Source organism: Microbacterium sp. NPDC089320 (assembly GCF_040684875.1).
In the GTDB taxonomy this organism is placed as follows: domain Bacteria; phylum Actinomycetota; class Actinomycetes; order Actinomycetales; family Microbacteriaceae; genus Microbacterium.
Map to the genome: position 1 here is coordinate 451890 of NZ_JBFBGY010000003.1, position 112056 is coordinate 563945.

The following is a 112056-nucleotide window of genomic DNA, read 5'->3' on the forward strand; positions in this document are numbered from 1 at the left end:
CCATCCGAGTCACGCGGGCTGGGGCCCGCGGCATCGCCCCTGACGACTGCCCCCCGGATCGTCAGGGGCGACGTGCGTCCGAAGGGTCAGCCGCCGAGGCGCTTGAGAGCCGTCGTGACCACGTGCTTCGCGGATGCCGCGGCGCGACCGACGACCTCGGCCGCATGCGCGGCGCCATCGGGCAGTGGCAGTCCGGGATAGTCGATGTCGGGCGCATCGTCGCCGTACGCATCCATGAGGAAGGGCACGAGCCAGTCGTCCACGGCCGCCAGCGGTTCGACGGCGAGACTGTAGAAACGACGCTGGCCGTCTTCGCGCACGCTGACCAGCTCGGCCTCGCGCAGAACCTTCAGATGCTTCGAGACGGTCGGCTGGCTGATGCCGAGATCGGCCACGATCTGGCTCACGCTCGTGCCGGCGTCCCCTTCGGCGGTGCGTCGCAGAAGGAGCTGGAGGATGTCTCGCCTCGTACCGTCTGCGATCACGTCGAAGATGTCCGTCATGTGATCAGGGTAGTCGTCCCCGGCACGGAGTACCATGACGAAGGCTCGGCGATCGGCGTCGTGCGGCCGCGGGCGACGCGGCGGGAGAATGAAGGGGGACGCGATGTCGGGCATCGCTTCGGCGTCGTCTCCTCGGCACCAGCTCCAGAACGCCGCCTCCTGGGGCAAGCATCTGATCACCTCGTCGCCGTCGCGCTTCGCGATCGTGATCTTCGCACTGCTCATCCTCGTCTTCACCGTGCTGCTGTCGCTGCCGATCGCCTCGGCCTCTCGCACCGTGACCCCGCTGGCCGACGCGCTGTTCACCGCGGTGTCGACCATCTGCGTCACCGGTCTCGCGACCGTCGACATGGCCACCCACTGGTCGCCCTTCGGTCATGTGCTGATCTTCATCGGCGTCAACATCGGCGCGCTCGGCGTCCTGACGCTCGCGTCACTGATGGGCATGCTCATCTCCAAGCGCCTCGGCCTCCGCGCGAAGCTCATGGCCGCCGGCGACACGAACCCCATGCGGGCGCACGGCGGGGTGGTCAACGAGAGCCAGACCGTGCGGCTCGGCGAGGTCGGTCAGCTGCTCACGACCGTCGCCGTCTCGGCCCTCATCATCGAGGGCGCGCTGGCGGTCCTGCTCTACCCGGCGCTCGTGATGGCGGGCGTCGAGCCGATCGCCGCTCTGTGGGAGGCGCCCTACTTCGCCGCGATGGCCTTCACGAACACCGGCTTCGCACCGAACGCCGGCGGCGTGGCCGTCTTCGCCGACGACTACCTCGTGCTGTCACTGCTGATGGTGGGGGTGTTCCTCGGCAGCATCGGATTCCCGGTGATCTACACGTTGGCCAAGCACGTGTGGCACGTGAAGAAGTGGTCGCTGCACACCAAGCTCACCCTCGTCACGACCGTGCTGCTCTTCGTGCTCGGAGCCGCGGTCTTCCTGATCCTCGAATACGCCAACCCCAAGACGTTCGGGTCGATGGACGCCGCGGACACCACGTTCCAGGCGTTCTTCCTGTCTGCCATGACCCGGTCGGGCGGCTTCAACGTCATCGAGATGGACGACCTGAACGGCTCCTCTCTGCTCGCCGCCAGCATGCTGATGTTCGTCGGCGGCGGCTCGGCGTCCACCGCCGGTGGAATCAAGGTCACGACCCTCGCGGTGCTCGCGATCGCCGTGTGGTCCGAGGCGAAGGGCCGCCAGTCGGTCGAGGCGTTCGGCCGCCGCATCCCGAGCGACGTGCAGCGCGTGGCGCTCAGCGTCGTCGCCTGGGGCGCGACCATCGTCGCGCTGTCGACGATCATCATCGCGCAGATCACCAAGGACGACATCAGCCATGTGCTGTTCGATGTGATCTCGGCGTTCGCCACGGTGGGCCTCTCGACCGGTCTCACGGCGGAGCTGCCCGACTCCGGCGCCTATGTGCTCGCCGCCACCATCTTCATGGGGCGCGTTGGTACAGTGACTCTCGCCGCGGCCGTCGCCGCGACATCGCGCACGCAGTACTACTCACTGCCCGTGGAAAGGCCGATCGTTGGTTGAAGTCCTCCGGGGCGACGCTCCCGTCCTCGTCATCGGTCTCGGCCGGTTCGGTGCCGCCTGCGCAGGCGAACTCGATCGCCTCGATCGCGAGGTCCTGGCGATCGACGACAATCTCGAGCTCGTGCAGAAGTGGTCGGACCGCGTCACGCACACCGTGCAGGCCGATGCCAAGAACATCGACGCTCTGCGGCAGATCGGCGCCCAGGACTTCCAGGTCGCCGTCGTCGCGGTCGGCTCGTCGATCGAGGCGTCCGTGTTGATCACCGCGAACCTCGTCGACCTCAAGGTGCCGCAGATCTGGGCCAAGGCGGTCTCGCAGTCGCACGGCAAGATCCTCGCCCGCGTCGGCGCGAACCACGTGATCTACCCCGAGCGCGAGGCCGGCGAGCGCGTCGCGCACCTCGTCTCGGGGCGGATGCTCGACTTCATCCGCTTCGACGACGACTTCGTGCTGGCGAAGATGTACCCGCCGAAGTTCATCCGCGGCGTGGGCCTGAACGAGTCGGGCGTGCGGAGCAAGTACAAGGTGACGGTGGTCGGGGTGAAGAGCCCGGGCAAGCCCTTCCGCTACGCCGAGGCCAACACGATCGTGACCAACCACGACCTGATCATCGTCTCGGGCACCAACAGCGACATCGAGCGCTTCGCCGCCCTCGACCGCTGAGCGGCCTGCCCCTCGCGCGTCAGGCGTCGATGTCGAGCGTGATCTCGACGAGGTCGTCGACCGTGACGCGCTCGCTGTCCTGCAGCGCCTTCTTGATGGGGACGATGTAGCCGCCGTCCTTCGGCCAGAGCGCGGTCGTGACGGTCGTGCTCCCTATCGTGACCGATGCGGGGATCATCCCCCAGCCGTAGGTGACGACGTTCGCCACGTCGCCGATCATCTCGCTCTCGACGGGCGGCACGGTGACGAAGTGGAACGGCGCCGGTCCGCGCCAGAACCAGATCTCGCCCGAGAACCGCAGCCGCATGTCAGGCTCCGGCTGCCAGTTCCTTCGCCCGGGCGAGAGCCGCAGCGGCAGCATCCGCGAAGGTGCGGTCGAGGTGCGCGTCCTGCAGCACCGCGACGGCCTTCTCTGTCGTGCCCTTGGGGCTGGTGACCCTGCGCCGGAGCTCGGACGGCTCCTCGCCCGACGCGTCGAGCAGCGCAGTGGCGCCGATGAAGGTCTGCTCGACCATGGTGCGGGCATCGGTCTCGCTGAACCCCATGCCGATGGCTGCCTTCGTCAGCTCCTCGATCAGGAGGTAGACGTAGGCGGGCCCCGAGCCCGAGATCGTCGAGAGCGCATCGATCTGCGATTCGGGCACCTCGACGACCGCGCCCACGGTCGCGAAGAGCCGGTGCACCAGCGCGAGATCGTCGGCGGACGCCGCGGCGCCCGCGGCGAGCCCCGTGACCCCCTTGCCGACGGTCGAGGGGGTGTTCGGCATGGAGCGGATGACGCGGACATCGGCGCCGAGGTTGTCGGCGAAGGTCTGCAGCGTCACACCGGCGGCGAGGCTCACGACGATCGCGTCGTCGGCGAGGTGCGGGGCGATCTCGCGAAGAAGATCCGGGACCATCGCGGGCTTCACGCCCACCAGCACGATGTGGGCGTTCGCGACCGCATCCGCGTTGCCGTCCGGCATCTCGGAGAGCGCGATGCTCGTGACGCCGTCGAGGTCGACGAAGGAAGCCGCCTTCTCGGGTGTGCGATTGGTCGCGGTGATTCCCCCCTCGACGTGGATGCCGGATGCGACGACCCCTCGCAGGATCGCGCCGCCCATGGATCCGGCACCGAGGAACGCGAGAGCGGGGAGAGAATCAGCCATGTCGTCATCCTACGGCGGGCGCACCAGGCGACCGCGGACGAGCCGATCTAGACTCGACGCATGAGTGCATCCGGCGGCGGCAAGGCCATTCTCGCGGCGTTCCTGGCGAACCTGGGCATCGCCCTGGCGAAGTTCATCGCATGGGCGCTGTCAGGGTCGGCCTCGATGCTGGCGGAGGCGATCCACTCGGTCGCCGACTCCGGCAACCAGCTCCTGCTCATGCTCGGCGGACGCAAGGCGAAGCGCGAAGCCGACAGGGCCCACCCCTTCGGCTACGGGCGCGAACGCTATGTCTACGCCTTCGTGGTGTCGATCATCCTGTTCTCCGTGGGAGGCCTGTTCGCGATCTACGAGGCGATCGACAAGCTCACCCACCCGCACGAGCTCGACCAGACGTGGTGGTGGCTCCCGATCGTGGTTCTCGTGGTCGCGATCGGCCTGGAGTCGTTCTCGCTGCGCACCGCCGTCAAGGAGAGCAATCTCGTGCGCGACACGGGCCAGTCGTGGGTGTCGTTCGTGCGCCGCGCGAAGGCGCCGGAGCTGCCAGTCGTGCTCCTCGAGGATGTCGGGGCGCTCACCGGCCTCACGTTCGCGCTGCTCGGCGTCGGGCTCACCGTGATCACCGGCAACCCGCTGTTCGATGCGCTCGGCACCCTGATGATCGGCATCCTGCTGGTGCTCATCGCGATCGCGCTCGGCGTCGAGACGAAGAGCCTCCTGGTGGGAGAGGGCGCGACGCCGGCCGACCACGATCGCATCGTCGATGCCATCAACGCGGGCGACGAGATCGAGAAGATCATCCACATGAAGACGCTCTACCTCGGCCCGGACGAGCTGATGGTCGCGGCGAAGATTGCGCTCAACGCCGACAAGCCGCTGCGCGAGGCAGCCGTCGACATCGACGCGATCGAGGCCCGCATCCGCGAGGCTCTGCCGATCGCGCGCGTGATCTACATCGAGCCCGACGTGTACCGCCCGTCTCTCGACCCCGAGCCCTCGACCGACGTGTTCGTCCTCAAGTCCTCGGACTGACCGGCGCAGATCCGCGCGATCGTCAGCGGCGCTGCTCGAAGAAGCTCCGCAGCAGCGCTGTGGCAGCATCCGCCTCGACCCCGCCGACGACCTCGGCGCGATAGGGCAGCCGACGATCGCGCAGCACGTCGTACATGGAGCCGGCGGCCCCCGCCTTGTCGTCCCACGCACCGAACACGACCCGTGCGATCCGCGCCTGCAGGATGGCGCCCGCGCACATGATGCAGGGCTCGAGGGTCACGACGAGCGTGTGGCCGTCGAGATTCCACGAGCCGACGGATGCCGCCGCCGCCCGCAGGGCCGCGATCTCCGCGTGACCGGTGGGATCGTGCGTGGCCTCGCGGTGGTTGCGCCCTTCCGCGATGATCCGCCCCTCGGCGTCGAGTACGACGGCGCCGACCGGGATCTCCGAGGCCGCCGAGGCGTCGGCTGCGAGCTCGAGAGCGCGCCGCATCGCACGGGAGTCGGAGGCGGTCATGCGTCGAGCCTACGACAGCCGCGCGGGCAGCTGACGGCACCCGATGTCGTGCCGAAGCCCCCGGCGCATTAGCCTGTATTCATGCGTGTCCACGTCGCCGACCACCCTCTCGTCACTCACAAGCTCTCGGTGCTGCGCGACCATCGCACGCCGTCGCCCGTCTTCCGTCAGCTGACCGAAGAGCTCGTGACGCTGCTCGCGTACGAGGCGACCCGCAATGTGAAGGTCAGCCCGGTCGAGATCACCACTCCCGTGACGACCACGATGGGTGTGAAGATCTCGGAGCCCCGTCCCATCGTCGTGCCGATTCTGCGCGCCGGCCTCGGCATGCTCGAGGGCCTGGTGAAGCTGCTGCCGACTGCGGAGGTCGGGTTCCTGGGCATGGTCCGCGACGAGCAGACCTTCGAGCCGACCACCTACGCCGAGCGCCTTCCCGACGATCTGAGCGATCGCCAGTGCTTCGCGATCGACCCCATGCTCGCGACCGGCGGCTCGCTCGCTGCCGCCATCCAGTTCCTCTTCGACCGTGGAGCCAAGGACGTCACGGCCATCTGCCTGCTGGGAACCCCTGAGGGCCTCGCCGCGATCGAGGCGCTGGTCGGAGACCGTGATGTGACGATCGTGCTGGGAGCTCTCGATGAGCGCCTGAACGAGAAGGGCTACATCGTTCCCGGTCTCGGCGACGCGGGCGACCGGCTCTACGGCACCGTCTGACGGGGTGTCGGCTCGCGCGGTTCGTCGTCGAGCAGCGCCACCCCGAAGCCTGCGACGACATCGCGCACCTCGACGAGATACTGCCGCGCCTGCTCGGTGAGGGGGATCGCGGTGCGTCCGATCCAGCCGATCTCGATGCGCTCGTCGACGTCGAGAGGCACGGCGACGATCTCGGGATCGAGGTCGTCGCTGATGATGCCCGTCGAGATCGTGTAGCCGTCCAGACCGATCATCAGGTTGAAGATCGTCGCGCGGTCGGACACCCTGATCTCGCGCGCGCTCGACAGGGTGGAGAGGATCTCCTCCGCGAAATAGAAGGAGTTGTTCGCACCCTGGTCGAAGGTGAGCCTCGGCAGCCCGACCAGATCGTCGAGGGTCGCCCGCTGTCGGGACGCGAGCGCATTCCGACGTGAGACGAAGATGTGCGGATCGGCGATGAAGAGCGGATGGAACGCGAGACCGGAATCCCGGAGGAGCTTGTCGATCACGTTCCGGTTGAAGTCGTTGCGGAACAGGATGCCGAGTTCGCTGCGGAGAGTCCGCACATCCTCGATGATGTCCCACGTGCGCGTCTCGCGGAGCGAGAACTCGTATTCGGCCGCGTTCGTGCGCTTGACCATCCGCACGAACGCGTCGACGGCGAAGGAATAGTGCTGAGTGGAGACTCCGAGAAGACGGCGTGACGGCGGCCTTCCGAGGTAGCGCTGCTCGAGCAGTTCGGCCTGCTCGACGATCTGTCTGGCATAGCCGAGGAACTCCGAGCCGTCGCTCGTGAGCGTGACCCCTCTCGGCGAGCGGGTGAGCAGCGCTCGTCCGACTCGGCTCTCGAGGTCCTTCATCGCCGCCGACATCGTGGGCTGGGCGACATAGAGCATGTCGGCCGCCGCGGTGATGGAGCCCTCCGCAGCAACCTCGATGAAGTACTGGAGCTGTTGCAGTGTGATTCCGCTCGATCGACGTGGCATAGGAGAAGGCTATATCACTGCATAGTGGAGCCGAATTACCCGATACCCCGTCCACGACTGCACTATGAGATCACCGCTTTCGCGAGGCCCGATCGGCCTCCTCCCCCCGGATTGGCCCCCTCATGGCGAACGAGATCACGTTCAGCATCACCACCACCCGCTTCGACGAGGACTACGCCCCGTCCGACAGCTCGCGCATCACCACGAACTTCGCCAACCTCGCCCGCGGCGAGCGCCGCCAGCAGAATCTGCGCAACGCTCTGGAGATGATCGACCGCCGCTTCACCGACCTCGCGGGCGGAGAGGAGCGCTACGCCGTCGAGCTCGACATCGTCTCGGTGCAGCTGCGCTTCGCCGACGGACGGGACGAGGACTTCCCGGTGCTCGAGATGCTCGACATCCACATCGTCGACCGGGTCACCGGCGAGCGCCACCACGGCATCGTGGGGAACAACTTCTCCTCCTACCTGCGCGACTACGACTTCAGCATCGTCCTGCCTGCGGCCAGCGCGGCTGCCGGCGGGTTCGCGACGCCCGACGACTTCGGCGTGCTGCACGGCAAGCTGTTCCAGCACTTCCTCGAGTCCGACGCATACCGGGAGCGCTTCCCGACGCTGCCGGTGATCTGCATCAGCGTCTCGACCAGCAGGACGTACAGCCGCAACGGGAACCACCACCCGGTGCTCGGGGACGAGTACGTGCAGGATTCCTTCTCGCTCACCGACGAATACTTCGGGAAGATGGGGCTGCAGGTGCGGTACTTCATGCCGCGTGGCAGCGTCGCCCCGCTCGCCTTCTACTTCCGGGGCGACCTTCTGAGCGACTACTCCGACCTGCAGCTCATCGGGACGATCAGCACGATGGAGACCTTCCAGAAGATCTACCGGCCCGAGATCTACAACGCGAACACCCCTGCCGAGGAGGTGTACCGTCCGAGCCTGGCGCACGAGGACTACCGGCCGACGGAGATCACGTACGACCGCGAAGAACGCAGCCAGCTCGCGGTCGTGCAGGGGCGCTACGCCGACGAGCACTTCGTGACGCCGCACCGACACGTGCTGGATGAGTGGGCGGCCGGATATCCGGCTCCCTCCTCGCTCGCCTCGACCTCCCCCACCCCGGTCCGATGACCGGCGCCGGAACGTCGACCGTGCGAGAGCTCCTCCCCACCTCGATCGTCGGAAGCCTGCCCAAGCCGGCGTGGCTCGCTCGACCCGAAGTGCTCTGGTCTCCGTGGGAGCTGCAGGGCGATGCGCTCGTCGAAGGCAAGCATGATGCTCTGCGCGCCGCGGTGCACGAGCAGCGTCGACGCGGGATCGACATCGTCAGCGATGGCGAGCAGACCCGTCAACACTTCGTCACCACCTTCATCGAGCACCTCGACGGCGTCGACTTCGAGAACCGGGAGACGGTGCGGATCCGTGACCGCTATGACGCGAGCGTGCCGACCGTCGTGGGCGCGGTGAGCCGTCGGGCGCCGGTGTTCGTGGACGACGCGGCGTTTCTGCGCCGGCAGACCGACCAGCCGATCAAGTGGGCGCTGCCGGGTCCGATGACGATGATCGACACCCTCTCGGACCGCCACTACCGCAGCCGCGAGAAGCTGGCGTGGGAGTTCGCGACGATCCTCAATCAGGAGGCCAGGGAGCTCGAGGCCGCCGGAGTGGACATCATCCAGTTCGACGAGCCCGCGTTCAACGTGTTCTTCGACGAGATGAAGGACTGGGGCGTCGCCGCCCTCGAGCGGGCTGCAGAAGGACTGCGCGCGGAGACCGCGGTGCACATCTGCTACGGCTACGGGATCAAGGCCAACAACGACTGGAAGGCGACTCTCGGGGCCGAGTGGCGGCAGTACGAGGAGTCCTTCCCTCTGCTGCAGCGATCCACCATCGACATCGTCTCTCTCGAGAGCCACCACTCCCACGTGCCGATCGACCTCATCGAGCTGATCCGCGGCAAGAAGGTCATGCTCGGGGCGATCGACGTCGCGAGCGAGCAGATCGAGACGCCGGAAGAGGTCGCCGATACCCTTCGGCGGGCGCTCGAGTTCGTCGACGCCGACCTGCTCATCCCGAGCTCGAACTGCGGCATGGCTCCCCTGCCGAGGCGGGTGGCGCTCGAGAAGATGAGCGCACTGTCTGCCGGAGCGCGAATCGTCCGCGACGAACTCACACCGTGAGGCGGTAGCCGCGCTCGTCGGCGAAGTGGGTGAATCCCGCCTTCGCCAGAATCGGTGCTGATGTCGATGTGCGTCCCTTGACGAGTGCCGTCTCCGCCCCGAACGTCGCACTCACGCGCAGTCGCTCGGCGAGCACGGCTCGGTATGCGCCGCGCCCCCGGACCTGCTCGAGTGTGGCCGCTCCCCACAGCCGGGCGAACCCGTCGACGATCGTGCTTCCGCCGGTGCTGACGCCCTGTCCGTCGAGGCGCGCGAGAATGCGGAGGTGAGTACGGGCGTCGAGGGTCGCCGGACCCGCGACCCTCGCACACCGCCGCCGAACCGCTCGGGATACCGCACCAGCTGCAGCTCGGTGTTCTGCTGCTCGCTGCCTCGGGGGAACCACACCCACGCGGCCGCGGCGCGCAGGATCTCGTCGGCGGTGTGCATGTCAGCTCGCCGCTCCGACCAGACGCGCGAAGGCGCTCATGCGCGCGACCCCCTCTGGAGTGCGCGGGAGATCGTCGAGCAGAGCCGGGGAATGGATCAGGTACGCCGCGACCTGAGCCCTCGAGATCGCGACGTTCAACCGGTTCTGCAGCAGGAGGAACTCCGGGCCGCGCGGAGCATCGCGTCCGCTGGACGCCGCGAGCGACGTGATCGAGACCACGGCCTCCTTGCCCTGGAAGTTGTCGACCGTGCCGACGGGGACATCGGGGAACCCTGCCGCGGCGAGCGCATCGTGAACATGCTGGCGCTGGGCGTTGTAAGGAGCGACGACGATGATGTCGCTCTGGGTGAGCGGACGCACAGTCGCCTCGGCATCGTTGTCGGTGAATGCCCGCCCGACGAGGTCTCGCACGATCGCGACGACCTCGGCAGCCTCCTCCGGCGACTCGGTGGCGTTGCCCCGGTGCCGCAGAGGGACGACGTGGAGCCCCGGGTCGACCCCGTCGATGGATCGCCGCTCTGTTCCGGGAGCGGAGGCGAGCCGGCCCGCGTAGGCGAGCTTCGACACCGGGCCTGCGACGAACGGATGCATGCGCCACGACCTCGCGAGGAAGTAGCCGTGGTCGCGGTCGATCACCGCATCGCCGTCCATGACCCAGCCGAGCGCCGAGGTGTCGACCGGTTCGGGGTGCGCGCCCTGGCTGACCTGAGGAAGCTGCTGCGGGTCGCCGAGGAGCAGCAGGCTCTTCGCTCCGGCCGCGACGGCGATCGTGGACGCGAGCGAGAACTGCCCTGCCTCGTCGACCACGAGGAGGTCGAGCCCGCCGCGCTCGACGCGGGAGGTGTTGCTGAAGTCCCACGCGGTGCCGCCGACGACCGCTCCGTGCTCGGCGTGCTCGCCGAGGAACGACGCCATGCCGTTCTTGGGGATGACCGTGTAGGCCGGCTCGACCGAGGGGTCTTTCGGAGCCTTGCCGACCTGCCGCGCCGGCACACCGTCGGCGACGACTCGTTCGAGCAGGTTCTCGATGATCGCGTGAGACTGCGCCACGACGCCGATCCGGAACCCGTGCTCCCTCACCAGTCGGGCGATCACCTGCGATCCCGTGTACGTCTTGCCGGTTCCCGGAGGGCCCTGCACCGCGAGGTAGCTGCGGTCGAGGTCGAGCACGCCGCGGACGATGGCGTCGATCGCGTCGTCGCCCTGCGCGGGCAGCCGAGCCCCGGACACTGTGCGCGGAGGGATCCGGCGGATGATGTCGGTGGCCGCGTCGCGGGGGAACCCCGGTGCGGCCGCATGGACGGAGTCTGCCCACTCGTCGATCGCGCCCTGCAGCGAGACGACGCGCGGCGGCGCAGCCGGGGTGAGGGCGAGAGGAAGCTCGTCCCAGGTCTGCCCCTGGATGGCCGTCTCGGTGATCAGGTAGCCGTCGTCGAGCACGTCGGCGACCGTCACCGCGTGCGGGATGTGCACCGCTCGTGACGGCACCTCCGTGTCGAAGGGCGCCGGCACGGGATACAGCGCGAACGGCTGCGCCCCCGGGCCGAGAGTGGTGCCCGGCGACACCTCACCGCGGATCGCGATGTCCCGCGACATCACCCGTCGGCCCTCGCCGATGCTCCAGTCGCGCTCGACGGTCGACGAAGCGCGATCGATGCGCACGACGTCTCGAGTGCCGTCCCACATCGTGACGGGTTCACGCAGGCGCTGGAAGTGCGAGACCCAGAAGCTCTTCGCCTCGCGGGGGAAGTAGTCGATCGCCGCTGCGGCGATGCGGTGCACCTGGCCGTCTCCACCGGCGGCGACCGCGCGCTCGGCGTCAGCGAGCAGTGACACGGACCGCGCGGACGGCTCGTAGATCACCTCGTCCGCCTCGTCCGGCGGAGCCGGGTTCACGCCCTCTGCCCGTGCGATGTCGATCAGCCAGTTGCGCAGGCGCCGGGTCGAGACGCAGTCGTAGCGGTTGTAGTCCGCGAGGTCGGCGAACACGGCATCCGCTGCGTCCTGCTCCCCTGCCGCCGCGAGCTCACGGGCCGCGACATACTGCACGATCGAGTCGTCGCCCTTCTGGACGTCGCTCGTGCGAACATCCTCACCCATGTAGAGCGGCTCGAGCTTCTTGATGGAGTACGACCTCGTGCCGACCCGGACGGTGCGCAGCACCAGCGGATACAGGTCGACGAACACGCCCTCGCGCAGCAGCCGATCGACCTCCCCCTCGCGGACCCCGTGCCGAGCGGCCATGGCCACGAGATGCGAGGTCTCGTAGGGCGCGTAGTGGTAGATGTGCATGCCGGGATGAGCGGCGCGCCGCAGCTTCACGAAGTCGAGGAACCTCTCGAAAGCCTCGCGTTCGGCGGCGAAATCATGCGCCCAGAGAGCGGTGTACTGATCGGCGTTGTCGACCCAACCGAAGAGGTAGTCGATCCCCCACTGAGCCTGACCGTCCGGCGCCGGCTCGGTGTAGAGAGGGTCGCCCTCGAAGTCGAAGAAGATGTCGCCGTGGCTCGGCACCGGGAGCGTGTGGATCGCGGCGGCATAGTGCACGTCGTAGGTCGGCGCCCCGTCGGCATCCGCCTGGATCTGCAGACGGGCCTGCGCTCTCAGCGTCTCGAACGTGTCGGTGTTCATGCCGTCGGGAGGAGTGGTGGCGTCTGCCAGGGCGTCGATCGTCGTGATTCCGGCAGCCCGCAGACGTGCGCGCTGCACGGGCCGCATCCGGGCGACCATCAGCAGATCCCGATGGGCGACCACCTGCTCTTCGCACGTGGCGCAGCGCCCGCACGCGACGACCTCGAGGTCGCCGCGGTCGTCGCCCCACGCGAGCGCAGCACCGGCTGAGCCGTCTTCGATCCGTCGATCGGCGATGAGCGCGCGCAGACGTGCTCGACGCACCTGGAACAGCGGCAGGAGGTCGTCGACGGAGTGGGTGCTCAGCGTGCCGTCGCCGAGGATGAGGTCGACCTCGTCGGATCGCGGGATGCCCAGCCGGTCGAGCTGATCGACGTATGCCGCGAGCTGCATGAGTGCGGTGACCCGCGCCCTCCGGGCGAGTTTCGAATCCTGCACCCTCCAGCGACCGTCGTCGTCACGCTTCAGGAAGTCGGCGAATCCGACGAACTCCGGGGTCGCGAAGGCCGCCTGGAAGACGACGACCGCCTCGGAACCGAGCGCCCGAACCGTCTCATCGACCGCCGCGGCCAGAGCGTCTGCGTCGACAGACGAGACCTTCTCGATCTGGTGAACCCGATCGGCGCCGAGCTCATCGATATAGCGCGCGAGGACGTTCTGCTCGTGCACGTCTCCGAGCAGCGCCGCCCGCGCCAACGTCGCATCTTCGGGCTCGTCGACCGCCGGGACGCGTCCCAGCTTGGCGTCGATCGCGCGGCACCACGCGAACTCGCATTCGGCGGCCGCCTTGAGGTCGCTCGCGCTCCAGATGACGCGCTGCGCCTGAGTGTCGATCCGCACGATGCTCCCGTTCTGTCGGACACTTCGACACTAGCCGCGGCGTCCGACACGGGATCACGACGTGCTGCTCAGCGCCACCAGGAGTCGTCGGGCGTGACCGGCAGGTTGCGCTTGTGCTGAGTGGCGAGGTAGCGCGCCTCGATGCGTCCCGCGACCTCGGGGTCGACAGGGCGGCCCTCGAGGAAGTCGTCGATCTGCTCGTAGGTGAGACCGAGCTCGTCCTCATCGGCGCGGCCCGGCTGCCCATCGAGCAGATCGGCGGTGGGCACCTTGTATGCGAGCTGATCGGGCGCGCCGAGCAGCAGGAGAAGCGATCGACCCTGCCGCTTGGTGAGCCCGGAGAGCGGAAGGATGTCGGCAGCGCCATCGCCGAACTTCGTGTAGAAACCCGTCACCGCCTCGGCCGCGTGGTCGGTGCCGATCACGAGCAGTCCGTCGTGGCCGGCCAACGCATACTGCGTCACCATGCGCACGCGTGCCTTGATGTTGCCGCGATTGAAGTCGCTGATGTCGCTCGTGACGGCGAACTCGATGTCCTCCTCGACGCCGTCGACGCCGTTCTGGATGTTCACCTCCACCGACGCGTCCGGCTCGATGAACTCGAGCGCAGCCTGAGCATCCGCCGCGTCCTTCTGCACGCGGTAGGGCAGCCGCACAGCGAGGAACTTCGCCTCGCCTCCCTCGGCCCGAACGCGCTCGACGGCGAGCTGCGCGAGACGTCCGGCGAGCGTCGAGTCCTGACCGCCCGAGATGCCGAGCACGAAACCCTTCGCGCCGGTGGCGCGCAGGTAGTCGACGAGGAACCCCACTCGCCGCTCCACCTCGACCTCGGGGTCGATCTCGGCCGTCACGCCGAGCGCTTCAGAGATCTGCTGCTGCAGGGTCATGTGTTCCTCCGGTCTGCCGACGTCAGTATCCTCCTCCAGTGTTACATCGAGATGACGCGGGCCGCACTCTCGCGACTTCGCGGCTCCCCGATACACCTGAGAGGATGGCCAGGTGAAACTTCTCGTCGCAGCCATGGCCTCCGAACTCGCAGCGTTCCCTGAGGAGCTCGAGGGATTCGACCAGCTCGTGACGGGCGAGGGCAAGATGCAGGCCGTCTACGCCCTCACGCGGGCTCTCGATGCCAAGGAGTATTCCGAGGTGGTGGTCGTCGGCACCGCAGGCGGGATCGACCCTGAACTCGAGGCCACCGTGCACGAGATCGGAAGCGCGCTGCAGCACGACGTGTTCGACCTCGACGGCGTCGCCGGGCAGCACGTCTCCCTGCCCGCGCGCGTGTCGACGGGTCGCGAGGGAGTGCTGATCGCGACCGGCGACAGCTTCGTGGGGGATGCCGGGATCACCGCCGTCATCCGGCCGTCCGGTGCGGGGCTGGTGGACATGGAGACCTACGCGTACATCTGGGTCGCCGAGAAGTTCGGCGTGCCGATCCGCGCGTTCCGCGCGATCTCGGATCGAGCCGAGGACGGTGCACTGGTCGACTTCCGCGAGGCGATCGCCCGGTGCAGTGTGCAGCTGCGCGAGGTGATCAGACGAGAGTACGGCGTCTGAGAACAGGCTCCGCGGCTGCGCTGGGTCTCAGCGCGTCTCGATCACACTCGGTCCGTTCGGCGTCGCCCGCACCGAGAGCTGCGCGGGGATCTGCTCCTGCATGGCCTCGACGTGGCTGATGACCCCGACGGTCCTCCCGCCCTGTCGGAGTTCGTCGAGGGTGCGCATCGCGACGTCGAGGGTGTCGCCGTCGAGCGATCCGAAGCCCTCGTCGATGAAGAGGGTGTCAAGACGGATGCCGCCGGCTCGCGCCGTGACGACCTCGGCGAGCCCGAGGGCGAGGGCGAGGGAACTCAGGAAGGTCTCGCCTCCTGACAGGGACTGGGCGGGCCTCGTCTGGCCGGTGAACGCGTCGAACACGACGATCCCGAGCCCGGATGCTGCTCCCCGCGCGGCGAGCGCGTCGGAGTGACGCAGCTGGTAGCGCCCGGTCGACATGTCGCCGAGGCGTCGATTGGCCGCCTCGACGATCTCCTCGAGCTCCGCGGCGAGCACGAACGTCTCGAGGGTCATCTTGCGTGTGTTCGCACCTCGACCGGCGATGGTGTCGGCCAGATTCTGCAGGACCTCGTACTCGGCGGCATCCTCGGCGGTGCGTGCGTGCTCCGCGGCGGCGGCCTCGATGAGCGCCGTCAGCTGCTCCGCCACACCGGCAGCTCGGCCTGCGTCGTCGACCGCTGCCGACCAACGCTGCCGAGCGGAGACCGACCGCGTCTCGGCGGGACCGACATCGATCGGCTCCTCGGGCAGCGTACGCAGCTCGAGGTCGAGAAGGATGGCACGCTCCTTCTCCCTGAGCACGGCATGCTGTGTGATCCGGCTCTCGAGTGCGGTCTGAGACGCGGCGGATCGCACAGCCTGCTCGACAGCGGCCTCGTCGTCGAATTCCGACGCGTCGAGTGCGGCGTCCCGCTCAAGGATCACCGCAGTCGCCGCCTGCGCTCTGCGCTCTCGTTCCGCCGACGCCTCGGCGAGCGCCAGCGCTGCCTCGACCTCGTCGAGTGTGGCGGCCAGCCTCGCGGCCACGGATTCGAACGGTCCTCTCGCGTCGGAGATGGCTTGACCTGCGTCGGCGACGCGCTGCGCGACGAGGGAGTGCGCCTCGCGTGCGGCGGCCAGCGCGGCGGAGTCACGTTCACGATCGCTGTCGAGCTGGCGGATGCGGTCGATCAGTGCGTCGCGCTGCTTCTCGAGGGCGGTTCGCAGTTCGGAGGCCTCGATGCTCTGCGCGTGTGCTGCGGTGGCCTCCTGCAGCTCTGCGGCAGCCTCGTCGACTGTTCGACGCTCGGCCCTGCTGACGGCGGCGGCGAGCTCTGCCCGCAGTCCGGAGACCCGTTCCGTCGCTTCCCGCTCACGCTGGGCGATCGTGTCGCGCTCGATCTCGGCCTCGTCCACGTCTTCAGCCGACACCGGATCCGCATGCACGGCAGGAGCGGGATGCTCAGAGGATCCGCACACCGGACACGCCTCGCCGTCGTGCAGAGACGCTGCGAGCTCTCCCGCGAAGCCGTCGAGGCGCCTCTGTCTGAGCTGAGCCAGAGCCGTCTGGGCAGCGGCCAACTCGGCGCTGGCGCCGGCGAGTTCTCGATCCGCGGCGACGCGGTCGGCAGCGAGGCGCTCGGCCTCGAGCGCCGCGGCGTGCCGCACGGCGGCGGTATCGCGCGCCGCGGCCAGATCTCCGACGCGATCGGCACGCTGCCTCGCCGCATCGCGCTCCAGAGTGAGCTGTTCGAGCTGTCGAGGAAGAGCGACGCGATCCGCCTCTGCGGCCTCGATGCGCGCGGTCGCCGCCGCCACCGCCTCAGCGGCTGCGGCGAGCTCGGCCTCGAGCGCTGACGCCGACGTCTCCAGCTCGGCCGCGCGCTGCCATGTTCCGGTCTGCCTCGTGCGCTCAGCGGCCCATTCCGCGAGATCGTCCGCGACGATGCCGTGAGCCGCCCACTTGGCACGTGCGCGCTGCTCGACCTCCATCGCCGCACGGAGTGCAGAAGACGCCGCGGCCGCCGCCGAGATCGGGCCGCGCAGCAGCTCTGCCGTCCGCGCGTCATGGAGCTCCGTACGCGCATGTGCGATCTGCGGCTCCTCCGCATCCAGACGATCGAGCGCTGCCCTCGCGCGGTCACGCTCGGTCTGCGCCCTCTGCTCATCTCGCACCACCGCGAGCGCGGCATCGGCGGCATCCGACTCCTTCTCGGCGTCGATGCGCTCCGCCGCGCGACGCTCGGCGCGGTAGTCGGCCCGGGCCTGAGCACGACGCAGACGGTCGAGACGCTCGTCCGTCGTCAGCACCAGAGGCTCGGACTCGCCCGGGGTCGCGCCGCCTCCCGGCGCGTCGGTGTCATGCCCGAGGTCGGCGTTGTCGACCAGGCGCTCGCCTTCGTCGAGTCGGGCCGACACGGCGGCGAGACGAGATCCGAGAGCGCGCTCCGCCGCCCTGCGTCGCTCGTCGAAGCGCGTCTGCACGTCTTCGAACCGCTCGGTGCCGAACAGCCGTCGCAGCAGCGCCTGCCGCTCACGACTGCCGGCGAGCAGGAACTCCGAGAAACGGTTCTGGGCGAGCAGGATCACCTGGAGGAACTGCTCGCGGCTGAGCTGCAGGATCTCGTCGAGTTCGTACGCGGCCTCGCGCTCCTTCGCGGCGAGCCCGATCCATTCGCCGCCGACCAGCGTGTCGAGCTGCACGGCCGCCGACTGCACCGTCATCCCGCCGCCACGCTTCTTCGGCCGCTCGTACTCGGGCGAACGCGTGACGCGGTATCGGCCGGCCGGAGTGCTGAACTCGACGACGACCTCGGTCACGTCGTCGGGCTCGCAGTGGTCGCTGCGCAGCCGCTTCTCGCCGCCCTCGTACCGCGGCACCCCGCCGTAGAGAGCGAAGCAGACGGCGTCGAGGATGCTGGACTTGCCGGCTCCCGTGCGCCCGGCGATCAGGAAGATGCCATCGTCGGCGAAGGCATCGAAGTCCACGACCTGACGGTCACGGAACGGGCCGAAACCCTCGACCTCGAGGAGGTGAAGCTGCATCAGGGCGCCTTCTAGACGAGGGCTTCTGCACGGACGCGGTCATCGAGCACGTCGCGGATCAACTCCGCCTCGCGCTCCGTCGCCCCGTGCCCTGAGCGGACGTGTTCGAGGAAGGCCTCGATGCGTTCGGGATCGGTCACCGCGCCGCGCAATCGCTCGACGTACGACCGCTCGATCGTCTCGGAGTTCTCGGACGGCTGGTGCTGCACCATCGCGCAGTGCGGGTACCGCTCGCGAAGTCTGCGCATCGGCTCTGTCTGGGCGAGAGCGTCGGTGTAGACCGCGCAGACCCAGTCGCCTGCGTGGGCCGCGACGTTCTCGGACGACAGGATCTCGTCGAGGGTGCCCGTGAGCGTGACGAGCCGGCGCGGCACGGGAAGATCGAGCCACTCGACCGAGGCGAGTCCGGTCGCATCGAGCTCGACCAGCCACGATCCGCGCGGCTTGTTCTGCTCGCCGAAGCTGTAGTGCAGCGGAGCGCCGGAGTAGCGGACGCGCTCGCTGACCTGCTGGCGCCCGTGGATGTGACCGAGCGCGACGTAGTCGGGTCCGTCGAACACCGTCAGCGGCACGAGGTCGAGGCCGCCCTGCCGCACCTCGCGCTCCAAGCCCACCGTGGCGTCGACCCCCGCGGAGAAGCAGTGGGCGATCGCGACCGACCGGCCGACGTGCTCGGCCATCCCGCCGCGCACGAGGTCCATGGCGTGTGCGAGCGTCTGGGCCTGCGTGCGCAGTTCGGCGCCGCTCCAGTGCTGCCGGACGATCGCAGGCTCGAGGTAGGGGATGCCGAAGAAGTGCACGGGGCCGTCGGCATCGAGGACCGTCACCGGGGTGCCGATCGCGAGCGGATCCGTCAGCACGTGGATGCCGTCGCGGAGCAGTCGGGCCTGGAACCCCAGACGGGCGGCGGAATCGTGGTTTCCGCTCGTGACGATGACGCGGGCCCCCGTCTCGTGCAGAGCGACGAGCGCGTCGCCGAGAAGCGTGTAGGCGGGGCCGGCGGGTGTCGCCGAGTCGAACACGTCGCCCGCGACGATGACGACATCGACCGAGTGCTCGCTAACCTGCACCGTGAGCGCCTCGAGCACCTCGGCCAGCGCGTCCATGGTCGAGTTGCCATGGAAGGTGCGGCCGATGTGCCAGTCGGAGGTGTGCAGGATTCGCATACTCACACGCTACGAACCCCCACCGACATTCGGGCCGAGGCGTGCCGTGACGTCCGTTCCCCGCGACGGATCCGGGCGATCCGGCGCGGAACGGACGTCATGGCACCCACCCTGAGGTAGGCGCCGCGACTGCTAACGGAAGGTCCCCTGACCCACCCTCGTCACGACGATCGGCACGTGGTGATGCGACATGCGCGATGCGCGGTCACATGTGCGGGGTGCGGGGCTGCGCGATGCGGATCTGGGCTGCCCTCCGCCCGACATGTGCCGGAATTGCCCCTCCGGCTGGGGTTGTGCCCGCCTCGTCGTGACTACCGACTTCCGTCCGCTACTCCGTCAGATCATGCGACCAGTTCGCCTGCTGGATCCGGTTGTCGAGTTCGCGCAGTTCCTGCGCCACCGCATCCGCGTCCGCACGCAGCTCGCCGACGGGGAGCGCGGAGATCTGGCGCAGCTCCGACCGCATCTGTCGGGGGAACCGCTCGTTCGCCCCGGATGCCGCAGCGGCGGCATCCGCCAGCAGGGAATGCTGCAGACGGAGCACGTCCCGGGCAGCGAGCGCATCCGTCATCGTCCCGTCCGTGCCGAGGTCGAGCCGGGAGTTGGTCGCGTTGATGCGCCTGATCAGGTCTCGGAGTTGCGCCAGAGCGGCGTCCGCCTCGACGAGCAGAGCCGATGCATCCTCCGCCGGCTCCTCCCCCTCCTGATACCTGGCATTCGCGGTGATGCGCGCGCGCCGTTGCTCGATGCGACGCTGCAGATCGGCGCGGGCGGTGAGTGCCTCTGCGAGTTTCATGCCTTCATCCTGGCAGGACACCCCGTGTAACAGAGCGTCACACGGGCAGAGGTCAGCGCGAGCGCAGCAGGGAAGCGTGCTCGGGGTGCGCCTGGAACCAGTCGGAGACGTACCAGCACACCGCGTCGACCTTGCGATCTGCGCGCTTCTCGATGTCTGCGACCGCCCCCTCGACGACGACGCCCGCATAGCCGTGCCCGCGGAAAGTCGGGATGGTGAAGGCTCTCGTCAGCGCGATCGTGCGTCCGTCGTCACGGTAGTCGAGCACGCTGACGAGCTGCCCGTCGCGGGTCAGCGTGTACCGCGACGCGTCCTTCTCATCAGTGAGGATGAAGCCGGCAGCGAGAGTCGAAGTGGTCACCTTCTCCACGTTACGCCTCGCTCCCCGACCGGCGGCCGTTTTGACACGCGCGGACTTCTTCGGACATAATCCCCCCATGACTACCAACGCAAGCCCTTTGTCCGCCCAGGAGGCGAACAGGACTGCCGGGATGATGATGCCCGGTCGCGTTGGCATGTGTTGCCGAATGTGTCGCTGAACGAACAGCCACCCCGTCTGACCTGACTTCTCGCGATCTGCGAGGACTGGTCTCCGAGCACCCACCCTGTGCTCGCTTCCCGGCTCGCCCGGTCATTCATGCAACGCATCAGAGCCTCCTTCCGGCTCACGTCCTGAGGACTACATCATCATGTCGAACATCGCACTTCTCGAGCGTCCCACCGCTACCGCCGTCCGCACCGTCTCGTCGGAGCCCGCCGCCGCACCGCTCGACGCAGATCTTCCCGCCGTCCGCTCGCCGCGAGGATTCGCCCTGTACGTCGGCCTCGACGAGATCAAGGCCGCAGAGGCGGGCGTCAGCCTCCCGCTCCTCGTCGACGCGCTGCGCCGCACCCTCGCCGAGCTCGCCCCGGGTGCCGAGACCCACGCCACGGTTGCACTCGCTCCGCACGGCTCGGGCGGCCGCGACCTCGACGTCGTGCGTCTCGCACTGCACGAGCCGGGTGCGATCGCACGCACCAAGGCCGCTGCCGAAGAGGAGACGACAGACGCAGAGGGCGGCGTCGTGGTCGACATCTCGCGCAAGCGGGTGCTGATCGACGGCGAGTCCGCGGCGTTCACCTACAAGGAGTTCGAGCTGCTGCAGTACCTCGTGCTCCGCGAGGGACGCACGATCGAGCGCAGCGAGCTCGTCTCCGCCCTCTGGCAGGCGCAGGACGACGAGACCCCCGGCGAGCGCACGATCGACGTGCACGTGCGGCGTCTGCGGGCCAAGCTCGGCCGCTACGAGGACATCGTCCGCACCGTGCGGGGCATCGGCTACCGCTTCGACCGCCACGCCGACGTCGTCATCCGCTACGGCCACGGAACCCCCTCGCCCGACCGCTTCTGACCGGAGTGTCAGCCCCGCCACGTATGGTGGGCGCATGACCCTGACCGCGGATGCCGGAGCCGCCGACGCGGCTGCGCACAGCAGCCCGCGCGAGACCGTGTACCGGCCGGCCGCGCCCGTCGATCTCCGCGCGACGGTCGGCATGCTGCGACGCGGACCCGGCGACCCGACCATGGTGTTCGACGGTCCGGTCATCTGGCGCACGCTGCGGACTCCGCTCGGCCCTGCGACACTCGCGCTGAGAGCCCGCGGCGGAGAGATCATCGCCACGGCATGGGGTGGCGGAGCGGAGCACGCGCTCGACAGCGTCCCCGAGCTGTGCGGCGCGAGCGACGACCCCACCGGCTTCGACCCCTCGCCCCACCCGCTGATCGCGGACGTGGCGCGGCGGTCGGTCGGCATCCGGATGGCGCGCACCGGCGTCGTGTTCGACGCTCTCGCGTGCGCGATCATCGAGCAGAAGGTCACCGGCCTCGAGGCCTTCCGCGCGTGGAGACAGCTCGTCACCAAGTTCGGCGAACGCGCACCCGGTCCGACCCCGAGGCCGATGTACACGGCCCCCGCCGCCGCGCAGTGGCGCCGCATCCCCTCGTGGGACTGGCATCGGGTCGCCGTGCAGCCGCCCCAGTCGAAGACCGTCGTGCGAGCCGCTGAGCGCGCCGAGAGCGTGTCCCGCGCCCTTCTGTCCGCCCCCACGGGCGAGGAGCGCGATCGCGTGCTCACCAGCCTGCCGGGCGTCGGCGTCTGGACCTCGGCCGAGACGCGCATCAGGGCGCTCGGCGATCCCGACGCCGTGAGCGTCGGGGACTACCACCTGGCTCATCAGGTGGGCTACGCCCTGACCGGCCATCGCACCGATGACGACGGGATGCTCGAGCTGCTCGCCCCGTGGGCGGGGCATCGGCAGCGCGTGATCCGCCTCATCTTCGCGAGCAGAGTGAGCGAGCCACGTCGGGGTCCGCGGTTCTCCCCCGAAGACCATCGCGGTCGCTGACCCTGCCGCGATGCGCGGATCGCCCCTAGGCTGAGGCCATGTCCCGCAACGCGCTCCGCTTCTCCGTCACGGCAGGGCTTCTGATCGTCGGTGTCGTGGTCGGCCTGATCTTCCAGAACGTCTGGCTCGGCATCCTGCTCGCCGCGATCGTCTGGCTCGGCTGGTTCATCGGCTACGAATCCCGTCGGGGACACAACTCCGGCGTGAACGACGAGGACCACGGCGTCGAGCTCTGAGCGTCAGTAGTAGACCGCCAACGGACCGGACGGCCCCTCGACCACCTGCACCGGTGTGTCGAAGACACGGGTGAGCACGTCGCCGGTCATGATCTCGGCCGGCGACCCGAACTCGACGACGGCGCCGTGCTTCATGGCGCAGATGTGGTCGGCGTAGTGCGCCGCGAAGTTGATGTCGTGCACCACGATGACGATCGTGCGACCCAGTTCCTCGGCCGCTCGACGCAGGTGCTTCATCATCTGCACCGCGTGCTTCATGTCGAGGTTGTTGAGCGGCTCGTCGAGCAGCACGAACTCGGTGTCCTGGGCCAGGACCATCGCGACGTATGCGCGCTGCCGCTGGCCCCCGGAGAGCTCGTCGAGATACCGCCCTTCGAGGTCTCCGAGATCGAGGAAGTCGATCGCCCTGCTGATGATCTCCTCGTCGGCCACGGTCAGCCGTCCCTGAGAATGCGGGAAGCGCCCGAAACCCACCAGCTGGCGCACGGTGAGGCGGGTGACGAAGTGGTTCTCCTGCCGCAGCACGGAGACGATCTTGGCGAGGTCCTTCGACTTCGTCGTCGCCACGTCGTATCCGGCGATCTCGATCGCGCCGGCGTCCATGCCGCCGAGTCGGCCGATCATCGTCAGCAGGGTCGATTTCCCCGCGCCGTTCGGGCCGATCAGAGCCGTGATGCCGCCGGTCGGGATCCGCAGATCCACCGGGCCGATCGCGACCTCGTCGCTGTAGTCGCGGCGAACGCCGTCGAGTGTGATCACAGTCTGCCCTTTCTGAGGATGACGATGAGGAACACGGTTCCGCCGACGATCTCGATGAGGATCGACACCATGCCCTGCGCATAGAAGACGTTCTTCATGACGAAATACGCTCCGGCGAGGATCGTGAAGGCGGTGAGCACCGCCACGGGGAAGATGAGCCGGTGATCGTGCGTGTCGGCGAACTGGTAGGCGAGGGTCGCGACGAGAAAGCCCAGGAACGTCATCGGGCCGACCAGCGCGGTCGAGGTCGCCATCAGCACGGCGACGAGGAACAGCACGATGTAGAGCTCGCGCCGGTGGTCGAGTCCGAGCGAGCGAGACACATCGGGTCCGAGCGCGAGGACGTTCAGCCGCCGCGCCCGCAGCCACAGCAGTGCGGATGCGGCGACGCACAGCGGGATCGCGAGCGGCAGGTACGAGGCGTCGGCGTTCGAGATGTTGCCGAACAGCCGAGCCGCCAGCACGTCGAACTCGCTCGGCGTGAGCAGCCGCTGCATGAAGGTCGAGATCGCGCCGAGACCTCCCCCGATGATGATCCCGATCAGGAGCATGATCTGCAGGTTTCCGTAGCGCCCCGACAGCAGCCATCCGTACAGCGCCATCGCGAGACCGACCATGATGACGACCTGCAGACCGAACTGCCACACCCCCTGGGTCGCCACCAGTCCCGCGACGCCGAACAGGTACACCGTGGTCGTCTGCACGACCCGATAGAGCGACTCGAACCCCATGATCGACGGGGTGATGATGCGGTTGTTGGTGACCGTCTGGAAGCTCACGGTCGCGATCGCCTGCGCCACCGCGACGACCGCCATCACGGTCACGTTCGTCACGCGGAGCTTCGCGATGCGCCAGAACCCCGGCGATCCGATCGGCATCGGGTTGTCCCAGGCGAGCAGGGCGAAGGCGAAGAGCACGGAGAGCACCACGAGCACGCCCAGCACGATGACGTACCGCCGCCGTGCGCGCGGAGTCGTGAATGCTCCCGAGACGCGGGTATCGGTCGCCGTCACGCTAGCCACGACGACGCTGCCTCAGCAGGAGGAGGATGAAGACGACCGCACCGACGATCCCGAGGATCAGCGAGACCGGCACCTCGAACGGCATGATGATCGTCCGTCCGATGATGTCGCAGACCGTGACGATCGCGATCCCGAGAAGGCACACCCACGGCAGGTTGCTGCGCAGGTCGTCGCCGCGGACCATCGAGACGATGTTGGGCACGATCAGACCGAGGAACGGAAGGTTCCCGACGACGACGGTCACGACTCCGGTGGTGACAGCGATCAGCGCGGTGCCGAGCAGGATGACCCTGTCGTAGTTCACGCCGACGTTGGTGGCGATCTCCTCCCCCAGCCCGGCGATCGTGAGCCGGTCGGCGACGATGAAGACGACGACTCCGACGAGGGCGACGATCCACAGCATCTCGTACTGCCCGCGCAGCACCGAGGTGAAGCTTCCGGCGAACCAGACGCCGATCGCCTGCAGCGAGTCGGTGACGAGCGCGAAGTACGTCGACACGGATCCGACGACCGCTCCGAGCATGATCCCGACGATCGGGACGATGAGCGACGACCGGAGCGAGACCCGGCGCAGGAATGCGAAGAAGACCATCGTGCCGATGAAGGCCGCGACGATGGCGCCCGCCATCCGCAGGGGGATCGACGGGTTCGGCACGAGCACCATGACGGTCAGCAGGCCGAGCCCCGCCCACTCGGTGGTGCCGGTGGTCGTGGGTTCGACGAATCGGTTCTGGGTGAGGAGCTGCATCACGAGTCCCGCCATCGCCATGGCGGCCCCCGCGAGGACGAGGGCGATCGTGCGCGGCACGCGGGTGATCTGGAACATCTCCGCGCCGTCGGCGGCTCCTGCGATGTCGTACACGCCCGTGAAGAGCGACACGATCAGGAGTGCGACGACGACGAGGATGCCGATGAGCAGCTTCACGTCGAAGAGCCGACGAACGGTGCGCGGCGACTCGGTGGAGGATGCGGTGCGGGTCATCATGCGACGCCGGACGGCGGCATCCGCCCTGGAGCGGATGCCGCCGGTCGGCCCTACTTCTGGGCGGCCTCGAGCGCGTCGGCGAGGTCCTCGAGGAACGTGGTGTACGTCTGGATGCCCTCGTTGAGGTAGGTGTCGGTGGGCATGTAGACGATCTGGTCATCGGCGACGGCCGTGACGCCCGCGAGCGCCTCCGAGCTCTCGAGGATCTCGGACGCCTGCACGTAGTCGGGGGTCTCGGCGGCGAACACCGCGTCGCGGTCGAGCACGAGAAGCCAGTCGGGGTTGGAGGCCGCGATCGCCTCGACCGAGATGTCGTCGCCCTGATGATCGTCGGAGGCGTCATCGACCTCGAGGGCCGGGGTCAGCCCGAGGATGTCGTAGATCGGCCCGAGCGAGCGGCCGACGGTCGGCGCGAGGTAGCCGATCTCGCCGCCCGAGGTGTTCACGGCCATGACGGTGTCGGCGTCGTCGTACGCGGCCTTGGCCCGTTCGACGGCTGCGTCGAAGTCGTCGACGAGCGCCTGCGCCTCGCTCTGTTTTCCGAAGATCTCGCCGAGCGTGAGGGTCTGGCGCTTGAGCTCCTCGTCGAAGGGCTCGCCCTCGCGCGGCTCGAGGTCGATGATCGTGGCGTCCGGCACGAGTTCGGCGATCGCCTCGTTGTGCTGGGTGAATCGCTGGCCGCTGATGATGAGATCGGGCTCGACGGCGACGATCGCCTCGAGGTCGGGCTCGCTGTGGAGGCCGATGTCGACGATCGAGTCGTCGTCGAGGTACGACACGGTGTCCGGCATGAGCGCGACCGCGCCCGCGGAGAGCTCCACTCCCCAGTCGGAGAGGGTCTGGAACGTGCGGTTGTCCAGTGCCACGACGGATGCCGGCGGCGTGGCGATCTCGTGCGATCCGGTGTTGTCCTCGACGGTGACCGAGTCTGCTGCGGCTGCGGTCTCGTCGGTCTCGACCTCGGAGCCGGAGGCGCAGCCGGCAAGCGCGAGGAGGCCGACGAGACCGACGCTCGTGGCGGTGAGGATTCTGGGCATGGACATGGAGAGACTCCTGTTCTGCGGTGGTGGGTGCGCGGGAACGGCGCGGGACAGCCGACTTAGGCTGCCCTAAGTCGGCTTCGAAGATAGGTTAGCCTTACTTTATGAGCGATACGAAATCCGGCTTCTCCCTCGAGCGCCGAAGCCTCGATCTCCGCTTCCGCACCGTCGCACTCGCCGACCGTGAGTGGCTGTCCCCGGGCTACGTGCGCGTCCGACTCCGCGGCAGCGACCTCGAGGGCTTCGACTCCCCCGGCTGCGACGACCACATGCGCCTCTTCTTCCCCTCCGGCCCCGTGGAGTCGGTCGAGCAGATGCGGGCCGCACCGAGTCGTGAGTACACACCTCTCGCCTGGGGCGACGACTGGCTGGACGTGGAGTTCGCGGTGCACGGCGACGCGGGCGTCGGCGCCCCGTGGGCAGCGACCGCTCCGCTCGGCTCATCGATCGGAGTCGGAGGCCCGCGCGGCTCGGCCGTGCTCAGCGGAAGCCCCGAGTCCTGGCTGCTCGTCGGGGACGAGACCGCCATCCCGGCGATCCGACGCTTCGCCCGGATGATCCCCAGCGGGGTGCCCGCGCGCATCGTCGTCGAGACGTTCTCCGCCGGCCGGGAGCTCGACATCGATGCACCGGTCGAGGTCGAGTGGCTGCACCGGGGCGACGCCGCCGAAGGCTCGGCCCTCATCGCGTTCCTCGACGGACTGACTGCCGCCGATTCGGTCGGCGACGACCCGTTCGTGTTCATCGCGGCCGAGCAGTCGGTCGTGAGGCCCGGCCGCGCGCTGCTCGGCCGATGGGGCGTCTGCGGCGGGAACGCGGTGGTCAAGGGCTACTGGAAGCGAGGCGAGGCCGAGTATCACGCGCCGCACTAGTGCCGCGCGTGCGTCGCCTGGGAGACTGAACGCATGGCTCTTCTGGATCACCTGGGCATCACCGTCAATGACCTCGAACGCGGTCGCACGCAGTTCCATCCCGTGCTGACGGCGCTCGGCTATCAGAGCGGCGGCGAGGACGATCACTCGATCTCGTGGAACAACGGCGACGAGACCGAGATCATCCTGTACGCCTGGGACGAGGACTCGGCCCCGCATCGTCACGGTCGCGTCGGCTGGCAGCACATCGCATTCTCTGCGCCCACGCGAGACGAGGTCGACCGCCTCCACAGGATCGCGCTGGATGCGGGCTGGTCGCCGGTGCGAGAGCCCAAGGAGTACCCGCGGTACACCGAGCGCTACTACGCCTCCTTCGTCGAGGACGCCGACGGCATCCGGATCGAGTTCATGTACAACCCTCCGCGCGAGTCCGCGTGACGACCGCGCTCGCCGCCTGGTGAGCCCGGCCTTCCTGCACAGCGATGCCGGAGCATGACTTGCTCACATGCTTCGGATGGCGGTATACAACGCCTCCGATTCCGGTTTCCCGCCTGGAACGATGCGAGGATGACACGGTGCACCTCATGAACGACGCTCAGATCTGGACCATGATCGGGTGCTTCACCGCGCTGATGTTCGGAATGCTGACGGTCGTCTCGACCCTGTTCGTCCGCGTCGTGCGCGCCGAGATCGGCGGTCTGCGCGGAGAGATGCGCGCCGAGATCGGCGGCCTGCGCGGCGAGATGAACGCCCAGATCGGCGGCCTGCGCGGCGAGATGAACGCCCGCTTCGACGCGGTGAGCACGCGCATAGACGGACTCGACCGTGACATGCAGGCCGTCGTCAAGCGCTCCTTCGGGCTCGACCGCGACTGACATCGGCGCGTCGGCTTCTCAGGCGATCGGTGCGGCGATCGCCTCCGCATCCGCCCGGTCGGTGAAGGCCGTCTTCGGGACGAACACGAGGATGGCGGCGGCGACGAGCGCCGTCACACCGCAGACCACCCACACGGTGATGTAGCCGGCGAAGGATCCCGCCGTGCCCTCCACGGCACCGCTCGCCCCGTTCAGGAGCGCGATCCCGAAGACGCACGAGGCGATCGCTCCGCCCACCGTCTTGACCGAGTTGGTGAGCCCCGTCGCGACACCCGTCTGCGTCGCGGGAGCCGCCGACGCCGCGGCCGCGGGAAGAGCCGCCACCAGGGCTCCCGAGCCGAGTCCGACGATGACCATGTTGGTCACCACCTGCAGGTACGAATCGTGGAACGGCAGAAAGAGCAGGAACCCGACGCCGACGAGCAGGGATGCGCCCATCAGCGTGATCCGCGGACTCAGCAGACGAGCGATGACCGGGAAGAGCAGCGCACCGGCGATCATCGCGATGAGATACAGGCCGATGATCAGGGACGTCGCAAAACCTGTGGTTCCGAGGCCGTAGCCGTAGACGCCCGGATCTGTGCGCGCGAACGTCGACAGCGGCGCCTGGGCGCCGAGCACGCTCACGCCGAACAGACCTGCGGTGAGGAAGACCGGGCCGAGCGCCGGCGAGCGGAACATGCGCACGTCGATCAGCGGATCGTCACAGCGCAGCTCCCACAGCACGAACGGGATGACGAGCACGAGACCGAGGATGACGACGGCCCACGACCACGGGTTGACGAGACCGCCCTCGAGGCGGAGCAGGCTCAGGCCACCCGTGAAGCAGATCAGGGCGAGCGAGATCAGCACGACGCCGACCGTGTCGAAGCGACCGCCCGTCGGATCGGGCGATTCCTTCACCCCGAACAGGATCACGAAGAAGCAGACGACGATGAGCACGGCGGGGATCAGCAGCACCACGGTCAGCGGCAGCGCATCGATCAGAGCGCCACCGGCGAGAGCACCGATGATGGCGCCGCCTTCGAGCGCGGCGACCAGCAGGCCGGCGGCCTTCGCTGTGATCGACGAGCGCCCCTCCATGCGACGCGACCGCGACCAGATCAGCGCGATCTCGAGCGGCAGCCAGACGACGTAGAACCCCATCAGCGTCCAGCCGATCAGGAACACGGGGAACGAGTCGGTGAAGGGCAGGATGAGTGCCGCAGCCGCGGTGAGCGCCGTCGAGATGAGCAGCATCCGCTTGTGGCCGACCATGTCGCCGAGCTTCGCGAACGCCGGCACGACCAGCGCAGAGAGCATGAGCTGCGTGCCCTCGAGCCAGTTCACGTCGGCGTCGTGGATGCCCAGGTGACGCGCGATGTCGGTGAGCATGGGCGTGTAGTAGCCCTGCAGCACGCCGCTGGTGAACTCGACGAAGGCGAGGAAGCCGACGACGGTGGCGAGGGTTCCCAGAGTGCGGGTGCGCGTCATCGCGGCTCCTCGGTGAAAAGGCTGGGTCGGGCGCCGAGACGCCCGCGGAGGGTCGGGATCACCCTAGCCGCTCGAGGAGGGCCCGATGGAACCGCTCCCCTCGCTCGAGCGCAGCGATCTCGACGTTCTCGTCGACGCCGTGGATCGACGCACGCTGCGCGTTCGACATGTCGAGCGGCGCGAAGCGGTAGACGGCGGGGGCGAAGCGGTGGAAGTGTCGGGAATCCGTCGCCGCCATCATCACGTACGGCACGGCGGGGACGCCCGGATGCGAGACTGCGAGCGCGTCCGCGAGCAGCGCGAACTGGTCGTTGTCGGTCGCAGATTCGGGCGAGGGCTCGCTCGCTTCCACGACGGAGACGGTGATGAGCGGATCGCGGATGCGCCGACGCACCCGCAGCACCGTCTGCTGGGTCGTCTCGCCCAGCGCGATGCGCAGATTCACCGTCGCAGACGCCTGCGACGGCAGCACGTTCGCCGCTGTGCCGCCCGACTGCATGGTCGGAGCCACCGTGGTGCGCACGAGCGCTGCGGGCTCCCCGCCGAGCGCCGCGAAGACCTGACCGGTCACCAGCGGGGCCGAGCCGAGCAGCCGCAGCAGGTGCCCCGCGGAACCGGGGGTCTGGGCTCCGAGCTGCGACAGCATCCGGCCGATCGCCTTCGACGGACGCGGTCGGAACGTGCGGGGACCGAGCCGATCGACGGCCCTCGCCACCCTCCGGACGGCCGTGCGAGAGGGCGGGGCCGATGCGTGACCGCCCTCGCCGCGCGCCGAGAGCGTGATCGTCATGACACCCTTCTCGCCGACGCCGATCATCGCCGCTCGCCCGGGGACGAAAGGAAGCGGCGCATCGACGACCGCGCCGCCCTCGTCGACCACGAGCCACGGGACGATGCCGCGCTCGCGGAGCACACGGGCGATCTCCTCGGCCGCGTGCCCGTAGGTCTCCTCATTGCCACCGAACGACAGGTAGACGTCTCGCGCGGGGACGAACCCGTCGGCGAGGAGATTCTCGACCGCCTCGAGCACGACGATCAGTGGACCCTTGTCGTCGAGAGCGCCTCGGCCGTAGACGACCCCGTCGGCGATGACCCCGTCGAACGGGGGATGCGTCCACGCGTCGCTCTCGTCCACGGGGACCACGTCGTAGTGCGCCATCAGCACGACCGGCTGCTCGGCCCCGGCATCCCTCCCCGTCCAGTGGAAGAGCAGCCCGAAGTCGGTGTGCCGTTCCAGAACGAGGTGCTCATGGACGAGCGGGTAGAGCTGCGCGATCAGCGTGACGAACGACTCGAACGGCTCGCTCCCCCGCTCCTCGAGCTCGGCTGACACGGTCGGCAGTCGGATCATCTGCGACAGCCGTTCGGCGATTCCGGGGCGGGGTTCGGTCACGACGGCCATCGTATCGCCGGGCCGATTCTCGCCCGCCACCGCCATTCCGGCCCGTCGCCGGTCAGGCTGCGCCGCGCCGCCGCGAGAGAATGGAGGGATGAGCCTGTTCGCCCTGGCACCCAAGCGCGGTCCGCGCTGGCATCTCGCCACCCAGGCGGCGCTGGGCATCGCGGTGCCGATCGCCGTTATGACCATGCTCGGGCAGCCGTCGCTCGGCTATGTCGCGGCGTCGGGCGCTTTCACGGTGCTCTTCGCCGGCACTGCGCCGGTGATCGATCGGGCGAGGATCCTGCCGTTCGTCGCCGCGGGTCTGATCATCAGCGCCGCTCTCGGGGTCGCCGTCTCTGCGAACGCCTGGCTCGTGAGCACCGGCGTCGTGGTGGTCGCGGTGGTGAGCGCGGCGCTGGCGTTCGGCTTCCGCCTCGGCCCACCCGGACCGCTCTTCTTCGTGCTGGTCTTCGGTCTGTCGGCTCACGTGATCTCGAGCTCGCCCCTGGCGCCCCTGACCTACATCGGCGCTCTCGCGGCCGGATGCGCGTTCTCCTATCTGATCGCGATGGCGCCGCTCCTGCTCCCGCGAGCGCGCGCGATGTCCCCTCGGCCGCTTCGTGAACTGCTGCCCGGCCCGGCGTTCACGCCCGATTCGCGCATGCTGGTCATCCGGGTCGCGATCGTCGCCGTCGTCGGCGTCCTCCTGGGACTGGTGATCGACCCCACCCGGACGTACTGGATCGTGGGGTCGGCGGTCGCAGTCATCGGCGTGGCCGCCGCCCGTCGCGCCGCCGTCGAGCGGGGACTCCATCGCATGCTCGGAACCGTGGTCGGCGCCGGCCTCTACGCGCTGCTCGCGCTGCTGCACCCCTCGGGTCTCTGGCTGGCACTGCTGCTGGGCGCGCTGCAGTTCACGATCGAGCTGGTGGTCGTGAGGCACTACGCCCTCGCTCTGGTCTTCATCACTCCCCTGGTGCTGCTGCTGACGGGCGCGGCGACCGGCGAGATCGGTTCGATGGACGTCGCCTGGGAGCGCATCGTCGACACCCTCGTCGGAGCCGCACTGGGCGCGATCTCGGGACTGCTGCACCCCCGGGCCGCCCCGTCGTCCGACTGACCGTCACGACCCTGGCCTCATCGACGCGCCGAGGTCTGATCGCCGCGCGGGAACACGGCGAGACGGAGCGGGGTTGCACCTCCAGAGCCGAGAGGAGAGCCATGGAACTGACGCTCGTGACATCCGCGTTCTGTGGCGCGTGCTCGCGCACCCGCTCGGTCGTGGCGGACGCCGTGCGCTACCTTCCCGACGCGACCGTCACCGAGATCGATGTCGCCTGGGAGCCGGATGCCGCGGAAGCGCTCGACATCCGCTTCACGCCGACCGTCATCATCCGTGACGACTCCGGCGCAGAGGTCTTCCGCGCCGAGGGAGTGCCGACTGTCCCTCAAGTGCTGACGGCCGCGGTGAAGGCCCTCCCCGCCTGAGCGCGAGTGGCCCTTGCGGATGTCCGACCCCCGGCGCAGACTGGGCCGCAGCGGGGCCGACGGCGGTCCCGCCCGACAGCGCTGGGGGCAGCCATGGCCAATCTCAATCCCTATCTCTCATTCCGCACCGAGGCACGGCAGGCGATGGAGTTCTATCAGGGAGTGCTCGGCGGTGATCTCGAGATCACCGTGTTCAGCGAGTTCCCCGACATGGTCCAGAACCCGGATCAGAGCGACCTCGTGATGCACGCCCAGCTCACGACGCCCGATGGCCTGGTGCTGATGGCTTCGGACACCCCTGACGGGATGCCGTTCGAACCGCCGCAGGGGTTCTCGGTGTCGCTCAGCGGCAACTCGACGCAGAGGACGCAGGAGGTCTGGGACGCGCTCGCGGACGGTGCGGCGATCACTATGCCGCTCGACACCGCACCGTGGGGCGGAACCTTCGGGATGCTCGTCGATCGTTTCGGCGTGCCCTGGATGCTGCAGGGCGACTCGGAATGACCCCGAGCGCGAGACGCGAGTGACGAGGGCGGACCGGCCTCAGCGCAGAGCGTGTGCCTCGATGAAGGCGCGCAGCTCGCGCTCGTCGTCGGCCATCTCGGTGGTGCGCTGAGGAGCGTCCAGCATCGCGCGGAGTTCGGGCGAGTACTCGAGCTCCACGCCGATCGCCGTGCGGATCGTCTCGGCGAACTTCTGCGGCTTGGCGGTCTCCAGCACCAGCATCGGCACGCCCGGCTCCACGTACTCGCGAGCGACCTTGACGCCGTCGGCCGTGTGCGGATCGATGATGTCGCCGGTGGTCTCGTAGACGGATGCGATGGTCGCCAGGCGGTCGTCGTGCGTCGACGTGCCACTGACGATGCCGAACTCGTCGACGAAGCGCGCGAGATCTGCGGTGAAGTCGAAGTGGCCCTGCGTGTCGAGGTCGTTCCACGCACTCACCACGCGCGACGCGTCGCGCCCGACCAGCTCGAAGATGAAGCGCTCGAGGTTGGACGCCTTCGAGATGTCCATCGACGGGCTTGAGGTGGCGAGCGTCTGCGCGGCGCTGCGCGGGCGATACACACCCGTGCGGAAGAACTCGTCGAGGACGTTGTTCTCGTTCGCGGCCAGCACGAGTCGGCGGATCGGGAGCCCCATCTGCTTGGCGAAGAACCCCGACAGGATGTTGCCGAAGTTGCCGGACGGCACGGTGAACGACACCTCGGTCCATCCGCCCGCATCCGTCGCGCGCAGCCACGCCCAGAAGTAGTACACGACCTGAGCGGTGATGCGAGCGAGGTTGATCGAGTTGACTGCGCCGAGGTTCTGCGTCCGCTTGAACTCGAGGTCGCCCGCGAGCGCCTTCACGAGATTCTGGCAATCGTCGAACACGCCGTCGATCACGATGTTGTGGATGTTGTCGTCGTCGAGCGAGAACATCTGCGCCCGCTGGAAGGCGCTCATGCGCCCCTTCGGCGACAGCATGAAGACCGAGATCCGGTCCTTGCCGCGCAGCGCGTGCTCAGCGGCGGACCCGGTGTCTCCCGAGGTCGCTCCGAGGATGTTCAGTGTCGATCCCTTGCGCTCGAGCGCGTACTCGACGACCTGGCCGAGGAACTGCATGGCCATGTCCTTGAACGCCAGAGTCGGCCCCTCAGAGAGGCCCACGAGCGTGAGCTCGTCGTCGATCGACCGCAGCGGGACGACCGCCTCAGGGAAAGGCTTGTAGGCGGCCTCGGTCATGCGCGCGAGATCGGCCCGAGGAATGTCCGTCGCGAAGAGGCCCAGCACCTCGGTGGCGAGCTGAGGATAGGTGAGGGCGCGCCAGCGCTCGAGAGTCTCGCCGTCGACCGTCGGCATGGTCTCGGGCACGGCCAGCCCGCCGTCGGGAGCGAGCCCTTCGAGCAGGGTCTCGCAGTACGGCAGCGGCTGCATGCCGCCTCGGGTGGAGATGTACTGCACGGGAGCTCCTCGGTTCGGAATCGGCACGGGGCTTCCATTCTCGCAGGTGGGCGCGGGGTGATTGCACGAACTCGACCGCGACGCACACCGACGTTGCGACATAGCGCGTGATCGCCGCGATGGCAATGGGATGTCGCACATCGATCCCGACTCGTACCGTGATCATCACCAAGAGAATAGGGAGCCATCATGACTGCGAAGATCCATGCCGCACATGTCAGAGAGTCCGAAGTGGACCAGGCTTCGCCGGGCACCGTCGCCTCTGCCGAGCCTTCATACGAGCGAGTCGACCTCGATCGCTATGTCGTGCTGCACGACGGCCCCGTGGGCTACATTGAGCACGTTCATCCGGTCTTCGTCTGCTACGTCGGCCACCCCTATCCGAAAGCCGACGAGGTGGCCCAGGTGCACGACTTCCACGAAGCCATTCAGACCGTGCGCGACCGCGCCGTCGTGTCGGGCTCCGCTCAGTGAGCCACGACGTCTGGCCCGGTTCCCCGTACCCGCTCGGCGCGACCTTCGACGGTCAAGGCACCAACTTCGCGCTGTTCAGCGAGGGCGCCGAGAAGGTCGAGCTGTGCCTGTTCGACGATGACGGCAACGAAGAGCGGGTGACCCTCGAGGAGGTCGACGCCTTCGTCTGGCACGGCTACCTGCCATCCGTGCAGCCCGGACAGCTCTACGGGTACCGCGTGCACGGAACGTATGACCCGGCTCAGGGCCAGCGCTTCAACCCGAACAAGCTGCTGCTCGACCCGTACGCGAAGTCCGTCGCGGGGCAGATCGACTGGGGGCAGCCCCTGTTCGGCTACGACTTCGGCGACCCCGACTCCCGCAATGACGAGGACTCCGCCGCGACGATGGCCAAGGGCGTCGTCGTCAACCCGTTCTTCGAGTGGGCGGGCGATCGCCTGCCCAAGACCCCCTATGCGCAGACGGTGATCTACGAAGCACACGTCAAGGGCCTCACTCAGCTGCACCCCGACGTGCCGGAGGAGCTGCGCGGCACGTACGCGGCGATCGCGCATCCCGCCGTCATCGAGCACCTCGTGCACCTCGGGGTCACCGCTCTCGAGCTGATGCCCGTGCACCAGTTCGTGAATGACTCGACGCTGCAGGAGAAGGGGCTGTCGAACTACTGGGGCTACAACACCCTGGCGTTCTTCGCGCCGCACAACGACTACTCGTCGAGCGGACAGCACGGCCAGCAGGTGCAGGAGTTCAAGGCGATGGTGCGCGCTCTGCACGCGGCGGGCATCGAGGTGATCCTCGATGTGGTCTACAACCACACCGCCGAGGGCAACCACATGGGCCCGATGCTCTCGATGCGCGGCATCGACAACGAGGCGTACTACCGCCTCGAAGAGGACCGTCGCTACTACACCGACTACACGGGCACCGGGAACAGCCTCAACGCGGGCAACCCCCACGCCCTGCAGCTGATCATGGACTCGCTGCGGTACTGGGTGACCGAGATGCACGTCGACGGCTTCCGTTTCGACCTCGCCTCGACGCTCGCGCGCGAGTTCTACGACGTCGATCGGCTGGCGGCGTTCTTCGAGCTCGTGCAGCAGGATCCGATCGTCTCGCAGGTGAAGCTCATCGCCGAGCCCTGGGACGTCGGCCCCGGGGGCTACCAGGTCGGGAACTTCCCTCCTCAGTGGACGGAGTGGAACGGGAAGTACCGCGACACGGTGCGCGACTTCTGGCGCGGCGAGCCTCAGGCTCTCGGCGAGTTCGCCTCGCGTCTCACCGGCTCCGCCGACCTCTACGAGCACTCGGGACGACGCCCGGTGGCGTCGATCAACTTCGTCACGGCGCATGACGGCTTCACGCTGCGCGACCTCGTGTCGTACAACGAGAAGCACAACGAGGCGAACGGCGAGGGCAACAACGACGGCGAATCCCACAACCGCTCGAACAACCACGGCGTCGAGGGACCCACCGACGACGAGACGGTCAACCGGGTCCGCGCTCAACAGCAGCGCAACTTCCTCGCGACCCTGCTGCTGTCGCAGGGTGTGCCGATGATCGCGCACGGCGACGAGCTCGGTCGCACGCAGGACGGCAACAACAACGGATACGCGCAGGACAACGAGCTCACGTGGATCGACTGGGAGGCGGCGGATCGCCCTCTCGTCGAGTTCACGGCCGCCGTCGCCCGACTTCGCCGCTCGCACCCGACGTTCCGACGCAGCCGGTTCTTCGACGGCCGACCGGTGCGGTCGGAGGACGGCGAGCGGGTTCCTGATGTCGTGTGGCTGCGGCCGGACGGTCGTCGGATGGAGCCGGAGGACTGGGATTCCGGGTTCGGCCTGGCCATCGGCATGTTCCTGAACGGGCAGGGCATCCGCGAGAAGGACCGCCGTGGGCGGCCGGTCACCGATCAGAACTTCCTCGTGTACTTCCACAGCGGATCGGAGGCGATCGACGCCGTGCTTCCGGACGAGCGACTCGGCCGTGCCTGGGAGGTCGCGGTCGACACGGCGGCCGACCGGGCCGGAGGCGATCCGATCGCGGCCGGCGCCCCCGTGACGCTCGAGGCGAACTCGCTTCTCGTGCTGCGCGAGGCGGACGAGACCGAGGAGCCGACGGACGATTCCGTCGAAGCCTCGCTGCGCATCCAGACCGAGCGAGCCGAGATGCCGGCCCCCGCCCCGAGCCCGGAGCTTCCTCGATGACCCACCGCCCCCTGTCGACCTATCGACTGCAGATCCGCAAGGGGTTCACGCTCGACGATGCCGCGGGGATCACCGACTACGTCGCCGATCTCGGCGCGTCATGGGCATATCTCTCGCCCCTGCTCGCCGCAGTGCCGGGATCGGATCACGGCTACGACGTCGTCGATCATTCCCGGGTCGACGACGAGCGGGGCGGCCCCGACGGCCTCGAGCGCTTCGCCGCCGCGGCGCGCGGAGCGGGACTCGGGATCCTCGTCGACATCGTCCCGAACCACGTCGGTGTGGCGATCCCGCGCGCCAACCCGTGGTGGTGGGACTTCCTGCGCCTCGGCCGCTCGTCGCGTCATGCGGTGGCGTTCGACGTCGACCGGCGACTGTCGGACGGGCGCGTGCGGCTGCCGATCCTCGGCTCGCCGCTCTCGGAGATCCTCGAGTCGGGCGACATCGTCGTCGACACGACGCCCGCCGCCGACGCCCCCGACGGCATCCTGTCGTACTTCGACCACGTGCTGCCCCTCGCTCCCGGGACCGGCGAGCTCGCGGACCATCTGCCCGCGCTGCTGGCCGCTCAGCACTACGAGCTGCGGTTCTGGGAGGATCAGAACTCCGACCTCGACTACCGCCGGTTCTTCGCCGTGTCGGAGCTCGCCGGCATCCGCGTCGAGATCTCGGACGTCTTCGACGAGTCGCATCGCGAGATCGCGCGATGGATCACCGACGGCCTGGCCGACGGGCTCCGCGTCGACCACCCCGACGGTCTGACCGACCCCGGGGCGTATCTCGAACGCCTCGCAGACGTCACCGGCAACGCCTACACCCTCGTCGAGAAGATCCTCGAGCCCGGCGAAGAGCTGCCCTCGTGGTGGCGCACCGACGGCACGACCGGATACGACGCGATGGCCGAGATCGACCGCGTCCTGATCGACGGCGACGGCGTTGCGGCCCTCGACCGGCTCGACGCGCGTCTGCGCGACGAGACCGGCCTGCCGCCGGCACTGCCGTGGGCCGATCTGATCCACTCGACCAAGCTCCAGGTCGCCGATGAGCTGCTGCAGTCCGAGGTGCGACGCCTGGTGCGGTCGCTCCCGTTCGGCGTGGTCGGCGCCGAGGACGCGCTCGCCGAGATCGTGGCGAGCTTCCCGGTCTACCGGTCATACCTGCCGGCGGGACGCGAGCATCTTCAGCACGCGATCGACGACGCCACGCGGCGGCGCCCCGATCTCGCGTCATCGATCGCGGAACTGGCGCCCCTGCTGCTCGACACCTCTCTCGAGGTCTCCCAGCGATTCCCCCAGGTGACGGGCGCGGTGATGGCGAAGGGCGTCGAGGACACGGCGTTCTATCGCCACACCCGCCTCGGAACCCTGACCGAGGTGGGCGGCGACCCGTCGATCGCCTCGCTCTCGGTCGACGAGTTCCATGACGCGCAGCGGACACGACTGGCGTCGTGGCCGCACTCGCTCACGGCGCTCTCGACCCACGACACGAAGCGATCCGAAGATGTGCGGGCGCGGCTCTCGGTGCTCGCCGAGATCCCCGAACGGTGGGCCGACGTGCTGGCCGAGCTGCGGGCCGTCGCCTCCACAGGGCACGGGCCGCTCGATGCGATGCTGTGGCAGGCTGCGGTGGGCGCCTGGCCGATCTCGTCGGAGCGGCTCCTCGCATACGGCCAGAAGGCCTCGCGCGAGGCTGCGGAGTCGACCGGCTGGCAGCATCCCGACGCAGAGTTCGAGAAGGGCATCGAGGCGATCGCCGAGGCGGCGAACGGGCGGGCCCGCGGGATCCTCGAGCGGTTCGTGCGCGAGATCATCGAGCCCGGACGCGTCAACTCGCTGTCGGCGAAGCTGCTCCAGCTCGCCGCTCCGGGCGTTCCCGACGTCTATCAGGGCACGGAGCTGTGGGACCACTCCCTCGTCGACCCCGACAACCGGCGGCCCGTCGACTTCGGCGCGCGATCCGACATGCTGCGGCGCCTCGACGAGGATGTCGCGCGCGGCGACCTCCCTCCGATCGACGACTCCGGACTCGCGAAGCTGCTCGTCACCTCACGCACGCTGCGTCTGCGTCGCGACCACACCGAGCTGTTCGACAGGTACCGCCCGGGCGGCGTCGCGGGCGAGGCCGCCGACCATGCGGTGGCGATGGATCGAGGAGGCGTGCTGGCCGTCGCGACGCGTCTGCCCGTCGGCCTCTCGCGGCGGGGCGGGTGGGGAGACACCGTGCTCCTTCGCCGTGAGCTGCCCGCGACCGATGCGCTGACCGGACGCCGCTTCGACCGCGGGCCGATCCTGCTCGGCGAGCTCCTCGAGACGTATCCCGTCGCGCTCCTCGTGGAGGAGCGATGATCTCGGTCTGGGCACCGCGCGTCGACAGCGTGCGGCTGAGGCGCCTGACGCCCGCCTGCGTGACGATCTCGGAGCACGATCTCGAGCCGTCGCAGGACGGCTCGGGGTGGTGGCGCGCCGACGTGCCGATGGCCGAGGGCGAGCGCTACGGCTTCCTGCTCGGAGACAGCACCGAGCTGCGCCCGGACCCCCGGTCGCGCCGCCAGCCCCGCGGGGTTCACGGTCCCTCCGCCCTGTTCGACCCGGCGCGCTTCGAGTGGACCGACGCGGACTGGACGGGCCGCCCGCTCGCCGGTGGAATCGTCTACGAGCTGCACATCGGCACGTTCACCCCCGAGGGCACTCTCGATGCGCTCATCGGGAAGCTCGATCACCTCGTCGCGCTCGGCGTGACGCACATCGAGCTGCTGCCGGTCAACGCCTTCAGCGGCGACTGGAACTGGGGATACGACGGCGTGCTCTGGTATGCCGTACATGAAGGATACGGCGGGCCCGCCGCATACCAGCGTCTCGTCGATGCCGCCCATGCGCGGGGTCTCGCCGTGATCCAGGATGTGGTGTACAACCACCTGGGTCCGAGTGGCAACTACCTCCCCGAGTTCGCGCCGTACCTGCGCGACGGCCAGCACACCTCCTGGGGCGAATCGGTCAATCTCGACGAGCCGGCGGTGCGTGAGTTCATCATCGAGAACGCCCTGATGTGGCTGCACGACTTCCACGTCGACGGACTGCGTCTGGATGCCGTGCATGCACTGCACGACGAGCAGACGCCGCACCTCCTGCACGAGCTGGCGGAGCGCGTCGACGCGCTGGCCGTGCAGCTCGATCGCCCGCTGACGCTGATCGCCGAGTCGGATCTGAACGATCCCCGCATGATCCTGCCCCGCGAAGCAGGCGGGCACGGACTCACAGCGCAGTGGTCGGACGACTGGCACCATGCGATCCACGTCGCGCTCACGGGCGAGACGCAGGGGTACTACGCGGACTTCGCCGCACCGGATGCCGTCGCCAAGGTGTCGCAGAGCGGCTTCTTCCACGACGGCACCTTCTCGTCCTTCCGTGGCCGCACGCACGGCGCTCCCCTGCCGTCCAGCGTGCCGTCGTGGCGTCTCGTCACGTTCGCGCAGGACCACGACCAGATCGGCAACCGCGCCGCGGGCGACCGCCTGTCGGCCTCGTTGTCGCCCGAGCGTCTCGCTGTCGCCGCGGTGCTCACCCTGACCGCTCCCGGCACTCCGATGCTGTTCATGGGCGAGGAATGGAGTGCGTCGACTCCCTGGCAGTTCTTCACGTCGCACAGGGAGCCGGAACTCGCCCGAGCCACGGCCGAGGGGCGCATCAACGAGTTCGCCCAGATGGGCTGGGACCCCGAGCAGGTGCCCGACCCGCAGGACCCGGCGACGTTCGAACGCTCGCGCCTCGACTGGAACGAGGTCGCGGAGCCTTCCCACGCACGGATCCTCGACCTCTACCGGCGCCTGATCACGCTGCGCCGTGAGGTTCCCGAGCTGACCGACCCCGACATGACGCGCACGGTCGTCACGGTCTCGCACGTCGACGGAGCTCCCGAGCACCGCGCCTACCGCATCGAACGCGGCGACGTGGCGGTGCTGGTGAACCTCTCCGAAGACGAGGTCGAGTTCGAACTCGCCCCCGATTCGAGGATTCTTCTCGAGACGACGCCCTGCGTGCTGATGGCGCGGACCATCGTGCTCTCTCCGGAGTCGGCGGCGATCGTCGCTCCTCCGCAGTAGGGTCGCTCAGGCGTCGTCGAGCGCCTTCGCGAAGCACAGCGACAGCTCGCTGTCGACGTAGTGCCCGAATCGAGCGATCGGCCGATAGCCCTCGCGCTCATAGAACCGCACGGCGTCCGGCTGCGAGGTGCCCGTCTCGAGCACCAGGGAACGGATGCCGAGCTCACGCGCCTCGTTCTCGAGCGCGCGCAGAAGCGCGACGGCCGCGCCCGTGCCGCGCGCGGACGGCGACGCGTACATCCGCTTGATCTCGGCCACATCCGATCCGAGCACCTCCGCGCCGAGCGGTCTGAGTCCTCCACAGACGACACCTCGACCGCTGCCGTCACGCGCGACGAGGAACACCGGCACGTCGTCGGCAGAGGGGATGACACCCGGCTCGTGATCATCGCTCCCGTATCGCGCATCGAGTTCGCTGCGCTGCGCCGCTCGAAGCCGTTCTGCATCCGGATCCGACCACCCGACCCGCTCGACCGTCACGTCCATATCGTCCTCTCGACTCGCCGCCCCGTCGCCACGGTATCGGGAAGAGATTTCGCGGATGTTGCCGGGCAGGACGATCGCGTCGGCGGGAGATCGGCGACCCGGCGTCACTTTCGGACGGGTTCGGGGTCTTGCATATGAGACCAGAGGACGGCCTGGGGAATATGAGCCAGTTCCGGTCTGGGCCGCACTCTCCCCTTTTGAGCGGCTCGCGGGTGGGGCAACTCCCACAGCCCCACCCGCCCTTCCGGGTGTCACAGGCCTCGGGGTGAGCGGAGTCAGATCCAGCCGCGCTCCTCGGCCATCAGCACCGCCTGCTGGCGCGTGCCCACCGAGAGCTTCGCCAGTACCGCGGAGATGTGATTGCGCACGGTTCCGGGCGCCAGCGACAGCGACTTCGCGATCTGGGTCGTCGTCTCGCCGCGTCGCCCTGCTCGCAGCACGTCGAGTTCGCGATCGGTGAGGGGCGACCGTTCGTCGCTCAGAGCATCCGCCGCGATCTCGGGATCGACATAGCGAGCACCCGCGGCGACCCTGCGGATCACGTCGGCGACCTGCTCAGCACCCCGCGATTTGGGCAGGAATCCTGCGACGCCTGATGCGAGGGCGCGCCGCAGCACCCCGGGGCGGGCGTGACGGGTGACCACCACACAGCACGTGGCGATCGCGCGATTCAGGCGTTCGGCGACCTCGACGCCGTCGAGCCCGGGCATCTCGAGGTCGAGCAGGCAGACGTCGGGCGTCAGCGCGAGGGCAGCCGCGAGTGCCTGCTCTCCGTCAGCGCACTCCGCCACCACCTCGATATCCCCTTCCAGACGCAGCAGAGCCGCGAGGGCCGAACGGATCATTCCCTCGTCGTCGGCGAGCAGTACGCGGATCATCGCAGCCGCCCGTCGGCCGTCTGCTCATCGGATCGCGGAACCATCACCGAGACGACGAACTCGCCGGCATCCTCCCGGATCTCCAGGCTTCCTCCTGCGTCAGAGATGCGGCGGCGGACTCCGTCGAGGCCCGACCCCACCGTGCCCGCTGCCGCGCGGCCCGTCACATCGTTCGCGACCTCATATCGCCACCCGCCCTCCACGCGTCGGAGAGCGAGTCGGGCCCGTCGCCCGCCCCCATGTCGCAGGACATTCGTGGTCGTCTCCCTGATCACAGGTCCGAGAGCCGATGACGGCGCCTCGTCGGCGTCGGCAGCGATGTCGGCGTCGACGGCGAGTCCGGCTGCGGCGAGAAGGTCTCGAGCGTTCGCCACCTCGTCGCCGAGCGGCACCGAGCGGAAGCGGGTCGCCAGGTCACGAGTTCCCTGGCGCGCTTCGTCGACGCTGACTCTCGCCGCCTGCAGCTGCTCGAGGGCGGCATCGGCATCGATGCGCATGAGTCGCTCAGCCAGTTCGAGCTGCAACGCGATCACCTGCAGGTGATGCCCCTGGAGGTCGTGCACGTCGGTCGCCACGCGAAGGCGCTCCTGCGTCGCCGCGAGGCGGGATTCCGACGCCCTCGCGCGGTCGACCGTGACCAGTACGTCCCACCACCAGAGCGAACTCACCGACATCGCGGGAATGAGGATCGCGTACAGCACGGGGATCCATCCCGCGAGGCCGATGTCCACTGCACCACGGGCGGCATCGACGACGGCGGCCAGCACGAGCAGCACAGTGGTCAGAACGACCACGCGCACGCGCACGCCCTTCGGCCAGTTGAGCAGCACCGCCGACTGAACGATGGGCATGAGCGCGAGCAGCCAGCTGTCGATCGCCAGACCGCCCGCCGTCCCGTAGCCGACCGCGACCAGCAGCGGCAGCGCGATGCGCGCCCGGGCGATGCCCGGTTCCGCATCCAGCCGGTGGCGGTAGTCGGCGAGCAGCACCACCGTCGAGGCCCACCAGACCGCGCCCCCCAGGCCGACGACGAACGGCGCCGTGGCGTCGCCGGGCACGGCGAGCGCCTGCAGAGTCCACACCAGCACCAGGAACAGCTCGAGGAAGACCACGGCCGAGAAGGTGTACCACCAGGTTGCGGTCATGCCTCGCGCGAGCTGGCGCGCTCCCGGGGGCGGGCCGCCGGCGGGATCGGTGACCGGAGAAAAGGTGCGCATGCCCCCACGATACGGGGGTGACACATGTCACGGATGCCGCGGGCGATCCACCCGGAAAGCAGTGACGGTTCGGCACTGCCGCGCCGCCGTGAGAGGCGGTGGACTGGATGCATCGCGACGGAGACACCGACGCACAGACCCGGCAGGAGCCGCCCATGAACCTCATCGAGACCTTCCAGGGCTTCGTCGCCCAGGTGCCCGAACTCGTCCAGCCGCTCATCGTCGCGCTCGCCGCGGCGATCCCCTTCATCGAGGGAGAGGGTGCCGTGTCGATCGGCATCATCGGCGGCATCCATCCGGTGGTCGCGGCGATCGCGGCGATCGCGGGCAACTTCCTCTGCGTGGCCGTGCTCGTCATCGCGAGCTCGGGTGCGCGCACCGCCATCGTGAACCGATCCCGCAGTCGGCACGCCGTCGCCGCCGGCGGCGGAGCCGTCGAGGCGGTGCCCGCGGACACGTCTGATTCCGACCGCGGGGGCGTGCGGCGCGAGAAGTTCCAGCGGGCGTTCGAGCGCTACGGCGTGCCGGGGGTCAGCCTGCTCGGCCCGCTGCTTCTGCCGACGCAGTTCACGGCCACGATGCTCGCCGCCGCGGGCGTCGGCAAGGTCCGCATCCTCATCTGGCAGGCGGTCGCGATCATCGGCTGGACGACGATCGTGGCTGTGATCGTCGGCGGCGCTGTCTACGCCATCCGCTGAGACGGGCGCCCCGACAGCACGGAAGCCCCCTCGCCGAGCGCGAGGGGGCTTCCCTGGATGTGTGGAAGGTCAGCGACCTCCGGCGTTCGAACGGCGCCGCGCGGCGATTCCGCTGGCGAGGCCGCCGCCGGCGATCAGCGCGACCGCGAGTGACAGGAGTGCCGCGCCGGATCCGCCTCCCGTCAGCGCGAGTGCGCCGGGAGCCGCGGCGGGAGTCACACTCGGAACCGGAGCCGGCGTCGACCTCCCTGGAGTCGGGGTCGCTGGAGTCGGGGTCGGGACCGGAGCAGCCGGAGTCGGCGTGGGCGTGGGCGTGACCGGGGTCGGCGTGGGCGTCGGCGTCACGACCGGCACCGTGTCGGCGGTGTTGGTGAGAGTCAGCTCGACACCCGCCGTGTTGATCGGCGTGACCTCGACGGTGCCGTCGCCCGCGTCGACGACCCCCGCGCCCGTGATCGTCCAGGCACCCCAGGACACGCCGGTCACCTCCGGCAGATCGATCTCCTCGATCACGAACGTCGAACCGAGCGGCGCGCGCATGCTGCGCACCGACTCACCCACCGGAACCGTCATCGTGCTCGCGGCGGCATCCGATCCCTTGACCGAGTACCGCACGGTGTAGGTCGCGTCGATCGCGGCATCCGCCTGTGCGCCGCTGAGCCGCTTGGTGATCGTGAACGTCGTGTACGCGACACCGCCGCCGTCGCCTCCGCCCGACTCCACGACCGTATGCGTCGCCGAAGTGCGGAACGTGTCGACGGTCGCATGGTTGCCGAAGACATCGCCCTCGGCCACGGGCGCATCAGCCTGCGTGTAATAGAGCAGCTCGTACGTGAATCCGCCCGCGGGAAGGCCGGATGCCGAGAACTCGAACGAGCGTCCGTCGTCGGCGATGTCGATCGTGTATGCCGACGGGTCGACCACACTCCAGTCGCCGATCTGCGCACCGTTCTCTACCGGGCGCTGGCTCAACCGGACTGCGCCGGTGTAGTGGTGGTCGGTCAGGCCGGCGTCGAGAGCGTCGGTGATCGTGAAGGCGCCGTCATCGACATACCCGCTCGGGATGCCGATGACCCACTTCAGGAGCCCCGGGGTCGCGGTCTCGCCGCCGTATTTGTACGGCTCGTCCTTTTCGGCGGGATTCTCGGGTGTGACGCCGCCGTCACCGGGCAGGTCCACGATCTCGATCGTGTCGCCCAGGTCGAACTCCACGGTCTCGCTGGTCGTCGACTGCGAAGCCCGCGCCTGCATCCAGAACGAGCCGCCGACCTCCTCGAGACCCTCGACCGCGTCGGTCAGCGTGCAGACCATGTCCGGGCCCTGGCCGGCCGCGACGACGCAGTTCGCCATGATCAGTCCCGTCTCGGGGTCTGAGATGGTGAACGCCCCGGCCGACTGCCGACTGAACTCGGCAGGCAGGGTCATTCCGAAGGTCTCCCCTGCCTGCGCGCCCGTCGGCACCGCCCACTCACCGGAGATCCGCACGGTCTGCCACTGCACCAGCGGCCCACCGCCATGCTGGTTCTCCAGTGAGAGGTGGGAGATCGCACCCGGATAGGTCACGGACGGAGCCGCTGTCGCGGGCACAGCGGATCCCAGCAGTCCCGCGAGCGCCATGACCATCCCCACGATGATCGCCGCGATGCCGCGCCTTCGTGGCATCGCTCGCCACGCTCTCTTCGTCTCCTCCGTCGTCTTCGTCCGTGCGCGCACGAAACCACGCTCCCCAGTCATCGTCTTCCCCGTCCGATCAGCGTCGCTCCCAGTGCGACACATCTAAGAGATCAGGAAAAGAGGGCGGGATCACGCGGCAGCCGATATACAAGACCGGTATGCCGGAATGTGATTCTGAGGATCACGCGGAGAGCGACGGGCGCACGGCCCGGTGCGTCAGTGGACGAACGCCTTCAGCACGACGAAGACCACACCGAACGCCGCCGTGCCGAGCGCTCCGAGCAGGCGCACCCACGGCGCGGCACCGCGGCGGAGGAAGGCGATGTAGCCCAGCAGCGCGAGGACCATCACTCCCGACCAGAGAGCCGCACTGTTCGCGAGGTCGTCAGGGATGAGCCGCGTCGTTCCGGCGAGCAGGATGAGGCAGGGCACGGTCGCTGAGCTCAACATCCCGAACGAGTGCGCGAGCGAGTGCCGAAAGGCGGATCCGATTCCCATGACCTCGCCGTCGACCTCGCCGTGCCGCGCGACCGCACCGGCGTAGACATGGGCTGCCCAGAACACCACGACGGTGATGATCACTGTGAGGAGCACGGAGGCGGACGTCTCACCGTGAGCGGAGGACACTGCGACCAGACCGCTGGTCAGGATCGTGCCGTACACAGCGGCCTCGGTTCCGAAACCCGACCGGAGTGCTCTGTCGGCGCTCAGCCGGCCCCGAGTCGGAGCGTCGGAACCGGAATGCACTTCGCTCATCGTGAACCTCCTGGAGGACCGGGTGTCGCTCGATCATAGAGCTGAGCGGCCATCCCGGCCATGCGCTCAGGCAGCGTGAGGCCGCTCGGGTGGCGGCGGAGGCAGGGTGCCGCGGTGGATCTCATAGGCTCTGGTGACGCCGGGAGAGTCGGGATCGTCGATGATGGGTCGATCGGCCATGAACGACCGGATCACGTGGGCCAGCTCGCCGGGGTTGCTGAAGTTGATCGCGTGCGCCGCTCCCTCGATCACCACCACGAGCACGTGGTTGTCGGTGAGCGAGGCCACCTCGCGGATCCGTTCCGGCCCGGGCATCAGCGGATCGCGGTCGCCGACGACGACGAGCGTCGGGATCCGAAGCGCGAGCAGCCGCTCCAGCGACGGATAGCGCGTGAGCGTCCGGAAGAGCCGCACCGTGCTCGGCACGCCGAACCGGAGGTAGTCCGATGTCGCGACCCGAATCATCCGCGACGGCTCCCGGGCGCCATCGCGGGCGAGCTGGACCATCGCACGCCCCAACGGCTGGTTGTGGATGCCACCCGCCGGCGACACCAGGACGGCACGATCGATGCGGTCGGGGTGCCGGTGGGCGAACTCGCAGATGACCGGGCACCCCATCGAGTTCCCGACCAGGGTGGCTCGCTCGACCCCGCGATCGTCGAGGAAGCGAGCGGCCGCGTCGGCGAGGTGCGGCACATCGAGGGGCGACCTCGGCTTGCTGCTGCGTCCATAGCCGGGCAGGTCCGGCACGAAGGTGTGGAACTCGCTGCCGAGCAGCTCGGCGGTGGGCAGCAGATACCGCCCGGAGAGGCCGAATCCGTGGACGTGCATCATGGTGGATGCGACTGCGTGCGTCTGAGACTCGCGATAGAAGATGTCGTTGTCATCGATCGACGTCCACCTCTCGTCGAGGCCGGATGCCGGACGTCGAGGCAGGCGCCGCGGGCTGACGCGCTGCGCGGGTGGGGTCCCGGCGACAGAGGTCGCATCGCCCTTCGCGACCGCCCACTGGGCGTACGCCTCATAGGGATCGTCAGGTGCGTTCACCGGGCTCATGTTCCAGGGATGGCCGTGGCGACGGCGCCGACGGGTCATGATGCCATTCACCTCCCTGGCCGAGAGCGCTCCGGGACCGAACGACACCAGCGCGTTCACCGAAGATACTGACCGGGTGCCCCGCGGGTCGTCATGCGGAGCGGGTGACGTTCCTGCCGATCGGCGAACCTCGCGAACGCGACGGCGCGCGCGGGCCTGCGCCTGCGCCGTCACCGGTTCCGACCGCGCGGATCGTCTGCCGGCGCGGCCGCCCACCGCTCCTCGACCTTGGCGTACTTGTAGATCAGCGCGGCCCCTGCCCAGGAGATCGCGAAGAACCCCACGAGGACGAATCCGGCGTCGTCGAGCGGGATGGCGGCGATCGCCGCCAGAGGGCCGGATGCTGCTCCCGTCTGATCGGCCACCACGCCGGCCAGCTGGATCGTGCCGATGACGAGCGCGACCGCGACGGAGATCGCGGTGATGGTCATGTTGTAGTAGACCTTGCGCACCGGGCGCACGAAGGCCCATTCGTAGGCGCCGTTCATCATGATCCCGTCGAGCGTGTCCATGAGGCACATCCCCGCGGCGAAGAGCACCGGCAGGACCAGCACGGCGTAGAACGGCAGCTGGAAGGCGGCCGCGCCTCCGGCGAGGACCAGGAGCCCCACCTCGGTCGCCGTGTCGAAGCCGAGACCGAACAGCACTCCGATCGGGTAGATCTGCCAGGGCTTGGTCACCGTCTTCGTCAGTCGACCGAAGAGACGATTCAGCACGCCACGGCGGTTCAGCTGTTCCTCGAGCGCCGTCTCGCTGTACTCGCCCTGCCTCATCCGCCGGAAGACCTTGACGATGCCGATGAGGACGATCAGGTTGAGCGTGCCCAGCACCCAGAGGAACACTCCCGAGACCGAGGGCCCGATGACGCCGGTGATCGAATGCAGCGTGGAGGCTTCGTCCTGCACCGGCCCGGCCAGAGCCCGCACTCCCATCGACAGGAACAGCGCCAGCCCGAAGACGACCGTCGAGTGACCGAGCGCGAACCAGAACCCCACGGAGAGGGGGCGTCTCTGCACCCCTGACTGCTCGCGGTCGGCCAGCAGCTTCCTGGTGGTGTTGTCGATCGCCGCGATGTGGTCGATGTCGAAGGCGTGTCTGAGCCCGAGGGTGTAGGCCAGCAGGCCGAGGCCCACGCCGAAGATCGGGGTGCTCCCTCCCAGCTCCAGCTGCTGAGGTGCGACGACGCTGATGAGCACACCGAAGCCGACGATGTGCAGGACGACGACGAAGATCCCCATTCCGACGAGCGAACGTCTGTCCTGGCTGCCCAGGCGGCGCACGCGGTCAGGCGACATCGACGTAGATCACCTCGACGGCGTTGTTGCCGTACCCGAGCCTGTTCCACGGCGGCACCTCCGGCTGGACGTTGCCCTGGGCGTCGGTCGCCCTCGCCCGCAGACTGTGGCGGCCGACGCCGGCGGCATCCCACTCGAACGAGAAGTTCTGCCAGCCGTACGGCCCGGTCGGCGGCTCGACCTCGGCATCGAACCACTCTCCCTCGCCCGTGAGGCTCACCTCGACCCGAGTGATCGGGCCACTCCCCGACCAGGCCTTGCCGCGCACGGTGCACAGCCCCGTGCCGATCACCGACCCCGGCGCCGGATCGGTGATCCTCGCCCGGACCCGCATGATGTCGACAGGCTCGGGCGGGCGATCGGGCCACTCGTACATGTAGTGCCCGGTCTGGAACTCGCCCTGGAACCTCTCTCTCAGCACGTCGATCCGGCGGAGCCACTTGACCGACGCGACGGCATACCAGTGCGGCACGATGAGGCGGAACGGGGCACCGTGGTCCGGCGTCAGAGGCTCGCCGTTCATCTCATAGGCGATCAGGATCTCTCCGGACGGATCGAGCACGGAGGTCAGCGGCAGGGCGCGGGTGTACCGCAGGTCATCTCTCGGGGTGTCTGCGAGGATCGGTGCGAGGTGATAGGCGCCGTGGTCCGCGCCCTCGAACCGCACGTCGACTCCGTCGGCCGCCGGACGGGCTTCGGCCAGGACCTCGCTCAGCCAGGCCCCCTTCCACGATGCGGTCGAGACGGCGTAGTCGCCCCACGGCTCTCCCGTGGGCAGGGGACGCATGTGCAGTCGTCCGTTTCCGGCGCACTCGAGGGTGACCGCCCGCTCGTGAGAGGGGAAGGACCGCAGGTCGTCGAGAGTCAGCGTGAGCGGATTGCCGACCGCACCACCGATCTCGAGCCGCCCGTCGTGGTCGGGAAGCGGGAAGTTGCTGCGGACGTAGTGCAGCTCGGTGGGGGTGATGTCGGTCGCCAGCGCGGACGGCGGGGCCTCCGCGTTATACGGTGCGGGATTGATCATCAGCAACCCGGCCCGCGCGGCGAGAATGTCGTCGGTCAGCTTCATGGTGGTCTCCTTCGTGCTCGTCAGTAGTCCGCGTCGCGGAACACCGGGTCGCGATCGTCGTTGAAGGCGCCGATGCCTTCCGCGCGATCCGGATGGATGGCCGAGCGCCAGTGGGCGTCCATCATGATCGCGATGGCCTGTTCCACCGGCTGGCCGGCTCCGAGCTGGACTGCCCGCTTGACGGCTTGGACCGCAGTGGGCGAGTTGCCGGCGATCTTCCGTGCGATGCGCTCCGCGGCAGCCGCGAGCTCGCTCGGGGCGTGGAGCTCCGTCACCATGCCGAGGCGATGCGCCTCGACGGCCGTGATGGGATCGCCGGTCATCAGCATCTGGAGGGCGCGGCCGGTTCCGACCAGGCGCGGCAGGAAGACCGGCGAGCCACCGCCCGCCGAGAGGCCGATCATCGCCTCGGGCTGCCCGAACGTCGCGGTGTCTGCGGCGATGATGAAGTCGCAGCTCTGCGCGAGCTCCGAGCCTCCGCCGTAAGCGATGCCGTTCACCGCTGCGAAGAGGGGCTTGCGCAGCTGCCTGACGGTGTAGAGCGTGCGATCGAAGGCCTGCCGTTGACGGAGCCAGCCCTCCCTGGTCATCGCGTTCCGCTGGCGCAGATCGCTGCCGACCGAGAAGGCGCGATCGCCGGCCCCGGTGAGCACAACGACGCGCACCGCGGTGCGGACGGCGATCTCCTCGACGGCCTCGGTCAGCCGGTCGCCCATCTCGGTCGTGATGGCGTTGTCGGCGTGCGGTCGGTTGAGTGTGATCACCGCGATCCTGCCGTCGTCGCGATACTCGAGGAGCACGGAGGATTCCGGCTCCTCGGCATCGGCGGACGGCGCCGAGAAGTCCAGCGCCTTCCACCGGTCGTTCGTCAGTGCCGCTGCGGTCATCATGGATCCCTCGGTCGAGACGGTCACGGGAGCTCCGCCATCCAGCGCATGGCGGAGAGGCTGGGGGCGAAGAAGTACTCGCCGCCGCGGGTGACGACGAACGGCGGCACATCGTGCAGACGACGTCGGATCGGCCGCTGGGCGATGGTGAAGTCGTTGGAGTGCCCCGGTACGCCGACGAGGGGATCCGCCTCTTCCGGCGCGCCGATGAAGATCCCGTCGTTCAGCCACTGGGTCTTGACGAACTCGAACTGACGCTTGATGTGCGCCCCGGCGAACACGAAGATGATGCCCCTGTCGGCGCCGTCATCCTCGAGCACCCCGTCGGGGAGCTCCGGGCCGTAGCTCGTGCCTCGCCGGATCATGCGGTGCAGGCGGACGTTGGTGCTTCCGTCGTCATCGAGCGCGTCGCGGGGGTTCGCACGTCGAGCGTGGGCGCCGACCGGGCACTTGAAGCCGCGCGGATCGTCGCCGTAGCGATAGTGATTGTTGCGGCGAGGATCGGCGCCGAGCTCCGGATCGTCCTTCTCGGGCGACAGCGCGAGCGGCGCACCGCTCTGCCAGCGCCCGACCATCTTCGCGCCGAGCAGCGCCTCCTCTCTGCGATCCGCCGCTTTCGCGCGGAGGTATTGACGGTATGCCGCCACCTTCGTGTGGAGCTTGCGGAGAACGACGTAGGTGCCGTTCCGGCCGAGGACGTCCGGAGTGGGCATCGGGGGCAGCTCGCCGGTCTCGTCGGGGTATCCGAGGATGATCTCCCCCGCCTTGAGCGGAGGGTCCAGCGGATTCGTCGACGGCCTGCCACTGCCCTCGACCGATGGCTGTCCGATGCCGTCCTTGAACCCGAACGAGGTGCGCCCCGTCGGCAGCTGGTAGCAGTCCTGCCGCCAGAGGACCGTGATGCCGGGCAGCTCCTGGTGTGCGCGCCGCGCCTTCTCGACGATGGTCTCGAGACGGGCGGCATCGGGTGAGATCGTGCTGATGGCGACGTGCACGTCGGGCGAGCCGAACGGCTGCTCCCAGTGCTCGGGCGCGCTCTCGCCGACGTCTCCGAGATGCGTCGCCCGTGCGGCCATCCCCTCACGGAACTCGGGCGCGAAGCTGTCGAGCGATTCCTGCGGCACTCCGAGCGCGCGCAGCCCGTTGTACGTGAAGCCGACCGTGATCCACGCGTCATGAGCGGGGTCGTCGGATGGAACACCCGAGTCGACGATCGTGATGAGCCGCCGAACGAGTTCCCGCCCCGCTTCGCGCTCGTCTATCCGCAGAAGGAGGTAGGCGCCGACATACGGAGAAGGGCGCTCGTGCAGCGCACCGCTCTGGATGTCCTCGAGGTCGAGGGCGACGTCATTCTTCTGAGACATGGTCAGTGGTGCTCCGGAGGGATGGGCGGATCGGGGTTCGGAGGCGCGAGGTAGGGGAAGGTGCTCGAGGCCGGCCGCGATGCGCCGTCGATGCCGTCGCGGATCACGGGGCCGTCTCCTCCATTGATCAGCAGGGTGAAGAAGGTGTCCATGGCGTCGTCGTTGATCGCGCGCCCTCCGCACGTGCTGTGGGGGCGTCCCGCGCGCGCTGACATCTCGATCTCGAGGAACGAGCTGCGCTCCTGATACGGCTTGGTCACGTCGACGATCAGATAGTCGGCGAGCCAGAACTCGGTCAGCGGGTGGACGCCGTCGTCGAGCGGCCAATCGGTCTTCCCGTCGAGGCCGTCCCAGAAAGCGAGGTTCGCATTCAGGCGTGCCCGGTACGCCGCCTCGTATCCGTGGTCGATGTGGAACGCGTTCTCGGTGTTGTACAGGTCGCGGATCTCGATGTCCCGATTGACGGTGTCGTACTGCTTGGCGGCGAGCAGCATGTTCTTCACCTCGGGTCGCCCCACCCGCTCGATCCGCACGTTGAAGACACCGCGCGTCAGCGTCTCGGCGACCACGCCCACGACGCTCGCGCCTCCCAGCAGAGCGGCGTCGATCTCGACGACGAGGCCGAGCACGTTCTTGCCGTCGAGGTAGATGGATCCCTGCTCGCTGAATTCGAGCTGACCGGTCGCGACCGTCTTCAGGGCGGAACGGGCATCGAAGAAGAACGGGTCCCAGCGCGCGCCGGCGAACACCCGGACCCCCTGCCCCGAGCCGCCCCGCTCGTCGCCGACGGTGAACGAAACGACCTCGCCCGTCGGGGTCGTGCAGTGGCCCTCCTGGTCGAACGACGCCGGTTCGGCGCCGTCGGAATCGACGATGGTCGGCTCGGAGAACACGCAGTCGACCACGAACTCCTCGGCGCCCGGGGTGAACGGCACGGGGTCTCCCGCCTCGCCGGCCACGAGGTCTCGGATCCGGAAGCGGTAGATGAGACCCTCCGACAACGGGTTCGAGATCAACGCGAACGGCAGGGTGTTCATCACGAGCACCAGGTGCCCCGGGCGCTCGGGACTGGGGAACGCGAACACGTCCGTGATGTCGGCGATCGGATTCCCCAGCGCCCGCGGACCCGAGATGTGATCCGACATCCTCGTCAGTCCCCCGCCTCGTCGAGCAAGGGCAGCAGTGCCGGATGCTGGAGCGCCTCGGCCGCATCCGGATGATCGAGCACACGCTGGAAGGCTGCGTTGACGCGGATCGCCTTGCGGATCTCCTTCACCGTGCCGGGATAGTTGCGTGCATATGCGGCCGCTTTCTCCTGGGCACCGAGGATGAACGCCTTCTCGGTCGCGAGATCGGGCAGCCCTTCGTATCCCTCCGTGTTCTCGAAGATCACGTTGAACAGTGCCAGCGTCGGCCCGGAGTTGAAGAAGTCCTCCATGTACGCGTCCCACTGGCCGTCGAAGCTGGTGAAGAAGGCGAGGCGGGTGTCGTCGTCGAAGAGCACGAATCTCGCTTCGTGGATCGTCCCGACCGCCATCCCGTACTCGCCGGGTCGGTACCCTTCGGTTCGCATCAGTTCGTCCAGTGACGCCCGAAGCGCCTCGCCGCGCCCCTCCTTGACGCGGAAGAAGAGACTGAACTCGCTCGTCGGACCCACACTCACCCCCGGCTCGGGGGACCGTGTCTCATCGGATGCCGGTGTCGCTGTGGTCATGGGGCGCTCCTTCGCTCGGGTGGCCAGCGTCGCATCCGTCTCCGGCCCTCACATCACCCGGGAGGGATGATCGGGTCGCCGTCGCGTCGACCACCCGCGTCGTCTCCTCGACGGCCGCCGCGATCACGTCGACGTAGCTCCCCCCGCCCGCCAGGACCTCCCGCTGTCGCGCGGCGCCCGTCCCCTGGGCGAGAAGGGTGGCGATGACGTCGGCCACGAACCGCTCTTCGACCTCGTCGGCGAAGTGGCCGCGCGCATGGTCGAGCAGGGTCATCACCGCATCCGCCGCGGGAACGGGCGTATGGGTGCGGGGGTCGAGCAGAACGCCCGTGAGCCCCGACTTGCTGGCCCGCCACGACGCCAGGCGGAGCAGCGCCGCCGGCACGGGGTCGGGCGGCACTCCGGCCGCCCATTCGTCGGCGGCCGTGCAGACGAGCGCGCGGATGAGGACGGCGAGGGCCGCCGACTCCTCTGCGCGAAGGCAGACATCGCTGATGCGGGTCTCGACGGTCGGCGCGTGATCCGACAGCCGCGCGTCGGAGTAGATCATCCCGGCATCGAGAGACACGCCTGTCTGCAGCATCGCGTCCCTGTTCGCGAGATACGCGGCCGCGGTGCCGAAGACGTCGTACGCGCCGGCAGACGGCCAGCGACTCCAGGCCTGATACCGGTAGCTGGCGAAGCCGGTGTCGACTCCGTGCTGGAAGGGCGAATTGGCGCTGAGCGCGAGCAGCACGGCCAGCCACGGGCGGATGCGATCGAGTATCCCGACCCCTTCGTCGTCGGAGTCGACGCAGACGTGCACGTGCAGGCCGCAGGTCAGCTGCTCCTCCATCGTGATCCCGAACTCCTGCTGTATTCGTCGATACCGTGGAGCTGCGACGAGATGCGAGGTGAGGGGAACCACTCCCGTCGCCAGCGCGACCGCGCGCGCCCCGACCTGCCTCGCGGCGACGTCGGCGTCGCGACGCCCCTGTCGGATCGTCGCGAGCACCTCTCCGAGCGTGCACCGCGGAGGACTGACGACCTCGATCTGCTCCTGTTTCACCTCGAACGCGAGCAGCGGTCCCATGCCGCCGTCGGCACCGGTCGCGGAGGCCGGATTCCTCATGATCGCCCCGGCGACGGGGACAGGTCGCATGGTGTCCGCGTCGACGAGCAGCAGCTCCTCCTCGACGCCCACCGTCCTCACCGGGCGGGCGGGATCGGCCAGGCCGGTCTGTGCGTCACGAGGCGGCGAGGAACGGCTCATGGCGGTAGCCGGAGTCGTCGAGGATCGAGACCGTCGATTCGGGCACCTCCGTGAACACACCAGGCAGGTCATTCAGCGGCTCGGACACGACCACCTGCGCGCGGCGCCCGAAGGCGCGCAGCCGTTCGGCGTCGGGGTACATCTCCCGCAGCGTGTCCATGTCGGTGGAGTGGTAGAGCGAGCGCGAGCGTCCCACGCTGGAATAGCGGAACGCCCACAGGGTGGTGCCGTCCGAGACGGCGAACGTGCCCTGCACGGCGAACTGCACGCCGTGCGCGTGCCCGACCCGCTCGACCTCCCGGATCGCCGCCCCGAGCCCGGCGACCGGGTCGTCCTGCAGACCGAGTGTGAGTGCGAGATGGAACAGCACCTCTGAATCGGTGGTCCCCTGTATCTCGGGGTAGAGAGACGGGTCGACCGCGAACGTGAGGTCGCGCTTCACCGTGGCGAAGTCCGCAAGCGCACCGTTGTGCATGAAGAGCCAGTTCTCATGGCGGAAGGGGTGGCAGTTGGTCTGCTGGATCGGCGGGCCGGCGGCCGCGCGGATGTGGCTGAGGAACAGCGGGCTGCGGACGGTCGTCGAGATCTCGCGCAGGTTCTGATCGTTCCACGCGGGCTCGGTGCTGCGGAACACGGCGGGTACGGGCTTCTGCCCGCTCTCGGCAGGGGTCTCGGGATACCAGCCGAGCCCGAAGCCGTCGCCGTTCACCGTCTCCGCCCCGAGCGGCGAATTGAGCGCCTGCGCCACGAGAGAGTGCTGCGTGTCGAGGATCACCTCCGAGGGATGCAGCGGTTCACCGGAATAGGCCAGCCAGCGACACATGACGACACTCCATCCTGAACCCGCGTCGGTTCTTCGAGTGGACGGTACTGCGTGGCAGTGGAAGGGGCGTCACCCGGTCGGGGTGATCAGCGCTGTCGCACGCGGAGATCACCCACGGAGCATGAGATCGCGCGATACCGGACCATCGCGCTTCCACTCGAGCGACGGGCAGTCCTACTCTTGCGCTGAGCGCCAGGAGTCGACGAGCGATCTCGTGCGCGCACCGTCGAGACACCGCAACCGATGAAGGGGCCACACGATGACCACGAGTGAGACCACGACCTCCGGGGCGCGCGCTGTATCGCTGGATGGGCGGCGCTTCCAGTTCGAAGGACCGCTCGAGCCCGGATTCGAGCCCGGCGGTTTCGTCACCCTCAGCACGCCGACCGGGTCGATCTGCCTCGGGCAGGTCGAGGAGGTCTCGTTCTCGCTGGGCGGTGGGCTGCACGGCAGCGGCCGCATCCTCGGCATGATCCCCGACGAGGGCGGCGTGCTCGACAGCAGAACGCCCACTCCGTTCTCCGCGGCCGACGTCCGCGTGGCGGACGCGCCCACGATCGAATCGCTCTACGACGGCGCGGCGACATCGCTCGTCATCGGCTCGCACCTGGGATCCGACTCCGTGCCCGCCCGCCTGCTCCCGCGTCGTCTCAACCGGCACACCTTCTGGTGCGGTCAGAGCGGCTCGGGCAAGACCTACGCACTCGGGGTGGTTCTCGAACAGATCCTGCTGCACACCGCCCTCCCGATGGTGATCTTCGACCCGAACGCGGATTTCGTGAAGATGCACGAGGCCGCCACGACGGGCGCGGACTCACCCGCCAGTCGCGTGCTGGCCGAGCGCGACATCCGCATCCTCCGCCCGGACTCCGACTCGCTCCGCGTGCGTTTCCTCGATCTGGCGATCCAGTCCAAGGCGGCGGTCCTCCGCCTCAGTCCCCTCGACGACCGCGCCGAATACAACGAGCTCCTCCGACTGGAGGAGACCGTGGGCACTCTGGATGCGCACGCGGTGGTCCCTCGCCTGCTCGAACGCGGATCGCCGGCGGCGCAGGACCTGGCGGCTCGCGCCGAGAACCTCAACCTGATCGAGTGGAGCGTCTGGGCCGGGACGTCCGAGGCGGTCACCGACGTCCTCGACCGCCGCCCGGATGCCACCGTCCTCGATCTCGGCGGCTTCGCCTTTCCCGATGAGTCCCTCGTCGTGGCGATGGCCGTGCTCGACGACCTGTGGGCGAAACGCGAACAGCGCCGCCCGATCCTGATCGTGATCGACGAGGCCCACAACCTGTGCTCGCCCGACCAGAACAGTCCGCTGCACGTCGCAGTCCGGGAGCGCATCATCCAGATCGCCGCGGAGGGCAGGAAGTTCGGCCTGTGGCTTCTGCTCTCGACGCAGCGCCCCTCACGCATCCACCCGAGCATCCTGTCTCAGTGCGACAACCTGGCGCTGATGAAGATGACGTCGCAGGTCGATCTCGAAGAGCTCGCGACGATCTTCGGGTTCGTCCCTCCGGACATGCTCGCGCGGGCGTCGCGCTTCGCGCAGGGCGAGGCCCTCTTCGCCGGCAGCTTCTCGCCCGCTCCGTCGATGGTGAAGCTGGGGCAGCGACTCACGCGCGAGGGCGGTGCCGATGTGGGTGTGCCGATCAGAGGCGTCTGAGCGGATCGAGACTGCTAGTCCTCATGGCCTCCGCGGCCGTGCTTCTGCTGTCTTCGCGCGATGCGTGCAGCCTTCGTGTCGGCATCCGCGGCCTTCATCAGCCCCTTGACCTCGTCGATGTCGCCTGTCAGAGGGCGCCACAGACGGCCACGCGGGTCGGCGTCGATCAGGATCGTCCTCACCAGCAGCGTCAGCGGCACCGCGAGCAGGGCGCCGATCGGGCCGAGCACGAGCGCCCAGAACAGGACCGAGACGAACGTGAGCGTCTGGTTCAGCGCGACGACGTTGGCGACCAGCAGAGGCTGCACCACCGACTGGACGATGACATTGATCACCCCGTAGACGACGATCACGGCGACCCCGGTCGGCCATCCGCCGGCCAGGAATCCGAAGATGGTCGGAGGGATGATGGCGATGAAGTAGCCGACGTTCGGGATGAAGCTGCAGATGAACGACAGCAGAGCCCACAGCAGAGCCGCCGGCACCTGGAGTACGGCCAACGCGATCCAGTTCAACGTGCTCTGCAGCATGCCGAGGCCGGTGGCGGCGATCATGTAGCGGCGGACGCTCGATCCGAAGCCGACGAGTGCGGTGACGAGGGTCGGACGCGTCGGTCGCAGCTGCGAGAGAAGAGACGGCAGATACGCTCCGTCCATCGCCATGAGCATCACGAGGGTCAGCACCACCACCAGACCGAAGACGGCCCCGGTGACGCCTCCGAGGAGCCCCACCGCGAAGTCCACGAGGTTCGACGGTTCGAGCCCCTGGACGAAGGCCTCCCCGGATGTCGACTCGATCCCGATCGTCGCGAGCCACGCGTTGATGCTCGCGACCAGTTGTTCGAGCTGCGGCGTGTATTCGGGGATGAGGGCGGTGAACTGCACCAGGGCGACCACGAGCGACCCCAGGAACGCCCCGAGCAGCGCGAAGACGAGGAGCATCGCCACGATCGTCGCCACCCCGCGCGGCACGCGGATGCGCTCGAGGACGGTGCGGATCGGGTGTGCGCAGATCGTGAGGACCAGCGCCAGGAGAACCGGAGCGGCCACTCCGCGCATCGCCCACAGGCCGAAGGCGGCGGCAGCGGCGCCTCCGAGCCCGATGAGGATGAACGCGACGCGCGGCGTATCGGAGTGCTCGATCGCCAGGTCAGGACTCGGCTGCTCCGCGGCGCCGGCTGCGCGATGCGAGGATCCGCGATGCCGCCAGAACCGCAGGTCCATTCATGTCACCTGGAGCGCCCTGGCCTTGAGCGCCGCGAACTCGTCGGGGGTGATGGTCCCCGCGTCGAGGAGGGTCTTGGCCTTCGCGATCTCGTCCGCCGAGCTGGTGCTTCCTGCGACGTTGCGGATGTACGCATCCGTCGACCGCTGTGCGTCGACCGCGGCTCGTCCGCTCCGTTCCGCCATCGACCGCCCGCGGGCGATCAGGTAGACGAAGAGGGTCAGGAAGGGCACGAAGACCAGGAAGATCATCCACAGCGCCTTGAGCCAGCCGTTGAGTTCCTGATCACGGAAGATGTCGCCGATCACGCTGAAGAGCGCCATGAGGTAGGCGATGAACACGAAGCTCCAGAAGAAGAAACCGAAGAAGCTCCACAGGGTGTCCCAGAAGGTCATGATTCGTCCTTTCGTCGGGGTGACGGATCCAGAGTGGCCGCGGCCGTGCGTGCATGCATCATCCGCGAGGGGTGAGGTCGACGAGTCCCGCTGCTCGAGCCCGACATGGATCTCGACCGCCGTGACAGCTTTTCTCGCCCGGTCAGGGTGATCCGCAGCCGGTCGCTCTGTGATTCGCTTCGCGGATGACCGGTGACGCGGCAGTTCCCGAGACCTTCAACCTGCGCCTGGCGATGCTCCTCGCGATGGCGATGTTCGTGCTGGTCGTCGACACCTCCATCATGAACGTCTCGATCTCGGCGGTCGTGCGGGATCTCGGCACGACCGCCAGCGGGGTGCAGGGGGCCATCGCGCTGGAGGCGCTGGTGTCGGCCGCCTTCATCCTCATCGGCGGCAAGACGGGCGATCTGATCGGTCGGAAGCTCGCCTACATCCTCGGCCTCCTGGGCTACGCGATCGGCGCGATCGCGATGACGCTCGCCCAGACCCTCACCCCCGTCATCATCTTCTGGGCTCTGATCGGCGGCATCGGCGCATCCCTGCTGCTGCCGTCGATGCAGTCGCTCATCCACGGGAACTTCGAAGGCGGGCACCAGAAGCGGGTGTATGCGCTCGTCGGAGCATCGGCGGCCATCGCGGCGGCGGTAGGACCGCTGCTCGGCGGGGTGATCACGACCTTCCTGTCGTGGCGGCTCGCGTTCCTGCTCGAAGCCGTGATCATCGGAATCGTCCTGCTGGGCATCGGGCTGGTCAAGGACGTCCCGTTCACGGGCGATCGCTCCATCGACGTCGTCGGTTCGGCCCTGTCGGTGATCGGAATGGGCAGCGTGGTGCTCGGCATCCTGGTGTGGCAGGAGGGAGGCGGCTACGTCGGGCTCATCATCGGGATCGGCGTGCTCGCGCTCGCCGGGCTGGTGTTCTGGCTCAACGCCCGCAAACGACGCGGCAAAGCGACCCTGATCGACCCCGACCTCCTCGCCTCGAAGCCGTTCCGCACCGGGGTGAGCGGGCAGCTCATGCAGCAGATCGCCCTCGGCGGGACGATGATCGTCCTCCCGCTGTATCTGCAGATGGTGCTCGGGTACAACGCACTGTGGGCCGGTCTGTCGATCGCACCCCTGTCGCTGAGCATGTTCGCTGTGGCGCTAATTGCCGGTCGTCGCACCGGTCATCGGCCGGCGAACCTCATCCTCCTGGGATTCGTCCTCACGGTGACGGGACTGGTCATCCTCCTGCCGATCGTGCCCAGAGCGGACTCCGGCTGGTACCTCGTCGTGCCGCTGATCATCAGCGGATCGGGCCTGGGGCTCCTGGTCTCACAGCTCAACAACTACACCCTGTCGCCGGTCACCGATGAGCGGGTGAGCGAGGCTGCGGGTGTGAACTCGGCGGCCGGCTCCTTCGGCCTCTCGTTCGGTCTCGCCTTCGCGGGGGCGATCATGCTCGCGACCCTCAGCGTCGTCTTCACCTCCGCAGCGGAGTCCAGCCCGGTGCTGACAGCCGAGCAGCAGCAACAGGTCGCGACGGTGCTCGAAGACGACGCCCAACTCATCTCGAACAGCGGACTCGAGGAGATGCTCGCAGACGAGCCTCCCGAGGTGGCGGACGAGATCATCCGCATCAACACGCAATCGCGGCCGATCGCCCTGCAGGTGGCCCTGCTCATCCCGATCGTGGCGGGCACGGTCGGAATCGCGACCGGGTTCCGGATGCGGCGGCTCCCCGATCCCCAGGCCTCCCCCGGCTCTGACCGCATGCTGCTCGACTAGCCCAGACCCTTCCGACGAGCGTCACGGCGGCGACTCGGACATCTCATCCCTGTCGGATGACGCGAGCGGTCTGGCGGATGACGAGACTCGGCCATGTCAGCGGAGATCAACGAAGGAGACAGATCATGACCGTGAGCATGGATGTGGGGCCGATCGACTTTCTGGCCCTCGAATTCCCCGGTGCCCGCCTCGAGGGCGAGGGGCTCGGCATCCTCATCGACCTCGTCGATCGCGGAATCATCCGCATACTCGATCTGCGGGTGCTCAAGCGCGACGACGACGGCGCGATCACGGCGGTCAGACTGGCCGACCTGGACGGAGACGGCGCACTCGACCTCGCGATCTTCGACGGCGTCGAATCGGACCTGCTGGATGACGACGACCTCGCCGACGCGGAGGGGCTGGTCGCACCCGGCGATGCCGTGGCCCTGCTCGTCTACGAGAACGCCTGGGCCGGCCCGTTCGTCTCGGCCATGCGCCGCGCCGGCGCGGAGGTCGTCGCCAGCGGCCGGATCCCGGCTGATGAGGTGCTGAGCCGCCTCGACGTGCTCGATGAGACCCGTCGCGGCGGTGAACAGGCGTGACCCCGGAACCGGGCCGCGATGATGAGAAGCGAAGGAGCACACGATGGGTCTGTTAAGAGGAATGGCCAGAACCGCCGTCATCGCCGGCACGGCGACTGCGGTCTCCAACAGGGTGTCGCGACGCCAGGCGGGCCGCTGGGCCGCCCAGGAAGAGGCACAGCAGCAGCAGTACGAGCCTGCGCCCGCACCGGCGCCCGCGCCCGCACCTGTGCCGCCGCAGCCCGCGGCCGACAACCCCGGAGTCGATCTCGCCCAGCTTCAGCAGCTCGGAGAGCTGCGGGCCGCTGGTGTGCTGACGGAGGACGAGTTCCAAGCGCAGAAGGCTCGGATACTCGGCTCCTGAGCGCGGCCGCGGCCGAGCCGACAGCCCGGGGCACGAGCGTTGCGAGAGAAGCGGACGGACGACCTCACCCTTTTGGGGTGAGGTCGTTCGGCGTGACGGGGTTGACGGAGATGACCTCGATATTGAGCTCGGCGAACAGGTCGAGCAGCCCCAGGAGCTTCGCCTGGTCGGACACCGCGCCGACGATGCGCGACCGACCGTCGGCCCCGGTTTCCACGTCAAATCCGGGCAGGGAGGCGATCAGCTCGTTCCCGAGTCTGCCCTCGACGACGACCTCCATGATGTGTGAACTCATGCGAGGCTCCCACTCCTGGGCCTTCGTCCGACGCGACTCGCGGCCCCTCGGTGTGCCAGTCTGCGATGACAGGGTCGTCGCGTCGTCATCCTTCTGGCATGATCTCGACTGTTCCGGAGTTCACGTGACACGGGAGGTGAGCGATGCCAGATCATGAACGGCGTCGGATCCCTGCTCATACGGTGGATCGGCCCCCGCTTCGGGCACGGCTCGACGCGGGGCTGCTCTCGCCGCTGTCGCTCATCGTGGCCCCGGCCGGTGCCGGCAAGACCGTGCTCCTGTCGCAGTGGGCGCACGCGCGCACGGATCTGCCGATCGCCTGGCTCGACATCACGGATGCGGATGTCGATGCGAATGCTCTGCGCCAGCGTCTCGTCGACGCGATCACGGCGATCGCACCCGGTTTCGACGCACCCATCTCGCCCGCGGCGGCAGCCGACGGCCGTCTCGGCGAACCGCTCCTGGAGGAGCTGGCGGCCGGCCTGGCAGACGCCGGACCGGTCGTCGTGATCTTCGACGACCTCGATCGTCTCGGTGGCGGTCCGCTTCTGACCGATCTCTGGCGACTGGTCGATCTGCTGCCCCCGGGGGCGCACTTCGTGTTCTCGGCGCGAAGGGATCTCCGACTCGGGTGGAGCCGCCATCGTCTGCAGCACAGCCTCGTGGAGATCCGTCAACGCGACCTGGCCTTCGATGACCCCACGACCGCACGGGTCATCGAAGCGATCACCCGCCGACCCGTTCCCATCGAGACAGCGGCCTCGGTCACCGAGCACACCGAGGGATGGGCGGTCGGCGTGCAGCTGGCTGCGCTCAGCCTGCGGTTCACGACCGATCCCCGACGACTCATCGACACCCTCGCCGACACCGACCGTCTCGTGGTCGACTACCTGAGCGAGGAGGTGCTCGACGCCCAGGGAGCCGACCGGCGGACGAGCCTCTTCAGAATCGCCGTGCTCGACGAGTTCTGCGCACCACTCGTCGACGCCGTCCTCGGCACCGGCGGCGCGGAGCTCATCGCCGACCTCGAGCTCGACTCCATGTTCGTCGTTCCCGTGCCGGGCAAGCCGGGGTGGTTTCGGTTCCATCAGCTCTTCCGGAACCTGCTCCTTCTGCGTCTGCGCGCGCACGACGCGCCGGCTGAGGCACGCGTGCTCATCGCCGCAGCCGACTGGAACAGGGCCGATGGCTCGCAGGCGGATGCGATCGAGTACTACCTGCGCGCACACGCCTGGGAGTCGGCGGTCGACTGCGTCCTCACGCTCGAACGGGACGACGATGAACGTCGCCAGACCGCGGCGATCGCCGCCTGGCTCTCTCGGGTGCCGTCCGAGGTGCTCGCGCACCGGACGGAGGCAGAGCTGCTGCTGACCATCGCACAGGGGCTGAGCGGCCAGGGCACGGTCGCGATCGACGCGCTTCGCGCCATGCTCGCCGAGCGCGCCCTCACGACGGGTGAACGTCAGGTCGCTCTCACGTATCTTTCGGCCTGCGTGTATCTGGCCCCGCATCCCGAGCTCTTCGTCGACGCCGCGCAGCGCGCGCTCGACCTGCTCAGGCGGCATCCGGAGGCGGCGCTGCCCAACCTGCTGGGCCTGACGAGCCGGGGCACCCTGCGTCTGGTGGCGCGGGTGTCTCTCGGCCGGGCACTGCTGCTGCTCGGCGACCTCGCGGGTTCGCGCCGCGCGCTCCGCGACGCGCTGCAGGGCGACGGCGTGGCCTATGGACCCTACCGCGTGCAGGCGATGGGCTCGCTCGCTCTGACCGAGGCGCTGTCGGGGCGGCTGGTCGTCGCGGCCGAACTCGCCGATGACGCGCTCCGCGTGGCCGAGGAACTCGGAGTGCTCGAGCACACGGCGCCTGCGGATGCCTACCTCGCCCGTGCCATCGCCGCGATCAGGAGGGGAGAACCGGATCACGGCGCGTTCGCGCTGGCGGAGGGAACCACCAGGGCGGCGTCGAACGACCGCTCGCAACTGCTCTGGCTGGCCCACCTGACCTCGATGATCATCGACACCCCCGATTCGGCGATCGGGCCTCCCGAACCTTCCAGTCCCGCTCCGCCGTTCGTCCGACAGGTGGCAGCCGCGCTGTCGTTGCGACAGGCACGACTGCGCGGCGCCCCGGCTCTCCCGCCGACGCCCGCCGCGCACTGGTCGATGATGGCCTTCGAAGAGGTCGCGGCACTCCTCGCGCTCGGTCAGCCGGCACAGGCGCGGGCGCGGCTCGCGGAACTCGACATGACCGAGAGGACGCTGGCCCCGATGCCGACCATCGAGCGCGATCTGCTGCTCGGATGGGCGTGCGCCATCGAAGGCCGCGGGGCGCAATCACGCACCCACCTGCAGTCCGCCCTCACGCTCGCGGCGCCGGAGAGGCTGGTGTATCCCTTCCTGGAGGCAGGCCCGGACGTCGCCCACCTGATCGCCGAGCTGCCGGGTCCGCTCGACGGCTTCCGCCAACTCGTCGTGTCACGCGGACGGGCGCGCGGGGTGTCACGGCGACGGCAGCCGCTCGCCGACAGCCTCACAGCCCGCGAGCTCGAGCTGCTCGCGTATCTCCCCACCCGGATGACGTGCGCGGAGATCGCAGCCCGCAGCTTCGTGTCGATCAACACGATCAAGACCCACCTCGGCCACATCTATCGCAAGCTCGGAGTGACCGGCCGCGATGCGGCGATCGAGCGCGCCGTCGATCTCGGACTCCTCGATCCGAGTGAGGTCGCTCCCGTCGGGTGACTCCGATCGCCCCACGGATCACCCCCTCCGGGTGATCCGTCTGCTCCCGCCGAACCCTACTGTCTGAGGAAAACGAGGAGGAAGCCATGAGCATGAACCAGGGAAACCCGAACGCCGTCGCCGCAGACCCCCGTGCGACGAGTCCGACGAAGCCGAGCGGCTGGGTCGGCTGGGCCGTCTTCGCCGGCGTGATCCTCATGGTGTCGGGGCTCTTCAGCGGCATCCAGGGGATCGTCGCGCTGATCGGACCCAATGACTACTACGTGGTGACCGACGGGTCGCTGTGGCTCTTCGACGTCAACGGCTGGGGATGGTGGAACCTCATCGTCGGGGTGTTCCTCGTGCTCGTCGCGCTCGCCCTGTTCGCCGGCCAGACCTGGGCACGGGTGATCGCGATCATCCTCCTGGTCCTCAGCGCCATCGGCCAGCTGCTTCTCGTGAGCGCTCAGCCGTGGTGGGCGCTGATCGTCATCGCGATCGACGTGCTGGCCATCTACGCCCTCACCGTTCACGGGCATGAGCTCGCGGATTCGGAGCGATGAGCAGATTCCGTGATCAAACCGTTGCATTCGTTACCTCGCCGTTATAGAGTGATCGCACGGTGAATGTTTGCTGTGGCATACACCGCATGTGATTGCAGGACACTCTTGGTGCAAGGGACAAGGGCCGGTCGGGAGCCTCTCCGACCGGCCCTTTACTGTTGCCAGTACGCTGTTCTCCATGACTGACCGCAAGCTCGCCCTCGAGGCCTGGGAGAGCCTGTTCCGCGCACAGCACGAGCTGTTCACGCAGATGAACACCGACTTCGATCACACCGATCTCGGCCAGGCCGAGTACGACGTCCTGCTCACGGTGACGCGCTCCCCCGGCATGTCGGCCCGCCTGCGCGATGTCACCGCGAACATGCTGATCAGCCAGCCGAGCGTCTCGCGCCTCGTCGATCGCATGGTCGCCCGCGGACTCGTCTCGAAGTGCCCCGACCCCGAGGACGGACGAGGGGCGCTGATCCGGGCCACGGATGCCGGCGTCCGCGAGTTCCGCAGCGTCGCCACCGTGCACGGCCGCTCGATCGCCGAGCGGATGTCCCTCCTCGACGACGATGAGCTGAAGACCCTCCGCGACCTGGCGGAGAAGCTCCGCGGTCGCTGATCCTCTCCCCCACCTCCCCTCTCCCTCCCCACGAGGAGCATCCTGCTCCCTGTCCGTGACGCCGGGAACCGTTTTCTGGCAGGGTGGAGCGTGAATGCCCGCGCGACCGCGTCGGCATCGAAGACCGCCCCCTCGGGGGGAACCAGGGAGGTCATACATGGAGATCGCCGGAATCGTCGGCATCCTCGTCATCGTCGGAATCGTCGTCGTCGCCGCCGTCGTCGTCCTGCTCATCCTGCTGCTGTTCGCACGCAGCTGGATCAAGGTCGCGCGCGCCGATGAGGCTCTCGTCATCTCGGGGCGCAAGCAGAAGGTGCAGCGGGCGGTCATCTCGACCGACGGCTCGCTGCGAGACGAGATGTCGGAGTCGCCCGTCACGGTCATCGTGAACGGCAAGTCCCTGGTCAACCCGATCACCCAGCGCCACGAGATCATCTCGCTGCGCTCGCGTCAGGTGTCGCTGAACGCCGAGGCCCAGTCGCTCGACAGCGTGACGCTCAACGTCGACGGCGTCGCCATCGTGAAAATCGGCTCCGACCCGATCCTCGTGCGTCGCGCCGCAGAGCGCTTCGCGTCGCAGGACAAGGCCATCGAGCAGTTCACCACCGAGCAGCTCGAAGGTGCACTGCGTGGCATCGTCGCGACGCTCTCGGTCGTCGAGCTCATGCGAGAGCGCAAGAAGTTCTCCGACCAGATCGCCGCCGACGTCTCGCAGGAGCTCGCCGAGCAGGGCCTGATCCTGGATTCGTTCCAGATCAAGGGCATCACCGACAAGGTCGGATACATCCAGTCTCTCGGCGCCCCCGAGATCCAGGCGAAGCGGCAGTCGGCGGAGATCTCGCAGACCAACGCCGACCGTGCGATCAACCAGAAGAACATCGCCAACCAGGAAGCGAACCTGGTCGAGCAGACCGCGCTCGACACGAACACGGCCAACGCGAACGCCGGCATCGGTCGCGCGCGCGCCGAGGCCGAGCAGGCCGAGAACCTGGCCCGCGAGCAGGCTCAGCAGGCCGTGCTGCAGCAGCAGGCGGAGAACCGTCAGGCTCAGCTCGACGCCGACGTCAAGCGCGTGGCCGACGCTCAGCGCTACGAGGCCGAGACCCGCGCTCAGGCCGAGCTCTACACGCGTGAGCGTGCGGCAGAGGCCAGCGCGATCGAGCAGGTCAAGCAGGCCGAGGCCCGCACCCGCATCGCCGAGCAGCAGGCCCAGGCTGACAAGGCCAAGGCCGACGGTGAGGCCGCAGCCGCGATCGCCCGCGCGACCGGTGAGGCCGACGCGCTGCGTGCTCAGGCCGAAGCCGAGTCCGAGGCCCGCCGCCTGCGCGCCAACGCCGAGGCCGATGCCATCCGTGCCGAGGGTGAGGCGCGAGCCGCCGCCGTCGAGGCCGAGGCGAAGGCCATCGCGTCGAACCAGGATGCCTTCCTGTCGCAGCGAGTACTCGACACCCTGCCGTCGATCATGGCCGAGTTCTCGAAGGGCTATGCCGCGATCGGCAACGTCTCGATCGTCGGCGGCTCGAGCGAGGACGGCGCCTCGAACCTGGTCGGCGCCGACAGCGCCAAGGCGCTGAAGTCGGTGTTCGACAGCGTCAGCGCCGCGACCGGCCTCGACCTCGCGTCGATCATCCAGGGTCAGGCCGTGGGCCGCGGCATCGGCGACGGCGTCGCCGCAGCATCCGCACCGCCTGCGTCGACCCGCCAGTCGACCCCGACCACCCCGCCGCCGCCTGCACCACCGGCTCCGGCTCCGGCAGCGGAGTAGCCAGCACACAGCGGATGCCGCGGCCGAGTCGGCCGCGGCATCCGTCGTCTGGGAGACCAGGCAGACTGAAGGGATGACCGCCGCCGCCTTCGACCTCGCCGCCATCGGCGCGGGGCTCTCTTTCGCGGCCGCTCTGAGCGAGCTGGAGACCGCGCTCGACGGGAGCACGTCGGTGGTCGTGAGTGCTCCGCCCGGCACGGGCAAGACCACCCTCGTGCCCCCGCTTCTGGCATCGCGGTCGCCCGGGCGGGTGATCGTCACCCAGCCTCGGCGCGTCGCTGCCCGCGCCGCCGCACGCCGGCTCGCGCACCTCGACGGATCACCGCTCGGCACGAGAGTGGGCTTCACCGTCCGCGGCGAGCGCTCGGCCGGTGCGGCGACCCGCGTCGAGTTCGTCACCGCCGGCGTGCTGCTGCGTCGCATGATCGACGACCCCGGTCTCGACGGTGTGGATGCCGTGATCCTCGACGAGGTGCACGAGCGGGCGCTCGAGACCGATCTGCTCATCGGCCTGCTCTCGGAAGTGCGGGAGCTGCGCGACGACCTCACGGTCATCGCCATGTCCGCCACCCTCGACGCCTCGCGCATCGCCTCAGTCCTCGGCACCGACGACCGTCCGGCACCGGTCGTCGATCACGGCGTCCCCGCCTTCCCGCTCACCGAGCGCTGGGCGCCGAGCCCTGTGCCGCGACTCGACGAGCGCGGGGTCACCTGGGGGTTCCTCGACCACGTCGCCGACACCACGGCATCGGCAGCCGCCGAACTCCGCCGCCGCGATTCCGAGGCCGACGTGCTGGTCTTCGCCCCGGGCGCGCGGGAGGTGTCTGAGATCGCCCGGCGCATCCGCGGTGCGAGCGACGCGTTCGATGTGCGAGAGCTGCACGGTCAGATTCCCGCGGCCGAGCAGGATGCCGTGATCCGCGGCCGGGCACCGGACGCCCCTCCGCGCATCATCGTCACGACCTCGCTCGCCGAGTCGTCGCTCACCGTGCCCGGTGTGCGCCTGGTCGTCGACAGCTGTCTGTCTCGGCATCCCCAGCGCGATACGGCCCGTGGCATGACAGGTCTGGTCACGACGGCGGCACCGCGCTCATCGTGCGTGCAGCGCGCCGGTCGAGCCACGCGTCAGGGCCCCGGCAGCGTGATCCGCTGCGTCGACGAGCGCACCTATGCGGCCGCCCCCGCGCGTCCTGCGCCCGAGATCGCTGTGGCCGACCTCGCGGATGCCGCCCTGCTGCTCGCCTGTTGGGGCGCCCCGGGCGCAGAAGGCCTGCGCATGATCGATCCGCCACCCCGAGAGAACCTGGCCGACGCGATCTCGGTGCTCCGGAACCTCGGAGCGATCGACGCCGAGGGCCGCGCCACCGACGCGGGCCGCGCCCTCGCCCGGATTCCCGCCGACCCTCGGCTCGCCCGCGCTCTCCTCGACGGCAGCCCGGTGGTCGGCAGCCGCCTCGCGGCGGAGGTCGTCGCGGTCCTGGGTGGCGATCTGCGCATCGCCGAGGCCGACGTCGCCCGCGCGCTCATCGCCCTGCGCGGCGGACGGACACCGGACGCCCGCCGCTGGCGTGACGACGCGAACCGCCTCGAGCGCATGGTCCCTGCGACGCAGGACGTGCGATCGGATCTCGACGGCGTCGGTCTCGTGATCGCTCTGGCCTTCCCCGAGCGGATCGCTCGTCGCGTCGATCGCACCGCCGAGGGAGCAACCTTCCTCCTGGCATCCGGAACCCGCGCCGGGATGCGCGGCCCGCTCGCAGCGGTCGAATGGATCGCCGTCGCCGACGTCGCCCGTGCCACGACCGGAGCGGCTGCCGGGTCTGGCGCGATCATCCGCTCGGCAGCCGTGCTCACGGAGGAGCAGATGGAGCGCGCTGCGAGTCACCTGCTCACCGACCGCGTCGAGGTGGAGTTCGCACAGGGGCGCGTCCAGGCCCGCCGCGAACGCCGCATCGGTGCGATCCTGCGTTCGGCCTCGCCGGTGAGGCCCTCTGCTCAGGAAGGACGGGATGCGGTGCTCCGGGCGATCGTGCGTGACGGGCTCGGCATGTTCACATGGTCTGATGCCGCGACCGCCATACGACGCCGGCTGGCGCTGCTCAGCCGGGAGCTCGGCCACCCCTGGCCCGACATGTCGGATGCGGGTCTGCTCGCGACCCTCGACGACTGGCTGGCTCCCGAGATCGACGCGCTGGCGGGCGGCACCCCGGTGGGACGCGTGGATCTGTCTTCGGCTCTGCGCCGACTGCTGCCATGGCCCGAGGCCGTGCGCTTCGACGAGCTCGCACCCGAGCGCCTCGAAGTGCCGAGCGGATCACGCATCCGCGTCGCCTATCCCGACCCGGACGACACCTCCGCGCCGCCCGTCGTCGCCGTCAAGCTGCAGGAGTGCTTCGGGTGGGCTCAGACCCCGCGCCTGGTCGACGGACGGGTGCCGGTGCTCTTCCACCTGCTGTCGCCTGCGGGGCGTCCGCTCGCTGTCACCGACCACCTCGCCTCGTTCTGGTCGGGCCCCTACGCCCAGGTGCGCGCCGAGATGCGCGGGCGCTACCCGCGGCATCCCTGGCCGGAGGACCCCTGGGCGGCCGTGCCGACGAAACACACCAAGAACCGCGCCGCGCGCTGACCGGCGACCCGGCTCAGCGGGTGCGGCTCAGCGGGTGCGGCGCCGCAGGGTCAACGACGCGAGCACGAGCGCCCCGACACCGAACGCGACGACCACCAGCAGCGGGCCATAGACATCCCACCCCTCGTCGCCGGCTGTCACGGCGTTGATCGTGTCGATCGCATGGCTCAGAGGCAGCCATTCCGAGATCGCGTACAGCACGTCGGGCATCTGATCACGCGGCATGAAGAGCCCGCCGAGGATGATCTGCGGAAAGACGAGCAGCGGCATGAACTGCACGGCCTGGAACTCGGTCTGCGCGAACGCACTCGCGAGCAAGCCGAGGGCGGTGCCCAGGAGAGCGTCGATCACGGCGACGAGTCCGAGCTGCCAGAGCTCCCCCTCGACGTCGAGACCGCAGACGCCGACCGCGAACGACACGGTGATGACCGCCTGCAGCACCGCCATCAGTCCGAACGCGAGGGCATAGCCCAGGATGAAGTCGGCTTTGCCGAGCGGAGTGGTCATGAGGCGCTCCAGCGTGCCGGAACGCCTCTCCCGCAGGGTGGTGATCGAGGTGATCAGGAACATCACGATGAACGGGAACAGGGCGAGGATCGCACCGCCGAACTGATCGAACACGCCGTCCTGATCACTGAACAGCCACGCGAAGAGTCCGACGAGCAGGCTCGGTGCGATCAGCATCAGCGCGATCGAACGCGGGTCGTGCCGCAGCTGGGCGAGCACCCGCGCGGCGGTGGCCAACAGCCGTCCCCCGTTCATTCCGAGCCCTCCCGTCGTGAGCGCCGGGTGTCTCCCGCGGCCGGGCCGCCGACCCCTCGGCTGTCGCGGTCGATCAGGGCGAGGAACGCCGCATCCGGGTCGGCCGTGCCGGTGTCGGCGAGGAGGCCGGCCGGGTCGGTGTCGGCGATGATCCGCCCGCTCCGCATCAGAACGAGCCGATCGCAGCGCAGCGCCTCGTCCATGACATGGCTCGAGACGATCAGCGTCACTCCGCGCTCGGCGAGCCCTCGGAACAGCTTCCACAGCTCGACCCGCAGCACGGGGTCGAGGCCGACCGTGGGCTCGTCGAGGACGATGAGCTCGGGAGACCCGATGAGCGCCATCCCCAGCGAGATCCGTGTCGCCTGACCGCCGCTGAGCGAATCGACGAGCTGCCCCGCCTGCCCGCGGAGTCCGACCTCGTCGAGCACCCGGTCGACGTCGCCCTTCGGCGCTTTGAGCACCGCCGCGGAGTACGAGAGATTCTGACGGACGGTCAGATCGCCGTAGACGGCGGCGCCCTGCGTGCCGTATGCCACACGATGCCGGAGCTTGGGCGACCCGCCCGGTTCGCCGAAGACCGAGACGGTGCCGGCGTCGATCCGCTGCACGCCCACGATCGATCGCATCAGCGTCGTCTTTCCGCACCCGGACGGTCCGAGGAGACCGGTGATCTCACCGCGCGGGATCGTCAGGTCGACTCCGTCGAAGACCTGTGTCTTCCCCCGACGCACTCGGAGTCCCGAGATCTCGACAGCCGATTTATTCATCATGCGATGAATTATGCGCCGGGCGCGTCGCGGAGTCAACGGGTTCGGTCAGGGCCGTGCGGCACAGGCGACGAGACGAGCACGCCGGCAGGGCACGACGGCGGCAGGCGGTGTCGGCGACGACACCGCCCGAGCCCGGACTACTCGAACAGGTAGCGCTGCACGGTCGGTCCGACGCGCACGACGAGGTCGTCGACGGATGCCGTCGCGATCGGCGCGAGCTTCAGCACGTATCGCGCGAGCAGCAGACCGGCGATCTGCGACGCGACGAGTGTGGCGCGCAGCTCGGCATCCGAGACGCCGAGTGTGGTCGCGATCTTGCCGATGAGCTCACGCGAGAGAAAGCCCGCCAGCAGCGGCGTCGCGAGTCGGCTGCCGATCGCCGTGCGGATGAGCATGACCCCGCGGCGGCGGATGTCGGGCTGCTCGAAGGCCTCGAGCACGTAGCGCACGAGCCGCTCGCCCACCGTGTCGCGCGGACCCGCGACGATGGCCGGCACGTCGATGTCGGGGCGGAGCGGAATGCCGACCGCTTCGGCGAACAGGTCGGCCTTGGTGCCGAAGTAGTGGTGCACGAGGGCCGAGTCGACGTCGGCGCGGGCGGCGATCGAGCGGATCGTCGACCCGTCGTATCCGTGCTCGCCGAACTCGTCGACGGCCGCGGCGATGATGCGGTCGCGCGCGTCCGAGACGCCGCGGGGACGCCCGCGCTTCTTGGGCGCGCGATGCTCGGTCATGGCGCCAGCCTACGACGGCGGTCAGGCACATCGTCAGTCGAGCAGATGCCGCAGGTAGCGCGGCGGGTCGTTCAGAAAGGAGCGCCAGTGGTTCACCAGCTCGAGGTCGTTCCACTCGGCCGGCCGGATGCCCCACTCCCCCACTTCGAGGATCCGTGCGCCCGGCAGCGCGGCCAGCACGGGCGAATGCGTCGCGCACAGCACCTGCCCTCCGTCGTCGACGATGCGCTGCAGCACCGCGATCAGGGCGAGCGTGGACTGGAACGAGAGCGCGGCCTCGGGCTCATCGAGACAGTAGAAGCCCGGCTCGTCGAATCGACTGTCGAGCAGGGCGAGGAACGATTCGCCGTGGCTCATCTCGTGGAACGACACGTCGCCCCGCGCGGAGGGATTCTCTTCGAGGTAGGTGTAGAACGAGTGCATCGTCTCGGCGCGCAGGAAGAATCCCCAGCGGTTGGCTCCGATCCCGCGCTGCAGCTGCAGCCACTCCGACAGCGGCGACTCGCTCGGGCGGGTGCTGTGTCTGGCGTTGCGCGAACCGCCTTCGGGCGAGAGGCCGTAGGCGATCGCGATGCCTTCGACGATCGTCGACTTGCCGCTGCCGTTCTCGCCGACGAGAAAAGTCACGCCGGGCGAGAGGTCGATCCCCTCGGCCAGCACCTGGGCGACCGCGGGGATGCCCGTGGGCCAGACCGGCCCGGGCTCCGGAGCGTCGGCGTTCGCTCGCACCGCGACGACCGGCTGCTCCCGACGCCGGCGACTGCCGGGGCTCCAGATCGATTCCACGCGCACCTCCTCACAGGAGGCTATCCGCAGCCACGGACGCGACGCTGAAACGAGCGCTCAGCACTCGATGACGTTGACCGCGAGTCCGCCCTCGCTGGTCTCCTTGTACTTCGTCGACATGTCGATGCCGGTCTGACGCATGGTCTCGACGACGGCGTCCAGCGACACATAATGGCTGCCGTCGCCTCGCAGAGCGAGTCGGGCGGCGGTCACGGCGGTCGATGCCGCGATCGCGTTGCGCTCGATGCACGGGATCTGCACCAGGCCGCCGATCGGGTCGCAGGTCAGCCCGAGGTGGTGCTCCATCGCGATCTCGGCGGCGTTCTCGATCTGCCGGTTGGTGCCGCCCATCACGGCGGTGAGCCCACCCGCCGCCATCGCGCAGGCCGAGCCGACCTCGGCCTGGCATCCGCCCTCGGCCCCCGAGATCGAGGCGTTGGCCTTGAACAGCGAGCCCAGCGCCGTGGCCGTGAGCAGGAAACGGCGGATGCCACGGCGACGGTTCGCATCGGCGACCAGCTCGGGGTCTTCGATCGCTCCGACCGCGACGAGCGACGCCTCGGCGCCGAAGCCGAGCAGGGCACTGCCGACCAGCTCTCCGTAGGGCGTCACGGCGTTGCCCGCGCCGAGGCCGGAGTCGGCGAGGAACCGCCACCAGTACATCGCGACGGCGGGGAGGATGCCGGCCGCGCCGTTCGTGGGCGCCGTGACGACACGTCCGCCTGCGGCGTTCTCCTCGTTGACCGCGAGCGCGAAAGCGCCCAGCCACTCGCCCGGGAGCTCGCGGTGTCCCTCCGACTCGACCTCTTCGAGCTGAGCCCGGATCGCGCTCGCCCGCCGCTTCACCTTGAGCATCCCGGGAAGCACGCCGTCCGAGTGCAGCCCGTTCTCGACGCACGCCGCCATGGCGTCCCAGATCGCATCCAGTCCGGTGGCGACCTCTTCCTCCGAGCGCATCGAGGCCTCGTTGAGCCGGGCGACCTCGGCGATCGACAGTCCGTGCTCATCGCATAATGCCAGCAGCGATGCGGCATCCGCGTACGAGTAGGGCAACGGGGCCGAGGCGAGCTTCTCACCCTCTCCATCCCGACGGATGAACCCGCCGCCGACGGAGTAGTAGGTCTCTTCTGCGACGGTCGCGCCCTCAGCATCCCATGCGGTGAGGGTCATGGCGTTCGGGTGCCCGGGAAGCCTGGTCCGTGGTGCGAACACGATGTCGCTCTTGCTGAACGGCACCTCGTGCACTCCGTCGACGCGCACCGTCGCGCCGTCGCGCAGGTCGGTCCACGCGGCGCGCACCTCGGCCGGGTCGCACGTCTCCGGCGACAGCCCGCGAAGGCCCGCGACGACCGCATCCGGTGTGCCATGCCCGATGCCCGTGGCACCGAGGGATCCGTAGAGCGTGCAGCCCACGCGCGCGACGCGGTCGAGCGCGCCCGTCGAGCGCAGGCGGCGGGCGAATTCGAGCGCCGCCCGCATCGGCCCGACCGTGTGGGAACTCGAGGGGCCCACTCCGATGGAGAAGAGATCGAAGGCCGAGACGTACGCTGTCACCTCCTCAGCCTACGTCGTGCGCTGTCGTCAAGGCCCTTCCGGCGTCGGAGCCGCCGATGGATGCTGGAGGCGCACTCGACGCGAAAGGGACGATCATGACGAACAGCACGCCCGAGCAGGACCCGACCTCCGACCTCGACCCCGAGGCGCAGACTCCCACCCCGACGCCGTCTTCCGGCGATGCCGGCGAGCTCACGGATCCGGGCAACACCGCCGAGAAGCCCGCGGAGGCGGAATCCCCCGAGGATGCGGACCCGTCGGAGGTTCCGAACAACGACGAGCTCGAAGAGCCGAGCACCGAGAAGGAGCCCTCGGAGGAGCCCAAGGCGCCCACGCGAAACGACCCCGAGCCCGACCATGAGGCGGTCGGAATCGGGGTCATCGACGGTCCGGAGACCGCCGAGGGCGACTGAGCGACTCCTACCTCACTCAGGCCCTCCGCTCCGGTCGCAGTCTGTGCCGCTTCGGGTCGACCGAGACGGCGCGAACTGCGACCGGAACGAGGTATCTGCCGACTATTCGACGAGCTTGCCCTCGGTGTCGACCTCGCGCATGAGCTCCGCGATCTCGGCGGGGATGTCAGGGATCGACTCGCGTGTCACACCGCCGGTCGGCGACCAGACGAGGTTCACCTGCATCGTCGGGTCGGTGTCGGGATAATCGCTGCGGTTGTGGCATCCGCGCGTCTCCCGACGCTCCCGCGCGGCCTCCAACGTGGCCCGGGCTGCCAGCGCCGAGGCCTTGAGGTCGAACGCGTGGGCGAGGTCCTGGAACCCGGCGATGTCGGGATGGATGCCGATGTCCTCCATCCGCCCCTCGATCATGTCGAGGTCGGCGAGGCCGGCCCGCAGGCCCTCCTCGGATCGGACGACTCCCGCATGCTGGGTCATGGTGTTGCGGATCGCTCGCTGCAGGGCGCGGACGTTCTCCCGGCCGTCCGCCGCGAGGAGGTCATCGATCTCGGCGCGGGCCTGAGCGACCGCATCCGCCGATCGGCGCTGAGCGTCGAGCCCCGCGGCATGCGCCATCGCCGCCTGCCCGACGATACGACCGTAGACGAGCAGCTCGATCAGCGAGTTGCCGCCGAGGCGGTTCGCGCCGTGCAGACCGCTGGAGGCCTCCCCGATCGCGTAGAGACCGTCGACGTCGGTCTGATGGTCGTCGGGACGCACCCACACCCCGCCCATCGAGTAGTGCGCGGTGGGAGCGATCTCGATCGGGTCGGTGGTGATGTCGAGCATCTGCAGCTCCATCATCGTCTGGTAGACGCGGGGCAGACGGGTCATGATCGTCTCGCGAGGCAGGTGCGAGACGTCGAGCCAGACGCCGCCGTTCTCGGTTCCTCGCCCCTCGGCGATCTCGGTGTAGGCGGCGAGCGCGACGCGATCGCGCGTCGAGAGCTCCATGCGCTCGGGATCGTAGGTCGACATGAAGCGCTCACCGAGGGCGTTGCGCAGGATGCCGCCCTCGCCGCGAGCCGCCTCGGAGATGAGGGTGCCTGCGGCGTTCTCGGGCTCGATGATGCCAGACGGGTGGAACTGCACGAGCTCCGGGTCGCGCAGTCGGGCGCCCGCGTCGACCGCGAGGCGGAAGGAGTCGCCGGTGTTCTCGTCGCGGCGAGACGACGTGCGACGCCAGATGCGGTTGTGTCCTCCGGCGGCGAGGATCACGGCATCCGCGTGGATCAGATAGCGCGTGCCGTCGGACTGGTCGAAGCCGTAGGCGCCGAAGACGACGTTGTCGCGCACGAGCAGGCGGGTGATGTAGACGTGGTCGAGGATCGGCACTTCGAGCTGCTCGGCCTTGGCCACGAGGGTGCGCTGGATCTCGAGACCGGTGTAGTCGCCGGCGAAGGCCGTGCGACGGAAGGTGTGCGCGCCGAAGAACCGCTGCGAGATGCGGCCGTCGTCCTCGCGCGCGAAGTCCATGCCCCAGCGCTCGAGATCCCGGATGCCGCGCTCGGCGCCCTGCGTCACGATCTCGACCGTGTGGGGGGTGGCGAGCAGGTAGCTCTCCTTGATGGTGTCGGCCGCGTGCTGCTGCCAGCTGTCGGCCTCGTCCATGGTGCCGAGAGCGGCGTTGATGCCTCCGGCCGCGAGAGAGGTGTGTGCATCCTGCCGGGGGCGTTTGCCGACGGCGAGGACGTCGACCCCGTGCTCGGCGACCTCGATCGCCGCCCGCAGCCCGGAGCCGCCGGTGCCGATGACGAGGACCGTGGTGGAGATCTGGCGTTCGCGCGTACTCATGCCTTCCACGCTAGGAAGGGCGTGCCGATAACTCCAATGCATTGTTCTACTGGTATCGATACACTGAAAACATGAACCTCGAGCAGCTCCGCGGGTTCGTCGAGGTCGCCCGCCTCGGCCATTTCACCCGCGCCTCCGAGCACCTGCACCTCGCCCAGCCGTCGCTCAGTCGACAGATCTCGACGCTCGAACGCGAACTCGGTGCCGAGCTCTTCCACCGGGCTCGCGGTCATATCGGCCTCACCGCTGCCGGCGAGGCCCTGCTCCCCCGTGCGCAGCGGATGCTGGCTGAATCCGACGCGATCCGCGAGGAGATGGCCGAACTCGCCGGGCTCCGCCGCGGACGTGTGCGGCTCGGCGCGCCACCCACCCTCTGCATCAGCCTCGTCGCCGAGGCGATCAGCACCTTCCATGCCGCCCACCCCGGTGTCGACCTGCACCTGATCGAGAGCGGGTCGAGGCTGCTCGTCGATCAGCTGGCCGTCGGCGCCGTCGACATCGCGCTCATCACGGAGTCGGAGGGTCCGCCGCCGTCGGGCTTCAGCCTGACCCGCATGCCGCTGCTGACCGAAGAGCTCGTCGTGGTGTCAGCGGCATCCGAACCCCCCGTCTCGTCCTCCACGGTGATGAGTCTCGACCACCTCGCCACCCTGCCGCTGATCGCGCTCGACGAGACCTATGAGCTGCGGGCGACCACCGATGCGGCCTTCCGATCGGCAGGGCTGACGCCGAACGTCGTCCTCGAGGGGGCCGAGATGGACGCGCTGCTCCGCTTCGTCGAGCGAGGCGTCGGCGTGGCCGTGGTCCCGGCGATGGTGCTGCTCGATCAGCCGGCACTGCGGTCGGTGAGGATCTCGCATCCGATGATGAGGCGCACCGTGAGCCTCGCCCACCGTGCGGATGTCACACCGGCCGTCGCGGTGGCCGCGATGCGACACGTGATCGTCGGCACGGCGGCGGAGGTCGCCCGTCGCGACCCCGCGATCACCAGCCTCCTCGACTGAGGCCGCTCAGCGGGAGAACACCCGCATGACCCAGGTGAGCGCCAGCGCGGCGGCCACGAACAGCTCCAGATAGGCGAGGATGAGCCCGACGATTGCGGCGGCGCGGTATGCACCACGGCGCCGCACCGCGGCATGTCCGATCAGTACGGCAGCCACGGCGATCGCGATCGCGATGAGATACCCCACGATGCCGTTCGGCACGAGCCAGAGCGACACGATCGCCAGAACTCCACTCACCAGGCCGACGACGTGCCACGCCCTGTTGGTCTGGGCCTGCTCGGGAAGGGTCATGGGCACGAGCCTATCGACCTGGGCATCCGGGTCGACGTGCTGCCCGGCTGAGGCCGCTCAGGCGTCCTCGTACTCGTCGGGAGCACGCCCGGCTCACGCGCTGCGGATGCCTGTCCACCCGGCAGGAAACGCAAAACCCCCGCCGCTCTCGCGACGGGGGTTTCTGCTGATGTGCGCCCGAAGGGACTCGAACCCCTAACCTTCTGATCCGTAGTCAGATGCTCTATCCATTGAGCTACGGGCGCTCCTGGACCGCTCAGCGGGCCGTGGAACAGCCTATAACAGTCCACTCGTGAATGCGAATCGAGCGGGTCAGTCGTCCTCTTCGGCCGCCTTCTGCTTCTTCTTGCGCTTCGCTTTCGCGCGCTGCAGAGACGAGAGGGCCTGCAGATCGACGAGGCGAAGCGCCTGCATCCGCGCCTCGCGCATCCGCTCGTAATCGGGGTCCTGATCGGGTCGCATGCCCTCGACGCGCAGACGGCGATCGAGGTTGTGCCGCACGTCGGCCCAGGCTCCCTCGCGGGCCTCCTCGACGATGACACGCAGCGCGGCTTCGTCCTGCATCATGTCGCGCAGCTTGGTCGCCACCCCATGCGACTGCTTGGCGCGCCGACGCAGGTTGCGCACGTCGCGATCGCGGTAGTCGTGAGTGCCGGACGGGTCGGAATGACGACCCCGCGCACGCTTGCGCAGTTCGGTCAGGTTGCGTTCGACCTCTTCGGATTCCTCGGCCATCGCCCGCAGCGCTTCGCGCGCGTCGGCGACGTACTTGTCGGTGTCGAAGACGCCGTTCTCGGCGATCGTGCCGATGAGGATGTGATTCTTCACGGCGAGGCGCGCCGCAGCGGTCGCGATCGCAACGCCTTCGGCGATGGCATCCGCTGTTCTTCCCACCCCTACCTCCTCCCTTCGAGAGTACCGGTATCGCTCTCCGATGCACTGGGCCAGAATGGATCGGAATCGGGTCCCCCGCGACCTGCTCCAGGAGGGATGCGATGAAGCGTCTCACGCTCACCGGAAGCACGACGGTCATCACCGGCGCTGCGAGCGGGATGGGTGCCGACATCGCCCGCCTGCTCGCTGCTCGGCGCGTGCATCTGGCGCTCGTCGATCACAACGCCGACGGACTCGCCGCCGTCGCGGCCGAGCTCGCGGGCACGGGCGCGACCGTCACCACTCACGTGGTCGATCTGCGCGACGACGATGCGGTCTTCGCCGCGGCCGAGCAGATCACCTCGGCGCACCCGCGAGTGAACGCTCTGATCACGTGCGCGGGCTCGTCGATGCTGGGCACGCTCGATCAGCTCACGATGGAGGAGATGCGCTGGCTGACGGACGTGAATCTCTGGGGCACGGTGTCGATCACCAAGGCGCTGCTCCCCGCCCTGCGAGCGGCGCCGGCCGCCCACATCACCCATCTCGCCAGCGTGTACGCGCTGGCAGCGCCCGCCGGACGCATCCCCTACTCCCTGAGCAAGTTCGCCGTCCGCGGGTTCTCCGAGGCGGTGCGCCACGAGCTCGACGGGACCACTGTGACGGTGGGCGCGGTGTATCCCGCCGGTGTGCGCACGGGCATCATCCTGCACGGACGGTATGCCGCGGCGATCGACCCGCCGGTCGCCGCGCGAGCCGCGGCCGCGCAGGCCGCGATGTACCACACGGAGCCAGCGGATGCCGCTGCGCTGATCGTGCGCGCGACCGAACGGCGCCGCTCGCGGACCATGGTCGGGCGAGAGGCGCGACTGATCGACGTGCTCACCCGGGTTGCGCCGTCGAACTACTGGCGCGTCATGCGTCGCCCTCTGCGTGAGGCCATCGACACGACGACGCCCATAGCCTGAGTCAGCCGACCGCGCCCACCCAGATCCCGGAGGCCCACGCCTGCTGCTCGGCATCGCACCCGACGGATCCCGGATATCCGCGCACGACGGCCATGCAGTTCGCCAGGAACTCGGGGTCGCCGCCGAACGCCGAGTAGTAGGCGTCTGAGGATGTGAGGGCGCCCCACACACGGAACTGGTAGATGTGCGCCAGCTCGTGGGCCATCGCCCAGTTCAGCCGGTCGACGCTCCAGTCGACGATGTCGGCTCGGTATTTGATGAAGCCGCCGCTGTTCGCACATGCCGGCGCGGTTCCCCCTGCGCAGGAGGCCGACTCGTAGAGTCCGACTCCCCCGCCGCCGACTCGGTCGAGAGCCTCGCGCACGCGGGCGAACCCATCCGGACCACTCGACGACCAGGCGGGACCCGACGGCGTCGCATACTGCGCCGCCTCCCAGCTGCCGACGTCCTGCCCCACCTTGTCGATGAGGGCGTGGACGGTGGCGGTGGCGGCGACCACCGTGGCCGGATTCCTCCGCTCGTCGAGCACGGTCTGCTGAGCCGACTGCGCGGACGCCCGGTGCGCCGAGGTGTCGATCTTGCCGCCTGCGCCGTCGATGGCGGCAGCCAGCGCGGCGATCTCCTCGACGAAGGCGGGCCGCACCTCGAGCACGGCGCTGCGCGCCTCCGTGTCCTTCTCGGCAATGGCGATCGACCCTTCGAGGTGATCCGTGCGCATCTCCGCCGCGCGCGCCGACTGCGCCAGCGACTGCAGCTCGGCGATCGCCTCAGCCCGGTCCTCGTCCAGCGACACGGCACGACCGACCACGCCCGCAGTCAGCATCACTGCGGCGACCAGGGCGACGGAGAGGAACCGCCGGATCACAGAGGTCGCCTCATGGCAGGAAACCGGAGGTGTCTGAGAGCAGCTCCTCCTGTTCGGCGATGGCCGCGCGCAGTGCGGTCAGCTCTCCCGCAAGACGGAGGTTCGCCTCGCGCGCGACATCGAGCCGCTCCTCGGCCTGGACGACAGCCGCCCTCGCCTCGGCGAGGGCATCCACACGCTGCTGATCCGCGACGGCGATGAGCACCGCTCCGCCGACGAGGAGCAGGCCCCCCGTCACGACGGCGACGCCTCTCATATCGCTCCCCAGGACACGACGAATATCCGGAACCCTTCCGTAGGGCCAATATATCCCCGCCGGAGACGACTCTCCAGGCCACTCGACGGCGATCGACCGAGCGGACGGACCGGATGCTCAGGTCGAGGAGGCCTGATGGGTCAGGCGCCGCTCGGCGGCTTGCTGGCCGCTGGCCAGATGGCGCGGGACGATCACGCGAAGAGTGTCGGTGTCACGCGCTTCGACCGCCTCGAGGATCAGCCGATGCTCCTCGGCCATCGCGACCAGATCGTCGTGCTGGCCGAAGAGCCAGCGCAGGCGGGTGACGAACACCGCGATGAGTTCGCCCAGCATCTCGTTGCCCGCGAGTTCGGCGGAGATCTCGTGGAACTCGGCCGCGGCGATCCGCGCCGCTTCTGTGTCGCCGGCGACGGCCGCGGCGAGTTCGCGCTCGTAGGCCGCCCGAAGCCGCGCGATCCCCTCCTCGGTATGACGTTCGGCGGCGAAGACGAAGAGCAGCGTCTCGATCGCCTCGCGGACCTCTCCGAAATCCTGGATGTCACGGCGCGTGAACTCGCGGACGACGGCCCAGGTCCGCGGGCGGGCGACGACCACTCCCTCGCCGACGAGCGTGCGGATCGCCTCACGCACGGGAAGCCGCGAGACGTTGAGCTCGGCCGCGATGTCGCGTTCGATGAGCCGGGAACCGGGGGCGCGCCGACCGAGCACGATGTCGTCGCGAAGAACGCGCGTCACCCGGACCGACTCGAGTTCGCCGGCAGTCCCCACCCCCGCCATACCGAGATTCTCTCACCCCGGCAACCACCGGACAAGTTTGGTATCCCAGCAGAGGCGGATGTTACGCCGGAGCCTCCGGTGGACGCCGGGCGCACGAGAGGGGCGTGGATGCGACAGCATCCACGCCCCTCCTCCCGTGTCAGGGCAGACGGTTCGCGATCGCGAGGTTCGCCGTCAACTCGTCGGCGTTCTGTCGCACGACGTAGGTCGGACGATCGCGCTCGACCCTCCAGGACTCGCTGAGGGGTCCGACGTTGACCGTGTCGAAGCCGGCCTCGTCGTAGAAGCGGGTGACGAAGGCGACGGCCTCCGCATCGTCGCCCGCCGTGGCGAGCGCGCGCCGATCGGGCGTGCCCGCCGGCGACCCGTCGGTCGTGATGTCGGCTGCGAAGATGTGGTTGAAGGCCTTCGCGATGCGAGAGGTCGGCAGCTGCGCCTGCAGAAGCTCCGAGGTGGTGGTCTCACCGCGGTCGAGGGCCTCGATGTGTCCGTCACGCTCGAAGTAGTAGTTGTTCGTGTCGAGCACGATCTTGCCGGCGAGCTGCTCGACCGGCAGCTCATCGATCTTGCCTAGGGGCACCGTGACGACGACGGCGTCTCCGGCCGCAGCGGCGTCGGCGGCGGTCGCCGCAGTCGCTCGATCGCCGAGCTCCGCCACGAGATCCGCGAGCGTCTCCGGTCCGCGCGAGTTGGCGATCACCACGTCATAGCCGTTCGCCACCGCGACGCGTGCGACCTGGCTGCCGATGTGTCCTGCACCGATGATTCCGAGAGTAGTCATGCTGGGCCCAACGTGCGCCCGGCGCTGCTATTCCCTCGTGAACCCGCGCGTCGCGGTCACACCACGAGCAGGAAGCGCTCCTCGACCCGCCGATAGCCAAGGCTCTCGTACAGACGGATCGCCGAGGTGTTGAAGCCGAAGACATGGAGCCCGATCGAGTCGGCACCGAGTCGTGCCGCCTCGCGCTCAGCCGCGAGCATGAGGTCGCGGCCGTAGCCCTTGCGGCGCTGGTCCTCGGCGACCTCGATGTCGAGGATGAACCCGTGCGGACGCCCGCCCCGACGACGGATGCCGATCCACAGCACTCCGACCTCGGTGCCGTCCACGTGCGCGGTGAACAGCTCCTGCCCCTCCGAATCGATGCCGTCCGGCAGCTCGAGCTCCATCTGCCGGTGCGACTCGACCGCGGCATCCTCGGTCGAATACCGGCCGGATGCCACGAGATCTTCCGCGAAGGCCGCCTCCGATGCCGCAGCGAAGCCCGTGAAGCGCTCCGCAGTCATGGGCGCCACGACGAGCCGCTCGCCCGAGGCCCGTGCATCCCGCGACGGGAGCGGTTCGAGCAGCATCTGGATCGACGCGACCTCGAATCCCCGCCCCTCGACGAACCCGCGAGCGGCGGAGTCGGAGGGATGCAGGGCGATGCTCAGACGACCGACCCCCTGCCTGCGCGCCAGCGCTGTGAGGTCGTCGAGCAGGTCGTCGAGCTGACGGTCGCTCGGCTCGCTCGCGAACGCGAGATCGACGATGAACAGCACTCCGTTGTTCGCGGCGAGCCAGACCGTGCCGATCCGGGCATCGTCGTCATCGATCGTGAGGATGAGCGACGTCTCCGTCTCGTGACCGGCAGGAAGCAGCTCATCGAGAACGGCATCGACGTGCGAGACGGCGTCGTCGCCGACGTGCATCCCCGATTCCTGCCGCAGCGTCACCAGGCGGGCTCTGGTGGTCTCGCGCCAGCCGTCGAAGCCATCTGCGGTGAGAGGTGTCAGTTCAAGAGGCATGGGTCCATCCTGCACCGCTCCGCCTCGACCCTCACGACTTGTGGAGCGCGTCTTCCGCAGCCACCCAGGCGAGCATCGCGCACTTCACCCGCGCCACATATCGCGAGACACCGCCGAGCGCCGCGGCATCGCCGAGCAGCTCTTCGTCCGGTTCGATCTTGCCCCGCGAGCGCATCGCCTCACGGAACGCGGCGATGCGGATCTCAAGCTCGTCGACCGTGAGCCCCTCGGCCAGTTCGGCGAGCAGAGATGCGGATGCCTGCGAGATCGCGCAGCCGTGTCCTTCCCACGCGATCGCCTCGATGCTGCCGTCGGAGTCGCGGTGCACCTGCAGCGTCACCTCGTCACCGCACGTCGGGTTGACCTGATGCGACTGGGCGGCGATCTCTTCCCGCAGCCCGAACCCGTGAGGCGTGCGGGAGTGGTCGAGGATGAGCTCTTGGTACAGGTTCTGCAGGTCGCTCATGCGCCCCTCCGGAAGAAATCGATGGCACCCTGGACGCCGTCGATCACGGCGTCGATCTCGTCGGTGGTCGTGTAGAGATACGTGCTAGCCCTCGTCGACGAGGTCACGCCGAGTCGGCGGTGCAGGGGCTGAGCGCAGTGGTGTCCGACGCGCACCGCGATGCCGCGATCGTCGAGGAACTGCCCCACGTCGTGCGAGTGGATGCCGTCGACGTCGAAGCTCGCGAGCCCCACACGCGGCAGATCGATGCCGGCGCCGAGCACCCGCACGCCGTCGATCGCCGTGAGCCCCTCGACGAGCCGCGCGCCGAAGGCAGCCTCGTGCGCCGCGATGCGCGGCATGCCGACGGCGGTCAGGTAGTCGATTGCGGCGGCGAGCGCCACCGCCTGCGAGACCCGCTGGGTGCCCGCCTCGAATCGCTGCGGCGGCGGAAGATACTCGGCCTCCGTCGTGGTGACGGTGGTGATCATCGACCCGCCCGTCAGGAACGGCGGCATGGCTTCGAGCAGCGCACGTCGCCCGTACAGTGCGCCGATCCCCGTCGGCCCGAGCATCTTGTGCCCGGACACGACGGCGAAGTCCACATCGAGCGCTCGCACGTCCAGCGGCAGATGCGGCGCCGACTGGCAGGCGTCGAGCACGACGAGAGCACCGACGCCATGAGCCAGGGCGACCAGCTGCTCGACAGGATTGATGACGCCGAGCACATTCGAGACGTGCGTGACGGCGACCAGCTTCGTGCGCTCGGTGATGAGGTCGGCGGCGACATCGAGTCGCAGGGCGCCGTCGTCATCGAGCGGGATGACTCGCAGAGTCGCTCCGGTGCGAGCCGCCAGTTCTTGCCACGGGATGAGGTTCGCGTGGTGTTCCATCTCGGTCGTGACGATCTCGTCGCCCTCGCGCAGTCGCAGGGGTTCGGCTGCCGCACCGCCGCGTCCGAGCGACGCGTTCGAGAGCGAATAGGCGATGAGGTTGAGCGCTTCCGTGGCGTTCGACGTCCACACGATCTCGCCCTCATCGGCCCCCAGGAACCGCGCGACGGTGGACCGAGCGTCCTCGAACACCTCGGTGGCCTCCGCCGCGAGCGTGTGTGCGCCGCGGTGCACCGCTGCGTTGAGGGTGCTGGCGAACTCGCGTTCGGCGTCGAGCACGGCGAGAGGGCGCTGAGATGTCGCTCCCGAATCCAGATACACGAGCGGATGCCCGTTGACCTCGGCGCGCAGGATCGGGAAGTCCTCACGGAGGCGCCGCACCTCGACATCGGTCAGAGGGCCGCCCCCGGGCGGGGCGATCACGTCGGATTCGCGAGAGATGCTCATCCTTCTAGCTTCTCATCTGACGCACCCCCCAAGGCCCTGCCGCTGAGGGGACGCCGTCACGGACGAATGTCGGCGAGCACGGACAACATGATGCGAGCACTCATTCGATCGCCGCCGGCAAGAGAGCGGTGACGCCCGCGCGACCCGTGGACGGGTCGATGTACCGGGCGGCGACGAACGGATCCCCGACGCCGGACCGGATGACGAGACCGTCGACGTCGCCCGCCGGTATATGGACCGTGCGCGATCGGCCCTGCTCGTCGAGCAGCTCGACCCAGGTGCCTGGCTCCGCCCGCAGGTGCAGGCAGCTCACCGCGCCGCGGGATGCCTCAGGGCAGGCGTCCTCATCCGCGGGCGCGATCGTCGGCGTGGCGAAGGTCACGGGCCCGATCGCCTCCGCCCACCGGGTGACGCCGGTCGCAGCGAGGTAGTGGCTCACTCTGAGCGTCATGCCCTGGTGCGTCGCCTCTCCGGAGACATCGAGCACGAACCTGCCGCGGTCATCGATGAGCCCCGCGTCGAGCACGATGCCGCTCTCGTCGGTCACTGTGACGACAGCACCGGCGACACCCACCCCCTCGAGAAGATCAGGGACGAGCGAGTTCTGCGCGATGGCCCGCGTCACGCGGAACTCCGGCAGCCCGGCGGCCGGCGGGGTCTTCGATTCCCCGTCTGGCGGAGTCCCCGGCTGAACCGTCGGCGGAGCCGTGTCGACGCTGCTGCCCGGCTCCTCCGGGTGATCGCCGTCGGCGGGCGCGACGGGGTGCTCCGGCGGAACCCTCTCGGCCTGACCCGGCAGGTGCCCGTCCTCCGGGTCGGACTCCGGCTCTGCCTCTGACCCGGGCGACGGCTCTCGTCCGGGCGACGGCTCTGGCTCGAGATCGGGCTCCGGTGACGGGGCTGGCTTCGGTGATGGGGCTGGCTGCGATTCGGGCGCCGGCTCCGCAGGCTGGGGCGGAACCTCCGGAAGATCTTCGCGAATCGCGCCTGCCTCCCCGGCGATCGACGCCTCGGAGATAGCGGGGGTGAGATCGGACGGTTGCGCATCCGCAGCGGACAGGCTCAGGACGCTGCCCGCCAGGATGACGGCACCGACCATCACGACGGCAGTCGCCGCCAACGCCGCCACTCCGCCCGCGGGGATCACCGCTGCCGCTCCGTGCGCTGCGATGAGCGATGCGCCACTGCTGGAGGAGGTTGCCGGGTCGGCCCATCCTCCGGAGCTGTCGAGCCCCGCCGCAGGGCCGGCGACCGTGACCTGGGCCTCGGCCGAGGCGTCGCCCGTGTAGATCGCCGCCGCTGCGCCGCCCAGCAACGCTGCCGGCAGGATGGTCCGCAGCCGCTGCGAGACCGTGTCGATCTCCGCGGCGACGATCCGGCATCCGCCACACACGTCCATGTGCTCCCTGAAGCGATCCGCGTCGCCCGCAATCACCGGACGCCCCCGTCGCTCGACGACCCGCTCACAGAACCACCGGCAGTCCTCCGACCGGGAGGGGTCATGGATGTGCGCCTCGAGCCAGGCTCGTCGGAAGCCGTCGCGTGCGCGCACGGCCAGGGCTGACACCGCATTCGGCGTCATGCCCATCAGCGGCGCGAGCTCTCTCGGCTTCATGCCCTCGACCTCGAGGTACCACAGCAGGGTGCGATGCCGTGCCGACAGCGTGCCGAACACCGCGGCGATACTGGACCGCTCGGCGATGCGCTCGAAGGCATCCCCACCCTCGGGCGCCAGGTCGCGTTCCGAGACCATGTCGATCGACAGGTCGCTCCCGTTCCGCGACCACCTCGCGGCAGTGTTGCGCAGCGTCGCCAGGAGGTACGGCCGGAAGGCGTCGCTCGGCCCGCCGCCCGCCTTCGTCACGCGGAGTATCGAGGCGAAGGCTTCGCTCACCAGATCGTCAGGATCCGACGACGGTGAGATCGCCCTGGCTGCACGGCGCGCGGAGTCCACGTGCCGTCGCCACAGCAGCGCGAAGTCGCCGATGTCACCGCCCCGCACTGCGTCGACGATCTGCGCATCCGACGGCTCGCCCGCATCATCGTCATCGCCGTCGAGATGCCTTCCGAGGATCATGCTGCTCCGGCTTCCATCGCGGCCGCTGTCGGGAGTGCGGCGCCGGAGACGGATGAGAGACGAGGCTGTGGGGATGCCTCGCCCCTCCGACTCTCGTAGGAGTCGATTCCGCTCGAAGAGGGTGCGGCCGGGGAGTGGTCGACCTCTGCTGTGCGGGCGTCGGCCGGGAACCCGACGCGAGGCCGGTGGCCATACCTACAAGACCGGTATGACCGGAAAACATGACGGGTCGCCGTCGAGATTCTCGCTGCGCAGAACATCAGCCGGCACTCGCGGCCGGGTCCACAGGTGCGAGCGAGAGGAATCGCATCCTGTTCTCGCCGTAGAAGCAGGTCTGCACCATGAACTCCCCGGTCATGCCCGCGAGTTCCTCGACGTTCGACCACTTGGGAGTGTGGCGCTCCTCCACGACCTCGTAGACGATGTCGGAGCCCTCGACGGTGACCCGCTGACCGAGGTCCCACCCGAGGATCACATCTCCCCCGCAGTTGTTGTGCGCGGCATAGAGCGGCAGCACGTCGTCGATCCGGTAGCTCACCATCTCGGTGAACGTGCCGTCGCACCGGTCGAGCTCGACCATGCTGCCCTCGACCCCGAGCCTGATGACGGGCAGCTCGTCGGGCGAGAAGATCTGGTGGAACGACTTCAGCACCGAGACTTTGGCATCGCCGGTCACCTTGTCGACCGCATCGGGAGCGAGTATGGATGCGGCGAGGAAGGCGACTCCGCATCCGACGAGCAGGATGCTGGCGAACAGCAGGCCGACGCGTCGTCGAGGCCGACGAACCCGGTCGGGACCCCCGGTCGTTTCGCCGTGCGAATCGGCGCGGTCCACTGCGACGTCGACGCTCATGATTCTGACTCGGACGAGAGATGGGTCGCTCGCCGAGCACTGCGGTTCTTTCGAGGGCGGCGCGGCGCGACGAGGATGAACGTGAGGGTCGGCACTCCGACGACCAGCAATGCCCACCAGGGGAACCCCGCCGGGTTCGTGGTGTCTGCGATGGTCGTCACGGAGGAATCCTCGGTCGGAGCGTCGATGCGCTCGGCACGCACCAGCAGACGGTGCGTGTTGACGCCCGTGGGCGTGCAGGTGACGAGCGTGAGATAGTCCTTGCCTGCGACCTGACGCAGGTCCTCTGCGTCGTCGGGAAGGACGGTCTTCGTCTGGTCGACCTCGTAATAGAGGTCCTCGCCCATCGTGCTCACGATGATGATGTCGCCCGCGACGAGCTCGTCGATGTCGTCGAAGAGGGTGGCCTGCACGAAGCCGTTGTGGCCGGTGAGCACGGTGTGCGTCCCCATCCCGCCCACCGGGAGGGATGAGCCGTAGAGGTGCCCGACGCCCCGAGCCAGAGTCTCTTCATCGGTTCCGTGGAAGACCGGCAGATCGACGTGGATGCTCGGGATGCGGACCCGGGCCATCGTGTCCGTTCCCTCGGTGCTGAGTGTGTCGAAGTAGGCGGCCGCGCCCTCGCCGATCGCCGTCTGCTGGCCGTCTGCACCGAGCGCATACGGGTCGCGCAGAGGCCCGGTCGGCAGGTTCTCGTTGTACTCCTCGGCGGCGGCGAGCATCTGATCGACCGCGTCGTCCGGAATCTGCTCGACGGACTGGACGTATCCGTCGACATCGGTGTCGTGACTCCAGGCGGAGAACCACGAGGCGGCTGTCGGGTAGACGAGCACCACGATGCCGATGGTCGCGATGAGCAGCACGATCGACTGGCTCCATCCCCACCGCGCCCTGCGCGCGGCAGCACGCGTGGAGGGTCGCGCCGGAGCATCCGGGGTGGACGCGTCGATGAGGGTCATGCTGCGCTCTCTGATCGGAGGTGACGAAGAAGGTGGGAACGAATGGGCCGTGCGGGGGAAGGAATCTCTACACCTCCCCCGCACGGCCGGCCTTCGTGTTACGCCTGCGCGGCGGCCTTGCGGCGGCTGCGGATGGCGAGCAGGACCGCTCCGCCGAGCAGCATGACGCCGCCTGCGACGAACAGGGTCGTGCCGGTGCCACCGGTCAGCGGCAGGGTGAAGCCGGCGTTCGAGGGAACGTTGACGACCTCGAGGTCGACGCCCACGGCCGAGGTGGCGGCGGTGACCGTGAACTCGATCGGCGCGGCAAGCAGCTCGAAACCGTCGGGAGCGACGATCTCGGCCAGCCAGTACGACTGGTAGCCCTCGTCACCCGCGGCGACCGCGGCGTTGTCGGCCCAGTCGGAGTAGCGCAGACCCGAGATGGTCACGGTACCGTCAGCGGCGACCGCGAACTCCGTCGTGCCGGCCAGAGCGATGGCGTTGGTGCCGTCGATCGCGTCCTGCTGAGTCGGGTACACCGAGAACACCGCACCGGTGAGCGGTGCGCCGGCCTTGTCGGTCTTCTCGACGGTGATGTCGCCCCACTTGGTGATCACCTCGGGGGTGACGGTCGGTCCGCCGGGCTGCCCGGGTGCGACGGTGTACGAACCGGCGTTCGGGTAGAGCACTGCCGTGTTGGCGATCTCGCCGACCGCGTTGACCTCGGCGGTGATGACGACCTGGACCTCCGTCGCGGGGTGCGCCGCGAGCACTGCGCGACCGGCGGCGGTGAACTCGACCGTGACCGCGTTGGTCGCGGCGTCGTGCACGACCGTGTAGTCACCGGCCGCGAGCGGGGTTCCGTCGACGAGCGTCACAGCGGCGCTCACGTAGTCGAGCTTGGCGTCGAGCGTGTCGACGATCTTGTAGCCGTCGATCGTGGCGACGTTGGGGATGTCTCCCGTGATCGTGAAGTCGATCTCGTCGCCGAGCTTGATGTCGGCCGAGTCCTCGACGGTCTTGGTCGCCTCGGTGAGGGCGTTCTTCGGGTAGACGTGCACGTCGTAGAGCCAGGTGCTGTCGTCGGCAGGATCGGTCAGCGGGACCGTCACGAGGAACGGAGCCACACCGGTCGAGCCGGCCAGCGGCGCGGTCTCGACCACGAAGTACAGGCCGAGGTCGAGGTTCGCCAGAGCGATCTCGCCGTTCGCGTCGGTCAGCGTCTGCCCGCCGACGGCGCTGGCCGTGTATCCGGCAGCCGTGATGTCAGCCACGCTGTCGGGGCTCAGGTCGGCGAGCTCGTTCGCGTCCACCCAGCCCTCGTTGCTGGTGAGGTCGATCGCGTCGACCTTGTAGACCGTGAAGCCCACGCCGGGCAGCGGCGTCAGCGCGACGTTCTGCTCGGTGCCGTCGTTCGGCAGGCCGGTGGGCGTCTCCGGCGCCTCGAACTTGTGGATCGTGAGCGAACCGACGGCGTCCGGGTCGACGAGGTTGGGCGTCGCCGCGCTTGCAGGCGCCGCGAGGGTCAGCGCGGCGACGCCTGCGACGAGCAGACCTGCCGCGACGCGGGATCCGCGTCCGTTGTTGGGAGTGTTCACTGTGTCTCTCTCTAGGTGGCCAGGTCGCCCTGGTGGGTTACAGGTGGTGGTTCTTCGGGAGCGCAGATCAGATCTGCGGGTCTTCGACATCGGCGCGACCGTTGCGGCGACGGACCCAGAGGGCCATCCCGCTCGCGCCGAGCACGGTCAGGGAACCGGCGAGGATGTAGGGCAGTGGGCCCGTCCCCCCGGTGGTCGGAAGAGACATCGCGGGGACATCGCGCACCGTGATGATCTGTCCGGCGGCGGTGACGGCCTCGCCGCCGCCCGCCGCGACGCTCACGGTGCGGTCGGGGTTGATGACGAACTTCACCGGAGCCGCGAGCAGGCTGAAGCCGTCAGGCGCCGTCAGCTCGCTCAGCCAGTACGTGCCGGCCGGGATGCTGTCGATCTGGAACAGACCGGTCTCGACGCCGTTGATCGCAAGAGGCAGGGCCGTGCCGGGCTCGCCGTTCGCGTCGGCGAGGACCGCGAAGGCAGATCCGTCCATGCGCACCCAGGCGTTCGCGGCGGACTCGCCGACCTTCTCGATCTGCAGCGGGATCCGGAACGGCTCGACGGGGGTCTCGGTGCTGTCGTTGTTCGAGCGCACCGGGCCGCCATCGGGATCGGCGCCCGTGGAGTAGGCGGTGTTGATGACCTTCTTCGCATCGACATCGGCCTGACCGATGACGTACGGCGCATTCGCGACACAGTGCGAGATCTGGGTCGGCGCGATCGTCGTCGGTGTGCAGGTGACGGTGATGTCGCGCTGCGTCAGACGGTCGTCGACCACGGTGACGTTCGCGACGGTGACGTTGCCGGTGTTGGTGACGTCGAACGCGTACATGATGTGGTCACCGAGCCCCGTCACACCGTCCTGGTCGACGTCGACGACCGAGGCCGTCTTGTCGAGCACGAGTGCTGGCTTCCAGCTGGCCGGAATGCTCTCGTCATCGGTGTCGGTGACGTTCGGTCCGGCCGTCGGCGTTCCGGTGGCCCGTGCGACGTTCGTCAGCGGGGCGTCGTCGAGGTCCCCCTGCTGCACCACGTAGGTGGCCGAGCACGTCATCGTCGCCCCGCTGGCGAGCGTGGACCCCTGGGACGGGGTGCACGACAGGGTCGTCATGTCCCCCACTCCCGAGAAGGCGTCCTCGGTGATGCGGACGTTCGTGAGGCTCGTGTTCAGCGTCGTGTTGGTCGGCGCCTTGGGCGTCGTGTTGGTCGCCACGAAGCTGTAGGTGATGACGTCGCCGACCTTCGAGTACACCTTGTCGGGGTCCGTGTCGCTCGTGACTGCGGCGCCGTTCACGGCGGTGATGCTCTTGACGATGTCGATCGACGGCTGGATGACCTCGAGCGACGCGTTGGCCGGCGGGTTCAGGTTCGTCGTGATGTTCGCGGGCCCGTTGATGTAGGTGCCGTTGACCGTCGAGGTGACATCGACGGTGATGGTGCACGACGCCTGACCGAGAGCGAGGTCGCCACCGGTGACCGACACCGACGTTCCGCCCGCGGGCGCCGTGACCACGTATGCCGCGCCGGTGCGCTGCGTGCAGGTGCCCCCGATGTTCGGCGCCGCCGCGATCTTGAGGTTCGTCGGAAGTGCGTCGGTGATCGTCCAGTCGCTCTTGGCCATGAGGTCGGTCGTGTTGGTGACCGTCAGCGTCATCTTCGAGGTCGAGCCGTTGGTGATCACGGTCGGGCTGAATGCCTTGTCGAGCTGCGGGGTCACATCGACGATCTGCGGCAGGTCGAAGGCCGCATCGTTGCCCACGCCGCTGGCGGTCGCGTTGTAGAGCGACAGTCCCAGGTTCGCCGTGGTCCCGACCGGCACCTGATAGGCAGCCGACTGCAGCTTCTTGACCTGGGGGATCCAGTCCGTGTTGTTCTGGCAGGGGTTTAGACCGGTGCTCAGCACGATGGGGGAGCCGTTCACGATCAGTGAGAAGGTCTCCTTCGGCTGATTCGCCCCACCCGCGGCCGGGCAGCTGGCGGCGGCGAACCACGCTGACACCGCGTAGTAGTGGCCGGCGACAGCCGGGATCGTCCGCGTCGTGCGGAACTCCGTTCCCGCGGCGATCACACCGTTCGACGCGTTGGTGTACTCGGACAGCACCTGGTTGGTCAGCGCCTGAGCCGGCGTCATCCCCTGCTCGACACCCAGAGCCACAGCCATGTCGCGGATCTGCTGCCAGCCGTCCGGCTGGTTTCGCAGGCAGCCGGTGTCGGTCGCGGGGATCGGCGTCGAGAAGTTGAGGATCCAGCCGTTGCATTGCTGCCCTGCGGGAGTCCACTGGAGGTCCGCGGTGTATGTGCTGTTCGCTGCTGCCGCGCCCCCGACGTACGTGGTGAGGGGGATCGCGGCGAGTGTGGCGCTCTGGTTCGAGAAGTCCTCGGTGTAGACGGGTGTGCCCGGCTGCGGGGTCCCGGGAGTGCCCGGCACCGTCGCCGCGGCGGTGATCCCGCTGTTGGGGGCGAGTGTCGCTCCGGCGACGAGCACGCCGGCGATGGCGAGCACGCCGAGCAGCCGCGTCATCGCCCGTCGACGAGGCGCGACTGCGGATCGTGATGACCGCTCCGCCGTGCGGTGGTGCGAGCGAATGCTCATGAATGTCCCAATCCCGGCACGCCGTCGCATCGCCGTAGCCGGCGAGACGAGAGAGGCGATGCCTGTTCCCCGAAAGTCGTGTGTGTCCCCAGTGCGAGACAGGAAGCAGGAGCTCCTGTCACATACCCAGACCACGAAGCAGGTCTTTCATGACGGGCCCGGGAAAAAACTTTTCGAGTGGTCTCTCCGCCTGCCCTAAGCTCGCACCATGTTCAGCGCCGAGACCCTGACGACCTTCGTCGTCGCGGCGTTCGTCATGGTCGTGATCCCCGGACCGACGGTGCTGTTCACGATCGGCCGGGCGATGGCTCTGGGGCGATTGGGCGGATTCCTCAGCATCCTGGGCACGGCGCTCGGCTCGATCGTGCTCGTCGTCGGCGTCGCCCTGGGCGTCGGCACCGTCGTCGCCCAGTCGCTCGTGCTGTTCACGATCGTGAAGGTTCTCGGAGCCGGCTATCTGGTGTTCCTCGGCATTCAGGCGATCCGCCATCGCAAGGATGCCGTCGCCACGGCGACCGGGCCGGTGGTCAGACGATCAGGCGTGCGTCTGCTCGGAGAGGGGTTCGTGGTGGGGGTCACCAACCCCAAGTCGATCGCGTTCTTCCTGGCGATCCTTCCTCAGTTCGTCGACCTGCATGCGGGATCGGTGCCGATGCAGCTCTTCGTGCTCGGGACGATCGTCGTGGCGATCGGAGTCGCGTGCGATGCGGTGTGGGTGCTGCTCGCGAGCGCGGCGCGTGAGTGGTTCGGGCGTTCCCCGCGCCGTATCGAGGCGATGAGCGCCTCCGGCGGCGTGCTCATGATCGGGCTCGGCGCGTTCCTGCTGCTGTGGAGCGACAAGCCGGCGAACGCCGGAGTCTGAGGCTCACATCCGCGCGAAGCGTGCGCGGACCATCGAGAAGACGCCGTAGACAGCGAGTCCCACACCGACGAGCCAGAGGATCGCTCGCCCCAGCGGCAGGTCGACGAGACTGCGCAGCGCCGCGTCGAGGCCTGCGGCCTTCTCGGGATCCTGCGTCCACGCCGCCACCACGAAGAGCACGCCGGTCACCGCGATCGCGATTCCCTTGGCGATGTAGCCGGCGACGCCGAGGGCGATGATCGCGGGGCGCGAGGGTCCGTCGGGGACGTCCATCGTCTTCTCGAAGCCTCTGGTGAAACCGATGACGATGAACCCGATGCCGACACCTGCCACCGTGAGGCCGAGGATGACGAGCACCACGATTCCGCCCGGCGCGCCCAGGATCACCGCGCTGAGGGTGCGCAGCGTCGTCTCGGACTCGGCGTGCCCTCCGAAGGCGAAGATCAGAGCCAGGCCGGCGATCACGAGATACGCGCCCGCGATGCCGATCAGTTTCACCCTCATCCCCCACTTGCGGGGCTCTTTGCCGCCGGCGAGGAGACCGCTGGCGATCTGCCACACGGCGAGCGCGATCAGCGCCACCGCGACCATCCCGAGGACCAGCCCGCCGACAGGCGTCGAACGGATCTGCTCCATCGCGCCGTCCTGATCGGCATCCCCTCCGCCGCCTGTGGCGATCGAGACGGCGATCGCCCCGATGATGATGTGCACGAGGCCCACGACGACGAACCCGGCCCGCGCCACCCTCCGGAACGCATCGGATCGCTGCGCCGTGCGCGCGGCGTCCTTCGCTGTGGTCATCCGAGCAGGATATCCTCCGGCACGAAGACGGCCGAGGGGGTTGCGCGGGCGCGGCGCGACGCCCTCGTCACGCTGTGCGCTCGACGGGTTGACGAAGGATCGTCCGGAGCTTCGACGGTTCGACGCGTCGGACGTCGCTGAGGTAGACCTCATGGTGCAGGCCCGTCATCGACAGGCCGTTCTCGGGGATGAACCGATGATGCAGCTCGTCGAGCACCGGTCCCTCGTCGTCGTAGGAGCCGATGTGGAGCGTCTGCACGCAGAGCCCTTCGTCGAGGGTCTCGAGGCGCACGGAGTGCAGCGCCGGAGAGGCCGGCTTCCTCTTCGTCTGCTTCGCCTCGACCGCGTCGACCGCGCTCGCGAACATGGTGGGCGTGACGTGGTCGGGAACCATGATCATCAGCGTCCACAACCATGCCGACTTGTCGCGTCGCGACGTGAAGGACTCCATGTCCGGTGCGTGCCAGAGCCCCTCCAACGGCATGACGACCGTGTCGATGCCCAGTTGCTCCCTGCTCGCGAACTTGAGCGTGTAGGCGACCGGGAAGAGTGCAGTCACGGCATCCTGGTATGCCTGGGCCGTGTTCGGATCGCCCGCGCCGTCGACCATCAGATATCGCATCGGGGGAACATCGAGGATGCGGAACTCCGCGCGCTTCGCCCGGTAGGCGTCGAGGGTCTTCTTCGGGTCGAGTGCCATCACACGTCCTCTCACGCCGGCATCGGCATCCGACGGTCGGCACAGTGTCGCACGAGTCCCGGACATCGGGTGGTCGGCGCAGGGTCCGCACCGACCACCCTGTCGCACTCAGGCGGGCTCGACCGCGAGCCACAGCTCGCACGACGCATGCGTCCCGGTGAACTCGAGGTATCGGACGATCGAGGGAGCGGGCCGCAGCCGCCACGGGTTCGACGGGAACCACTCCGTCGCCGTCGCCGCCCACAGCGTCTGCAGAGTCGCCGGGAAAGGCCCGGTGGCCGCGAAGACCGCCCAGGCGCCCTCCTCGACCCTGATGACATCGAGATCGTGAGGCACCGGGGTGGCCGGTTGCACGGAGACTCCGTGCAGGTAGGTGAGCTCGGTGCCCTCCGGCGCATCCTGAGCGATGTCGGCCGTGATGGCCAGCATCCCCTCTGGCTGCGCATCGCCCAGAGCCTTGAGCCTCGCGTGCTCCTCGGGCGCGATCGAGGCGATGTGCGCCTGGATGTGGGGGTTCGCGCCCTCATGGATGAGCGGCACTCGTGCCGCATGGCCGACGAGCACGAGCTCGGGGGTGGTGATGATGGTGACGTTCATCTGGATGCTCCCTTCGACGCTCAGGCGGAACCGGAGCGTGGGTTGTGTGCGAAGAGGACCCCCGTCTCGGCGCGCATCGACCGGACTGATCCCGTGCACGGCGCGGAACGCCCGACCGAAAGCCTCGATCGAGCCGTATCCGTGTCGCACCGCGACGTCGAGCACGTTCGGGGCTCCGGCGACGAGCTCCGCACCGGCGAGCGTCATCCGGCGACGGCGGACGTACTCCGACAGCGGCATCCCCGCCAGGGCCGAGAACATCCGACGCAGGTGGTACTCCGTCGTGCCGTGCACACGGGCGAACCCGGCGATGTCGATCTCGTCTCCCGTGTCTGCCTCGATGAGATCGACCAGTGCGTTGAGCGTTCCGATCATGGGTCCTCCTTTTCCTCACCATCGTGCGGTCCGAGGGTGACCCGAGACCCGACTTTCCGCGTCGGATCCGATCAGCGGCCCCGCCCGGTCAGCTGCGCTCGCCAGGATCGGCGAGCAGGTCGGCGAACGCCAGCTCGGCGGCGCCGATCAGCAGCCTGTCGGCACCGAGCGCGGCGGGACGGATCTCGAGCGCCTCGGCGCTCTCCGACATCGCAAGAGCCTGCACGTCCTCCGCGATCTGCTCGGCTCGCAGCTCGGCGAGCGTGGCGAGGAATCCACCCAGCACCACGAGAGCGGGATTGAGCACGTTGACGGCGTTGGCGAGTGCGCTCGCGAGCACGTGCGCCTGCCGCGTGATCTCGTCGGACACCCCCGCCGTATCGGATGCGGTGAGCTCGACGGCGAGCGTCTCGTCGTCGGCGGCGTCGAGGCCCACGGCATCGAGGAGCAGTCGGCGGCTCACCTCGGCCTCGAGAACGCCGTCGGGAGTGCGACGGTCGGCGTCGGCCGATATCCGCGGCCTGTTCTGGCCGAACTCCCCCGCATAGCCACCTGCGCCCGCGACCGGCCTGCCGTGGATGATCAGCCCGCCGCCGATGCCGGACGCGCCTCCGTTCAGATAGACCACGTCGTCGATTCCCCGACCCGCGCCGTAGCGGTGCTCGGCGATGGCTCCGAGTGTGGCGTCGTTGTCGACGACGGCCGCAGACCCCGTCGCCGCACCGACGAGATCGGCGAGCGGCACGTCGGTCCAGCCGAGGTGAGGCGCATTGCGCACGACGCCGTCGGACGTCCGCACGAGCCCGGGGACCGCGACACCGATACCCGCGATCCGCGCAGTGACGAGCGCGTCCTCACGCCATGCCGAGATGCGCTCGGCGATCGTCGCGGCCACGGCGTCGGGCGTCGGAACGGTCTCGTTCGGCAGACGCTCGCGCAGGATGATGCTGCGGTCCAGGCCGATCGCGGCGATCTCGATCGCGTCGACCTCAGGGTTCACCGCGATGGCGACGACACGGGACGACGCCGTCACGACGGGCGAGGGCCGACCCACGCGCCCCGGGACGTCGGGAACCCGCTCGTCGACGAGACCGCGCCGGACGAGCTCGGCGACGAGGTCGGCGATCGTCGAGCGGTTGAGCCCTGTCTGCTCGGTCAGCGCTGCTCTGGACTGCCCACCGTTCTCGTGCACGAGTCTCAGGAGGAGGGCCAGGTTGTGCGGGCGAGTGCCCAGCGCGGGGCTCGGCTGCGTCGGCATCCCTTCACTGTAGGGGGTGGACGAGCCTTGTGTCGTGCTATATGTTGTCAAGCACAACTTATTCGATGACCTGCACAGGAGCAGCCATGACCACCCCCACCCGTGACGACAAGTTCTCCTTCGGCCTGTGGACCGTCGGCTACAACGGCGCTGACCCGTTCGGCGGCCCCACCCGCCCGGCGCTCGACGTGGTGCACGCCGTCGAGAAGCTCGCCGAGCTCGGCGCCTACGGCCTCACCTTCCACGACGACGACCTGTTCGCCTTCGGCTCGACGGATGCCGAGCGCCAGGCGCAGATCGACCGGCTGAAGGGCGCGCTCTCCGACACGGGTCTCGTCGTGCCGATGGTCACCACCAACCTCTTCAGCGCGCCGGTCTTCAAGGACGGCGGCTTCACCTCGAACGACCGCGACGTGCGCCGCTACGCCCTTCGCAAGGTGTTCCGTCAGCTCGACCTCGGCGCAGAGCTCGGAGCCAAGACCTTCGTCATGTGGGGTGGCCGCGAGGGCGCCGAGTACGACTCCGCGAAGGACATCCGTCAGGCGCTCGAGCGCTACCGTGAAGCCGTCAACCTGCTCGGCGACTACGTCACCGACAAGGGCTACGACATCCGCTTCGCGATCGAGCCGAAGCCCAACGAGCCCCGCGGCGACATCCTGCTGCCGACGCTGGGACACGCGATCGCGTTCATCGACTCGCTCGAGCGGCCCGAGCTCGTCGGCGTGAACCCCGAAGTGGGCCACGAGCAGATGGCGGGACTCAACTTCACCGCGGGCATCGCGCAGGCGCTGTTCCACGGCAAGCTCTTCCACATCGACCTCAACGGCCAGCGCGGCATCAAGTACGACCAGGACCTCGTCTTCGGACACGGCGATCTGCACAACGCGTTCTCGCTCGTCGACCTGCTCGAGAACGGCGGCCCCGGAGGCGTGCCCGCCTACGACGGTCCCCGCCACTTCGACTACAAGCCGAGCCGCACGGAAGACGAGAAGGGCGTGTGGGAGTCGGCTGCGGCGAACATGCGCACCTACCTGCTGCTCAAGGAGCGGGCGGCCGCGTTCCGCGCCGACCCCGAGGTGCAGGAAGCGCTCGCCGCGGCCCGCGTCGACGAGCTCTCGACGCCGACCCTCAACCCCGGAGAGAGCTACGACGACTTCCTCGCCGACCGCTCGGCCTACGAGGACTTCGACGCGAACTCGTACTTCGGCGGGAAGGGATTCGGATTCGTGCGGCTGCAGCAGCTCGCGACCGAGCACCTGCTCGGGGCTCGCTGACCGTCATGCCGCTGGTCGTCGGGGTCGACTCATCGACCCAGTCGTGCAAGGTCGTCGTCGTGGACACGTCGACCGGAGCAGTCGTGCGCTCGGGTCGGGCGGCGCACCCGGAGGGGACGTCGGTCGACCCCGAGGCCTGGTGGCAGGCGCTGAACGCCGCGATCACGGAGGCGGGGTCTCTCGACGACATCGCTGCGTGGTCGATCGGCGGCCAGCAGCACGGCCTGGTCGCGCTCGACTCGTCGGGGGCGGTGATCCGCGACGCGCTGCTGTGGAACGACACTCGCTCCGCGGGCGCGGCCCAGGATCTCATCGCCGAGTTCGGCGCATCCGCTCTGGCCGGGCGCACGGGACTCGTGCCCGTCGCCTCCTTCACGATCACGAAGCTGCGCTGGCTGCGCGATCACGAGCCCGAGAACGCCGCCCGGGTCGCCGCGGTCGCGCTGCCGCACGACTGGCTGACGTGGCGCCTGCGCGGGTTCGGCCCCGACAACCCCGTGCTCGACGAGCTGGTCACCGACCGGTCCGACGCGTCCGGCACCGGATACTGGAATCCGTCGACCGGTGACTACGACCGTGAGCTGCTCGTGGCAGCACTGGGTCACAACGCGATCCTGCCCCGCGTGCTCGCGCACGACGAGGGGGTGACGGATGCCGAGGGCCGGCGCGTCGGCGCGGGAGCAGGAGACAACGCCGCCGCCGCGCTCGGACTCGGCGCGGCGCCGGGTGATGTGGTCGTGTCGATCGGCACCTCGGGAACGGTCTGCGCCATCAGCACCGCTCCCCTGAGCGACCAGACGGGGACCGTGGCCGGGTTCGCCGATGCGACGGGAAACTTCCTCCCGCTTGTCGCCACTCTCAATGCGGCTCGAGTGGTCGATGTCACGGCGGCTCTGCTCGGAGTCACGCACGGCGAGTTCAGCGATCTCGCGCTGCAGGCGGCGCCGGGCGCGGGCGGCCTCACGCTGCTCCCCTACTTCGAGGGCGAGCGCACGCCGAATCTGCCGGATGCCACAGCATCCCTCTCGGGGATGACGCTCGCGTCGACCACCAGGGAGAATCTCGCTCGCGCCGCGGTGGAGGGGATGCTCCGTGGGCTCGGCGCCGGACTCGACGCCCTGCGCGATCTCGGCATCCCGCTCGAACGCGCGCTGCTGATCGGCGGCGGCGCGCAGTCGGAGGCCGTGCGCCGGGTTGCGCCGGAGATCCTCGGCCTGCCGGTCGAGGTGCCCGAGCCCGGCGAGTACGTCGCGCTCGGTGCCGCGCGCCAGGCCGCCCAGCTGGTCGACTGAGGCAGCCGTCTGTCGCGCGTGCGGCTCACCCCTTCGGGAGGAGATCTACGCCTCAGGAGGACGGATTCCCGGAATCCGTCCTCCCCACGCGCAGCTCTCCTCCCGAACCGATGCCGGATGCCGGATGCCGTCAGCGGGCGAGCACCCGAGCGTCCCGCTGGGCGATGATGCTCAGTTCGGCCGCGGCGAAGGCGTGCTCCTGCGTCATCGCGTGCTCGGTGCGGTCGAGGCAGTCGCGGATCAGCTGACCGAAGAAGGGGAAACCCGTCCTGCCCGTCGCATCGAAGCGGAACTGCCCGTCCTGATTCACCAGCAGCACCTGTCCCCCGCCGTTGTCGGTCGTGATGTCGGTGTACTTGCGCAGCTCGATGTATCCGTCGGTGCCGAGCAGCACGGTGCGGCCGTCACCGAAGACATCGAGCCCCGCGGGAGTGAACCAATCCACGCGGACGTAACCCGTGGTGCCGTTGTCGAGCACCACGTGGGCGTCTCCGAAGTCCTGCAGGCCCGGGGTGTCGGGGTGCGCGTAGTTCGCGACGGTCGAGCTTACGATCTCGCCGGTGCTCGCGCCGGTGTAATGGAGCATCTGCTCGAAGTTGTGACTTCCGATGTCGCAGATGATGCCGCCGTACTGCTCGGGGTCGTAGAACCACTCGGGCCGACCGGTGCCGATGCGATGCGGGCCGAAGGACGCGACCTGCAACACGGTGCCGATCGCGCCCTGATCGATCAGCTGGCCGGCGAGGATCGCCGCCTCGGAGTGCACGCGCTCGCCGTAGTACACGGCGAACTTGCGTCCGGTGCGCTCGACGGCGTCTCGGGCGGCCGCGAGGTCGTGCATCGTCGTGATCGCGGGCTTGTCTGCGAAGAAGTCCTTGCCGGCCTCGAGCACGCGCACGCCGAGCGGAGCCCGCAGGTTCGCGATCGATGCGCTGGCGACGAGTCGCACCTCCGGATCGTCGAGCACCTCCTGCTCGCTCGCGGCCGCCCGCGCCTGCGGGAAGCGATCGACGAAGTCGGCGAGCATCGCCGGATCGTCATCGAAGACGAGCGACAGAGTCCCGCCCGCCTCGATCAGCTGCTCGACCATGCCGAAGATGTGACCGTGAGCCAGCCCCACCGCGGCGAACACGAACTCGCCGGGCGCGACGACGGGTTCGGGCAGCGGATCGAAGGTGTACGTGCGGGTCATCGGCGGGTCTCCTCGTCGTTCACGTCATAGGTGCGCAGGCGGCCGCACATGCCGAATCCTCGGTCTCCCACCGAGGGTACGGCTTCGTGGACGCGACCGTCCGCCAGGTGCGCGACCGACCCGGACGCGACGGCATCGGCGAGCGCCAGCGAGCGCTCGGCCCGTGCCAGCGGACCCTGGCGCACGAGATCGCCCCAGGCCTCGGCGCGCCCGCGCACAAGCGCACCGGCAGCGGCATGGAACGCGTGGAGGGCACCGTGATCTCCGTCGGCGAGGGCGTCGCGCAGCGCCTCGAAACCCCTCACGGCGAGATCGCGCCGACGAGCCGCTCGATTGGCGCGGTCGGGTGCGTCGTCACCGAGAGACGCCGCCGCAGCGTAGGCGTCGGGGTCGCCCACGACCTCGGCGGGGAAGGTCATCACCGCGTCACCGGCCTCGGGGAGCCCGGCGTTGCTCATCAGCACGACCACCCGCAGATCGCCGCGGTTCACGGCGCGGTGGATGGTGCCGGGAGTGAACCACACGACGGAGCCGGGTTCGAGCGGCGTCTCGCCGAACCCGTCGGCGCTGATCGTCTGCAGCGTTCCTGACCCCGAGACCACCACATAGGCCTCGGTCGAGACGAGGTGCAGGTGCGGACTCCCACCGCAGATGCCGTCTGGCGCGGCATCCGTGTAGACGTCGAGGTGCGACAGCGTCGTGCCGCCGGGGAACGAGGATGCGGTCACGACGCCGCCTCCACGAGCGACGCGGTCTTCTCGAAGAAGTGCGGGGCGTGCGCGACCAGCTGTCCCGCGCGGTAGTAGGGGTCGGTCGCCGAGATCGGGAGCGACACGAACCGGCGCTCGAAGCCGGACTCGTAGATCGCGGTCACCACCTCCACGGCATCGCGGCCATCGTGGCCACCCGCGATCGGTGCCTTGCCGTCGCGGATCGCGCCGAGCAGGTCGCCGATCTGCCCCTCGTGCCCGAGGTGGGCGAGCGGCGCGCGTCCGGCGACGAGTTCCTCGATGTGTGAAACGACATCGGGATCTCCGCCGTCAGCGGGAAACCCGTCGCCTCGAGACCGCTCGGCGACGACGGAGAACGGCTGCGAGACCCGCGCATGCGCCCCCTGGATCACGATCGCCTGCTCCTCTCCGTGGTGGACGACGGAGCTGGTCAGCTCAACGAGTCCACGGTCATACCGGAACACCGCGACCGAGAGATCCTCGACCTCAGCGTTGTCGTGCTGCGCGTTGGCGAGCATGGCGGTGATCTCGGTCGGACGCCCGAGCAGCCACAGCAGCAGGTCGATGTGGTGGATGGCGTGGTTCAGCGTGCAGCCGCCGCCCTCCTTCTCCCAGGTGCCGCGCCACCAGAGGTCGTAGTAGGGCAGCCCGCGCCACCACGCCGAGTCGACGCGGACGTGCGAGATCGACCCGAGCAGCCCCGAGTCGACGACCTCCTTGAGCGTGGCGAGATCGTCTCGGAAGCGGTTCTGCGCGACCACGGACAGCACGCGTCCCGAACGCTCCTGGGCGGCGAGCATCGCGTCGCACTCCTCGAGAGACGGAGCCATCGGCTTCTCGACCAGCACGTGGATGCCGGCATCCAGCGCGGCGATCGCGAGCGATGCGTGCGTCGACGGCGGGGTCGCGATGCTCACCAGGTCGACGAGCCCCGAGGCGATCAGCGCGAGCGGATCATCGAACGTCGCAGCCCCGGCCAGCCCGAACGCCTCGACCTTCTGCGCGGCACGTCCGGGGATCACGTCGGCGAGCGCGGCGATCTCGCACTCGCCCGCGAACGCGAGGTAGCCGCTGATGTGCGCGTCGGCGATCCCGCCGGTGCCGATGATGCCGACCCTGAGCATGCGCTGCCTCCCCGATGAGGTGTTACTACGTATTACTAAGACGTAGTAGATACTATCGAGACACGCACCCGCCACGTCAAGCCCGGAAAGGAGGACGCCGTGGAGAGACGACCGACCAGCCACGACGTCGCCCACCTCGCCGGGGTCTCGCAATCCACCGTCTCGTTCGTCTTCACGGGGAGACCCGGAATATCGGAGGCCACTCGCGAGCGGGTGCTGCGCGCGGCATCCGAGTTGAACTATCGGCCGAACCTGGCCGCCCGGTCCATGCGCACCCAGCGCACCGGCCGTCTCGCGGTCGTGGTGCCGATCGCCACGCTGAACCCGCTCACCCTGCTCTCCGGCGCGATCTCCGCTGCTCGTGAGGTCGGATACGTCGTCGAGGTGGTGAGCCTGCCCGACGAGGCGACCGCGCGAGACGATCGTCTTGCCGAGCTGATCGAGTCGGGGCAGTACGAGGGCGTGCTCGCGTTCACCCCGCTCCCCGCCACCGAGGCCTCCGTCGACGGGCCCGTGGTGCTCTCGGTCGGCGAGTTCGACGATGCGATGCACATGACCGGGGCGTTCACCGACTCGCGGCCGATCGCCGAGATGATCGAACGCCTCGCGGCGCAGGGCCACCGGCGGTTCGTACACCTCGCCGGTCCCGACGACTTCCCCTCGGCCCGCGCCCGCCGCACCGCCTACCTCGACACGATCGCGCGTCTCGGACTCGAGTCGCTCGGCGTGTTCGGCGACGAGTGGAGCGGCAGCGCCGGCGAGGCCGCCATCGACGCGCTGCCCGCCGATGCACCGCCGCTCGCGGTCATCGCGGCGAACGACGTCATCGCCACGGGAGCGATCCGGGCGGCGACACGACGCGGATGGAGACTGCCCAATGAGGTCGCCGTCACCGGGTGGGACGACCACCCCCAGAGCGCCTTCCTGGTGCCCTCGCTGACGAGCGTGTCGCAGGACCGCGAGAGACTGGGGGCCTACTCGATGCATCGGCTCATCGCGGCCGTCCGCCGTGGCGAACCCCCGGCCCGACCCGATGGACTCCTCACCGTCATCTGGCGCGAGTCGACCGAATCCCCGCACTGACAACCGAGACCCGGAGGCGCACATGAAGATCCTGATCCCGAACACCATCGAGCTGCCCGTGACCGCAGACGTCGATGCCGTCGTCTACGACATCGACGCGGAGATTCCCGACGAGCACCGAGACGCCGAGGCGCTCGTCGTCTGGCACAACTCCTCGTCGTGGCTTCAGGAGGCAGCTCGCGCGCTGCCCCGACTGCGCCTCGTGCAGGCTCTCGCCGCGGGGGCCGATGCGGTGCTGAACGCGGGCTTCGCCGACGACGTGCGCATCTGCTCCGGCCGTTCGCTGCACGACGGCCCCGTCGCCGAGCACGCGCTGGCGCTGATCCTGAGCGCCGTCCGGCGCCTCGACCGGCTGCGCGACGCGCAGCGCGAGCACCTCTGGGACGGGCCCTTCAACCAGGAGCAGAGTGCCGCGGCCACGCGTGCGCAGTACACGCTCGCCGGCGCGCGCGTCACCATCTGGGGATTCGGATCCATCGCCTCGACGCTCGCGCCCTACCTCACGGCGCTCGGGGCGGAGGTGCAGGGCATCGCACGCACCGCCGGAGAGCGGTCGGGATACCGGGTGCACGCGGATGCCGATGCGGCCGCCGTGCTCGCCGAGACCGACGTGCTCGTGTCGATCCTGCCCGCCACCGACGACACCGCCGACCTGTTCGACGCGGACCGCTTCGGTGCACTCAAGACGGGTGCCGTCTTCGTGAACGTAGGTCGTGGCGCGACCGTCGACGAGACTGCCCTGATCGCGGCGCTCGCGTCGGGGCAGCTCCGCGCCGCGGCGATCGATGTCGCGAAGTCCGAACCGCTTCCGGCATCCGACCCGCTGTGGGACGCACCCGGCCTGCTCATCACGCCGCACGTGGCGGGCAACAGGCCGGTCGGGGCGGCTCGCCTCGTCGACGAGAACATCACCCGCCTTCTCGCGGGCGACGATCTCATCAACCAGGTGCGCCCGTAGGTAGGGTCTGGACACGTCGGCGAGCGCGGCGCATGCTGAGGGCATGACCGCTTTCCAGACAGCACACGCTTTCAGCGGATTCAGCGTCGACGACATCGACGCCGCCCGCTCGTTCTACGGCGACACCCTCGGCATGGATGTCACCACCAATGCCATGGGGTTCCTCGACATCAGCCTGCCCGACGGCGGATCGATCCTCGTGTACGGCAAGCCGAACCACGAGCCCGCGAGCTTCACGATCCTGAACTTCCCGGTGGACGACGTCGAAGCCGCCGTCGATGAGCTCAACGAGCGCGGAGTCGTGACGAAGATCTATGACGACTCGGAGTTCGCCACCGACGAGAAGGGCATCCTGCGAGGCGGCCCCGATCGGGGCCCCGACATCGCCTGGTTCAAGGATCCCGCCGGCAACGTCCTCGCTGTGCTCGCCGCGGTCTGATCGGTGGAATCAGGGGCTCGCCCGGTTCGAGCGAGTCGGGACGAGGCTCTTCCCTGGGTTGTGTCAGGACGCTCGCGCGAGCTTACGGATCCAGTCGGGCGTCTCGGCCTTGAGGCGCCTGTCTGCTCGCACACGGATCGTGGCGGCGAGCTGCCGCTCGGCCTCGGAGGGAACCGGTCGTCCCGCTTTCGCTTCGAACTCACTTTTCGTCACAGGTCGCCTCCTTCTCTTCCTGATCCGAGTATGACCCATTCCGGGAAGCATCTCCAGGCTCTGAAATCGTGTTCTCCCCTGCACTGATCGTGCGCAGGTCGTCGTCGTCAGCACCATCGCCGAAGAGATCCAGCGTATTCGCGTCGACGATCTGCCTCACGAACTCTTGCTTTCCCCTCCTGGCCAGCCGGCTCTGCTGCAGCGCCGCGATTGCGGCCAAGCCGGTGATCCGCTCGCGCTGCGAGCTATTCGATCCGGTGTAGAGGTTCAAGGCCCACTCGATGCGCTGCCACCACGCATTGAGTCGTGCCTGATGCCGGGCACCGGCGAAGGCCAGCGTCGCGGCGACAACGGCTGCGAAACCGGCGAATCCCGGACTCTTCATCCACTCGCTGATCCACCGCCAGCCGTCGCCGTTCCACCAGACGGCGACACTGTCCCACCATTCGGCGATGTCCATGGACAGACGATAACGACGACGTCCGACACGACATGTGCTCGCCGTGAGCAGTCGCGGCGCGGTCAGGCGAGAAGCGAGTCGAACAGCGCGTTCACGGCGGGGTCGACGCGCTGCAGCTCGGGGTGCGCATCATGCCAGTCGATGATCTCGCGAGCCGCGGTGTGCAGCGGCACGAGCGGGTTGAAGTCGGGCACGACACGGCGGATCTTCGTGTTGTCGAAGACGACGGAGTGCGCCATGTCGCCGGTGAGCTGGCCGGCGCGGTCGGGCACGGCATCCTCGATCGCCGCACTCGTGGCGTAGCGGATCCTCGGTTCGGCTCCCGCCGCCCTCCCGAGGATCGAGTAGATCTCGTTCCACGTGTACACGAAGTCGCTGGTGATCTGGAAGGTGTCGCCGTAGGCGAGCGGATTGCCGAGCAGCCCAGCGAAGCCGACGGCGAAGTCGCTCGAGTGCGTGAGCGTCCACAGCGACGTGCCGTCGCCGTGCACGATGATCTCCTCGCCGCGGCGGATGCGGTCGATCGCCGTCCACCCCCCGAACGCCGGAATGGTCCATCTGTCGTAGGTGTGCGAAGGCCGCAGCACCGTGACCGGAAACCCGCGATCGCGGTAGGCGGCGGTCAACAGGTCTTCGCAGGCGATCTTGTCGCGCGAGTACTGCCAGAACGGATTGCGCAGCGGTGTGGACTCGGTGATCGGAAGACGAGAGATCGGCTTCTGGTAGGCGGAAGCCGAGCTGATGAAGACGTACTGTCCCGTCCGACCCTCGAAACGGTCGATGTCTCGCTGCACCTGATCCGGTGTGAATGCGATCATGTCGGCGACGACATCGAACTCACGCCCGGCGAGGGCGGCATCGACCGCTGCCGCATCCGACACATCGGCCGTGAGCACCTCGACGCCCTCGGCCGGCTCGCGCTGCGACTGCCCGCGATTCAGCAGCGTGACCTCCATCCCCCGGGACGCCGCGAGCGCACTCGCCGCGGAGGAGATGATTCCGGTTCCACCGATGAACAACACCGTCGTCGCAGTCATGCATCCGACTCTAGCGACGGGCCAGACGTGAGGTCTGCTTAGGCTAGGTGCTCGAAGAGGGCGCGAACGGTCTCTTCGACGGCATCCGGAGCTCCGTCCCGCAGCGCATGGGCGACGGCTTCGGCCGTGGCGCTCAGCACCGGTGTCGCGTCGCCTCCGGACGGGCTCTCGGAGAACTGCAGCGCGCACTGCGCGAGGATGGTGGCCTCCACGAGGTGCGTCGACTGTCGCGGATGGTGCATGACGTCGGCGACAGCGGTGAGGAACGCGATGGCCGCGGCGTCGCGGTGGACTGCCGAAACGGCGCCGCCGATCTCCTCGGCATACGCCGCCAGATCCGCGCGGACGCCGTCTGCGGCCGTGGGAAGCGACGAGCGGAGCCCTGTACCCGCGAGCACGCCGGCGTAGCGGATGGCTGCACGCGAGTCGGGGGTCGTGAGGTCCGCGACCCTGGTGTACCGGGCAGGAACGACCTCCACCAGACCGATGTCCCGAAGCCGGATGATCGCCTCGCGGATCGGGTTGAGCGACATGTCGAGCTCTTCGGCGAAGCGCATGGTGTTGAGCATGTCGCCGGAGCGATACTCCCCCCGCAGGATCGCCGCGAGGATGTGCCGGAAGGCCAGTTCGGGCAGCGGCACGGAACCATGATGGATCCACTGGCGCGCCCGTGACTCCGTGAAGACTATGGTCATTGTCGCTCCCCAGGTCCGTTGTGTACGCCCCCCTGAGACGGGGGTTCCACTAGACAGACTCAAGGCCGGCCGGAATATTACGCGTCGCCCGGGAAAAGGTCAGACGACGCTGGCACCGGGTGCAGCAGCGAACTCCTCGAGCGCGGTGACGATGTCGCCCGAGAGTTCGACCTGGCTGGCTGCCACGGCGTCGTCGATCTGGCTCGTGCGCGATGCGCCGATGATCGCGGTCGTCACCACGGAGTCGCGCAGCACCCAGGCGACGGCGAGCTGCGGGATCGACAGACCGGCGTCCTTGGCGACGCGATCGATGCCGCGGATGCGCTGGAGGTAGCCGTCGGTGAGCGCGGACCCGTTCAGGAAGTGGCTGTTCGCCGCACGCGAGTCGGCCGGAACATCACCGCCGAGGTACTTGCCGGTGAGCAGCCCCTGAGCGAGCGGCGAGAACACGGCGCTGCCGACCTCCAGCTCACGCAGCGCCGGAAACAGCTCGGCCTCGGGAGTGCGGTCGAACAGCGAGTACCGCGGCTGGTGCAGCAGCAGCGTCACCCCCTGCTCGGCGAGGAGTTCGTAGGCCCGGCGGGCGAGCGCTGCCGGATAGTTCGAGATTCCGACATACAGCGCCTTGCCGCTGCGCACGATGTCGGCGAGCGCGGTGACGGTCTCCTCCAGCGGGGTCTCGGGGTCGGGCCGGTGCGAATAGAACACGTCGACGTAGTCGGTGTTCATGCGCGTGAGGCTCTGCTCCAGCGAGCGCACGAGGTACTTGCGCGATCCGCCGTCGCCGAACGGTCCCGGCCACATGTCGTAGCCCGCCTTGGTCGTGACGAACAGCTCGTCCCGGTAGCGGGCGAGTCCGCTGTCGAGCACCGCACCGAAGGTCGACTCGGCGGAGCCGTAGGGCGGGCCGTAGTTGTTGGCGAGGTCGATGTGCACGACGCCGCGGTCGAACGCGTGCAGCACGATCTCGCGCTGACCGTCGAAGGTGCGATCGCGACCGAAGTTCTGCCAGAGTCCGAGCGATACCTTCGGCAGCTGGACCCCGCTCGAGCCTGCGCGCTGGAACGGCACGTCGGTGTAGCGAGTGGTCGCAGCCTCATAGGCGTGCGTCAGGCGGGGGTCATCGGCGGCGATGGGCATGGGAGACGCTCCTGGAGGCGAGGGGGAAGGGCTTCAGGATAGCGCTTCCTCACGGCGAGACGAGCCCGGACCGGTGCGCAGGTCCGGGCTCGCTTCGTGGGGGTGCCGACTACTTGATCGAGCCTCGCATCACCCCGGAGATGACCCAGCGCTGCGAGAAGATGTACACGATGAGCAGCGGCGCCATCGCCATCAGGTACGACGCGAATGCCACCGTGTAGTCGGTGTTGTACTGCCCCTGAAACACGTACTGCGCGAGTGACAGCGTGCGGTCGGAGGGCGACGTCAGCACCACGAGCGGCATGATGAAGTCGTTCCAGGCCCACACGCAGGTCAGGATGCCGACCGTCGCGTTCATCGGCATCAGCAGCGGAAAGATGATCTGCCGGAACACGCGGAAGGTCGAGGCCCCGTCCATCCGCGCCGCCTCCTCGAGTTCGATCGGGATCGAACGGATGAAGGCCGTGTAGATGAAGATGTTGAGGCTCAGCCCGTAGATCGTATAGAGGATGATCATGCCGGCCGGGGTGTCGAGCCCCAGGAGCGCTGTCTGCTTGACGAGCGGCAGCATGATGATCGGGAACGGGATGAAGAGTGCCGCCAGGAGGTAGTAGAACACGCCCTTGAAGAACGGCCGGTGCAGGTTGCGTGCGAGGGCGTAGGCCACGAGCGAGCTCGTCAGCAGAGTGAAGACGACCGACCCCACCGTGATGATCGCCGTGTTGAGCAGCGCCTGCGGGAAGTCGGTGCGTTCCCACGCGACGGCGAAGTTGCCCCAGTTGATCGGCCAGGGGAGCTCGAACCCGGTTCCGGATGCGAGCTGGTCGGGCGTCTTCAGTGCGACGGCGACAGCGAGATAGAGCGGGACGATCACCGTGAGCGAGCACACGGCGATGAGTGCGGTGGCCCACCAGTTGGTGCGTCGGGTGTCGGAGTCGTCTCCGCTCGCGCGTGCGCCGAGACGACGCTTGCGGGGGACGACGAGCGCGCGGGTGGCCGGCGCCTCTTCGATCGGTGTGGTGACGGAACTGGACATCAGAAGTCGGCCTCTCTGCGCTGAAGGACCCGGAATTGGAGGAGCGAGACGATCGTGATCACGATGAAGAAGATCACGGCGTTGGCTGTCTGGTAGGCGAACTCGCCACCCGAGAAACCGCCGCGGAAGATGAGCATCGTCACCGATTCGGTCGACGTGCCGGGCCCGCCGTTGGTGAGGGCGATGATCGGGTCGAACACCTGCAGGAATCCCTTCAGGCTCAGCACGACGTTGATCGTGAAGAAGGCGCTGATGAGGGGGAAGGTGATGGAGCGGAACTGCCGGGCGGCGGTGGCTCCGTCGATCGAGGCCGCCTCGTAGATGTCTGCCGGGATGGTCTGGAGACCCGCGAGATAGATGATGATCGAGAACGCGCAGGCCTGCCAGACCGCCAGAGCCACGACGGCCGTCCACGCCCACTCGGGGCTGGTGAGGATGTTGTCTCGGAACAGCGGGATGCCGGAGAGGATCTTGGGCAGCGAGTTCGAGAACAGGAACTGGAAGACGTAGCCGACCACCAGCACCGCGAGGATGTACGGCACGAAGTAGACACCGCGCCAGAAGTTGCGTGCCTTGATCTTCGCGTTCAGGCCCATCGCGATCGCCAG

General features: G+C 68.8%; 109 protein-coding genes and 1 tRNA gene (1 of these 110 cut by a window edge). 39 read left to right on the plus strand and 71 right to left on the minus strand.

All coding sequences use genetic code 11. The features are described from left to right. Positions 1–86: 86 nt before the first annotated feature. Positions 87–503, minus strand: a complete 417-nt coding sequence (locus AB0N61_RS10740; protein ID WP_167946681.1) for a metalloregulator ArsR/SmtB family transcription factor — start codon at positions 501–503, stop codon at positions 87–89. Between the two features lie 103 nt (positions 504–606). On the opposite strand from AB0N61_RS10740, the gene AB0N61_RS10745 reads away from it, so the two are divergent. Together AB0N61_RS10745 and AB0N61_RS10750 are read left to right on the plus strand one after the other, a co-directional pair. Further along, positions 607–2037: a potassium transporter TrkG gene (locus AB0N61_RS10745; protein ID WP_167945802.1), complete on the plus strand. Its 1431-nt coding sequence runs from the start codon at positions 607–609 to the stop codon at positions 2035–2037. After that, a complete protein-coding gene (locus AB0N61_RS10750; protein WP_047520565.1) occupies positions 2030–2701 on the plus strand; it encodes a TrkA family potassium uptake protein in 672 nt (223 codons plus the stop codon). Before AB0N61_RS10745 ends, AB0N61_RS10750 begins: the two co-directional genes overlap by 8 nt. Before the next feature lie 19 nt (positions 2702–2720). On the opposite strand, the gene AB0N61_RS10755 is transcribed toward AB0N61_RS10750, so the two are convergent. Continuing rightward, entirely contained in the window at positions 2721–3008 is a 288-nt protein-coding gene (locus tag AB0N61_RS10755) for a DUF1905 domain-containing protein (RefSeq protein WP_363363881.1), read from the minus strand. Position 3009: 1 nt separating this feature from the next. Further along, a complete protein-coding gene (gene proC, locus AB0N61_RS10760) occupies positions 3010–3849 on the minus strand; it encodes a pyrroline-5-carboxylate reductase (protein WP_363363883.1) in 840 nt (279 codons plus the stop codon). A gap of 60 nt (positions 3850–3909) precedes the next feature. Between proC and AB0N61_RS10765 the strand changes: the two genes are divergently transcribed. Continuing rightward, positions 3910–4881, plus strand: a complete 972-nt coding sequence (locus tag AB0N61_RS10765; protein WP_363363885.1) for a cation diffusion facilitator family transporter — start codon at positions 3910–3912, stop codon at positions 4879–4881. Positions 4882–4903: 22 nt separating this feature from the next. Here the strand turns inward: AB0N61_RS10765 and tadA are convergent, their stop codons facing one another. Then, the gene (gene tadA / locus AB0N61_RS10770; protein WP_363363886.1) at positions 4904–5359 is read right to left on the minus strand and encodes a tRNA adenosine(34) deaminase TadA; all 456 of its coding nucleotides are present in this window, start codon (positions 5357–5359) and stop codon (positions 4904–4906) included. Positions 5360–5440: 81 nt separating this feature from the next. Here tadA and upp point away from each other — a divergent pair, with 81 nt between their 5' ends. After that, on the plus strand, positions 5441–6073 hold the full coding sequence (gene upp / locus AB0N61_RS10775) for a uracil phosphoribosyltransferase (protein ID WP_167945792.1): 633 nt from the start codon (positions 5441–5443) through the stop codon (positions 6071–6073). On the opposite strand, the gene AB0N61_RS10780 is transcribed toward upp, so the two are convergent. Next, positions 6058–7038 (minus strand): LysR family transcriptional regulator, encoded by a 981-nt coding sequence (locus AB0N61_RS10780; protein ID WP_363363889.1) that lies wholly within the window; start codon positions 7036–7038, stop codon positions 6058–6060. The genes upp and AB0N61_RS10780 overlap by 16 nt on opposite strands. Positions 7039–7160: 122 nt before the next feature. Between AB0N61_RS10780 and AB0N61_RS10785 the strand changes: the two genes are divergently transcribed. Both AB0N61_RS10785 and AB0N61_RS10790 read left to right on the plus strand, forming a co-directional pair. Further along, positions 7161–8168 (plus strand): putative oxygenase MesX, encoded by a 1008-nt coding sequence (locus AB0N61_RS10785; RefSeq protein WP_363363891.1) that lies wholly within the window; start codon positions 7161–7163, stop codon positions 8166–8168. Positions 8169–8188: 20 nt separating this feature from the next. Continuing rightward, positions 8189–9217 (plus strand): methionine synthase, encoded by a 1029-nt coding sequence (locus tag AB0N61_RS10790; protein ID WP_363364246.1) that lies wholly within the window; start codon positions 8189–8191, stop codon positions 9215–9217. Here AB0N61_RS10790 and AB0N61_RS10795 read toward each other — a convergent pair. From AB0N61_RS10795 to nadE, 3 genes are all read right to left on the minus strand, one after another. After that, positions 9207–9332 (minus strand): hypothetical protein, encoded by a 126-nt coding sequence (locus AB0N61_RS10795; RefSeq protein WP_363363893.1) that lies wholly within the window; start codon positions 9330–9332, stop codon positions 9207–9209. The two genes, AB0N61_RS10790 and AB0N61_RS10795, sit on opposite strands and share 11 nt — an antisense overlap. A 315-nt stretch (positions 9333–9647) precedes the next feature. Beyond that, positions 9648–13118, minus strand: a complete 3471-nt coding sequence (locus tag AB0N61_RS10800) for a TM0106 family RecB-like putative nuclease (RefSeq protein ID WP_363363895.1) — start codon at positions 13116–13118, stop codon at positions 9648–9650. Positions 13119–13186: 68 nt separating this feature from the next. Beyond that, the gene (nadE, locus tag AB0N61_RS10805) at positions 13187–14005 is read right to left on the minus strand and encodes an ammonia-dependent NAD(+) synthetase (RefSeq protein ID WP_363363897.1); all 819 of its coding nucleotides are present in this window, start codon (positions 14003–14005) and stop codon (positions 13187–13189) included. Between the two features lie 112 nt (positions 14006–14117). Between nadE and AB0N61_RS10810 the strand changes: the two genes are divergently transcribed. Then, positions 14118–14675: a nucleoside phosphorylase gene (locus tag AB0N61_RS10810; protein WP_056277071.1), complete on the plus strand. Its 558-nt coding sequence runs from the start codon at positions 14118–14120 to the stop codon at positions 14673–14675. 27 nt (positions 14676–14702) lie between these two features. Here the strand turns inward: AB0N61_RS10810 and AB0N61_RS10815 are convergent, their stop codons facing one another. From AB0N61_RS10815 to AB0N61_RS10830, 4 genes are all read right to left on the minus strand, one after another. Then, positions 14703–17699, minus strand: a complete 2997-nt coding sequence (locus AB0N61_RS10815; RefSeq protein ID WP_363363900.1) for an SMC family ATPase — start codon at positions 17697–17699, stop codon at positions 14703–14705. Between the two features lie 11 nt (positions 17700–17710). Then, positions 17711–18865, minus strand: coding sequence for an exonuclease SbcCD subunit D (locus AB0N61_RS10820; protein ID WP_363363902.1), 1155 nt, complete (start codon positions 18863–18865; stop codon positions 17711–17713). Positions 18866–19193: 328 nt separating this feature from the next. Next, positions 19194–19661 carry a DIP1984 family protein gene (locus AB0N61_RS10825; protein ID WP_363363905.1) on the minus strand — a complete coding sequence of 156 codons (468 nt, stop codon included), beginning with the start codon at positions 19659–19661 and terminating at the stop codon, positions 19194–19196. Between the two features lie 52 nt (positions 19662–19713). Beyond that, complete coding sequence (locus AB0N61_RS10830) at positions 19714–20022, minus strand: GNAT family N-acetyltransferase (protein WP_167945776.1); 309 nt, start codon at positions 20020–20022, stop codon at positions 19714–19716. 328 nt (positions 20023–20350) lie between these two features. Here AB0N61_RS10830 and AB0N61_RS10835 point away from each other — a divergent pair, with 328 nt between their 5' ends. From AB0N61_RS10835 to AB0N61_RS10845, 3 genes are read left to right on the plus strand one after another with little or no spacing between them, the layout of a single operon-like run. Beyond that, positions 20351–21052, plus strand: a complete 702-nt coding sequence (locus AB0N61_RS10835; RefSeq protein WP_363363906.1) for a winged helix-turn-helix domain-containing protein — start codon at positions 20351–20353, stop codon at positions 21050–21052. Between the two features lie 34 nt (positions 21053–21086). Then, positions 21087–22046 carry a DNA-3-methyladenine glycosylase 2 family protein gene (locus AB0N61_RS10840; protein ID WP_363363908.1) on the plus strand — a complete coding sequence of 320 codons (960 nt, stop codon included), beginning with the start codon at positions 21087–21089 and terminating at the stop codon, positions 22044–22046. Positions 22047–22084: 38 nt separating this feature from the next. Continuing rightward, complete coding sequence (locus tag AB0N61_RS10845; RefSeq protein WP_363363909.1) at positions 22085–22282, plus strand: hypothetical protein; 198 nt, start codon at positions 22085–22087, stop codon at positions 22280–22282. Positions 22283–22285: 3 nt separating this feature from the next. On the opposite strand, the gene AB0N61_RS10850 is transcribed toward AB0N61_RS10845, so the two are convergent. Genes AB0N61_RS10850 through AB0N61_RS10865 form a run of 4 tightly spaced genes read right to left on the minus strand, consistent with a single transcriptional unit; the run spans position 22286 to position 26091 of the window. Further along, a complete protein-coding gene (locus tag AB0N61_RS10850) occupies positions 22286–23041 on the minus strand; it encodes an ATP-binding cassette domain-containing protein (RefSeq protein WP_363363911.1) in 756 nt (251 codons plus the stop codon). After that, positions 23038–24054 (minus strand): iron chelate uptake ABC transporter family permease subunit, encoded by a 1017-nt coding sequence (locus AB0N61_RS10855; protein ID WP_363363912.1) that lies wholly within the window; start codon positions 24052–24054, stop codon positions 23038–23040. The genes AB0N61_RS10850 and AB0N61_RS10855 overlap by 4 nt, the downstream gene beginning before the upstream one ends. Before the next feature lies 1 nt (position 24055). Further along, positions 24056–25045: an iron chelate uptake ABC transporter family permease subunit gene (locus tag AB0N61_RS10860; protein ID WP_363363914.1), complete on the minus strand. Its 990-nt coding sequence runs from the start codon at positions 25043–25045 to the stop codon at positions 24056–24058. A gap of 53 nt (positions 25046–25098) precedes the next feature. After that, positions 25099–26091, minus strand: a complete 993-nt coding sequence (locus AB0N61_RS10865; RefSeq protein WP_363363916.1) for an ABC transporter substrate-binding protein — start codon at positions 26089–26091, stop codon at positions 25099–25101. Between the two features lie 101 nt (positions 26092–26192). Here AB0N61_RS10865 and AB0N61_RS10870 point away from each other — a divergent pair, with 101 nt between their 5' ends. The 3 genes from AB0N61_RS10870 (at position 26193) to AB0N61_RS10880 (ending at position 27835) form a co-directional block, all read left to right on the plus strand. Then, a complete protein-coding gene (locus AB0N61_RS10870) occupies positions 26193–26960 on the plus strand; it encodes a siderophore-interacting protein (RefSeq protein ID WP_363363918.1) in 768 nt (255 codons plus the stop codon). 33 nt (positions 26961–26993) lie between these two features. Then, entirely contained in the window at positions 26994–27398 is a 405-nt protein-coding gene (locus AB0N61_RS10875) for a VOC family protein (RefSeq protein WP_363363920.1), read from the plus strand. A gap of 146 nt (positions 27399–27544) precedes the next feature. Continuing rightward, the gene (locus AB0N61_RS10880; RefSeq protein WP_363363921.1) at positions 27545–27835 is read left to right on the plus strand and encodes a hypothetical protein; all 291 of its coding nucleotides are present in this window, start codon (positions 27545–27547) and stop codon (positions 27833–27835) included. 18 nt (positions 27836–27853) lie between these two features. Here the strand turns inward: AB0N61_RS10880 and AB0N61_RS10885 are convergent, their stop codons facing one another. Then, positions 27854–29308, minus strand: a complete 1455-nt coding sequence (locus AB0N61_RS10885; RefSeq protein WP_363363923.1) for an MFS transporter — start codon at positions 29306–29308, stop codon at positions 27854–27856. 58 nt (positions 29309–29366) lie between these two features. After that, positions 29367–30710 (minus strand): M20/M25/M40 family metallo-hydrolase, encoded by a 1344-nt coding sequence (locus AB0N61_RS10890; protein WP_363363926.1) that lies wholly within the window; start codon positions 30708–30710, stop codon positions 29367–29369. Between the two features lie 88 nt (positions 30711–30798). On the opposite strand from AB0N61_RS10890, the gene AB0N61_RS10895 reads away from it, so the two are divergent. The 3 genes from AB0N61_RS10895 (at position 30799) to AB0N61_RS10905 (ending at position 32681) form a co-directional block, all read left to right on the plus strand. Beyond that, the gene (locus tag AB0N61_RS10895; protein ID WP_363363928.1) at positions 30799–31809 is read left to right on the plus strand and encodes an FUSC family protein; all 1011 of its coding nucleotides are present in this window, start codon (positions 30799–30801) and stop codon (positions 31807–31809) included. A 101-nt stretch (positions 31810–31910) separates the two neighbouring features. Continuing rightward, on the plus strand, positions 31911–32177 hold the full coding sequence (locus AB0N61_RS10900) for a thioredoxin family protein (RefSeq protein ID WP_363363929.1): 267 nt from the start codon (positions 31911–31913) through the stop codon (positions 32175–32177). 93 nt (positions 32178–32270) lie between these two features. After that, on the plus strand, positions 32271–32681 hold the full coding sequence (locus AB0N61_RS10905; protein WP_363363932.1) for a VOC family protein: 411 nt from the start codon (positions 32271–32273) through the stop codon (positions 32679–32681). 39 nt (positions 32682–32720) lie between these two features. Here the strand turns inward: AB0N61_RS10905 and thrC are convergent, their stop codons facing one another. Then, entirely contained in the window at positions 32721–34124 is a 1404-nt protein-coding gene (thrC, locus tag AB0N61_RS10910; RefSeq protein ID WP_363363934.1) for a threonine synthase, read from the minus strand. A 189-nt stretch (positions 34125–34313) separates the two neighbouring features. Between thrC and AB0N61_RS10915 the strand changes: the two genes are divergently transcribed. From AB0N61_RS10915 to treZ, 4 genes are read left to right on the plus strand one after another with little or no spacing between them, the layout of a single operon-like run. Then, positions 34314–34598: a hypothetical protein gene (locus AB0N61_RS10915; protein ID WP_167945743.1), complete on the plus strand. Its 285-nt coding sequence runs from the start codon at positions 34314–34316 to the stop codon at positions 34596–34598. After that, positions 34595–36805 (plus strand): glycogen debranching protein GlgX, encoded by a 2211-nt coding sequence (gene glgX / locus AB0N61_RS10920; protein ID WP_363363937.1) that lies wholly within the window; start codon positions 34595–34597, stop codon positions 36803–36805. The genes AB0N61_RS10915 and glgX overlap by 4 nt, the downstream gene beginning before the upstream one ends. Beyond that, positions 36802–39150, plus strand: coding sequence for a malto-oligosyltrehalose synthase (gene treY, locus AB0N61_RS10925; protein WP_363363938.1), 2349 nt, complete (start codon positions 36802–36804; stop codon positions 39148–39150). Before glgX ends, treY begins: the two co-directional genes overlap by 4 nt. Further along, positions 39147–40904: a malto-oligosyltrehalose trehalohydrolase gene (gene treZ / locus AB0N61_RS10930; RefSeq protein WP_363363941.1), complete on the plus strand. Its 1758-nt coding sequence runs from the start codon at positions 39147–39149 to the stop codon at positions 40902–40904. The genes treY and treZ overlap by 4 nt, the downstream gene beginning before the upstream one ends. A gap of 6 nt (positions 40905–40910) precedes the next feature. On the opposite strand, the gene AB0N61_RS10935 is transcribed toward treZ, so the two are convergent. The 3 genes from AB0N61_RS10935 to AB0N61_RS10945 form a co-directional block, all read right to left on the minus strand. Further along, the gene (locus AB0N61_RS10935) at positions 40911–41390 is read right to left on the minus strand and encodes a GNAT family N-acetyltransferase (RefSeq protein WP_363363943.1); all 480 of its coding nucleotides are present in this window, start codon (positions 41388–41390) and stop codon (positions 40911–40913) included. A gap of 275 nt (positions 41391–41665) precedes the next feature. Next, positions 41666–42268, minus strand: coding sequence for a response regulator transcription factor (locus tag AB0N61_RS10940; protein WP_363363945.1), 603 nt, complete (start codon positions 42266–42268; stop codon positions 41666–41668). Then, on the minus strand, positions 42265–43485 hold the full coding sequence (locus AB0N61_RS10945; RefSeq protein ID WP_363363948.1) for a histidine kinase: 1221 nt from the start codon (positions 43483–43485) through the stop codon (positions 42265–42267). Before AB0N61_RS10945 ends, AB0N61_RS10940 begins: the two co-directional genes overlap by 4 nt. 155 nt (positions 43486–43640) lie before the next feature. Here AB0N61_RS10945 and AB0N61_RS10950 point away from each other — a divergent pair, with 155 nt between their 5' ends. After that, positions 43641–44183 carry a small multidrug efflux protein gene (locus AB0N61_RS10950; RefSeq protein WP_167945729.1) on the plus strand — a complete coding sequence of 181 codons (543 nt, stop codon included), beginning with the start codon at positions 43641–43643 and terminating at the stop codon, positions 44181–44183. A 69-nt stretch (positions 44184–44252) separates the two neighbouring features. Here the strand turns inward: AB0N61_RS10950 and AB0N61_RS10955 are convergent, their stop codons facing one another. From AB0N61_RS10955 to AB0N61_RS11005, 11 genes are all read right to left on the minus strand, one after another. Then, positions 44253–45845: an Ig-like domain-containing protein gene (locus tag AB0N61_RS10955; RefSeq protein ID WP_363363950.1), complete on the minus strand. Its 1593-nt coding sequence runs from the start codon at positions 45843–45845 to the stop codon at positions 44253–44255. A 228-nt stretch (positions 45846–46073) separates the two neighbouring features. Further along, positions 46074–46613: a hypothetical protein gene (locus AB0N61_RS10960; protein ID WP_363363953.1), complete on the minus strand. Its 540-nt coding sequence runs from the start codon at positions 46611–46613 to the stop codon at positions 46074–46076. Between the two features lie 66 nt (positions 46614–46679). Next, entirely contained in the window at positions 46680–47660 is a 981-nt protein-coding gene (locus AB0N61_RS10965) for an alpha/beta hydrolase (protein ID WP_363363956.1), read from the minus strand. A gap of 218 nt (positions 47661–47878) precedes the next feature. Beyond that, positions 47879–49003 (minus strand): HoxN/HupN/NixA family nickel/cobalt transporter, encoded by a 1125-nt coding sequence (locus tag AB0N61_RS10970; RefSeq protein WP_363363958.1) that lies wholly within the window; start codon positions 49001–49003, stop codon positions 47879–47881. Continuing rightward, the gene (locus AB0N61_RS10975) at positions 48993–50072 is read right to left on the minus strand and encodes a sulfite oxidase (protein ID WP_363363959.1); all 1080 of its coding nucleotides are present in this window, start codon (positions 50070–50072) and stop codon (positions 48993–48995) included. Before AB0N61_RS10975 ends, AB0N61_RS10970 begins: the two co-directional genes overlap by 11 nt. A gap of 20 nt (positions 50073–50092) precedes the next feature. Continuing rightward, a complete protein-coding gene (locus AB0N61_RS10980) occupies positions 50093–50986 on the minus strand; it encodes an enoyl-CoA hydratase-related protein (protein WP_363363961.1) in 894 nt (297 codons plus the stop codon). Next, a complete protein-coding gene (locus AB0N61_RS10985) occupies positions 50983–52323 on the minus strand; it encodes a Dyp-type peroxidase (RefSeq protein ID WP_363363963.1) in 1341 nt (446 codons plus the stop codon). Before AB0N61_RS10985 ends, AB0N61_RS10980 begins: the two co-directional genes overlap by 4 nt. Before the next feature lie 2 nt (positions 52324–52325). Beyond that, complete coding sequence (locus AB0N61_RS10990) at positions 52326–53468, minus strand: DUF4331 family protein (RefSeq protein ID WP_363363965.1); 1143 nt, start codon at positions 53466–53468, stop codon at positions 52326–52328. 5 nt (positions 53469–53473) lie between these two features. Continuing rightward, positions 53474–54037 (minus strand): hypothetical protein, encoded by a 564-nt coding sequence (locus tag AB0N61_RS10995; RefSeq protein WP_363363967.1) that lies wholly within the window; start codon positions 54035–54037, stop codon positions 53474–53476. Further along, on the minus strand, positions 54009–55289 hold the full coding sequence (locus AB0N61_RS11000) for a glutamate--cysteine ligase (RefSeq protein ID WP_363363970.1): 1281 nt from the start codon (positions 55287–55289) through the stop codon (positions 54009–54011). The genes AB0N61_RS10995 and AB0N61_RS11000 overlap by 29 nt, the downstream gene beginning before the upstream one ends. After that, positions 55264–56112, minus strand: a complete 849-nt coding sequence (locus tag AB0N61_RS11005; protein ID WP_167945709.1) for a class II glutamine amidotransferase — start codon at positions 56110–56112, stop codon at positions 55264–55266. The genes AB0N61_RS11000 and AB0N61_RS11005 overlap by 26 nt, the downstream gene beginning before the upstream one ends. 259 nt (positions 56113–56371) lie before the next feature. Here AB0N61_RS11005 and AB0N61_RS11010 point away from each other — a divergent pair, with 259 nt between their 5' ends. Then, positions 56372–57775 (plus strand): ATP-binding protein, encoded by a 1404-nt coding sequence (locus AB0N61_RS11010; RefSeq protein ID WP_363363972.1) that lies wholly within the window; start codon positions 56372–56374, stop codon positions 57773–57775. Positions 57776–57789: 14 nt separating this feature from the next. Here AB0N61_RS11010 and AB0N61_RS11015 read toward each other — a convergent pair whose 3' ends face one another. Beyond that, complete coding sequence (locus tag AB0N61_RS11015; protein ID WP_363363975.1) at positions 57790–58998, minus strand: AI-2E family transporter; 1209 nt, start codon at positions 58996–58998, stop codon at positions 57790–57792. Then, positions 58999–59394 carry an SHOCT domain-containing protein gene (locus AB0N61_RS11020; RefSeq protein WP_167945705.1) on the minus strand — a complete coding sequence of 132 codons (396 nt, stop codon included), beginning with the start codon at positions 59392–59394 and terminating at the stop codon, positions 58999–59001. Positions 59395–59579: 185 nt separating this feature from the next. Here AB0N61_RS11020 and AB0N61_RS11025 point away from each other — a divergent pair, with 185 nt between their 5' ends. The 3 genes from AB0N61_RS11025 (at position 59580) to AB0N61_RS11035 (ending at position 62090) form a co-directional block, all read left to right on the plus strand. Then, positions 59580–61163 carry an MFS transporter gene (locus tag AB0N61_RS11025; RefSeq protein ID WP_363363977.1) on the plus strand — a complete coding sequence of 528 codons (1584 nt, stop codon included), beginning with the start codon at positions 59580–59582 and terminating at the stop codon, positions 61161–61163. Positions 61164–61288: 125 nt separating this feature from the next. Next, on the plus strand, positions 61289–61747 hold the full coding sequence (locus AB0N61_RS11030) for a DUF6325 family protein (protein WP_363363978.1): 459 nt from the start codon (positions 61289–61291) through the stop codon (positions 61745–61747). 61 nt (positions 61748–61808) lie between these two features. Continuing rightward, the gene (locus AB0N61_RS11035) at positions 61809–62090 is read left to right on the plus strand and encodes an SHOCT domain-containing protein (RefSeq protein ID WP_363363980.1); all 282 of its coding nucleotides are present in this window, start codon (positions 61809–61811) and stop codon (positions 62088–62090) included. 64 nt (positions 62091–62154) lie between these two features. Here the strand turns inward: AB0N61_RS11035 and AB0N61_RS11040 are convergent, their stop codons facing one another. After that, positions 62155–62385, minus strand: coding sequence for a hypothetical protein (locus AB0N61_RS11040; protein ID WP_167945699.1), 231 nt, complete (start codon positions 62383–62385; stop codon positions 62155–62157). A 182-nt stretch (positions 62386–62567) separates the two neighbouring features. Between AB0N61_RS11040 and AB0N61_RS11045 the strand changes: the two genes are divergently transcribed. The 5 genes from AB0N61_RS11045 to hrpB all read left to right on the plus strand — a co-directional run bounded on the left by AB0N61_RS11045 (position 62568) and on the right by hrpB (position 70663). Further along, positions 62568–65123 (plus strand): LuxR C-terminal-related transcriptional regulator, encoded by a 2556-nt coding sequence (locus tag AB0N61_RS11045; protein ID WP_363363981.1) that lies wholly within the window; start codon positions 62568–62570, stop codon positions 65121–65123. An 86-nt stretch (positions 65124–65209) separates the two neighbouring features. Further along, on the plus strand, positions 65210–65665 hold the full coding sequence (locus AB0N61_RS11050) for a hypothetical protein (protein WP_363363983.1): 456 nt from the start codon (positions 65210–65212) through the stop codon (positions 65663–65665). Positions 65666–65843: 178 nt separating this feature from the next. Continuing rightward, positions 65844–66272, plus strand: coding sequence for a MarR family transcriptional regulator (locus tag AB0N61_RS11055; RefSeq protein ID WP_167945695.1), 429 nt, complete (start codon positions 65844–65846; stop codon positions 66270–66272). 157 nt (positions 66273–66429) lie between these two features. Further along, positions 66430–68037, plus strand: coding sequence for an SPFH domain-containing protein (locus tag AB0N61_RS11060; protein WP_167945693.1), 1608 nt, complete (start codon positions 66430–66432; stop codon positions 68035–68037). A 73-nt stretch (positions 68038–68110) separates the two neighbouring features. After that, positions 68111–70663, plus strand: coding sequence for an ATP-dependent helicase HrpB (hrpB, locus tag AB0N61_RS11065; protein ID WP_363363986.1), 2553 nt, complete (start codon positions 68111–68113; stop codon positions 70661–70663). Positions 70664–70690: 27 nt separating this feature from the next. On the opposite strand, the gene AB0N61_RS11070 is transcribed toward hrpB, so the two are convergent. From AB0N61_RS11070 to AB0N61_RS11090, 5 genes are all read right to left on the minus strand, one after another. Continuing rightward, complete coding sequence (locus AB0N61_RS11070; RefSeq protein ID WP_363363988.1) at positions 70691–71425, minus strand: ABC transporter permease; 735 nt, start codon at positions 71423–71425, stop codon at positions 70691–70693. Beyond that, positions 71422–72198, minus strand: a complete 777-nt coding sequence (locus AB0N61_RS11075; RefSeq protein WP_363363990.1) for an ABC transporter ATP-binding protein — start codon at positions 72196–72198, stop codon at positions 71422–71424. Before AB0N61_RS11075 ends, AB0N61_RS11070 begins: the two co-directional genes overlap by 4 nt. Positions 72199–72335: 137 nt before the next feature. Next, positions 72336–72932, minus strand: a complete 597-nt coding sequence (locus tag AB0N61_RS11080) for a TetR family transcriptional regulator (protein ID WP_363363993.1) — start codon at positions 72930–72932, stop codon at positions 72336–72338. Between the two features lie 33 nt (positions 72933–72965). After that, on the minus strand, positions 72966–73718 hold the full coding sequence (locus AB0N61_RS11085; protein ID WP_363363996.1) for an AAA family ATPase: 753 nt from the start codon (positions 73716–73718) through the stop codon (positions 72966–72968). A 57-nt stretch (positions 73719–73775) separates the two neighbouring features. Beyond that, positions 73776–75272 (minus strand): L-serine ammonia-lyase, iron-sulfur-dependent, subunit alpha, encoded by a 1497-nt coding sequence (locus tag AB0N61_RS11090; RefSeq protein ID WP_363363998.1) that lies wholly within the window; start codon positions 75270–75272, stop codon positions 73776–73778. Positions 75273–75367: 95 nt separating this feature from the next. Between AB0N61_RS11090 and AB0N61_RS11095 the strand changes: the two genes are divergently transcribed. After that, positions 75368–75685, plus strand: coding sequence for a hypothetical protein (locus AB0N61_RS11095; protein WP_363364000.1), 318 nt, complete (start codon positions 75368–75370; stop codon positions 75683–75685). Positions 75686–75787: 102 nt separating this feature from the next. Here AB0N61_RS11095 and AB0N61_RS11100 read toward each other — a convergent pair whose 3' ends face one another. Further along, on the minus strand, positions 75788–77518 hold the full coding sequence (locus AB0N61_RS11100; RefSeq protein ID WP_363364001.1) for an FAD-binding protein: 1731 nt from the start codon (positions 77516–77518) through the stop codon (positions 75788–75790). Positions 77519–77589: 71 nt separating this feature from the next. Between AB0N61_RS11100 and AB0N61_RS11105 the strand changes: the two genes are divergently transcribed. Then, positions 77590–78522 (plus strand): LysR family transcriptional regulator, encoded by a 933-nt coding sequence (locus AB0N61_RS11105; protein WP_363364003.1) that lies wholly within the window; start codon positions 77590–77592, stop codon positions 78520–78522. A gap of 6 nt (positions 78523–78528) precedes the next feature. On the opposite strand, the gene AB0N61_RS11110 is transcribed toward AB0N61_RS11105, so the two are convergent. The 3 genes from AB0N61_RS11110 to AB0N61_RS11120 form a co-directional block, all read right to left on the minus strand. Continuing rightward, on the minus strand, positions 78529–78813 hold the full coding sequence (locus AB0N61_RS11110) for a hypothetical protein (RefSeq protein ID WP_363364006.1): 285 nt from the start codon (positions 78811–78813) through the stop codon (positions 78529–78531). 172 nt (positions 78814–78985) lie between these two features. Further along, positions 78986–79058 (minus strand) — tRNA-Arg (locus tag AB0N61_RS11115). A 67-nt stretch (positions 79059–79125) separates the two neighbouring features. Continuing rightward, the gene (locus AB0N61_RS11120) at positions 79126–79707 is read right to left on the minus strand and encodes an asparagine synthase (RefSeq protein ID WP_363364008.1); all 582 of its coding nucleotides are present in this window, start codon (positions 79705–79707) and stop codon (positions 79126–79128) included. A gap of 101 nt (positions 79708–79808) precedes the next feature. Between AB0N61_RS11120 and AB0N61_RS11125 the strand changes: the two genes are divergently transcribed. Further along, on the plus strand, positions 79809–80654 hold the full coding sequence (locus AB0N61_RS11125; protein WP_363364010.1) for an SDR family NAD(P)-dependent oxidoreductase: 846 nt from the start codon (positions 79809–79811) through the stop codon (positions 80652–80654). A gap of 1 nt (position 80655) precedes the next feature. Here AB0N61_RS11125 and AB0N61_RS11130 read toward each other — a convergent pair whose 3' ends face one another. The 12 genes from AB0N61_RS11130 to AB0N61_RS11185 all read right to left on the minus strand — a co-directional run bounded on the left by AB0N61_RS11130 (position 80656) and on the right by AB0N61_RS11185 (position 94181). After that, a complete protein-coding gene (locus AB0N61_RS11130; RefSeq protein ID WP_363364012.1) occupies positions 80656–81519 on the minus strand; it encodes a hypothetical protein in 864 nt (287 codons plus the stop codon). A gap of 10 nt (positions 81520–81529) precedes the next feature. Beyond that, a complete protein-coding gene (locus AB0N61_RS11135) occupies positions 81530–81775 on the minus strand; it encodes a hypothetical protein (RefSeq protein WP_167945654.1) in 246 nt (81 codons plus the stop codon). A 117-nt stretch (positions 81776–81892) separates the two neighbouring features. Continuing rightward, positions 81893–82552: a GntR family transcriptional regulator gene (locus AB0N61_RS11140; protein ID WP_363364013.1), complete on the minus strand. Its 660-nt coding sequence runs from the start codon at positions 82550–82552 to the stop codon at positions 81893–81895. 139 nt (positions 82553–82691) lie between these two features. Beyond that, a complete protein-coding gene (locus AB0N61_RS11145) occupies positions 82692–83333 on the minus strand; it encodes an NAD(P)-binding domain-containing protein (RefSeq protein ID WP_363364014.1) in 642 nt (213 codons plus the stop codon). Positions 83334–83389: 56 nt separating this feature from the next. Continuing rightward, positions 83390–84337 (minus strand): GNAT family N-acetyltransferase, encoded by a 948-nt coding sequence (locus AB0N61_RS11150; RefSeq protein ID WP_363364016.1) that lies wholly within the window; start codon positions 84335–84337, stop codon positions 83390–83392. 31 nt (positions 84338–84368) lie between these two features. Continuing rightward, positions 84369–84803, minus strand: a complete 435-nt coding sequence (gene sufU, locus AB0N61_RS11155; protein ID WP_363364018.1) for a Fe-S cluster assembly sulfur transfer protein SufU — start codon at positions 84801–84803, stop codon at positions 84369–84371. Continuing rightward, a complete protein-coding gene (locus AB0N61_RS11160; RefSeq protein ID WP_363364020.1) occupies positions 84800–86122 on the minus strand; it encodes a cysteine desulfurase in 1323 nt (440 codons plus the stop codon). Before AB0N61_RS11160 ends, sufU begins: the two co-directional genes overlap by 4 nt. 100 nt (positions 86123–86222) lie before the next feature. Then, positions 86223–88199 (minus strand): sigma-70 family RNA polymerase sigma factor, encoded by a 1977-nt coding sequence (locus tag AB0N61_RS11165; RefSeq protein ID WP_363364022.1) that lies wholly within the window; start codon positions 88197–88199, stop codon positions 86223–86225. Between the two features lie 259 nt (positions 88200–88458). Further along, the gene (locus AB0N61_RS11170) at positions 88459–89052 is read right to left on the minus strand and encodes a hypothetical protein (RefSeq protein ID WP_363364024.1); all 594 of its coding nucleotides are present in this window, start codon (positions 89050–89052) and stop codon (positions 88459–88461) included. After that, positions 89049–90011 (minus strand): class C sortase, encoded by a 963-nt coding sequence (locus tag AB0N61_RS11175; RefSeq protein ID WP_363364026.1) that lies wholly within the window; start codon positions 90009–90011, stop codon positions 89049–89051. The genes AB0N61_RS11170 and AB0N61_RS11175 overlap by 4 nt, the downstream gene beginning before the upstream one ends. A 98-nt stretch (positions 90012–90109) precedes the next feature. Further along, a complete protein-coding gene (locus AB0N61_RS11180) occupies positions 90110–91591 on the minus strand; it encodes a SpaH/EbpB family LPXTG-anchored major pilin (protein ID WP_363364027.1) in 1482 nt (493 codons plus the stop codon). A gap of 67 nt (positions 91592–91658) precedes the next feature. Beyond that, the gene (locus tag AB0N61_RS11185) at positions 91659–94181 is read right to left on the minus strand and encodes a prealbumin-like fold domain-containing protein (protein WP_363364029.1); all 2523 of its coding nucleotides are present in this window, start codon (positions 94179–94181) and stop codon (positions 91659–91661) included. A gap of 208 nt (positions 94182–94389) precedes the next feature. Between AB0N61_RS11185 and AB0N61_RS11190 the strand changes: the two genes are divergently transcribed. Then, positions 94390–95043, plus strand: coding sequence for a LysE family translocator (locus AB0N61_RS11190; RefSeq protein ID WP_363364030.1), 654 nt, complete (start codon positions 94390–94392; stop codon positions 95041–95043). A 3-nt stretch (positions 95044–95046) separates the two neighbouring features. Here the strand turns inward: AB0N61_RS11190 and AB0N61_RS11195 are convergent, their stop codons facing one another. From AB0N61_RS11195 to AB0N61_RS11210, 4 genes are all read right to left on the minus strand, one after another. Continuing rightward, entirely contained in the window at positions 95047–95844 is a 798-nt protein-coding gene (locus tag AB0N61_RS11195) for a DUF1206 domain-containing protein (RefSeq protein ID WP_363364032.1), read from the minus strand. A gap of 67 nt (positions 95845–95911) precedes the next feature. Beyond that, positions 95912–96544 carry a GyrI-like domain-containing protein gene (locus tag AB0N61_RS11200; RefSeq protein ID WP_363364033.1) on the minus strand — a complete coding sequence of 211 codons (633 nt, stop codon included), beginning with the start codon at positions 96542–96544 and terminating at the stop codon, positions 95912–95914. A 108-nt stretch (positions 96545–96652) separates the two neighbouring features. Next, positions 96653–97516, minus strand: a complete 864-nt coding sequence (locus AB0N61_RS11205) for an AraC family transcriptional regulator (RefSeq protein WP_363364035.1) — start codon at positions 97514–97516, stop codon at positions 96653–96655. A gap of 88 nt (positions 97517–97604) precedes the next feature. Then, complete coding sequence (locus tag AB0N61_RS11210) at positions 97605–98774, minus strand: ROK family transcriptional regulator (protein ID WP_363364038.1); 1170 nt, start codon at positions 98772–98774, stop codon at positions 97605–97607. Between the two features lie 86 nt (positions 98775–98860). Between AB0N61_RS11210 and xylA the strand changes: the two genes are divergently transcribed. Together xylA and xylB are read left to right on the plus strand one after the other, a co-directional pair. Further along, positions 98861–100048, plus strand: coding sequence for a xylose isomerase (gene xylA / locus AB0N61_RS11215; protein WP_363364039.1), 1188 nt, complete (start codon positions 98861–98863; stop codon positions 100046–100048). Between the two features lie 5 nt (positions 100049–100053). Further along, positions 100054–101340: a xylulokinase gene (gene xylB / locus AB0N61_RS11220; protein ID WP_363364041.1), complete on the plus strand. Its 1287-nt coding sequence runs from the start codon at positions 100054–100056 to the stop codon at positions 101338–101340. Between the two features lie 130 nt (positions 101341–101470). On the opposite strand, the gene AB0N61_RS11225 is transcribed toward xylB, so the two are convergent. From AB0N61_RS11225 to AB0N61_RS11235, 3 genes are read right to left on the minus strand one after another with little or no spacing between them, the layout of a single operon-like run. After that, positions 101471–102532: a Gfo/Idh/MocA family oxidoreductase gene (locus AB0N61_RS11225; protein WP_363364043.1), complete on the minus strand. Its 1062-nt coding sequence runs from the start codon at positions 102530–102532 to the stop codon at positions 101471–101473. Further along, positions 102529–103260 (minus strand): cupin domain-containing protein, encoded by a 732-nt coding sequence (locus AB0N61_RS11230; protein ID WP_363364045.1) that lies wholly within the window; start codon positions 103258–103260, stop codon positions 102529–102531. The genes AB0N61_RS11225 and AB0N61_RS11230 overlap by 4 nt, the downstream gene beginning before the upstream one ends. Continuing rightward, positions 103257–104387, minus strand: a complete 1131-nt coding sequence (locus AB0N61_RS11235; RefSeq protein WP_363364047.1) for a Gfo/Idh/MocA family oxidoreductase — start codon at positions 104385–104387, stop codon at positions 103257–103259. The genes AB0N61_RS11230 and AB0N61_RS11235 overlap by 4 nt, the downstream gene beginning before the upstream one ends. Positions 104388–104486: 99 nt before the next feature. Between AB0N61_RS11235 and AB0N61_RS11240 the strand changes: the two genes are divergently transcribed. From AB0N61_RS11240 to AB0N61_RS11250, 3 genes are read left to right on the plus strand one after another with little or no spacing between them, the layout of a single operon-like run. Further along, positions 104487–105470, plus strand: a complete 984-nt coding sequence (locus AB0N61_RS11240) for a LacI family DNA-binding transcriptional regulator (protein WP_363364048.1) — start codon at positions 104487–104489, stop codon at positions 105468–105470. Positions 105471–105492: 22 nt separating this feature from the next. Then, on the plus strand, positions 105493–106428 hold the full coding sequence (locus AB0N61_RS11245) for an NAD(P)-dependent oxidoreductase (protein ID WP_363364050.1): 936 nt from the start codon (positions 105493–105495) through the stop codon (positions 106426–106428). Positions 106429–106471: 43 nt separating this feature from the next. Next, positions 106472–106867, plus strand: coding sequence for a VOC family protein (locus AB0N61_RS11250; protein WP_167945611.1), 396 nt, complete (start codon positions 106472–106474; stop codon positions 106865–106867). 63 nt (positions 106868–106930) lie between these two features. On the opposite strand, the gene AB0N61_RS11255 is transcribed toward AB0N61_RS11250, so the two are convergent. The 7 genes from AB0N61_RS11255 to AB0N61_RS11285 form a co-directional block, all read right to left on the minus strand. Further along, a complete protein-coding gene (locus AB0N61_RS11255) occupies positions 106931–107080 on the minus strand; it encodes a hypothetical protein (protein ID WP_363364052.1) in 150 nt (49 codons plus the stop codon). After that, positions 107067–107540, minus strand: coding sequence for a hypothetical protein (locus tag AB0N61_RS11260; protein ID WP_363364053.1), 474 nt, complete (start codon positions 107538–107540; stop codon positions 107067–107069). Before AB0N61_RS11260 ends, AB0N61_RS11255 begins: the two co-directional genes overlap by 14 nt. 62 nt (positions 107541–107602) lie before the next feature. Next, positions 107603–108577: an NAD-dependent epimerase/dehydratase family protein gene (locus AB0N61_RS11265; protein ID WP_363364055.1), complete on the minus strand. Its 975-nt coding sequence runs from the start codon at positions 108575–108577 to the stop codon at positions 107603–107605. Between the two features lie 38 nt (positions 108578–108615). Further along, entirely contained in the window at positions 108616–109272 is a 657-nt protein-coding gene (locus AB0N61_RS11270) for a GntR family transcriptional regulator (RefSeq protein ID WP_363364057.1), read from the minus strand. Positions 109273–109371: 99 nt separating this feature from the next. After that, complete coding sequence (locus AB0N61_RS11275) at positions 109372–110412, minus strand: aldo/keto reductase (RefSeq protein WP_363364059.1); 1041 nt, start codon at positions 110410–110412, stop codon at positions 109372–109374. A gap of 109 nt (positions 110413–110521) precedes the next feature. Next, positions 110522–111448 (minus strand): carbohydrate ABC transporter permease, encoded by a 927-nt coding sequence (locus tag AB0N61_RS11280; protein WP_363364061.1) that lies wholly within the window; start codon positions 111446–111448, stop codon positions 110522–110524. Next, positions 111448–112056 carry the 3' portion of a sugar ABC transporter permease gene (locus AB0N61_RS11285; protein ID WP_363364062.1) on the minus strand. It continues 321 nt past the right edge of the window, so only the last 609 of its 930 coding nucleotides appear in the window; its start codon lies beyond the right edge, outside the window; it ends in the stop codon at positions 111448–111450. Before AB0N61_RS11285 ends, AB0N61_RS11280 begins: the two co-directional genes overlap by 1 nt.

What these genes read in the sequence shown, in the direction of transcription:
- AB0N61_RS10870 (WP_363363918.1), top strand. Translation starts at nt 26,193, where the DNA reads ATGAGCGATACGAAATCCGGCTTCTCCCTCGAGCGCCGAAGCCTCGAT.
- xylA (WP_363364039.1), top strand. Translation starts at nt 98,861, where the DNA reads ATGACCACCCCCACCCGTGACGACAAGTTCTCCTTCGGCCTGTGGACC.
- AB0N61_RS10740 (WP_167946681.1), bottom strand. Translation starts at nt 503, where the DNA reads ATGACGGACATCTTCGACGTGATCGCAGACGGTACGAGGCGAGACATC.
- AB0N61_RS10745 (WP_167945802.1), top strand. Translation starts at nt 607, where the DNA reads ATGTCGGGCATCGCTTCGGCGTCGTCTCCTCGGCACCAGCTCCAGAAC.
- AB0N61_RS10755 (WP_363363881.1), bottom strand. Translation starts at nt 3,008, where the DNA reads ATGCGGCTGCGGTTCTCGGGCGAGATCTGGTTCTGGCGCGGACCGGCG.
- AB0N61_RS10880 (WP_363363921.1), top strand. Translation starts at nt 27,545, where the DNA reads ATGAACGACGCTCAGATCTGGACCATGATCGGGTGCTTCACCGCGCTG.
- AB0N61_RS11265 (WP_363364055.1), bottom strand. Translation starts at nt 108,577, where the DNA reads ATGACTGCGACGACGGTGTTGTTCATCGGTGGAACCGGAATCATCTCC.
- AB0N61_RS11270 (WP_363364057.1), bottom strand. Translation starts at nt 109,272, where the DNA reads ATGACCATAGTCTTCACGGAGTCACGGGCGCGCCAGTGGATCCATCAT.
- AB0N61_RS11125 (WP_363364010.1), top strand. Translation starts at nt 79,809, where the DNA reads ATGAAGCGTCTCACGCTCACCGGAAGCACGACGGTCATCACCGGCGCT.
- AB0N61_RS10940 (WP_363363945.1), bottom strand. Translation starts at nt 42,268, where the DNA reads ATGATCCGCGTACTGCTCGCCGACGACGAGGGAATGATCCGTTCGGCC.
- AB0N61_RS10985 (WP_363363963.1), bottom strand. Translation starts at nt 52,323, where the DNA reads ATGTCTCAGAAGAATGACGTCGCCCTCGACCTCGAGGACATCCAGAGC.
- AB0N61_RS11095 (WP_363364000.1), top strand. Translation starts at nt 75,368, where the DNA reads ATGACGAACAGCACGCCCGAGCAGGACCCGACCTCCGACCTCGACCCC.
- AB0N61_RS10825 (WP_363363905.1), bottom strand. Translation starts at nt 19,661, where the DNA reads ATGAAACTCGCAGAGGCACTCACCGCCCGCGCCGATCTGCAGCGTCGC.
- AB0N61_RS10900 (WP_363363929.1), top strand. Translation starts at nt 31,911, where the DNA reads ATGGAACTGACGCTCGTGACATCCGCGTTCTGTGGCGCGTGCTCGCGC.
- AB0N61_RS11185 (WP_363364029.1), bottom strand. Translation starts at nt 94,181, where the DNA reads ATGAGCATTCGCTCGCACCACCGCACGGCGGAGCGGTCATCACGATCC.
- xylB (WP_363364041.1), top strand. Translation starts at nt 100,054, where the DNA reads ATGCCGCTGGTCGTCGGGGTCGACTCATCGACCCAGTCGTGCAAGGTC.
- AB0N61_RS10950 (WP_167945729.1), top strand. Translation starts at nt 43,641, where the DNA reads ATGAACCTCATCGAGACCTTCCAGGGCTTCGTCGCCCAGGTGCCCGAA.
- AB0N61_RS11150 (WP_363364016.1), bottom strand. Translation starts at nt 84,337, where the DNA reads ATGCCTCTTGAACTGACACCTCTCACCGCAGATGGCTTCGACGGCTGG.
- AB0N61_RS11000 (WP_363363970.1), bottom strand. Translation starts at nt 55,289, where the DNA reads ATGAGCCGTTCCTCGCCGCCTCGTGACGCACAGACCGGCCTGGCCGAT.
- AB0N61_RS11020 (WP_167945705.1), bottom strand. Translation starts at nt 59,394, where the DNA reads ATGACCTTCTGGGACACCCTGTGGAGCTTCTTCGGTTTCTTCTTCTGG.
- AB0N61_RS10865 (WP_363363916.1), bottom strand. Translation starts at nt 26,091, where the DNA reads ATGTCCATGCCCAGAATCCTCACCGCCACGAGCGTCGGTCTCGTCGGC.
- AB0N61_RS10885 (WP_363363923.1), bottom strand. Translation starts at nt 29,308, where the DNA reads ATGACGCGCACCCGCACTCTGGGAACCCTCGCCACCGTCGTCGGCTTC.
- AB0N61_RS10975 (WP_363363959.1), bottom strand. Translation starts at nt 50,072, where the DNA reads ATGAAGCTGACCGACGACATTCTCGCCGCGCGGGCCGGGTTGCTGATG.
- AB0N61_RS11100 (WP_363364001.1), bottom strand. Translation starts at nt 77,518, where the DNA reads ATGAGTACGCGCGAACGCCAGATCTCCACCACGGTCCTCGTCATCGGC.
- AB0N61_RS11080 (WP_363363993.1), bottom strand. Translation starts at nt 72,932, where the DNA reads ATGACCGAGCATCGCGCGCCCAAGAAGCGCGGGCGTCCCCGCGGCGTC.
- AB0N61_RS11070 (WP_363363988.1), bottom strand. Translation starts at nt 71,425, where the DNA reads ATGAACGGGGGACGGCTGTTGGCCACCGCCGCGCGGGTGCTCGCCCAG.
- AB0N61_RS10960 (WP_363363953.1), bottom strand. Translation starts at nt 46,613, where the DNA reads ATGAGCGAAGTGCATTCCGGTTCCGACGCTCCGACTCGGGGCCGGCTG.
- AB0N61_RS10780 (WP_363363889.1), bottom strand. Translation starts at nt 7,038, where the DNA reads ATGCCACGTCGATCGAGCGGAATCACACTGCAACAGCTCCAGTACTTC.
- hrpB (WP_363363986.1), top strand. Translation starts at nt 68,111, where the DNA reads ATGACCGCCGCCGCCTTCGACCTCGCCGCCATCGGCGCGGGGCTCTCT.
- AB0N61_RS10905 (WP_363363932.1), top strand. Translation starts at nt 32,271, where the DNA reads ATGGCCAATCTCAATCCCTATCTCTCATTCCGCACCGAGGCACGGCAG.
- AB0N61_RS11205 (WP_363364035.1), bottom strand. Translation starts at nt 97,516, where the DNA reads ATGATCGGAACGCTCAACGCACTGGTCGATCTCATCGAGGCAGACACG.
- proC (WP_363363883.1), bottom strand. Translation starts at nt 3,849, where the DNA reads ATGGCTGATTCTCTCCCCGCTCTCGCGTTCCTCGGTGCCGGATCCATG.
- AB0N61_RS11235 (WP_363364047.1), bottom strand. Translation starts at nt 104,387, where the DNA reads ATGCTCAGGGTCGGCATCATCGGCACCGGCGGGATCGCCGACGCGCAC.
- AB0N61_RS11055 (WP_167945695.1), top strand. Translation starts at nt 65,844, where the DNA reads ATGACTGACCGCAAGCTCGCCCTCGAGGCCTGGGAGAGCCTGTTCCGC.
- AB0N61_RS11010 (WP_363363972.1), top strand. Translation starts at nt 56,372, where the DNA reads ATGACCACGAGTGAGACCACGACCTCCGGGGCGCGCGCTGTATCGCTG.
- AB0N61_RS11035 (WP_363363980.1), top strand. Translation starts at nt 61,809, where the DNA reads ATGGCCAGAACCGCCGTCATCGCCGGCACGGCGACTGCGGTCTCCAAC.
- AB0N61_RS10820 (WP_363363902.1), bottom strand. Translation starts at nt 18,865, where the DNA reads ATGCGAATCCTGCACACCTCCGACTGGCACATCGGCCGCACCTTCCAT.
- AB0N61_RS11075 (WP_363363990.1), bottom strand. Translation starts at nt 72,198, where the DNA reads ATGATGAATAAATCGGCTGTCGAGATCTCGGGACTCCGAGTGCGTCGG.
- AB0N61_RS10955 (WP_363363950.1), bottom strand. Translation starts at nt 45,845, where the DNA reads ATGCCACGAAGGCGCGGCATCGCGGCGATCATCGTGGGGATGGTCATG.
- AB0N61_RS11105 (WP_363364003.1), top strand. Translation starts at nt 77,590, where the DNA reads ATGAACCTCGAGCAGCTCCGCGGGTTCGTCGAGGTCGCCCGCCTCGGC.
- AB0N61_RS11050 (WP_363363983.1), top strand. Translation starts at nt 65,210, where the DNA reads ATGAGCATGAACCAGGGAAACCCGAACGCCGTCGCCGCAGACCCCCGT.
- AB0N61_RS10935 (WP_363363943.1), bottom strand. Translation starts at nt 41,390, where the DNA reads ATGGACGTGACGGTCGAGCGGGTCGGGTGGTCGGATCCGGATGCAGAA.
- tadA (WP_363363886.1), bottom strand. Translation starts at nt 5,359, where the DNA reads ATGACCGCCTCCGACTCCCGTGCGATGCGGCGCGCTCTCGAGCTCGCA.
- AB0N61_RS11060 (WP_167945693.1), top strand. Translation starts at nt 66,430, where the DNA reads ATGGAGATCGCCGGAATCGTCGGCATCCTCGTCATCGTCGGAATCGTC.
- upp (WP_167945792.1), top strand. Translation starts at nt 5,441, where the DNA reads ATGCGTGTCCACGTCGCCGACCACCCTCTCGTCACTCACAAGCTCTCG.
- AB0N61_RS11200 (WP_363364033.1), bottom strand. Translation starts at nt 96,544, where the DNA reads ATGGCACTCGACCCGAAGAAGACCCTCGACGCCTACCGGGCGAAGCGC.
- AB0N61_RS11245 (WP_363364050.1), top strand. Translation starts at nt 105,493, where the DNA reads ATGAAGATCCTGATCCCGAACACCATCGAGCTGCCCGTGACCGCAGAC.
- AB0N61_RS11040 (WP_167945699.1), bottom strand. Translation starts at nt 62,385, where the DNA reads ATGAGTTCACACATCATGGAGGTCGTCGTCGAGGGCAGACTCGGGAAC.
- sufU (WP_363364018.1), bottom strand. Translation starts at nt 84,803, where the DNA reads ATGAGCGACCTGCAGAACCTGTACCAAGAGCTCATCCTCGACCACTCC.
- AB0N61_RS11005 (WP_167945709.1), bottom strand. Translation starts at nt 56,112, where the DNA reads ATGTGTCGCTGGCTGGCCTATTCCGGTGAACCGCTGCATCCCTCGGAG.
- AB0N61_RS11260 (WP_363364053.1), bottom strand. Translation starts at nt 107,540, where the DNA reads ATGGACATCGCCGAATGGTGGGACAGTGTCGCCGTCTGGTGGAACGGC.
- AB0N61_RS10890 (WP_363363926.1), bottom strand. Translation starts at nt 30,710, where the DNA reads ATGGCCGTCGTGACCGAACCCCGCCCCGGAATCGCCGAACGGCTGTCG.
- AB0N61_RS11210 (WP_363364038.1), bottom strand. Translation starts at nt 98,774, where the DNA reads ATGCCGACGCAGCCGAGCCCCGCGCTGGGCACTCGCCCGCACAACCTG.
- AB0N61_RS10990 (WP_363363965.1), bottom strand. Translation starts at nt 53,468, where the DNA reads ATGTCGGATCACATCTCGGGTCCGCGGGCGCTGGGGAATCCGATCGCC.
- AB0N61_RS11145 (WP_363364014.1), bottom strand. Translation starts at nt 83,333, where the DNA reads ATGACTACTCTCGGAATCATCGGTGCAGGACACATCGGCAGCCAGGTC.
- AB0N61_RS11165 (WP_363364022.1), bottom strand. Translation starts at nt 88,199, where the DNA reads ATGATCCTCGGAAGGCATCTCGACGGCGATGACGATGATGCGGGCGAG.
- AB0N61_RS10845 (WP_363363909.1), top strand. Translation starts at nt 22,085, where the DNA reads ATGTCCCGCAACGCGCTCCGCTTCTCCGTCACGGCAGGGCTTCTGATC.
- AB0N61_RS11190 (WP_363364030.1), top strand. Translation starts at nt 94,390, where the DNA reads ATGTTCAGCGCCGAGACCCTGACGACCTTCGTCGTCGCGGCGTTCGTC.
- AB0N61_RS10840 (WP_363363908.1), top strand. Translation starts at nt 21,087, where the DNA reads ATGACCCTGACCGCGGATGCCGGAGCCGCCGACGCGGCTGCGCACAGC.
- AB0N61_RS11175 (WP_363364026.1), bottom strand. Translation starts at nt 90,011, where the DNA reads ATGACCCTCATCGACGCGTCCACCCCGGATGCTCCGGCGCGACCCTCC.
- AB0N61_RS10945 (WP_363363948.1), bottom strand. Translation starts at nt 43,485, where the DNA reads ATGCGCACCTTTTCTCCGGTCACCGATCCCGCCGGCGGCCCGCCCCCG.
- AB0N61_RS11250 (WP_167945611.1), top strand. Translation starts at nt 106,472, where the DNA reads ATGACCGCTTTCCAGACAGCACACGCTTTCAGCGGATTCAGCGTCGAC.
- AB0N61_RS11280 (WP_363364061.1), bottom strand. Translation starts at nt 111,448, where the DNA reads ATGTCCAGTTCCGTCACCACACCGATCGAAGAGGCGCCGGCCACCCGC.
- AB0N61_RS10785 (WP_363363891.1), top strand. Translation starts at nt 7,161, where the DNA reads ATGGCGAACGAGATCACGTTCAGCATCACCACCACCCGCTTCGACGAG.
- AB0N61_RS10860 (WP_363363914.1), bottom strand. Translation starts at nt 25,045, where the DNA reads ATGACCCGCACCGCATCCTCCACCGAGTCGCCGCGCACCGTTCGTCGG.
- AB0N61_RS10815 (WP_363363900.1), bottom strand. Translation starts at nt 17,699, where the DNA reads ATGCAGCTTCACCTCCTCGAGGTCGAGGGTTTCGGCCCGTTCCGTGAC.
- treZ (WP_363363941.1), top strand. Translation starts at nt 39,147, where the DNA reads ATGATCTCGGTCTGGGCACCGCGCGTCGACAGCGTGCGGCTGAGGCGC.
- AB0N61_RS10875 (WP_363363920.1), top strand. Translation starts at nt 26,994, where the DNA reads ATGGCTCTTCTGGATCACCTGGGCATCACCGTCAATGACCTCGAACGC.
- AB0N61_RS10895 (WP_363363928.1), top strand. Translation starts at nt 30,799, where the DNA reads ATGAGCCTGTTCGCCCTGGCACCCAAGCGCGGTCCGCGCTGGCATCTC.
- AB0N61_RS11170 (WP_363364024.1), bottom strand. Translation starts at nt 89,052, where the DNA reads ATGAGCGTCGACGTCGCAGTGGACCGCGCCGATTCGCACGGCGAAACG.
- AB0N61_RS11140 (WP_363364013.1), bottom strand. Translation starts at nt 82,552, where the DNA reads ATGGCGGGGGTGGGGACTGCCGGCGAACTCGAGTCGGTCCGGGTGACG.
- AB0N61_RS11015 (WP_363363975.1), bottom strand. Translation starts at nt 58,998, where the DNA reads ATGGACCTGCGGTTCTGGCGGCATCGCGGATCCTCGCATCGCGCAGCC.
- AB0N61_RS11225 (WP_363364043.1), bottom strand. Translation starts at nt 102,532, where the DNA reads ATGACCCGCACGTACACCTTCGATCCGCTGCCCGAACCCGTCGTCGCG.
- AB0N61_RS11025 (WP_363363977.1), top strand. Translation starts at nt 59,580, where the DNA reads ATGACCGGTGACGCGGCAGTTCCCGAGACCTTCAACCTGCGCCTGGCG.
- AB0N61_RS11135 (WP_167945654.1), bottom strand. Translation starts at nt 81,775, where the DNA reads ATGAGAGGCGTCGCCGTCGTGACGGGGGGCCTGCTCCTCGTCGGCGGA.
- AB0N61_RS11275 (WP_363364059.1), bottom strand. Translation starts at nt 110,412, where the DNA reads ATGCCCATCGCCGCCGATGACCCCCGCCTGACGCACGCCTATGAGGCT.
- AB0N61_RS11110 (WP_363364006.1), bottom strand. Translation starts at nt 78,813, where the DNA reads ATGACCCTTCCCGAGCAGGCCCAGACCAACAGGGCGTGGCACGTCGTC.
- AB0N61_RS11160 (WP_363364020.1), bottom strand. Translation starts at nt 86,122, where the DNA reads ATGAGCATCTCTCGCGAATCCGACGTGATCGCCCCGCCCGGGGGCGGC.
- AB0N61_RS10995 (WP_363363967.1), bottom strand. Translation starts at nt 54,037, where the DNA reads ATGACCACAGCGACACCGGCATCCGATGAGACACGGTCCCCCGAGCCG.
- AB0N61_RS10970 (WP_363363958.1), bottom strand. Translation starts at nt 49,003, where the DNA reads ATGTCGCCTGACCGCGTGCGCCGCCTGGGCAGCCAGGACAGACGTTCG.
- AB0N61_RS11195 (WP_363364032.1), bottom strand. Translation starts at nt 95,844, where the DNA reads ATGACCACAGCGAAGGACGCCGCGCGCACGGCGCAGCGATCCGATGCG.
- AB0N61_RS10765 (WP_363363885.1), top strand. Translation starts at nt 3,910, where the DNA reads ATGAGTGCATCCGGCGGCGGCAAGGCCATTCTCGCGGCGTTCCTGGCG.
- nadE (WP_363363897.1), bottom strand. Translation starts at nt 14,005, where the DNA reads ATGACCCTGCAGCAGCAGATCTCTGAAGCGCTCGGCGTGACGGCCGAG.
- AB0N61_RS11030 (WP_363363978.1), top strand. Translation starts at nt 61,289, where the DNA reads ATGACCGTGAGCATGGATGTGGGGCCGATCGACTTTCTGGCCCTCGAA.
- AB0N61_RS10835 (WP_363363906.1), top strand. Translation starts at nt 20,351, where the DNA reads ATGTCGAACATCGCACTTCTCGAGCGTCCCACCGCTACCGCCGTCCGC.
- AB0N61_RS10915 (WP_167945743.1), top strand. Translation starts at nt 34,314, where the DNA reads ATGACTGCGAAGATCCATGCCGCACATGTCAGAGAGTCCGAAGTGGAC.
- treY (WP_363363938.1), top strand. Translation starts at nt 36,802, where the DNA reads ATGACCCACCGCCCCCTGTCGACCTATCGACTGCAGATCCGCAAGGGG.